The organism is Empedobacter sp. R750, from assembly GCF_030324345.1.
GTDB lineage: Bacteria > Bacteroidota > Bacteroidia > Flavobacteriales > Weeksellaceae > Empedobacter > Empedobacter falsenii_C.
This window is the reverse complement of sequence record NZ_JACAGF010000002.1, coordinates 115344-230686: the sequence shown is the minus strand read 5'-3', so window position 1 is coordinate 230686 and position 115343 is coordinate 115344. Positions and strand designations below refer to the sequence as shown.

The window sequence follows — 115343 nt, the reverse complement described above, 5'->3', positions numbered from 1 at the left end:
TTTCGTGCAAGAACAGACGGTTAAAGCCAGTTTTATTTCGCCACAAGAATTTTCTTTTCCAGAAAAAAAGGTTTTTGGTACTATGTATGAATTAGGAGGAGAATCGGCGATTAATATTCAATTTCATGCGACGGATAGTGTAAAGAATTTTTTAGCAGGTTCGGTTTATTTCAAAACTCAACCAAAACCCGATTCTTTAGCTCCAGCAGTTGATTATATCAAAAAAGATGTAAAAAAATTGTTAGAAACCTTAGAATGGAAAAAATAAACCGCTTTGATAAATAAATTCGATTAATTTTGTAATCGTTTAATAAAATTAGAACATAAATAAATTTAAAACAATATGTTAATACAGATAGCTACCTTAATGCTTAGTTTGATGCTTTTAGTAATGTTGCACGAACTAGGACATTATGTAACAGCGCGATGGTTTGGCGTTCGTGTCGAACGTTTCTTTTGTTTTTTCGATGTGAAATTTGCCATTTGGAAAAAGAAAATTGGTGATACTGTTTACGGTATCGGTTGGTTGCCTCTTGGAGGATACGTAAAACTTTCGGGAATGATTGACGAAAGCATGGATTTGGAACAAATGAAACAAGAGCCAAAACCGTGGGAATTCCGTGTAAAACCAGCTTGGCAACGATTAATTATTATGTTAGGTGGTATTATTGTAAATATCATTTTAGCGATGATTATTTATACTATTTTATTTATTTCTCAAGGAAAAAGCTTTGTTGATGTAAACAAAATGCAATATGGAATCGAAGCGAATGCAACGCAAACTAAATTCGGCTTGCAAAAAGGTGATATTCCAGTTGGTGTAAATGGTGTTAAATATCAAGCATTAAATGAAATAGGAAAAGAAGCCTTGTTGGGTGGTGAAACTTTAGATGTAAAACGTCAAAGAAAAGAAGTTTCTTTACCAATTACAGAAGATTTCAGAACTGAAATTTTAAACGCTAAAGGCGCTTTCTTTATTCCTCAAATGCCAACCGTTGTGGATTCTGTTGTTGAGAATAGTGCAGCACAAAAAGCAGGTTTATTAAAAGATGATAAAGTAATTGCTATTGATGGTTTCACAACACCTCTATTTTCAGATTTAACAAATAAATTAAAAGAATACAAAGGAAAAACAGTTTCTTTAAGTGTTGAAAGAAAAGGCGAGCCTGTAGAGTTGATGGTAAATGTAGATAAAGATGGAAGCATTGGATTCCTAAGATCAACAGCATATTTAGATTCATTAATTTCTAAGGAAGATTATACAATTGGTGAAGGAATCGCAAAAGGAATTGTAGAGCCATTTGAAGCGATTGCAACGCAAGTTCGTGGAATTGGGACATTGTTCCAAGTAAAAGACGGTCGTAAGCAAGTTGCTGGACCAATTGGAATGGTAAAACAAATGCCAAAAGAATGGAACTGGTTATTTTTCTGGTCATTTACGGCAATGATTTCTGCTTGGTTAGCATTTATTAACTTATTACCAATTCCAGGTTTGGACGGTGGACATGCTGTTTTTGCTATCTATGAAATGGTGACAGGTAAAAAACCAAGTGAAAAAGTTTTAGAAAAAGCACAAATGGTTGGAGTTGTAATTATCTTAGGATTAATGGTATTCATCTTTGGGAACGATATTGTGAATATGATTTTTAAATAAATTTTAAAATATTTTTTGTGGGTGTAAAAAATACTTCTATATTTGCACCCACAATTAAGCAACAATCCTCCTTAGCTCAGTTGGTTAGAGCATCTGACTGTTAATCAGAGGGTCCTTGGTTCGAGCCCAAGAGGAGGAGCTTTTTTAGTGAAATGTCAAACAAAGACATAAAAATAAAATTTTAAAATATCGGATTTTCCTCCTTAGCTCAGTTGGTTAGAGCATCTGACTGTTAATCAGAGGGTCCTTGGTTCGAGCCCAAGAGGAGGAGCTGAATTATAAAGAGTTACAACGAATGCGTTTGTAGCTCTTTTTTATTTGCACAAAAATTGCACAAAAAATACGTAGTTTTTAAGGAACAGTAGTTTATCAAGTGTGACAACTTGCATAATATCTTTTCAGTTTATTTATAGATGGGGGTATCTTCAAAAATTATTCTGTAGACCAAAAGGAATCTATATAGTAGGGTGTGTAGGTTTAGGGTAAATATCAGAACAATATTAGAAAAAGAATATAAATTTTATAAACGAACTGAAAAGATTATAGACAACAAAAGCAATGCTAGACAGTAGCCTCCGCAATTAAATCTTCAACTTTTACTCCTAAAACGTCTGCAATTTTTTTCAAAGTTAAGATTGTTGTTGAAATCTCAGCACGTTCTATTCGTCCAATTTGATTTTTTGATAATTCACATTCAGTTGCAAGTTGAAATTGTGAAAATCCTCGACTTTCTCGAATCACACGAATATTATTACCAATAAGTTGAAGATATTTTTTATCTGCTGAATCCACATTTTAAAATTCATTAGATTATTTTTTACAACAGGACACTTATTTGGGGTATTTTTAATTATGTTTGCAAATGAAATATCATAAAATTACGATTTCACGTAAAAACATGATGTTTTGAATCAATAAATTAGCAAAATCAAAAAACTAAAAATTATGAAAAAGTTTTATTATTTAATGGCGTTTGGATTATTCGGATTAAGTAATCTTAATGCTCAATATCAGTATAGTGACCCTGTTCAGCCAGATATTAGTCATTTAGGTAATGCTGTTAACACCTTACAGCAAAGATTCAACAATAACACTAAACGACTTCAAAACGCTGTAAATGATATACAAAAACAAATAAATCAATTGGATATAAGCTACGAGAAAAAACAATATGTTTTAGGGAATTTAAGTAACCGAGTACAATCTATCAACAGTAAAAGATATGATTACAGCTCAAATAATGTGACTGAATCTATTATTAATTATTTATATGATTCAGTAAAAAAAGATTTAAAAAATTAAAGTATGAATTTTATTCATAAAATATATAATGAAAAAAAATAATCAATCAATAGCTTTAATAATAACAAGTTGTTTACCAACTTTAATAGGGTGGACAATATCAACTTTTATAATTATTTATCTTATAAAATCGTGTATTTAACACAAAAAAGAGGCAAACTAAACTGCCTCTTTTATTTTGGTATAATTTAATCCCCAATACTCTTCTTTTAACCTAGGCATAACGCCTCCAGAATACTCAGCAAAGTATTGTTTCATTTTCTTGTGCAAAACATCGCTATAAGCCTCTATAGTAGCTATAGAATCATGAATTGTAAACATCGGCATATTCGGATATTCTTTTGCAATATTTTTCGTAATAAAGTCCAAAATGCAATCTGATTCGATATGTTGCAACAGCTTAGGAAATTTTTTATATGAATCTTTTCGTTTAGTTGATGATTTTAGCAAATGTAATAACTCACAAAACTTAGGAAATTCCTCTTCAAATCGTTTGTACTGCTTGGATTTTTTAGAATTTCTAGAATACAAAATTTGCATAAATGCTTTTTTGCATGCATCACGTTTAGAATTGAAAAAATTAAAACAGTTTGTTTCAGTTTCTTTTTCATACGCTTTGACTTTGTGACGACCTCGAAAATCTTGTTTAAACGTTAAAATTTCTTCTAAAAATTCATACAATTTCCCATTCAAAATCAAATCTTTCAATCGAAAATACTCCTCTTGAAACTCTTTACAGCAAAGGAATTGCTTAATTTTGTCCGACATAATACCTATATTACTACTATAAATTCTCCTAAATATCTTCCTAATCCTCTCGTTCTCGAATCTCTCCAAGAAAACAATCAGAAAATACGGCTGTGAATTTTTGACATCGTACGATACCAAATCCCAACCATCGTACGTAATAAACTGTCTTAGCTTGCTCGGAAAGTTGGTCAAGTTCGTATGTAATCTGTTATCGGATGAAATATCACGGCTTGCACGAAAGTATCCTTTATCCAAATCAATTAACGACATTCTGTAATTCAATGCTTTTAGAACGGCTGTTTCATACTGTTTACGGCTGTTTTGTTGCTCTACAATGCTAAATGTACTGTAGAAATAATTATAAAAGTCAATCTCTAAACGTCCATCAAACCACTTTGTTAGATGTTCACAATTCTTGGCACCAACTGAATAAAATTTTGGTTTCAAGGCTATTTCTATCTCGTGAATATCGTCAAATCCTGTTTCAAACAATTCATATTGAAAACGGTATGCATTGCATTTTTTGAGTGTGGTAGAGTAATTTTTCTTTTCAATCGCACCAATATCAATTAGAAAATCAAAATATTTTGCATAATTTCTTACATAATATTTTAGCTCATCTGACGGAATTTCCACAAAATTTACACCTTTTTTCGAATGTTTGTATTCGATTTTGCTTGTCAATAACAATAAATCGTCCCAGTTCAGATGGCAAGGGAACAAACCTTTATTATTTTCCAAAAACTGAAACAACGGTCCTGAAATACAGATTTTCCAGCCAATCTTCTTGTTGAAATTAGAATACACTTTTTGCATCTTGATAACGTATTAAATTAGACAATGTTTCGGCTTCAATCTCGTACTTCGATTTATACGTGTTTCTTTCTAGGTACTCCTTTATACTTTTTTTGTATAAAAACATTTACCAGAAGCTTTCGAGAATGTAATCTCATGAGCGTTGTTCAAATTATACAAAGTTTTCTTCGAAATGCACAAAATCTCAGCTGTTTGTTCTGCTGAATAATAAGTTTCATCATCACTTTGTAAATTTTTCATTCCTTCTATTTCCGTTAGAACCTCTTTTTTGAAGTTCGTTAACCAAGTTTCAATTCTGTTGAACGCGTGGTTATTAATTATAAAATTTTCCATTTTTACCGCAAGTTATAATGGATAACCTTACAAGCAAAAAGGATTAAAATTGGTTTAATGTGATTCTGTTTAAAGCTTATTGATTGTGTGTTTTTGGTTTGTTTTGGTAAATTAAATTTATCCTTTTTAATACCTAAATTATTTGTAAAAACCAACGCCAATACAAATCGCAACTGATATATTTTTTTGAATATATAACCTGCTCAAGAATTACTTGTTTGGAAATTGAAAGATTTGTAATAGGTAATATGTTAGTATTAGAATCATTTGGGCGATTTTGTCTAACTTTCAAATATTTCTTTTCAGCTTGTTCAACTAAAAAAACTTTTTCCCAAATCGTACTGTACTTATTATGATTGAGAATTCTTTGGATTTTGCTTGGATTAAAGTCCAGACAATATAAATGTAATACTGAAAGCCATAAATTTATTTTAAGGTTGCTATTCTGCATAATCTTACAAAATGACTTTGCAGTTTTTCTTTTTTTACAAGATTTACATTCGAAAACCTGTTTGTCATTTTTCCAATAATAATTCGTAGAACCACAATCGCATAAGTATAAATTATTTTTGACAATAAATTCTTTCAGCTCGTTTATACAATCGACTTCATGAGGAATGATAAATTTATTTTCATCAAATGGTAATTTTATCATAAGAAATCAGAAATAATACTGCTCAATTGCTTCTTGTTTTCCTCATCAAATCCGTCCAAATAAGCTTTTGTCGTTTTTATATCTGTATGTCCAAGTGATTCACTGATTAACTCTACAGAGGCTCCGCTGTTCATAGCTATTGTAGAAAAACTATGTCTTGCCCAATAAGTAGATATTTCAGTTGTAATTCCTAAATCTTTAGCTAAGCATTTCAAATGTTGATTTGTTTTGCGTATAAAAGCATCTATCTTTTGGATTTTAACTTTTTCATTATCAGAATTCATCAAAATTGGAAAAAGAAAGTTATCTCGTTTTGAATCTTGATTACGATATTTTTCAATAATAGCCAAAACCTTAAGATTTAGTGTAATTTCTATTTTTGATAAATTTTGTTTATTGGCATTTACAGTTTTGTTTCTGTAAAAAGATAATTTCATTTGCTCTGCATCAATATCCTTGAACTTGAGACGTAAAATATCGCTCATATTCATTCCGTTACACAAGTATGATAATATCCAAAAATCTTTAGCTTGCTGTTGGTGTTTATTTATAGGGGCGCAATTGTAAAGAATTTTTATATTCTCGTTCTTTAAAGCTTTTTTGGTTTTTTTGGTACTTGGTATTTGATATAGTTTTCCATTTCCAAATGGATAATATTTTTTGAACTGTGCATTATTTTCGAGTATTATATTGACAATTGCACGTAAGTTTCGCACATAAATTCCTATTGTTGAATATGAATTTTCTTTAGACAACATGTAATTTTCGTAACTCTTCAGCCAATCAACGGTAATAGCTATGATATGTAAATTTGTTACAGCTTCTGGATTTCTTGGATTAACAAACAAACTGAATGATTTTAGGCTCGATTCATAAGATTTTGCAGTTTTTATTTGGTCATTTTTATACAACTCTTTAATTTTAGAATCAAACACATCTATTACATTACAAGAATCTTTGGATTTCGAGAAAAAATTCTGCTTAAAATCCTCGAATCTAAAAGGATTTAACTTTTGTGCAACTTCATTTGCTTTTGCATTAATTATATCAATTGCCATCTTTTCTTCATGTAATTTCTTTGGAGTTTTAGAAGATGTTAAGCTATCAAATTCATCTTTTGAAAACTCTTTACCGATGGAAAAAAACATAGCTTTCTTTTCAATAACACTGTAAACCCTCAGTTTTAGAGGGAATTTTCCTGTTTTTGTAGCTCTACGTTCGTCTAAATAAAAAGTAATCTTAAAATCCATAAATACTAAATTAATGTTAAAACAAATATAGTGTATAAAACTTTAAAATTTGCATTATTTTTGCATTATATTTAGAGTAATTCAATGAAGTAAAAAGATGATTAAGGATATACACTTGTTAAAACCCTCTATTTATAAATGTTTTATGAATTAAACATACTAAACAAGGAAATGTTAATATTGTTATACCTCTGACTGTTAATCAGAGGGTCCTTGGTTCGAGCCCAAGAGGAGGAGCAAAAAAGACAATCAATTTGATTGTCTTTTTTTATTTTATATCAATTTCAGTATGGTTATTCAACCAATCTTTTGCCATTTCGAATGCAGATAAATTTTTGCTCAATTCTAGTGGTTGCTCCTTAAGTAATTTTAAAAATTGTTGATTAACCAAATCAATTGTGTAGCGTTCCGCTTGATTTAGCTGTTGTTTTTCTCGATTTGAAGCGTAATAATTATTTTCATTAATAAAATTGAAATAATCATTGACCAATTCCCAAAGTTCAGGAATTCCTTTTCCAATTAATCCAGAACCGATAATTGATTTTCTTTTCCATTGAGAAGATTTGGTTGGTAAAAATTGCAACGAACGAACAATGTCCAATTTTGCATCTTTCACTAATTTTTCTTGAAACGAATCTGATTTATTAACGAAAATCAAATCAGCCATTTCCATAATTCCGCGTTTTATTCCTTGTAAATCATCTCCAGAACCCGGAAGTTGAAGAAATAGGAAGAGATCTGAAATTTCATTTACTAAGGTCTCAGATTGTCCAACACCAACAGTTTCAATCAAAATATTTTCAAATCCTGCTGCTTCGCATAATAAAATTGCTTCATATGTGCGCGATGTAACACCGCCTAAAGAGCCATTAGAAGCGCTTGGACGTATATAAGCATTCTCTTCTCGCGATAAGTCCTCCATGCGCGTTTTGTCACCTAAAATACTTCCTTTGGAAAGTGAACTACTCGGGTCAATTGCTAAAATTGCTACTTTTTCATCTTTACTCAGAATATATTTCCCCAGAGATTCGATAAAAGTACTTTTCCCAACACCAGGAATTCCAGTAATGGCAATTCTTTTTGAAGTTTTGGAAACAGGTAATAAACTAATGATATGTTGCGCTAATTTTAAATCGTCTAAACGATTGCTTTCGGCAAGTGTAATAGCTCTTGATAAGGCAAAACGATCACCTTCTTTTATTTTTTGAGCAAGTATTTCGGGGTCAATTTTTCGCATAAGACACAATCTTACATTAAAGATAAAGTCTTAATTAAGAATAAAAAAATACAATCGAGATTTATGAAATTATTTTATATAGCTCTTGTATTAATTGGTGTAAAAAATAAAATGAATATAAATGATTATCTATTTAAAATTCAGTTATATAAATTTTATTAATTCGTAATTACGAATTTTTTTGTTCCGCTTTAATTCTTTTTACAAAAGCAGAAGGAGATTCGTTCATGATTTGAGTAAAAGTTGTGGTAAACGTACTATGAGAAGCAAATCCGCAATCGCTTGCTAAATAACTTACTTTCGTATTAATGTATTTTGGCTCATTTTGAAGGCGATTCACAATGTAATTTACTCTCAACTCATTTAAATAGGAATTAAATTGTTTTTGGCGATGCGTTTTAATGATTTCGGAAAGATATTTTGTATTCGTCTCAAATTGTTTGGATAATAAAGCAAGGTTAACATCTTTCTTTATAAATCCTTTATTTTTCTCGAACAATTCTAATTTTCGAAGTAAATCATTTTCGGTTTTAGATGAAATGCTAAGGTTATTCATTGGTTTTTCTTCAATGATGACCTCTGTTGATGGAGTTGGAGGAATTATTTTATTTGTAACCTCTTCTTTGATTGGTTCAGAAGGAATTTCTTTAATTTCTTTTACAGAATTAATTTTTTCAGTAGAAATCTCAGTTGATTGTTTAGTTTTTTTGGAAACAAAGTAAATAATTAATCCTAAGATAATTATAGCTAAAACTATTAATAAAATGATTAACCAAGTTTCCATTTTTGTAAAATTTATATTCCGAATTAATAAAATAAAACCAATTGATAATCATTAAAATACTTGTTTTTTTACTGATTATACTATTGTAAAAATACTCCGAAATTTTGAAATAAAAAAGGCTAACTTTTAAGAGTTAGCCTTTTTTTGAAATTCATCTTTGCTTGGAGAACAACCACAGCCTTTTGAGCATCCGCCTCCTTTTGAACTAAATGAACTTCTAATTAATTTTACAACATACCAAACTGCAAATCCGAAAAGGAAAGCGATAAAAATATATTGTATCCAAATATTGTCCATACTACTATTTTAAAAAATGATATGCAATAAATGCAACTACATATGCCAAACCTGTCATAAACCCTGTCTGAATCAATGTCCATTTCCAAGAATTTGTTTCGCGTTTTACGATTGCAATTGTACTCATACATTGCATTGCGAATGCATAAAATAACAACAACGAAACTCCTGTAGCAAGGTTGTATGCTGGTTCTCCTGTGTTTTGATTAATCTCATTTTTCATACGATGAAGTAAACGATCTTTTTGACCATTGTCTTCAACATCAACTTCTCCTAAACTGTAAACCGTTGACATTGTTCCAACAAAAACTTCACGCGCAGCGAATGATGAAATTAAACCAATTCCCATCTTCCAATCGTATCCTAAAGGCTCTACAACTGGCTCTATAACTGATCCTAATCTACCCAAATAAGAATGTTCTAATTTATAAGAGGCGATTTCATTTGCCAAATCTTCTTCATTCATTTTCGGATGATGAGCAGTTACAATTTCTTCTGCATTTTTGAATTGTTCTCCAGGTCCGAAAGTTCCTAAAACCCAAAGAATAATCGAAATTGCAAATATGATTTTACCCGCATCAACTAAAAATCCTAATGTTTTTTCCCAAACATTAATTCCAACATTTTTCCAATCAGGAAGTTTGTATGTTGGCATTTCTAAAATTAGGTAACTTTTATGTTTTGCTTTAATGATTAAATTCAATAAAATAGCACTTCCTAGTGCGCCTAAAACACCTAAAATATACATCACAAACAACGCCAAAGCTTGGTAACTTAACCCAAAAATATGTTCGTCGGGAATTACCAAAGCAATCAAAACGATGTAAATTGGTAAACGAGCCGAACACGTCATAAAAGGTGTTACAAGTATCGTTAATAGACGTTCTTTATCATTTTCGATATTACGAGCAGACATTATTGCAGGAACGGCACAGGCAACACCAGAAATTAATGGAACGACACTTTTTCCACTTAAACCGAATGGTTTTAACCATCTGTCCATCAAATAAACCACGCGGCTCATGTAGCCCGTTTCTTCCATTATTGAAATAAATAAAAACAAAATGGCAATTTGCGGAACGAAAACGGCAATTCCTTCTATACCTGGGATTATTGCGCCTCCAATAATTTCGTTGATAGGACCTTCTGGAATTAAACTAATTGCTTTTTCGTCGATCCAACCAAATAAATCTTCGACCATTGTCATTAATGGTGCAGACCATGCGTAAACAGCTTGAAAGATTAATAATAAAATTCCTAAAAAGATGATGTATCCAAAAACTGGATGAATCAATGTTTTATCAATTTTATCGGTTAACGTTTCATTTCCTTCAAAATTATACGAAATAATATCGTTTAATTTATCCTCTAAAATTTTATTTCGATCTAATGCTTCTTTAACTTGTAATCGTTTCGAAACAATAGAATTTTCTTTCTTAATTGTATCTAATTTACTTAGATTTTCTTTCGATTCGAACGGAACTTCTTTCTGAGAAAGATATTGCCAAGCTAAATAATCAGATTTAAGATTAAATTCATTCTTGATTTTTTCTACAATAGAAAGATGCTCTTTCGGAATTTCGTAATGACAATTATATGGAGTTGCTTCTTTTGTAAAAGCTTCTACCAATTCATCAATTCCTTCGCTTGTACGCGCGTTTGTTAAGTATATTTTTGTTTGAAGAAAATCTTCTAACTTTTTCAAATCAATATTTAATCCCTTGCTTTTGATTTCATCTTTCATATTGATGACAAAAATCGCAGGAACGTCTAAATCTCGAACTTGTTGGTACAACAAAATCGATCGTTTTAGATTAGATGGTTCACCAACAACAATCGCCAAATTTGGGTAATGGTTATTGGTTTTGTCTCCTAAAGTTTTGAAAACAATTTCTTCATCCAAAGAGCTTGGATAAATTGTATACGTTCCGGGAAAATCTGTAATTTGGAATTTATTTCCATTTCGTTCTATTTTACCTTCGCGTTTTTCTACCGTCACACCTGGATAATTCCCAACTTTTTGACGAAGATTTGTTAATTTATTAAATAACGAAGTTTTACCAACATTTGGGTTACCAATTAAGGCAATTTTATAATGATTCATTATTTTTTTGTTATCAAAATTTTATCGGCTTCGTTTCTTCTTAAAGCTAAAACAGACTTGTTAGAGATGATACTAATGCAAATAGGACCACCAAACGGAGCCTTATTTTTTACCAATAAACTTGTTCCCGGAATAAAGCCCATTTCGTAAAACTTAGCAGGTATATCTTCTGTACTAAATCCAGTTACAACTGCTTGTTCACCAATTTTTAAATCTTTTAAAGAATAATTTTCAACCATTTCTACCAATCTATCTATGATTTTACTATATGCAAAGATATTTATTTTTAATTAATCCAAATAGAAGATATGTCATAGTTTTTTTATCTTTCTAATTAAATTTCAATGAATTCAAGTATCTAAATTCAAAATTTTGATTATCTTTGCACTCAATTTTCATTTATAAACATTAATTTATGTACGCAATTGTAGAGATAGCAGGGCTTCAATACAAAGTTGAAAAAGACCAACAATTGTTTGTAAACCGTTTAGCTGGTGAAGCAGGTGATGAAGTAAAATTCGACCGTGTTTTATTAACAGATAACGGAGCAATCACTGTCGGCGCCCCAGTTATAGACGGAGTTACCGTAGTAGCTAAAATCGTTGAACACGTGAAAGGAGACAAAGTAATCGTTTTCAAAAAGAAAAGAAGAAAAGGTTACCAAAAGTCTAACGGTCATCGTCAACAATTCACTAAAATTGAAGTAGCTTCAATCGGTTAAGATTGAGCTGAGATTAATTATTAACTCTTAAAAACAAAACGAAATGGCACATAAGAAAGGGGTCGGAAGTTCGAAAAATGGTCGTGAATCACATTCGAAACGTTTAGGTGTTAAAATTTTTGGTGGACAAGCAGCAATCGCTGGTAACATTATTGTTCGTCAAAGAGGTACTCAACATCATCCTGGTGATAATGTAGGAATCGGTAAAGATCACACATTATTCGCTTTAATTGACGGAAAAGTAGTTTTCACTAAAAAACGTAACGATAGATCTTACGTTTCAGTTGAACCATTATCTTAATTGATAATTCGACAGCGAAAATGCTAACAATATAAAAGCTCGAACTTATTGGTTCGAGCTTTTTTTGTTTTTATAGTTTTTTAATACAGCAACAAGTATAAAAATAATGACACCAATAATTAAAGTTGGAAACCAAAAAACTAGACATATTTCAGAAATTTTCACAGAGAACTTACTGAAATTTCCTCTTGCTGTAAACATACTCATTGCATAAATAAACATTATGAATGATAATGATATCAAAACAATTCCTGTTGAGAATAACGTATTTTTTATTGAAAATTTTCTAGACATAATTTAAAAAATAAACTAAAATACAACTTATTTCAACCAAAAAAGCATCCAATTTCTTGAATGCTTTTTTGATTTTATATTTGATGAGAAACTGAAATAAATTCAGTCTAAAACTACTCTTCGTCTTCCGTTTCAACTCCCCAACCTTGTGCTGTTAATGGAACCATTTGTTCGCTTCCGCGTGTAATCAAATAGTTTTCTTCGTTTTTACCAGTTACATGACCAATCACCGTTAAATGCGGATTTCCTTTGATTTTTTCAAAATCTTTTTGATCAATTGTAAACAGCAATTCATAATCTTCTCCACCGCTTAATGCACATGTGATTGGATTAATTTTGAATTCTTCGGCTGTGCGAATCACAATAGAATCTAATGGAATTTTTTCTTCGTAAATATTAATTCCAACACCACTTTCTTTCGAAAGATGAATAATTTCCGAAGATAATCCGTCCGAAATATCAATCATAGAAGTTGGTTTAACTTTCAATTCTTTCAAGAGATTGATAATATCCAAACGTGCCTCAGGTTTTAATTGGCGTTCAATTAAATATGAATAGTTTTCGAAATCTGGTTGATTATTAGGATTTACTTTTGATACTTGCGCTTCGCGTTCTAAAACTTGCAAACCAAGAAAAGAAGCACCTAAATCACCAGAAAGAACAACCAAATCATTTTCTTTCGCACCATTTCTATAAGCCAAATCTTTTTCTGGAGCCGAACCAATCGCCGTCATACTTAGTACAAGTCCGCTAACAGAAGAAGTTGTATCGCCGCCTACAATATCAATATTGTATTTGTCGCAAGCGTATTTCATTCCGTTGTAAATTTCGTCCACAGCTTCTATCGTAAAACGATTCGAAATTGCCATCGAAACCAACAATTGTTTTGGAATAGCATTCATCGCCAAAATATCACTAATCGCTGTCACAACTGCTTTATAACCCAAATGGCGCAAAGGCATATACGACCAGCTAAAATTTACACCTTCTACCAACATATCAGTAGAAACGACAATTTTATCTTTTTTATAATCAAGAACAGCCGCATCGTCGCCAATTCCTTTGATAGAGCTTTCTAATTTGATCGGAAAACCTTCTTTGATTTGATTAATTAAACCAAATTCTCCAATTTCGGCTAAACTTGTTTTTGAAACGTTTTTATCTTCTAACATGATTTTATTTTTGAGTAAAGATTGAAGGATCTATATTTTCTGAACGAAAAGGTAAATTGATAATGTCTTGTTTCGACATTGTTTTCACGGTTTGTCCTTCAAATGATTTTTTAATGTTTTCTAACATTTCTGTTGGTGGTGCTTGCATTTTTCTTTTCGACATCGAAAACCAAACGCCTGTCAGTTCAGAATGGCAAAGATGTACACCATCTTGATTATATAGATTATGAATAAATTGATAAATCATTCCATCTTCCGACATTCCACCAATTTCTACCGAAATATAAATTTCTTCACCTTCCATTGCTTCCTTAAAAAAAGAAAATTGTTCGTGCAAAATAGCTGGTCCAATTCCGTATTCAGCCAAATTTTTCATCGAAATGCCATAATCTCTCAAAAAAGCAATACGTGCAAAACTTGTAAAATTCATATACGAAGCATTCGCTAAATGGCGATTAGCATCCAAATCTGACCATCGAACAATGGTTTTTTGAAAATATTTATTATTCATGAATTGAAAAATTATTTAAGGTACAAAGTTACGGATTACTATTTACACGAAAATGATAATATTTTTAATCATCGTAAATAATAAAAAACAATAAGATTTAACATCAAATTAAAATTTAGAAATTTTATAATTCGTATCTTTAAAAAGCTATTAAACAGACAGATTATGAAAAAAATATTATTTCCAACAGACTTTTCAGAAACAGCAAATAATGCGTTTTTGTATGCGTTAAATTTAGCCGAAAATCAGAATGCAGAATTGTATGTTTTGCACGCTTTTCAGTATCCAATGGTAAGTGGAGGAATCGATGCGGGTATTTTACAAGATGTTTATGATACAATTGAATTGAATAATTTCGAGAATTTAAAAGATCATATTCCATTCTTGAGAAAAATGGCTGAGGACAATGGTTTTGCAAATGTTGATTTGAAATTTTTCGTAAAAGAAGGAATGCTTTCGTATGTGTTGCCAACATTTATCGAAGAAGAAAAAGTAGATTTTGTGGTAATGGGAACGACTGGAAATACAGGATTTGACAAAGTTCTTTTTGGTTCGAATACGATGAATGCAATCAAACATCTTAAAATTCCGGTATTGAGCGTGCCAAATGGTTATGAATTCAAAGGAATAAATAACATTGGATTTACGACAATTTTCCAAGATAAAGACCGCAAAGCCTTAGATTATTTAACAGAAATAGCTTATCGTTACAAAGCAAAAGTGCATTGTTTACACGTTTCGAAAGATGGAAATTATGATATTCCGACGCTAAATCATTGGAAAGAATATTATAAAGATGAACCTGTAGATTTTTCTATCTATACTGCGGATGAATCTGTTGATGCAGTTTTGGAATTTATCAAAGAAGAAAAAATTGATTTGTTGACAGTAGTCAGCCGTAACAAAGGCTTCTTCGAGAAATTATTTTCACCAAGTTTTACAAAGAAAATTTTGACGCAACACAACGTGCCTTTGTTTGTTTTCCACGAATAAGATAATTTATACTGAATATACAAAGCTCAATCTGTAGAAATAGATTGAGCTTTTTTCGTGTTGAAATGAAATTATTCGTAACTTTTGAGTACAAAACACGAAAAGATGAAAAAAATATTGTTCCCAACAGATTTCTCAGAAACTGCCAATAACGCCTTCTTATATGCACTAAATCTTGCAAAAAGTATCGATGCACAAGTTTATGTGTTGCATGTTTATGAATTGCCAATGATTACTGGAAGTTTGAGTGCTGGATTGATTCAGAATGTATATGAAACGGTAGAATTAGGAAGTTTCGATAACTTTAAAGATAATATTCCGCAACTAAGACAAATTGCTGATGATAATGGTTTGAATGAAATTCCAATCAAATTTATTTTAGAAGAAGGAAATTTCTTATACATTCTACGCGAAATTATTGGTGAAGAAAGCGTTGATTTTGTAGTGATGGGAACGGATGGAAATTCAGGAATTGAGAAAATGCTTTTCGGTTCGAATACGATAAATGCGATTACATCGATGAAAGTTCCGATTCTTAGTGTTCCGCACGGAATGTCTTTCAAAGGATTTAAAAATATTGGTTTTACGACTGTTTTTGATCAAAAAGATAAAGATGCGTTGAAGTATTTGATCGAAATTGCAAATCGTCATCATGCAAAAATTCATTGCATGCACGTTTCGAAAGATGGAAAATTTAATCAACAAGCAATGAAAGATTGGCAAGATCAGTTTGCTGGAGATCCAATTGTATTCGAAGTTTATCATGATGCAGATCCTGTAAACGCGGTGTTGGATTTTATCAAGGAAAAACAAATCGACTTGTTGACGGTTGTGAGTCGCAATAAAGGATTTTTTGATAAGATTTTTTCGCCAGGATTTACAAAGAAAATTGCAAATAAAAATATTACACCTTTGTTCGTTTTTCATGAACAAAAGTCTTAAAAGGAAATGTGAAAACATTTCCTTTTTTTGTCAAAAATTCTGTTAAAAATAAAACTTTACCTTTGCCTCGTGAAAAAAATAGCCATAGTAGGAGGTGGTGCAGCAGGATATTTTGTTGCAGCAAACCTTGGAAAAACTGTAGGACAACAAACTATATTGTTTGAACAAGCAAACTTACCGCTTCAAAAAGTACGCATTTCGGGTGGAGGAAGATGTAATGTGACGCATGCATGTTTTGATCCGCTTGATTTGGTCGAATTTTATCCGCGAGGAAAAAAGGAATTATTAAGTGTTTTTTACACGTTTCAACCGGGTGATACAATGGCTTGGTTTGATGAGCGCGGAGTAGAATTGAAAATAGAAGACGATAACCGTATTTTTCCTGTTAGTGATTCTTCACTTTCGATTATAGAGGCTTTGACAAAAGCGGTTGATCAAAATAAAGTACAATTGAATTTCTCGGACGGTGTGCAAGAGATCAATAAAGTTGATGGAGGTTATGAGTTGATAACAAAATCAGGAAAACATTTTTTTGAAACGGTGATTGTGACAACAGGAAGTACGCCTAAATTTTGGAAAAGTTTGAAGAATTTAGGTTTGAAAATTGTTCAGCCAGTTCCTTCTTTATTCACATTTAATTGCAAAGACCCTCGAATTGAAGGTTTGATGGGAATTTCTTTCGAGAATGCTGAAGTCAAAATTAATCAACAAAAATTAGAGGCAGAAGGTCCATTGCTAATTACACATTGGGGATTTAGTGGTCCGGCGATTTTGAGATTATCGGCTTGGGGTGCTTTAAAATTAAATGAAAGCAATTATAAATTTGAGACTGAAATCAATTTTGTAAATCAATCTAAAGATGAAATCATTTCATTTTTGAATGATAAAAAACAAGTTGATGCCAAGAAAAATGCGCATAAAAATAATCCATTCGATTTTCCGAAACGTTTTTGGTTTAGTATTCTGAATTATTGCAACGTAGATGAAAACAAGGTTTATGCAGATTTATCGAAAAAACACATCGAAACAATTGCAACAGAATTGACGCAAGGAAAATACCAAATTAATGGAAAAAGCACGTTCAAAGATGAGTTTGTAACGGCTGGTGGAGTCGATTTGAAAGAGATTGATTTTCATTCGATGCAAGCAAAAAAAATCCCACAATTGTTTATGGCTGGAGAGGTTTTAAATATTGATGCCATAACAGGAGGATTCAACTTTCAGGCGTGTTGGTCTGAAGGTTATATTATATCTGAAAAAATCAAAGAAATTTATCAATAGTGTATATTTTACACGAATATTATTCTGGCTGAAAGCCTTAATAGTAAAGATTTTTTCAAAATTTATTATGTTAACATAACATTATTATAAAATTATGTTATTTTTGTTTAAAGGAATTATTAAAAACGAACAAAAAATATGAAGAAAATTTTCTTAACCTTAGCATTAATCGGCTTATCTTCTTCTGCATTTGCAGGTGGGTACCGAGTTGCTTTACAGGGGGTTCGCCAAGCAGCATTAGGGGGAACTTCTGCAACACAAACTCACGATGCGAGTGTTGCGTTTTATAATCCTGCAGGTTTAGCTTTTGTTGATAGTAAATTGAGTATTGCTGTCGGAGGTTTTGGTGTAAAAACTGACGTAAAATGGCAAGATCCAATGACGTTGCAAAAAGTAGAAACAGATAGTAAATTAGGAACACCAATGTATTTGGCAGTTAGTTACAAGCCTGTAGATGATTTAGCAATTGGATTGAGTGTTACGACGCCTTTTGGTAGTTCGGTTACGTGGCCAGAAGATTGGCAAAATAAAGCAAATATTACACATATTGACTTAAAAGCATTCAATATTCAGCCAACGGTTGCATATCGTTTTTCTGATTGGTTTAGTTTGGGTGTAGGTTTCATTTATACACACGGAACAGCTAAATTAGAGAAAGTGCAAACAGTTGCTGGAAATGATATTAAACTTAAATTAGAGGATAAAGATGCTCATGGTTTAGGATTTAATGTTGGAGCAATGTTCAAGCCAACAGATAAATTTGGAGTTGGAATTGCGTACCGTTCTAATGTAGATGTTTCTGCAAACAAAGGCGATGTTACATGGTCTAATGTTCCTTCTGGAATTGCATCTAATGTACCTTTCAATACAGATAAATGGAATACAACTTTACCGTTACCATCTGAGTTTACATTTGGGATGTCGTACAAAGTTTTACCACAATTAGAGCTTTTTGGAGATGTAGTTTGGCAAAACTGGACACGTTACAAAAGTTTAGATATCAATTTATATAATGATGCTTCTAATACTTTCTATACATCATCTTCTACGAAAAACTGGAAAGACAATACATTATTCCGTTTTGGAGCAGAGTATACTTTCAGCGAGATGATTGTTGGACGTGTTGGTTATTATCATGATAAATCACCAGTTCCATCAGCTTATTGGTCATCAGAAACACCAAGTTCTAACTTGAATTCAGTTTCAGCTGGATTAGGATTTAGATTTGAGTCAGGTTTTCATGTTGATTTATTTGGATCATATGTAAAAGGAGACGAAAGACATATTGATAATATTCAACAAAACTTCTCTGGAGATGTTAAAATGCGTGCTATAAACTTTGGTTTAGGCGTATCGTACAACCTAAAATAAGACAAAAATGAAACACTTAAATAAAATAGTATTAGTTGCATTAGCTGCTACGATGTTTAACTGTAGCGAAGATTTCGAACATCCAATTGAAGATATTCAAGTTTCTGCAGGTGAGGCGAACTTTTCAAAATATATCGCATTAGGTAACTCGTTAACTTCTGGTTATAGAGATAATGCATTGTACAAATCTGGACAAGAAAATTCTTACCCAAATATGTTAGCTGGATTGATGAAAGCTGCAGGAGGAGGAGAATTTAAAATCCCTTATATGCCAAATGATACAGGTGGATTTACTGATTTAAAGGATCAAGATGGTAACATCTTATATTATGGCAAATATATTTTAAAAGATGGCTTATCTCCTGTGCCAACAGCTCCAGGAGGACCATTGGATAATATTTCTACTGCAGGACCTTATCAAAATATGGGAGTTCCTGGGGCTAAATCTTATCATTTATCAGCAGATGGTTACGGTAATGCTGCAGGATTGTCTTTAGGAAAATCAAATCCTTATTTTGTGCGTTTTGCAAGTAGTCCAACTACTTCAGTTGTAAAAGATGCAGTTGCTCAAAAACCTACATTTTTCTCATTATGGATTGGTAATAATGATGTATTAGGATATGCGACTAGTGGAGGCGTTGGTACAGATCATAATGAAACAGGTAGTTTAGCTGCTGCAGATTATAAAACGAATGATATTTCTAATGTAACAGTAGTAGCTGGTTCATTGGAAAAGATCATTGTTGACATGACGAGCTCTGAAAATAAACCTAAAGGAGTTATTGCAAATATTCCTTCTGTAACATCTATTCCGTATTTCACTACAATACCTTACAATGCAGTTACTGGATTAACTGAACAACAAGTGACAGCTCTTAATTCTGCATATGCACAATATAATGGAGGATTAGGATTGGTTTTTAAAGCTGGATTAATATCAGAAGCTGAGTATAATCAACGTTTAATTAAACCATTTACGGCGGGAGCTACTCAAAATGCATTGGTAATTGTAGATAAAGATTTGACTGATTTAACTAAATTCGGAGCACAATTCGCTGCACTAAAAAACTTTAGACAAGCTACGTCAAAAGATTTAGTTACACTTACAGCTTTAGCGTACATCAAACAAGGATATGGAACGCAAATTCAAATGCCTGATCAATTTATTTTGACAGAAAAAGAAACTGCGAAAGCAGAAGCAGCTGTAACAAAATATAATGCTGCAATTGCTGGCTTAGCTACAAAATATAATTTGGCTTTAGTTGATGCTTATTCTGAAATGAAAAAATTAAGTTCAGTTTCAGGGATTAAGTATTATGGACAAACATATACAACAGCATTTATTTCTGGTGGAGCGTTCTCTTTAGACGGAGTTCACTTAACAGGAACTGGATATGCAATTGTCGCAAATATGTTTGCTGATGCAATCAACCAAAAATATCATTCAACTTTAAGACACGTTTACCCAGGAAATTATCCAGGTATTGCAATTCCTTAATTGAATGTTTAAATAACAAAAAAATCCGCTCATCGAGCGGATTTTTTATTTGATTATATTTTTTGAAATGATTATTTCAATTCTTCATTTCGCATAAATTCCTCTGCTTTTTCAACCATATTTTTCGAACCACAAAAGAAAGGAATACGTTGGTGTAATTCTGTAGGTTCAATATCCATAATGCGTTGGAAACCGTCAGAAGCTTTTCCTCCAGCTTGTTCAGCAATAAACGCCATTGGATTACATTCGTACAATAAACGTAATTTTCCGTTCGGATTATTTGTTCCAGAAGGATAAATATAAATTCCTCCTTTCAACATGTTTCGGTGAAAATCTGAACATAAAGAACCGATGTAACGAGAAGTGTAAGGACGGTCTTCTTCATCTGCCTGACAGTATTTGATGTAATTTTTAACTCCTTGTGGGAATTTTACATAATTACCTTCGTTAACTGAATAAATGTGCCCATCTTGTGGAATACACATATTTGGATGAGATAAATAGAACGTTCCAATTCCTGGGTTCAAGGTAAATCCATTTACACCATTTCCTGTTGTGTAAACCAACATTGTCGATGTTCCGTAAATCACATATCCCGCAGCAACTTGTTTGTTACCTGGTTGTAAAAAATCTTCTTTTGTAACAGGTGTTCCAGGTTCAGAAACACGGTGGTAGATAGAGAAAATTGTTCCAACAGAAACATTTACGTCGATGTTTGATGAACCATCAAGTGGATCAATCAACACAACATATTTACTGTTTTTTGAATTTATTGAAGGTTGAATCGCGATAAAATCTTCGTTTTCTTCCGAAGCAATACCACAAACAACTTCGCGTTGCGACAACGTTTCGATAAACGTATCGTTTGCGAAAACATCTAATTTTTGTTGTTTTTCTCCTTGGACATTTTCATTTCCGAATTCGCCTAAAATATTTACAAGTCCTGCTTTGTTTACTTTATAATTAACAACTTTTGTTGCTAATTTAATAGAACTCAGTAATCTAGATAATTCTCCGGAAGAGTAAATAAAATCTGCTTGATTTTCTATGATAAACTCTCCAAGAGTTTGATGAGAATTAGTATTCATAATTATGTTTTGCTGGTCAAATATCGGAATAAAAACTCAATTTTATATCATTTCAAACGTTTGAAATTAATCTAAATACGTGAAAATCATCATTCAAATTTATTTTTTATTTTAATTAAATTCGGTCAACATATAAAGTGTAGTTTGGTTATATTTGCAAGTTAAATATTTACAAAAAAAGTTTTTATAGAAATGAAAGTTTTCAAATTCGGTGGTGCTTCGGTGAAAGATGCAGCCGGCGTTAGAAATGTTGCGAGTTTATTGCAATCTGTTGGTTACGAAAATACATGTATCATTGTTTCTGCTATGGGCAAGACGACAAATGCATTGGAAGAGGTAGTCAAACGCTATTTTGAAGAACAAGATTTCGAAAAAACAATTAACGAAGTAAAAGAACAACACATTGCTTTAGCGACAGAATTATTTGATAATCCAGCTGAGGTTTCGAACGAAATTTCGCAATTTTTTGATGATATCGTTTCGTTTTTAAGACGTAACAAATCGCCAAATTATAGCTATGTGTACGATCAAGTGGTTTGTTGTGGAGAGTTAATTTCGACAAAAATCATTAGCATGTATCTTAATTCGATACAAATTAGTAACGAATGGTTAGATGTTCGCGATTATATCAAAACAGATAATACTTACCGCGAAGGAAAAGTAAATTGGTCGTTAACAGAAGAAAGTATTAAACGTTTACCAAACACAGGTTTGTTTATTACACAAGGTTTCTTAGGTTCTGATCCAAACTTTTTCACAACAACTTTAGGACGCGAAGGCTCAGATTATTCTGCGGCGATTTTTGCTTATTGTTTAAATGCGGATAGCATGACGATTTGGAAAGATGTTCCAGGAGTTTTGAATGCTGATCCACGTTATTTTGATAATGCAGAGTTGTTAAATCATATTTCATACGAAGAAGCGATAGAGTTGGCGTATTATGGTGCATCTGTTATTCACCCGAAAACGTTACAGCCGCTTCAACAAAAAGAAATTCCTTTCTTCGTAAAATCATTTATTAATCCTACAGAAGCAGGAACAGAGGTAGCGAAAGGTCAACCATTAGATCCAAAAGTACCTTGTTTTATCCTAAAAAGAGAGCAACATTTGATTCGTTTATCAAGTAAAGATTTCTCTTTTATTACAGAAGATAAATTGAGCGGAATTTTCAATAAACTATATGATTATCAAATCAAAGTAAATTTGATGCAAAATTCAGCAATTTCATTATCTTTATGTTTGGAGGATAAATATGACAACTTAGAAAAGTTTGTTGCAGATATGAACGAAGAGTATAAAGTGCAAGAAGAAAACAATGTTTTATTGTACACAATTCGCCATTTTGATGCAGATTCTGATAAAGTTGTTTCAAAAGAAAAAGAATTATTGCGACAAACAGTTCGCGAAACATTACAAATAGTTGTTAAAGCTTAAATGAGTTTAATCACGACACAAGATATCTATTCAGCTTCGGGTCTTTCTAAAATTGGTGTTTTAGGAAAACCTGTAGCTTGGGCATTGAAAAAAGTTTTCAGTATAGATCAGTTAAACGATTTGTACAATCGTGGAAAGCATTTGCAATGCGAACCTTTTTTGGATTATTTGATTGATGATTTGGGAATGGATTACGAAATCCATGAAGAAGATTTGAAACGTATTCCAAAAGAAGGACCTTTTATTATTATTTCTAATCATCCGCTTGGAGCTTTGGACGGAATTATTTTGATGCATTTTATGTCAAAAGTTCGTCCTGATTTCAAGGTGATGGGTAATTTTTTATTGCAAAAAATTAAACCATTAGAACCGATGATTATTCCAGTTAATCCTTTCGAAACACGTAAAGATGCATACAGTAGCCTTTCAGGAATGCGCGATGCATTAAAATTGTTGAGAGCTGGAGGTTGTTTAGGAATTTTTCCTGCGGGCGAAGTTTCTTATCGTGATGACGAAAGTAAAATTATCGACAGAGAATGGCAAGAATCAGCGATGAAATTGATCAAAAAAGCGAAAGTTCCTGTTGTACCAATGTTTTTTAGAGCACGAAATAGTAATATTTTTTACCGTGTAGCGAAGATTCATCCAGATTTTCAAACGGCGATGTTACCAGCTGAAATGATGAAGAAAAGAACACGTCCAATTCAAATTCGTATTGGAAAACCAATTTTACAAAAACAACAAGACGAGCATGTGTCTATAGAAGATTATTCTGAGTTTTTGAGAAAGAAAACATACATGCTTTCGTCATATTACAAACAAAAAAGAAGTCTAACTCAAGTCTTGAAAAATCCTTCGAATATTGAGTTGAAAATTCCGAATTTACCAAGCTTATCTTCTTCTAACAAAAAGGTTAAGCCGATTATTTTGGAAACTGCTTTAGACTTATTAATTCAAGATATTGAAACTTTACGAAAAGATGAACAAGCATTATTATTTACGAATAATAATTACGAATGTTTCTTTTCTACAGCTCAACAAATTCCAAATATATTAAGAGAAATTGGTCGTTTACGCGAGATAACTTTCCGTGCAATTGGTGAAGGTACAAATGATGAAATTGACCTTGATCGATTCGATAATCATTATCACCATTTATTTTTATGGGATAAGGATACCAATAAAATTGTTGGAGCATATCGTATGGCGATTGGTTCGGAAGTGTATGAAAAATATGGAATTAATGGATTTTATGTTCATGAATTATTCAATTTTGATCCAGAAATTCATCCTTTCTTCAAGAAATGTATTGAAATGGGACGTGCATTCGTTTCAGCTGAGTATCAACAAAAACCGATGCCATTGTTCTTATTATGGAGAGGAATTGTGCATGTAACGTTGAGAAATCCAAATCAGAAATTTATTATTGGAGGAGTGAGTATTAGTAATCAGTTTTCTGATTTTTCAAAATCTTTGATGATCGAATTTATGAAATCTCATTACTACGATTCTACTGTAGCGCAATACGTGAGAGCAAAAAATGAGTTTAAAGTTAAGCTGAAAGAAGAGGATAAAGAATTTATTTTCGATGAATCTGAAGCTGATTTGAATAAGTTTGATAAATTAATCGATGAGCTTGAGCCAAATATGTTGCGATTACCGGTTTTGATCAAAAAATATATTAAACAAAATGCAAAAGTGATTGCTTTCAATGTTGATCCTAAATTTAATGATGCAATTGATGGCTTAATGTATATTAGAGTTTCGGATATTCCAGAATCTACTGTTCGTCCTGTTTTAGAGGATATTCAAGCAGAATTGGATAAGAAAATACAATCAGGAAAATTTGACGGAAATCTTATCTAAGGTTTCCGTTTTTTTATGTATATTATGTAGTAAATTTATTACTATGAATTTTACATTTCGTCTACTTTGCACATTATTCTTGATGAATAGTTGTATTCCAAAAAAATCAGAAGCGCCAATAGACTTTAATTTAGAGCAAGAGTCTACACTTAATTTAAGAGATTATGGAACACCTATTTCTACTATTCCAATATTAAGTTATCCTAATACTGAACAAAAAAAAGAAGTAGGAAGCGATGCTTTGGTTGGAATATCAATAGAGAATGCTGACCAATATTTAAGTCAGCTTATTGATGCAGATAAGATTGTTCTAAATGAGAAAAAGATTCGGCTGATTATTGATTATCCCCTAAAAAAACCTGCAAGTTTTGATCTTCAGAATGACAAAGGTTTTACGCGACGAGATTTGATTTTAACGATACAGGAAAAGTATAAACAAGTTTATAAAGAAGAAGAGGAGTCTGCTGATACAAAACCAATTCCTTTAGAAAAACGTGAAGGTTTAATCAATCGAAATGAAACGAATGGTAAATATGGGATTTGGGGTCATGATTTAATCGATTTGTATTTAACGGATATCGAAGTTTACAAAGATGATAAAGGAGAGGTAACTCTCGTTTTGTATATAGAATCGTAAATTTAAGACATAAAAAATGCGCTCAACCTAGTTGAGCGCATTTATATTTTAGCTTCGCTATAAATTATTTAGCAACTGCTGTAGAATCTGCTGCTGGAGCTGCTACTGCTGCTGAATCAGCTACTGGAGCTGCTGCAGAGTCAACTACTGCTGAATCAACTACTGCTGTAGCTGAATCTGTAGCTGGTGCTTCTTCTACTGGTGCTTCTTCAGTTTTCTCTCCACAAGATACTGCTCCTAATGATAAAGCTGCTACTGCAACTACTGCGAAAAATTTTTTCATCTTTTTAAATTTTAATCGATTAATTTGATATGTCAAAGTTAGAATGATTTTGACCCGATATAATAAAAAATGATTGTAATTATTTTGTAAAACACTTTTTATTTTACAAAATATAGAAATACAATTATTTAAACGTTGAAATTTTCCGAAATTATAAAATTTATAAAACAAAAAAATCCTCAAATTCTATAATTCGAGGATGATTTTTTGATGTATTTTTAATGATTATTTTAAAACTTGTGCTTCTAATTTGAATTTTTCGATTTTATTTGAAATTAAATCCAATCTCAAATTATGAATACTTCCGATATGCGAAGTCTGAAATTCTTTGTGCGGTACATAGGTTCCGTTCTCTACTGATAAACCAACTTCTCTGTAAGCATCACGGAAAGGAGTTCCATTTTTAATCGCTTCATTAATATTTTCAACTGTATAAATCGGATCATATTTTTCCTGATTCATATAGTTATCTTTAATCTGAAGCTGGGGAATCGCAAATGTTAAGATGTCAATAATATTATCAAACTGCATCATTGGTTCGAATAATATTTCTTTCAAAATTTGATAATCGCGGTGATATCCACTTGGAAGATTATTAATCGTCATCATAATATCATTCGGCAATGCCTGAATTCTATTGCAATGCGCACGAGTTAACTCAAAAACATCTGGATTTTTCTTGTGTGGCATAATCGATGAGCCTGTTGTCATTTCGTTTGGCAACTTCACAAAAGCTAAATCTTGTGAATTGTATAAAACCAAATCATACGACATTTTAGACAATGTTCCACAAATCATAGCTAAAGCTGTCGCAACAGATTTTTCTGTTTTTCCTCGAAGCATTTGCGCACCAACAGAAGAAACTAAGATTTCTGAAAAACCTAATTCTTGCGTTGTTTGCAAACGATCAATTGGGAAACTTGTTCCGAAACCTGCACCTGAACCCAAAGGATTTTGATCAGAAATTTTATATGCAGCCTCAAAAAAGTATAAATCCGTCAACAAACTTTCTGCATAAGCAGAAAACCACATTCCAAAACTACTTGGCATTGCCGCTTGAAAATGCGTGTATCCTGGTAATTGATGATTCTTGAATTCGTCTGCTTTTTGTAAGAAAATCTCAATTAAATTGACAATTTTTTCAGTTGTATGTTTTAAATACTCTTTCTTAAAAAGTTGAATTGCAACCAAAACTTGATCATTTCGAGAACGTGCAACGTGAATTTTTTTTCCAGCATCGCCAGTTTTTTCAATTAAATAAGCTTCAATTTTTGAATGTATATCTTCGAAATTTTCGTCGACTTCGAAATTATTTTCCGCAATCAGAACCAAAACTTCATCCAAAGCAATTTGCAACGCATCATTTTCTTCATTGGTAATCAAACCTGTTTTTGCCAGCATATTTGCCTGCGCTTTCGACGCTAATGCATCGTATTTCGCAAGATGAGCATCTAATTCTCTGTCTTTTCCAACAGTAAATTTTTCGATTTTATCATTAATGGTAAAACCTTTATCCCAAAGTTTCATATCTATAATAATGAATTAAGGGCGCAAAGTTAGTAAAAAGTTGCATAATATCTCATTAAACTTGTATAATTATTAATAATCATAAATATTTATTCATATTGAATATTTTTGATTGTTTTTTGAGAATGTTTAGACGATTGATAGCATTTTGAAAGATTGATTATTGAATGTTTATTAATATTTCGAAATAATTCAATTTCGTAAAAAAATGACCCAAAAATTATGGAGTTGATATTTTAAGAACCTTTTAATTTTTAACTTCTATTTATTTACGTTTAAAACATTGTTAAAGTGAAATTTAGACCTTTTTTATAATAATTCTAAATTATTGAAATATAACTAAAATATATCATTCTTTGATGAAAAATCTTTACTATAAACGTAATTTTGTGTACCAATTTATAGCTAAACGCGTATTTGTTTAGATGATTGTTAATGTAAGTTTTAGAATAAAACTCTGACTCAAATGCTTATGAGTGTTGAGTTTGTGTGAGTTAAATTATTAAAAATTACCCTTCGAAAAAATTACATACTTAGTTTGTATTCTGATAACAGTGGTTACCTATGCCAAAAATGATTTTTGTTGAAAATAATTTTTGCATAAGATGTGACGATACAGCGAAGTGTTATTATATAATTCATTTTGATTGGATGAAATCAGGTGTAAGTAGCTTGGTTTTAAACAATCTTTAATATTAAAAAGAAAAGATAGATAATTATGAGTCTTTACCAAGAGTATCTTAACGAGATTGAAGAAAGAAAAGGTCAAGGTTTACATCCAAAACCAATTGATGGTGCAGAATTACTAAGTGAAATCATTAATCAAATTAAAGATGTTAACAACGAATACCGCGAGGATTCTGTTAAATTCTTTATCTATAACACGTTGCCAGGAACAACTTCTGCTGCAGGTGTAAAAGCAAAATTTTTAAAAGAGATTATTTTAGGAGAAGCTACAGTTGCTGAAATTACACCAACATTTGCATTCGAATTGTTATCTCACATGAAAGGAGGACCATCTATCGAGGTTCTTTTGGACTTAGCTTTAGGAAATGATGAAGCAATTGCAAAACAAGCTGCTGAAGTTCTTAAAACACAAGTTTTCTTATACGATGCAGATACAGCTCGTTTAGCTGATGCTTTTAATGCAGGAAATGTAATCGCAAAAGATATTTTAGAAAGTTATGCAAAAGCAGAGTTCTTTACAGAATTGCCAGCAGTTGCAGAAGAAATTAAAGTAGTAACGTACATCGCTGCTGAGGGTGATATTTCTACGGATTTATTATCTCCAGGTAACCAAGCGCACTCTCGTTCTGATAGAGAATTGCACGGTCAATGTATGATTACACCTGCTGCTCAAGCTGAAATTAAAGCGTTACAAGCGCAACATCCAGATGCTTCTGTGATGTTAATCGCTGAAAAAGGTACAATGGGAGTAGGTTCTTCTCGTATGTCAGGTGTTAACAACGTGGCTTTATGGACAGGAAAACAAGCATCGCCTTACGTTCCTTTCGTAAATATTGCGCCAATTGTTGCAGGTACAAACGGAATTTCTCCAATTTTCTTAACAACTGTTGATGTAACAGGAGGTATCGGAATCGATTTGAAAAACTGGAAAAAACAAGTTGATGCAAACGGAGATGTGGTTCGTAACGAAGCGGGGGATCCTGTTTTAGAAGAAGTTTATTCAGTTGCTACAGGTACTGTTTTAACAATCAATACAAAAACTCAAAAATTATACAACGGAGATCAAGAGTTAATTGATATTTCAAGATCATTGACTCCTCAAAAAATGGAATTTATCAAAGCGGGTGGTTCTTACGCAATCGTTTTTGGTAAAAAAATCCAAACATTTGCTGCTCAAACTTTAGGTATCGAAGCTCCTGTGGTTTTCGCTCCTTCAAAAGAGATTTCAAATGATGGTCAAGGTTTAACTGCGGTTGAAAAAATCTTCAATAACAATGCGGTTGGATCTACTCCAGGAAAAGTTTTACATGCTGGTTCTGACGTTCGTGTTAAAGTAAACATCGTAGGTTCTCAGGATACAACTGGTTTGATGACATCGCAAGAGTTAGAAGCAATGGCTGCTACAGTGATTGCTCCAACAGTAGATGGTGCTTATCAATCAGGATGTCACACAGCTTCAGTTTGGGATAAAAAAGCACAAGCAAATATTCCTAAATTGATGAAATTTATGAATGATTTCGGTGTAATTACAGCGCGTGACCCTAAAGGTGAATATCATGCAATGACTGACGTTATCCACAAAGTATTGAATGATATCACGATTGACGAATGGGCAATCATTATTGGTGGTGACTCACACACACGTATGTCTAAAGGTGTTGCTTTCGGTGCCGATTCAGGTACGGTAGCTTTAGCTTTAGCAACTGGTGAAGCGTCTATGCCAATTCCGGAATCTGTAAAAGTAACATTCAAAGGAGAGATGAAACAACATATGGATTTCCGTGATGTAGTTCATGCTACTCAAGCTCAAATGTTGAAACAATTTGATGGTGAGAATGTATTCCAAGGTCGTATCATCGAGGTACACATCGGTACATTATTAGCGGATCAAGCGTTTACATTTACAGACTGGACTGCAGAAATGAAAGCGAAAGCATCTATCTGTATTTCTCAAGATGATACATTAATCCAATCGTTAGAAATTGCAAAATCTCGTATCCAAATCATGATCGAGAAAGGAATGGATAACAAAAACCAAGTGTTACAAGGATTAATCGACAAAGCTAACAAACGTATCGAAGAAATTAAATCGGGGGCTAAACCTGCTTTAACTCCAGATGCAAATGCTAAATATTATGCGGAAGTTGTAATTGACTTAGATATTATCGAAGAGCCAATGATTGCCGATCCAGACGTAAACAATGCTGACGTTTCTAAACGTTATACACACGACACCATCCGCGATTTAACTTACTATGGAGGTGATAAACACGTAGATTTAGGTTTCGTAGGTTCTTGTATGGTTCACAAAGACGATTTAAAAATCGTTTCTCAAATGTTACGTAACGTAGAAAAAGCGAATGGTAAAGTTGAGTTTAAAGCTCCTTTAGTTGTTGCTGCACCTACTTACAACATTATCGACGAATTGAAAGCGGAAGGTGATTGGGAAATGTTACAAAAATACTCAGGATTTGAGTTTAGCGATTTATTACCAAAATCTACTGCACGTACAGAATACGAAAACATTATGTACTTAGAGCGACCTGGTTGTAACTTATGTATGGGTAACCAAGAAAAAGCAGAAAAAGGAGATACGGTAATGGCAACATCTACACGTTTATTCCAAGGTCGTGTGGTTGAAGACCGTGATGGTAAAAAAGGTGAATCTTTATTAGCATCAACTCCAGTAGTTGTTTTATCAGCAATTTTAGGACGTATTCCTAATATTGAAGAATATAAAGCTGCTGTAGAAGGTATCAACTTAACAAAGTTTAAACCAATTTCTATGAACTAATAGTTCGTAGAAAATGATATATTAAAGGCTAACATTTCGGTGTTAGCCTTTTTTTCTGATATAAATTTATGGTTGATAAAAATGGTTCTATTTGAAAATATTCTGAAATAATCCTATCAAAAATGGTAAGACAATCAATCCAGCGAGTAGGATTAGAGCTATTTTGTATCCGAAAGGTGTTTTTAAATCTTTCTTAATTTTTAAAAATTCTTGTTTTTGATTTTCAGACATTTCATTCACTGATAGAACTTGCTTACAATGTCCGCAAACGCTTGAACCAGTTTTACCAATCGGAATTACCGGAATCCAGAAAATATGAATATATCGTTGAAAGAAATAATACCAAACGCTTTCATTTGTTTGACAATAATTGCAATTATCGGCTTTTGTTTGTGGGGATTTGAGCTTTCCAGAACGTGTTCCAAATATTATCATGTTGAATTAATTTTTTAGGTTGATAAGTCAAATTTCTTCGAAAATATTATCTTTTCAAAACATTAATCAACTACAAATTCACTACGTCCTTTTGAAGAAATATCTACAGAATGACTACAGATTTTAATGTTTTTTGGAGTCATCAATTCTGTCTTAAGCAAAATAGCTTGTATTTCCTTAAATCAAATTATGATGTTGCAACTAAATAAGTTAGAATTGATTTAAATAAGGTTATTAACCATTTATACACGTTAAATATTAAATAATTCAGTATATTGGGGTATGTTTTTTGATAAATTAAAACCAATTAAATAAATCAATTATTATGGCATTTGATATAAATATGATTAAAGGCGTTTATGCCAAAATGCAAGAACGAGTAGATGCTGCGAAAACTATCGTAGGTCGACCTTTAACGTACTCAGAGAAAATTTTATATGCTCACTTGTTTGACGGAAAACCAACGCAAGCGTATACTAGAGGAGAATCTTATGTAGATTTTGCGCCAGATCGTGTAGCAATGCAAGATGCAACTGCTCAAATGGCTTTGTTGCAATTTATGCAAGCTGGAAAAACCAAAACGGCTGTTCCTTCTACGGTTCACTGTGATCACTTGATTCAGGCTAAAGTTGGGGCAAAAACCGATTTGCAAGAAGCAATCAATAAATCATCAGAAGTATTTAATTTCTTAGAATCAGTTTCGAATAAATATGGAATTGGATTCTGGAAACCAGGTGCAGGAATTATTCACCAAGTAGTATTAGAAAACTATGCATTTCCAGGAGGAATGATGATTGGTACCGATTCTCACACGCCAAATGCAGGTGGATTAGGAATGGTAGCAATTGGTGTTGGTGGTGCCGATGCTGTTGATGTAATGTCTGGAATGGCTTGGGAATTAAAAATGCCAAAATTAATCGGAGTTAAATTAACAGGTAAATTATCTGGTTGGGCTGCTCCAAAAGACGTTATCTTAGAAGTTGCTGGACGTTTAACTGTAAAAGGTGGAACAGGAGCAATTGTAGAGTATTTTGGAGAAGGAGCTGAGTCTTTATCTGCAACAGGTAAAGGAACAATTTGTAACATGGGTGCAGAAATTGGAGCAACAACTTCAATCTTCGCTTATGATGATGCTTCAGAAAGATATTTAAGAGCAACTGATCGTAATGATGTAGCAGATGCTGCAAATGCTCACAAATCTTATTTACGTTCGGATGATGAAGTTTATGCAAATCCAGAAAACTTCTATGATCAATTAATTGAAATCAACTTATCTGAATTAGAGCCTCGTTTGAATGGTCCTTTTACGCCAGATTTAATGACACCGGTTTCTAAAATGAAAGAAACTGCAGCAGCAAATGGTTGGCCTTTAGATGTTGAATGGGGATTAATCGGTTCTTGTACAAACTCTTCTTACGAAGATTTGACGCGTGCTGCTTCGATTGCGCAACAAGCTTTAGACAAAGGTTTAGAAGCAAAATCATCTTTCGGAATTAATCCAGGTTCAGAGGTCGTTCGTTATACTGCTGATCGTGATGGTTTATTAAAAACTTTCGAGGATTTAGATGCAGTTATCTTTACAAATGCTTGTGGACCTTGTATTGGTCAATGGGATCGTGAAGGAGCGGATAAAGAAGAAAAAAATACAATCGTTCACTCATTCAACCGTAACTTCAAAAAACGTGCGGACGGAAATCCAAATACATATGCTTTCGTAACATCACCTGAAATGGTTGCGGCTATTGCAATTTCTGGACGTTTAGATTTTAATCCATTAACAGATAAATTAATCAATAAATTTGGTGAAGAAGTAATGTTAGATGCTCCAAAAGGAGAGGAATTACCAACAAAAGGTTATGCTTACGAAGATAATGGATATCAAGCACCAGTTGAAGACGGTTCTCGTGTAGAAGTGATCGTAAATCCAAATTCTGAGCGTTTACAATTATTAGAAGGTTTCAAACCTTGGAATGGTGAAAATATTATTGGAGCTAAATTATTAATAAAAGCATTTGGTAAATGTACAACTGACCATATTTCTATGGCTGGACCTTGGTTACGTTTCCGTGGACACTTAGATAATATTTCGAATAACACGTTGATTGGTGCTGTAAATGCATTCAACCAAGAAACTAATTCAGTTAAAAATCAATTAACAGGAGAATACGGACCAGTTCCAGACACTGCACGTGCATATAAAGCGGCAGGTGTGCCTTCTGTAATTGTTGGTGACGAAAACTACGGAGAAGGTTCTTCTCGTGAGCATGCTGCAATGCAACCGCGTCATTTAGGTGCTGTAGCAGTATTGGTACGTTCTTTTGCACGTATCCATGAAACAAATCTTAAAAAGCAAGGAATGTTAGCGTTGACATTTGCGGACAAAGCAGATTATGATAAAGTACAAGAAGATGATACAATCAACTTTATAGACTTAACAGAATTTGCGCCTGGAAAACCTTTGATAATCGAGTTTGTTCATGCAGATGGATCGAAAGATTTAGTTGTTGCAAATCATACATACAATGCACAACAAATTGAATGGTTCAAAGCTGGATCAGCATTAAATTTAATTAAAGCGCAACAAGCGTAATAATTAATTCAATTATAAAAGTAAAAGCCGATCTAGAAATACATCGGCTTTTTTTATTAAAAATATTTTTTCCTATTTAAAATTGAATAATATTTAAAAATAGTTACTTTTTTCTTAATTTTTTATGTTTGTTGTTGTTGAATTATTAAGTTTACAGTTAAACACATAATAATATGATTAAAAATTTATTTTTTATAGGATGTCTATTTTTGACTCCTCAACTTTTTGCACAAACAATCGTTTTTGAAGAAAACTTTGATACCCCAGAAAGACAAGCATTGTGGACGATTGGAGAATTAGATGGAGACGAAGATACTTGGGAGTTTGTAGATGCTGCAGAAGCTGAAACTCCTTCTTTTAGTGGTTCTTTTGCTTGGTCTTGGTCATGGTTTTTTGAGGCTTTAACACCTGATAATACATTAACAAGTCCAGTTTTTAAAATTCCTGAAGGAAACAAAACAGAATTGACTTTTAAGGTTTCTGCAGCAGATAATGAAGAAGGTTTTTTTGAAGAACATTACGCGGTTTATGTAATTTCTGCAAATTCAACTTTTACTGGTACAGAAACAGCAGCTTTTGAAGAAACATTAGATGCTGGATATTTTGATGTTGCTAAGACAGTTAATGTAGATATTTCAAAATATGCTGGACAAGATGTTCAATTGGTATTCAGACATTATAAATGTACAGATATTTTATACATTGGTTTAGATGATGTAAAAGTCACGCAAGAAAAATTAGCAACTTCTGATCTTAATAAATCAACTATTTCTGTTTATCAAGATAATGGATTGGTTAAAGTTTCAGGAATAAACGATGTCAAAAAAATTAAAATATTTGATATGTCAGGTAATCTTGTTAGAGAGGTAAATCAATCAGAGGCGAATATTTCCGCTTTACCAAAAGGAATTTATATCGTTAATTTCTATTCTGGAGATAATGTTATTTCAAGAAAAATTGTAAAATAATAAAATTGTAAAAACGAGCTTTAGAAATAGGGCTCGTTTTATTTTTCTACAAATTCTTCAAATTTTCTAAAGCCATTAAAAGTGTTTCATCCTTTTTAGCAAAACAAAATCGAATGACTTTGTTATCTGTTTTATCATGGTAAAATGCCGAAATTGGTATCGTTGCAACTTTATTTTTGATGGTTAACTGTTTTGCAAATTCATCATCAGGTAAATCACTTATTTTAGCATAATTTGCACTTACAAAATAAGTTCCTTCACAAGGCAAAACTTCAAAATTTGTTGAAGTTAAACCTTTAACAAATAAATCTCTTTTTTGTTGAAAAAAATCATTCAAATACAAGTAATGATCTGGGTTTTCTAAATAATCTGCAATTGCATATTGTGATGGTGTATGGGTAGAAAACGTATTAAATTGATGACATTTTCTAAACTCTTTCATTAATTCTTTTTCGGCTAAAATGTAACCGATTTTCCAGCCTGTAATGTGAAATAATTTTCCGAAAGAACCAACAATAAACACTTTGTCTTTTACCGATTTCAATTTTGCGAAACTTTGATGCGATTTTCCATCAAATGTAATATGCTCATAAACTTCATCTGCAAGTAAATAACAATTTGAATCTTTTAGGATTTGTTCAAATTGTTTCAAATCATTTTCGGATAAAATTTTTCCTGTTGGATTGTTCGGATTATTAACGATAATTAATTTCGTTTTATCATTGATTTTTTGCTTCAATTCTTCAAAATCGATTGAATATTCAGGATATTTTAGCTGAATTGGAACAATTTTTCCTCCAAATAATTCGATAGTTGGTTGATATAAATCGTAAGCAGGTTCAAAAATAATCACTTCATCATTTGGATGAATTAATGTAGAAATAACATTAAAAATTGCTTGACTTGCGCCACTCGTAATGTTAATTTCATTCTGAAAATCGTAATCAGATTGATAAAGATTAGAATATTTTTCTGAAAGTAACATACGCAATTTTTCGACGCCAGTCATTGGCGCGTACTGATTGTAATTTTGTGTTGAATAATAATTTAAACGACTAATTAATTCAGAATCTGCGTTAAAGTCTGGAAAACCTTGCGCCAAATTAATCGCTTGATGTTCATTTGCCAATTGACTCATTACCGAAAAAATGGTTGTTGAAACATTGGGTAGTTTAGATTTTATCATATTGGTAAATTAGGTCGTTTTTGCTCAAAATCAAAACAATAAACCTTAATATTTTTAGGAATTTTTTTCTTATTTTTGTAAAACTCGTTTAACACTCAACAACTCAAATGTCAGAATTAGATCAACAAGTAAATTATACGGAAGACAATATCAAAACCCTTGATTGGCGCGAACATATTCGTATGCGACCTGGGATGTATATTGGGAAGCTGGGAGATGGTTCGTCTCAAGATGATGGAATTTATATTTTGTTGAAGGAGATTGTAGATAACTGTATCGATGAATTTGTGATGGGTGCAGGGAAAACAATCGAAATTAATCTGCGCGAAGATGAGGTAACGGTTCGTGATTATGGTCGTGGAATTCCGCTTGGAAAAATGGTTGATGCTGTTTCTAAGATGAATACGGGTGGTAAATATGATTCACAAGCCTTCAAAAAATCGGTTGGTTTGAATGGTGTTGGAACAAAGGCGGTAAATGCGTTGTCAACATCGTTTCGAGTGCAATCTATTCGAGATGGAAAAACGCGTATTGCAGAGTTTGAGCAAGGGATTTTAGCCAGTCAAGAAGATGAAAAAGAAACATCTTTGCGAAAAGGAACTAAAATTACATTTGTTCCAGACAAATCGATTTTCTTGAATTTTAAATTCAGAAAAGAATATGTAGACAAAATGTTGAAAAACTATGTTTACTTAAATCCAGGATTGAAAATTATTTTTAATGGAGAAGAATTCTTTTCTAAAGATGGTTTGAAAGATTTATTGAAAGATAATATCGAGGAAGAAACGATTTATGATATCATCCATTTGAAAGGTGAAGATATCGAAATTGCGATGACGCACAGCTCGAAATCATATTCGGAAACGTATTATTCTTTTGTGAATGGTCAAAATACAACGCAAGGAGGAACGCATTTAACAGCTTTTAAAGAAGCGGTTGTGAAAACGGTTCGCGAATTTTATAACAAAAATTACGATCCTGCGGATATTAGGAAATCAATTATTGGAGCAATTTCGATCAAAGTAATTGAACCCGTTTTTGAATCGCAAACGAAAACTAAACTTGGTTCGAATGAAATTGGACCAGGAATGACAACGGTTCGTACGTTTGTTAATGATTTTATCAAAACAAATCTTGATAACTTTTTACACAAAAATACAGAAGTTGCGCAAGCATTAGAACGTAAGATTAAACAATCGGAAACGGAACGAAAAGAACTTTCTGGAATTCGAAAATTAGCGCGTGATCGAGCGAAAAAAGTTAGTTTACATAACAAGAAATTGCGCGATTGTCGTCAACATTATAACGATCCGAAAGCTGAATTACGTTTAGATACGACTATTTTTATTACCGAGGGAGATTCGGCAAGTGGATCGATTACCAAAAGTAGAAGTGTAGAGACGCAAGCGGTGTTTAGTTTGAGAGGAAAGCCGTTGAATTCGTACGGTTTGACAAAGAAAATCGTTTACGAAAACGAAGAATTCAATCTTTTGCAAGCGGCGCTAAATATCGAAGAAGGATTAGAAGATTTACGTTATAATAACGTTGTAATTGCAACTGATGCTGACGTTGATGGAATGCATATTCGCTTGTTGATTATTACATTTTTCTTGCAATTTTTCCCAGAACTGATCAAAGAAGGTCATTTGTATATTTTGCAAACGCCACTTTTTCGTGTGAGAAATAAAAAGGAAACACGTTATTGTTATTCTGAGCCTGAACGTATAAAAGCGTTGGAAGAAGTTAAAAATCCTGAAATTACACGATTCAAAGGATTAGGTGAAATTTCGCCAGACGAGTTCAAGCATTTTATCGGAAAAGATATTCGTTTAGAGCCTGTAATGATCGGAAAAGATCAAACCATCGAAAGTCTTTTAGAATTTTACATGGGAAAAAATACACCAACAAGACAAGAATTTATTATTAACAATTTAGCCATAGAATCTATTAAAAATTAAATAAAAACCAAACCAATCTTAACCTAAAACCTATTTTAAATTATGAAGAAAAATAATAAAAAGGTGATTCAGTTATTCAAAATGCTGAATCTCGCCATCGTTATTTTAATCATTCTAAACCTTATTATGTATACAGGTGTTTTACCGCACAAATATCACATAATACCACCTTATGTTGTTACGATTTTTATAGCGTTGCTAATATATGTAAGCTATAAAAGCGGAAATCAATTTTTTGCGATGGACACAAAAGGTGAAACCATAACTTTTGAAACGAAGAATGTTGGATTTTTATCCTTCTTAGATTCAAAAACAAACAAAATCGATTTACCGAAATATAAATTGATTAAATACGAATTTCAGAAAGGAATTCTTTCAAAAAGTATTGTCTTTTATATTGACAGTAAAAAGAATCCAACTAATTTAATAAAAGTCAAATTTCGTTTAGCATTTATTTCTAATCGAAATATTAATATTATTTTGACTGAATTAGACAAAATTGTGGAGTCTAATTATGTAGTCAAAGACAATGTAGAAGTAGCTATTTAACATGATGCAAGACAATCAAGAGAGCATCAAGAAGGTTTCTGGTATGTACCAAGAATGGTTTCTTGACTATGCCTCTTATGTAATTTTAGAACGAGCAATTCCATCTATTTATGATGGTTTGAAACCAGTTCAGCGTAGAATTTTACATTCAATGCGCGAGTTGGAAGACGGACGATATAACAAAGTTGCGAACATTGTAGGAAATACGATGAAATATCACCCGCATGGTGATATGGCGATTTCTGATGCAATGGTTCAAATTGGTCAAAAAGAATTGTTGATCGATATGCAAGGAAACTGGGGAAATATCTATACTGGTGACCGAGCGGCTGCGTCGCGTTATATCGAAGCTCGATTGACTAAATTTGCGTTAGAAGTTGTCTATAATCCAAAAACTACAAAATGGCAACCTTCTTATGATGGTCGAAATAAAGAACCAATCGATCTTCCAATCAAATTTCCTTTGCTTTTGGCACAAGGAGTTGAAGGAATTGCAGTTGGTTTGTCAACAAAGATTTTACCGCATAATTTCAATGAGTTAATTGATGCGTCAATTTTACATCTGAAAGGAAAGAAATTTCAAATTTTCCCAGATTTTTTAACTTCTGGTTTGGTTGATGTTTCTGACTATAATGATGGATTGCGTGGAGGTAAAGTGCGCATTCGTGCAAAGATTTTGCAAGAAGATAAAACGACGCTAAAAATTACGGAAATTCCTTACGGAACAACGACAGGATCTTTGATTGATTCGGTTTTGAAAGCCAATGATAAAGGTAAAATCAAGATCAAAAAGATTGAAGATAATACAGCGGCTGAGGTGGAGATTTTAATTCATCTTGTTCCGGGAAGTAGTCCAGATAAAACGATTGACGCATTGTATGCATTCACGGATTGTGAGATATCTGTTTCGCCAAATGCTTGTGTGATTAATGAGCAAACACCGGAATTTTTAACAGTTTCTGAAATTTTAATTCACAATACAAACAATACAGTTGAATTGTTGAAAAAAGAGTTAGAAATTGAGTTAGATGAGCTGCAAGAACAATGGCATTTTTCTTCGTTGGAAAGAATTTTTATCGAGAATAGAATTTATCACGATATCGAAGAAGAAGAAACATGGGAAGGTGTAATTTCTGCAATTGATAAAGGATTAAAACCGCATATTGCGCATTTAATTCGTCCAGTTACGGAAGAAGATATTACGCGTTTAACAGAAATTCGAATCAAACGTATTTCAAAATTTGATTTAGATAAGGCGCAACAATTTATTGAATCATTAGAAGATAAAATCGAGAATGTAAAACATCATTTAGCAAATTTGATTGATTATGCGATCGATTATTTCAAAAATCTAAAGACAAAATACGGAAAAGGAAAAGAACGTAAAACAGAAATTAGAACATTTGATACGATTGATGCGACAAAAGTTGCCGTTGCAAATACACGTTTTTATGTGGATAGAAACGAAGGTTTTATCGGAACTTCATTGAAAAAAGACGAGTATTTATTCGAGTGTTCTGATATTGATGATATTGTGGTTTTCAAACATGATGGTTCGATGATTGTGACAAAAGTTGATGCAAAAACGTTTGTTGGAAAAGGAATTATTCATGTTGGAATTTGGCATAAAAATGATAAACGTACCATTTATAACTTGATTTATCGCGATGGTAAAAATGGTCCGGCTTATCAAAAACGTTTTGCTGTAACGGGAATTACGCGCGATAAAGAATATGATTTAACCGCTGGTAATAAAGGTTCGGAAGTTTTGTATTTTTCAGCGAATCCAAATGGTGAAGCCGAAGTTGTATCAATTATTTTGAAAACTCATCAACGAATCAAAAAATTAAAATTCGATATTAATTTTGCTGATTTAGCGATTAAAGGTCGTGCATCAAAAGGGAATTTGGTGACGAAATATCCAATCAAAAAAGTAGAATTGAAAGAGGAAGGAGTTTCGACTTTAGCACCTCGTCAAATTTGGTTTGATACGGATACAAAACGTCTTAATGCAGATGGATTGGGACTTTTATTAGGTTCTTTCAAAGGTGATGATAAAATTTTAACGATTAATAAAAAAGGTGAAGCAAAATTGGTTTCGTTTGATTTGAGTAATCGTTTTGACGAAGATTTAGAAATTATCGAGAAATGGAAACCTGCAAAACCGATTTCTTGCGTGTATTATGATGCAGAAAAAGATCGTTATTTTGTGAAACGTTTCCTTTTAGAAGATACATTTTCTCCGCAACCTTTTTATACGTTAGAAGATAGTAAGTCATCAATCAAAGTTGTTTCGACAGATTATTTACCAGTTATTGAGTTGATTTTCCCGAAAGTAAAAGGTTTAGAAAAAGAACCAGAAGTGATAAATTTAGAAGAATTTATTACTATTAAGGGAATTAAAGCGCAAGGAAATCAGTTGACAACGTATAAATTAAAACAAATTAATGTGTTGGAACCGCTTCCGTTTGAAGAACCAGAAGAAGAGGAGGAGTCAGAAGAAGAGCTGCAGCCGACGCTATTTGATGCGATTGAGGAGGATAATAATGAAGTAGAAAATATAGAAGAATAATGGGAGATATCTCTATTGTGGCATTAGTCGTTATTGGATTGAATGTTTTGGTAAGTTGGAAAGGTTTTAACGATTTAGCTTTTTTTGAAAAATATAAATTTCAAGTTGGGTCGATATTATATAATAAGGAATACTATAGAATTTTAAGTTCAGGATTTTTACATGTTGATTTTACTCATTTGTTATTCAATATGTTAACTCTTTACTTTTTTGCGAATCCTGTTATCGGTTTTTTTGCAAGTCCAGAAGGATTTTTATTAGGAGACTTTTCGAATGCTAAACTAAATGTAGGTTACGGAATGTTTCTTTTAGTTTTTTTTGCAACGGTTATTGGCGGAAATCTTTTGTCTTTGTTGATTCACAAGAAAGAAACTTTTTATTCGGCAGTTGGAGCTTCTGGAGGAGTGACAGGGGTTTTATTCGCTGCAATTGCAGCTTTTCCTGAAATGGAATTAAGATTATTTTTTGCTTTACCAATTCCAGCCTGGATTTTCGGAATCTTATATTTAGGATATTCAGTTTATGGAATGAAAACTAATTTAGGGAACATCGGACATTCAGCGCATTTAGGTGGCGCAATTGTGGGATTATTATCTGCAATATTATTTTACCCAACAATTTTACAAATCAATATGTATTATATTTTAGGAATGATTGTTCCATTAATTGTATTGTTTGTGATGATTTTGAGAGAACATCGAAAATAAAAAATAAGACAAAAAAAGCATCAAGATTACTTGATGCTTTTTTTATATGATAATGAAATTATACTATTATTATAATATTCTTTTTACGTATAAGAATTTTGGTCCCCAATATCTATCATTTAAAGAAGATACCATAACGCCTTGAGAAGTAGATGAATGAATGAATTCTAAAACTCCATCTTTATTTCTTCCATGAACAATTCCTACGTGCGAAACTCTACCGCGACCTCTTGTTGCAAAGAAAACTAAATCTCCTTCTTTTGCTTCGTCTGTACTAACTGTAAAACCTTCTCTTGCCTGATCTGCAGATACACGAGGTAAATTTTTATTGAAAGTCTCGAAAACGTTTCTAACAAAGGCAGAGCAATCAATACCACTTCTTGTTGTGCCTCCGTATCGGTAAGGTGTACCAATATACGTTTCTGCTTCTTTTAATAAAAATCCTGCAAACAATTCATTCGTTTCTTCTAAAACGCTGTTTAACACAACCATAGATTTCGCTTCATCGTTAATTTCTATTGGTGTAACATCTAAATTGGCATGTTTATTGATTATTTTAGCTTGAGCTTCAATAGCTCTTGGTTTCGGTACGAAACTTCTCGAAGAATATTCTGTAGCTTCACTAACTGGGGTTAAAGAAGAACATGATGTTATAAACATCGTGCAAACCACTGCAGCTACACCTAATATCGATGCTTTCATATATTGAGTATTCGTTTGTATAAATTTTAATAGCACCGCTAAAGTAATTGTTAAAAATATAACTCATTATATATAAGAGATGTTTTGACAAAATATTAACTTCCTTAACATTTTTTAACAAAAATCTATTCAAAAAAACTTTTAAATAAATTTGGAAGTTCAAAAAATAGTTCTACATTTGCACTCGCTTTTCACAACAAGTGGTTAAGCCGTCATGCGGCCCATTCGTCTAGTGGTTAGGACATCAGGTTTTCATCCTGGAAACAGGAGTTCGATTCTCCTATGGGCTACATAAAAGTGTTTTAGAAAATTATTAAATTAATTTGGCGAGATAAAATATTTGTTTATATCTTTGCCGAACTAAAATAGAAAGAGATTTAAGTTATGGCAAATCATAAGTCAGCATTAAAAAGAATTAGACAATCAGCGGTAAGACGCGATCGTAATAAATATTATCACAAATCAGCTCGTACAGCTATTAAAGCTTTAAGATCTGAATCTGATAAAAATGAAGCAGAAACAGTTTTTCCAAAAGTTTCTTCAATGATTGATAAGTTAGCAAAAAGAAACATTATTCACAAGAATAAAGCTTCAAACTTAAAATCAAAGTTAGCGAAACATATTGCGGGATTAGCTTAATAAAATAAAAGTGGTCCCTTCGTCTATCGGTTAGGACACTAGATTTTCATTCTAGAAAGAGGGGTTCGATTCCCCTAGGGACTACAAATTAATAGATGGATTGCATTATTGCAATCTTTTTTTTCCTTGTTCATAGTTGTTGATTTTTTAAACAACCAGTAGAATACTGTGTAAAGGAAATTGTTTTTTGTGTTTTGTTTGTAAAGGTTAATCATAATGTTTAGATGATTAATCGGGAATGAAAATGTCGCTGTATAATTCAACTTGGTTCAAATTATTAGAATTATACATCGACTTTTCTACAACTCCCAACACAAAATGACGTTCATTCAAAATAAAGAATATTCGAATTAATTAATTCATATTAAGTGGTCCCTTCGTCTATCGGTTAGGACACTAGATTTTCATTCTAGAAAGAGGGGTTCGATTCCCCTAGGGACTACAATTTGACTTGATTAAAAAAAATAGTATAAAATTTTCGGAAATTGTTTGGTAATAAAAAATAAACGTTTATTTTTGCACCACAATAATACGAAAGGAGGTCCCTTCGTCTATCGGTTAGGACACTAGATTTTCATTCTAGAAAGAGGGGTTCGATTCCCCTAGGGACTACAAAAAAGCATTCAGATTTGGATGCTTTTTTATTTTGAAATAGTTTAGTTTATATTGATTTATTGCGATCAATAAAAAAGCGTTTGAGGAAATAAACTTCAAACGCTTTTTGCTTTTATAAAGGATCCTTTTATAGCTTTGGAATTGCTTCTATCAATTCTTTGGTATAGTTTGTTATCGGATGCGCATAAACCTTGTCTGCATCGTTCAATTCTTTCATTTCTCCGTGTTGCATGACCAATAATTGATCGCTCATATATTTTACAACCGCCAAATCGTGCGAGATAAATATATAGGTAAATCCAAATTCTGTTTTCAAATCATTTAATAAATTCAAGACTTGCGCCTGAACAGAAACATCCAACGCAGAAACAGATTCATCACAAATGATAAATTTAGGATTTAAAGCCAAAGCACGAGCAATCCCGATACGTTGACGTTGCCCACCAGAGAATTCGTGCGGATATTTGTTCAAATCTTGATCTGATAAACCCACTTTTTGTAAAAGAGATGAAGCCGTTTTTAATCGCTCAGCTTTATTCTGACCAATTTTATGCACTTGCATTGGTTCTGTAATAATTTGCGCAACGGTTTGGCGAGGATTTAAACTTGAATATGGGTCTTGGAAAATAATCTGAATTTCTCTTCTTAATTTACGAATTTCCTCTTTTTTCAGTTTCGTAATATCTATACCATTATAATAAATTTCGCCGGCAGTTGGTTTTTCTAATAACAAAACCGTTCTACTCAAGGTTGTTTTTCCAGAACCCGATTCGCCAACCAAGCCCATTGTTTCACCTGGATAAACTTTGAACGAGATATCATCGACAGCTTTTACATTCGGGATTGTAGCGTTTCCAAATAGAGTCGAAGGATAGAAATATTTCTTCAAGTTCTTAACCTCTAAAATTGGAGGATTTGCATAAATTTTTTCGTGAAAAGCTTCGCGTTCTTCTTCTGTATAGATTTCAGTTTTGAAATTTGGATTTCCTAAGAAATCTTTCACCGTAGGTAAACGTTTTGCGCGTTCATCCAATCGAGGTCGACAAGCAATTAAACCTTTTGTATAATTTTCTTTCGGATGATTAAAAATAGTTTCAACATTTCCTTGTTCTACAACATCACCACGAAACATCACCAAAATTTCTTCGCAAACATTTGCAATTACACCCAAATCGTGAGAAATAAACAACATGCTCATGTTATTTTTTTCTTGTAATTCTTTCAATAAATCTAACGTCGCTTTTTGCACCGTAACGTCCAAAGCTGTTGTAGGTTCATCCGCAATCAATAATTTCGGCTCGCAAGAAATCGCCATTGCTATCATTACACGTTGCTTTTGTCCGCCAGATAATTCGTGCGGATAGGCTTTATAAATACGTTCGGGATTTGGTAATTTTACTTGTTCAAAAAGATGAAGAACTTTCTTTTTAGCTTCTTCTTTCGATAAATTTTGATGCAAACGAATCGCTTCTTCCACTTGTTCCCCGCAACGTAAACTTGGATTTAGAGAAGTCATTGGTTCTTGAAAAATCATTCCGATTTCATTTCCTCTTATTTTTTCCAGTTCTTTAGGCGAAAGTTTAAGCAAATCTATCATTTTATCATCTTGACGAAAAAGAATTTCACTTTTGGGATGAATAATTGCATTAGGAGACAATAAACCCATAATTGCCAATGAAGTTAACGACTTTCCTGAGCCAGATTCTCCAACAATTCCTAATGTATCACCTTGTTCTACTTTGAAATTGATGTTATTCAAAACTTGTTTATCTCCAAAAGAAATCGATAAATTTTTGACCTCGATAATATAATGTAAATCTTGCTTTTGCATGGCAAATTGTTGCTTGGTAAATGAAGTGGAAATTTAGTGATTTTTTTAATCATTTTCTCGAATCAATAATTTCTAAGATTTTGTATTTATAAATTTTGTAATTTTGCTACGAATCAAAACGTTGTGATTTTTAATTTTTTTTATTAATTTAGATGTATTGATTTACTGACTTATAAAAACTTATAACAAGTCAGTTTTTTAAATTCGAAGAATGGATACATACTCCCAGATTTCGACATTGTTTTTAGTCGCTAATCACAATGTCGCCGATGAAATTTCTGTAGCAAAACTTTTGCTTACAATTTTCCTTGTTTTATTAAATGGTTTTTTCGTTGCAGCCGAGTTTGCAATTGTAAAAGTACGTTCGTCACAAATTGAAGTTAATCAAGATATTAACGAAAGAACTTCAAATGCTGCAAAACGAATCGTTAATCATTTAGATTCTTATCTTGCCGCAACACAATTAGGTATTACATTAGCTTCGCTTGGTCTTGGTTGGGTTGGAGAAAGCTCTTTAACACCTGTAATCGTAAAACTTTTTGAAGTAGTTGGTTTAACTTCTCCTTCTTGGACAGCGATTGCGCATAATGTTGCATTCCCAGCAGCTTTCGTTATCATTACTATTTTGCACATTGTTTTTGGTGAGTTAGCGCCGAAATCTATTGCGATTCAGTATCCAACAAAAACTACTTTTACAGTAGCTTGGCCTCTTCGTGCATTTTATTTTGTTTTCAAACCTCTTATTGTTTTAATGAATGGTTTGGCAAATGTAATTCTTCGTGCGATTGGAATTCATCCTATTCATGGAGGTGAAATTCACACAGAAGAAGAGTTGAAAATGATTATTACAGAAAGTTCTGAAGGTGGAGCAATTGAAGAATCTGAGCGTAATTTAATTCAAAATGTGTTTGAGTTTGATGATCGTCGAGTGATGAATATTCAAACATTACGTAAAAATGTTTCTGCAATTAATATTAATACTTCTGTAAAAGATGCGTTAGATTATGCGATTAATGAAGGTTATTCGCGTTATCCTGTTTACGAAGAAGAATTTGATAATATAAAAGGTATCATTTACGCTAAGGATTTAATCAAGCAATTATTGGAAAATCCAAATCAAACTGAAATTGAAGGATTGTTGCGAGAGCCAATTTTTATCTCAGAAAATGCATTGATTAAGAATGTAATGAAACAATTTCAGAAAAAACATATGCAAATTGCAATTGTAACAAATGAAGTTGGTGAAGTTGCAGGAATTGTTTCGATGGAAGATATTTTGGAGGAGTTGGTTGGAGAAATTCAAGACGAATATGATAACGAAGATCCGATAGTTTCTCGTGTTTCTGAAGGTGTTTATAATATAAATGCACACAACGCGATAAGCGATATTAATCGTTTAGTACCATTTAGATTCGAAGAAAGTGAACATTATGATACGTTGGCTGGATTGATTTCTGAATGTTATCCTGATAAAGAATTAACGGAAGGAGATTTGATTGATTTGGAAGAATATACAGGAACAATTATCAAAATGTACCGAAATTCTGTTGAGCAAGTTCAATTGAAAGTGAAAGATGAATTGATTGAAAACTTTCGCGATGAACCAGATTCAGCCGAAGATGATGAAAATTAATCATTAGAAAATATAGAATAAAAAATCCGCTCATTAGCGGATTTTTTTCGTTTTTATATATCTTCTTTTCGTTGTAAAGGTTGATCGTAACGCATTTTTCGGAAAACATTAATCAAGGTTACAACATCTTTTTCACAATAATCTTTGATGCGTTCTACATTGTTTTCATCGTAATAAACTCGTGCAACTTGTGAACCATCGATATCATCTTTTGGTGTTGGAATTTCGAAAACATTTGCCAATAAATCTAACGATGTAAAGTTCTTGTAATCGCCAAATTTCCATAATTCCATTGTATCCAAATGCTGAACTTCCCATGGCTTTTTACCAAATAATTGCAAAATAGCTGGAATTTCAATTTGATTAATCATCATTCGGCGAGCGATGTACGGAAAATCAAACTCTTTTCCGTTGTGTGCACATAAAATATGATCAGGCTTGAAAAAATTTTCAATCAACATTGAATTAAAATCTTCTAACAATTTCTTTTCGTCGTGACCATAAAAACTTTTGATATGAATAAAAGAATCTTTAACTACAATTCCGACTGAAATGCATACAATTTTTCCAAATTCAGCCATGATTCCAGCACGTTCGTGATAAAATTCTTCAGGAGAAATTTCATTATTATTGCGTTGATAAGCTGTTTTCTTTTCCCAAAGAGCTTGTGTTCTTTCAGACAAAAGATTCCAATCATCGGTTTGTGGAACCGTTTCGATATCTAAAAATAATATTTTACTGTAAGGAATTCGTTGGATCATTTTCTTTCACTTTTTGATTAATTCGCATTGCTTCGTCTACCAATCGGTAAACATCGCCATCTGCAATTGGATGATTGTTTGGTTGATCATTATGCGTTTTTCCAGTTCGAACAATAACTAATTTTTCTGAAGGAATTACAATGATACGTTGTCCCAAATGTCCTAACATTGCATAAAAAGGCGTTTTGTAATTGTAATCCATCCAAACTGAATAACCATAAATTTGTGGCTCATTTGGTCCGAATGCTTTTTTGTTTGGTAAAACCATTTTCTGAACAAATGCTGAATCTAAAATTTGTTTACCGTACCAATTTCCATCATTCAATAATAATTGTCCAAGTTTGGCAAAATCTCGCGCTGTTGCATTGAAGCAACAATAGGTTTTCTCCATTCCTTTCGGATTATCTTTCGACCATTGCGCATCTAATTCCATCCCCATTGGTTGCCAAAATTCTTCTTGAAAATATTGTGATAATGATTTGTGTTTCAACGCGCGTTCAATCACAATTCCTAATAATTGCGTGTCACTCGATTGATATTTGAAATGTCCGCCAGGTTGAGAAACAAATTTTCGAGCTAACATTTGTTTAACGATATCATCGCCATAATACGCTTTAGCAGTAGGATTGAGTGGGAAATAATAATCTTCGTCCCAATCATAACCAGATGTCATTGCAGATAAATCGCCAACGGTACATTCAGCTCCAAATTTATCATCTTTAAATTCGGGAATGAAATCTGTTATTTTTTGATCTAAACCTTTGATATAACCTTGTTCAATCGCTTTTCCCAACATCATTGTCGTGAATGTTTTCGCCATCGAAAAAGAATTGGTAATATCATTTAGCGCATATCCATTAAAATAATATTCGCTCAAAATTTGATTATCTTTTATAATAACTAATCCAGCAGTTCCGAAATCGATCATCTCTTTTTCGAAATTAGCTGACAACGGAAATTGATTATAATCTAAATGTTGATGCCAAACTCGCGGTGCACCTGCCAAAATTACATTGTTATCAAAATCTTTGTAATCGTTGATATTTGCAGTGCTTTCACCTTTCATATAGGTTAATTTTACGCCACGAAAAATGTAGTCATTCCCTGTTGCATAAAGAATTAGGATTAATACACAAATGATTATGATGAACCATTTTATTATTTTCCAAAGTATTTTCATTTCAAAAATTTAGAATCTTTTACTAAAATAAGCTTTTACTATTAAATAATGTTAAAATTCTATCATTTCGGAATCATATTTGTTGAGTTATTGTGTATCTTTATACAAGAAAATTAAATCTAAAAAATAAATATTATGGCTTTTGAATTAGCAAAATTACCTTATGCATTTGATGCATTAGAACCTCATATTGACGCAAAAACAATGGAAATTCACCATGACAAACATCATGCTGCGTACACAAATAACTTGAATGCTGCTATTGAAGGAACTGATTTAGCAAATGCTACAATCGAAGAAATTTTAGCAAAAGGAACTGACAAACCAGCTGTTCGTAACAATGGTGGTGGTTTTTACAATCACAATTTATTCTGGGAAATTTTAACTCCAGGTGGTGCTAATCAACCAACTGCAGAAGTTGCTGATGCAATTAACGCTGCTTTTGGATCTTTTGAAGCTTTCAAAGATGAGTTTTCTAAAGCTGCTGCAACACGCTTTGGTTCTGGATGGGCTTGGTTAATCGTAAAAGATGGAAAATTAGTTGTAACATCAACTCCAAATCAAGATTCTACTTTGATGCCAGTTGCTGATGTGCAAGGATTTCCAGTTTTAGGATTAGATGTTTGGGAACATGCTTATTACTTAAATTACCAAAACCGTCGTCCTAATTATATCGAGGCTTTCTTCTCTGTAATTAACTGGGATAAAGTTGCGGAAAGATTTGCATCTGCAAAATAATAAGGTTTAAAAAAATTAAACAATACAAGACTTGTGTAGAAATACGCAAGTCTTTTTTTATCTTTGGACTATGGGAATAATTATTTTAGAAAATATAAAAATATATTCGAATCACGGATGTTTAGATGAAGAAGCGCGCATTGGTTCTGATTATTTGGTTGATTTGGAAGCGCATGCTGACTTTACAAAAGCAACAGAATCGGATGAATTGGTTGATGCTTTGGATTATGTTTCGTTAAATAAAATTGTGAAGGAAGAAGTAGGTATTCGTTCAAAACTTTTGGAACATGTTTGTAAAAGGGTGTTAGATCGTATAGGTCAAGAACTTACGAGTGTTACGTATGCAAAAGTAAAATTATCTAAGCTGAATCCTCCTATTGGTGGGCATGTAGAAAAAGTGAGTGTTATTTTAGAAAAATCGTATTAAACTTTTTTTTTCTGAAATTATTGCTATATTTGCAGTCCAAAAGAACGGGAATGGTTCCTTGACCGAGAGGCTAGGTAGCGGTCTGCAAAACCGTCCACAGCGGTTCGAATCCGCTAGGAACCTCAAGATTAATTGATGATCAACAAGTTAAAAGACGTTTATGCATATATTTTACATAACGTCTTTTTTTTATGCTTCAATTTTATTTTCATAATTTATTATATTTGATGAATACTAATATGAATCATATTTGGATTGATGTTTAGGAACAATAATTGGCTTATATCTCTCTTTATGATCTCGTGGAACATCTATCGTAGATTCTCCATATTAGCTTTTTAAACGTTTTGAAGTTGTACCATTACGTGCATTTGGATTATCACTTTTCTTATTTTTGGAATAACCTAAATGTGCTTGAAGTTAGCCTTGCAGCATGGCTTCTGATTAATCAGAATGCAATTCTTTTAATAATTTACACAGTTTTTTGGATACTGCCGAGCAAGAATTTTTAAAAAATGAAATCACTGTAGCTATTGTTCAAAAACTACAAGGAACCAAATTATTCAGTCTGCTTGAGAATTCTATTGAAAATGCATTTACAAAAATTGCAGCATTATTGGATAGAACTATTTCATCTAAAATGGATTTCAATTCTTCTAATTTAATTAAAGGTTTAGATGATTTTGATATAGGGGAGTATATCTAACAACAATGATTTAATAATTAAAATACAGAATATTCAAAACTCATATTGAATAAAGAAAGACATTTTTTAATCCTCCATTTTTATATAACCTTCGCCATAATTATCAAAAAATAATTTACGATAAGTAGAACCTATTGCAATGGCAACATCATCGATGTACAAAGTGTTATAATCAAAAGAAGTGATATGATTTTTGTTGACAATATAGGATTTGCTCACTCTGTAAAAGCTTGTGTTTGGAAGCTTTGTATGCATTGTTTTTAGATTCATCGCGGTTATCAACTTTTGCTTGTCCGTATAAATGATGACATAATCTTTCAAAGCCTCGATATGTGTAATATCCTCAAAGTTTAGTTTATGAAATCTTCGATCTGCCTTGATAAACATAAACTGTTCTGAATTAGATTCAATTGTTGATTTTATGGTGTTTTCTGATAATAATTGATGCAATAATTCTGCCTTATTAATTGCTTTTTTTAGTCGTTCTTGCGAAATAGGTTTCAATAAATAATCTATCGCATCCAGCTCGTAGCCATCAATCGCAAACTGAGGATAAGCTGTCGTAAAAATAAATAATGTATTCGCAGGCAATTGTTTTGCGAGTTCGAGACCATTTATGCTTGGCATTTCAATATCCAAAAAAACTAAATCGACGTGATTGTTTTTAGTGAAATCAAGTGCTTTGGTTGCGTTACCAAAACTCCCAATGATCTCAATAGATTCAAAACCATTTAGTTCCTCCGATAATTGCTCGCGAGCAAGAGGTTCATCATCAATTATAATACATTTCATAAAGGCAGATTTAAAGTGACAACAAATTCTTTTTCTTTCTTATTTAGCTTCAATTCGTAGTTATCACCATATAAAAGTTCTAATCTTCTTTTGATATTCGTAAGCCCGATTCCTTTATTTTTTGTATCAGAAATTTTAAAATCTGGACAGATAGAATTGCTACATTCAAAATGCAACATAAGATTTGTTATGCTAAAATTAATATTGATATAAGACGCATTATCATTAACATCGACACTATGTTTAACTGCATTTTCGATAAAAACGGTAAATAAGTTTGAAGGAATTAAACGTCGGTTAAGTGATTCCGAATTAATTGTATTGTTGATTTTTACTGTGAAATCGTCCCGTCTTTTTTGCTCTAATTCCAAATAATTGGTAAGAAATAAAATCTCTTGACACAAATTGTTTTTATTGTTTCGATTTTCATACAATTGAAAACGCAGAAATTCTGACAACTTCACAACTGTATTCACAGCTTCTTCGGGATTTTTTCTGATTAGAGCTTTTACACTATTCAAATTATTAAATAAAAAATGAGGATTAATTTGGTTTTTTAATTCCGCTAATTCCATTTTATGCGTTAGTTTTTCTAGTTCGATAATCTTCTCTTTATCAATAATCCAATTCTGCGCTAATCTTGTTGTTGTTGTAATCATGATAAAACTAATCGAAGTAAAAATTCCATAGATTGGCTGTAGCATAAAGAATTCACCTTTTGGAGTATTTAAATGTAGGATATATCGATTGGTTAAAAGTACAATACTTAGGGTTACAATAACTAAACAGATTAAAAGTGAGAAATAGGTCAGGTATTTTCTGTCCAAAAATTTAGGAACCAAATAATAGGTGTTGATGTAAAACATGATGACAAAAAAAGTGTACACGCTAACAAACCAATAAATACGGTCTTCTTTGGGAAATCTGATGTAAAATCCTGAGCAATACAAGAAAATGAAGAAAAATAGTAGAAATATGATTTGCCTAACCAATTTCAATTTCTTGTTCAATAAAAAAGCTATAATTTTCTCCTCCATTTCGATTTATTTAGAGATAGTAATTACTCAAAATATTTAGATTACTAAATTACTTCTTTATAAAAGACATTATATTTTTTTATACAAAATGATTCTGTTTTTATACAAAAACCCGCAATCCTTCGGTTTTGTATAAAATATGCATTGGTTCGTATAAATTTGAATTTGGGACTAATTTTTTGCTTTTTATTTACGTCGAAAAATTAGTAATATGTCGCAAGCAAAAGTGTTAGAATTATATAATCTTATAGACGAAACTTCGTTATCTGAAGAACAACTTGAATGTAAAATTATTCAAATAGTTGATCTTATTCGATTTATAGAAATTTACAATGATTCAATTCTGATCAAAGATTTTTTGAAATACAATTGTAGTATTATTTCACATGAAAATAAATCAATCGGAATTGTATTTTGTGAGCAACTCGAAGAAATTGAATCACTTATAGCCACACAAAAACTTTTGATGATAAAGGATAAAGAATTTCTGAATGAATTATGGATTGTTTTTGTTAAAGATTATCAACAATCAATTAATATTGAAAGTATTAGGAATGATCGTAAACTCAATCTTTTTGACAAGATTTTTAATTTCAATTTTTATAAACAAACAATTTTACAAGCCAGATAATAGCCATGAAATTAATTAAAACGTCAACAATATTATTTTGTCTTCTAACAAATGTTACCAATGTATATGGGCAAGACAATAAGGAAATAAAAGAACAAGATAGTATTTCCAAAAAAGCCTATATATATTTGACGCAACAATTTTCTGTTGCAAGACCATTGAATGTAGAATACACTTATGCCACGCCAACAAAATTTACTTCGAAAACGGATGGGAACAAAACTGATGGTAATCGAATTAATCATTATTCACAACTGAATATCAGTACAAATATCAATATTTTGAAAAAAAAGAATTGGATTCTTAGTACGACTCTTGGTTATAAGAATACCAATATGGATATAGAATTTGCTGAACCAACGTTTCAAGAAACAAAAAATGTAGATATTAATGCACATTATCTCTATGAATCCTTGAATTTGGCTTATAGTACAAAACTTTTTAACAAGCCTACTTTTCTAAGTTCTAGTCTTATTTTTGATGGTAGCGACAAATATTTTGGTCGAGTAAAAGGACTTGTAACAGGAAATATTTTATTAAAATCTACAGATCGAACTAAAATATTAGTAGGATTAGGATTGAACATTGATGAAGGTACTAAAACACCTGTAATTCCAATGTTTACCTTACAACATAGATTTAATAATGACTTTTTTGCAGATATTATTTTACCAAAACAAATTCTTTTCAGAATGCATCCTTTCAAAAATTCTCGATTATCAATAGGAACTGAATTGGAAGCAAACACGTTTTATTTATATCTTTTGAATCCTAATAATTTATCTGAAAAATACGAATATAGACAAGTTGACTTAAACAATGGATTGAAGTATGAATATTTGTTAAAACACAATTTTATTATCATCGCTAAAACAGGAGTAAAAACGCTAATTACAAATGGTTTATTTAATAAAAAAGACACGTTTGATGACAAGATTTTCTCTTCGACACAAGATCCTTCGTTTTATTTTAATCTAGGACTTTCTTATAATCCTTTTGTAAAAAAGCGAAAATAAATCAGTTATTGTCTCCCCAAAAAAAGCCTTACAATAAGTATCGAAAGGCTTTTTAAATCTATCAACTATTAACTACTTGGGTAGTTATTACCTTTTGCAATATTGTGAAATAAGACGATTTCCTTTAAGATAAATACAGGGATTTGTTCGTCAAGAATTCAAAAATTTTAAGATGGTTAAAGCGACTACTATAATTAAAATAGAAACAATAACGATGTCTTTATAATTGATTGTTTTCGAACCAAATCCAACTTTCTTTGATTTACTTATCTTTTTAGATTGCATCAGAAGGATTAGTTGACACAAATATAGATTATGAATTTAATTGATAAACAAGGTTATAATTAAATAATTGTAAAAATAACAATATAATTATAAGGTAAAGAGTGATAAACAAAAAAAAACTCAAGTGATTCACTTAAGGTTTTCTTGTTATTTTTCTGCTTCTATAGTATTATTTAAGCTATTCTTTTGATTTTTTTGACGCTCTTTTTCTTCGTCAGATAATTTATCTTCAAGATTTATTTTCACATCATTCAGCATTTCTTTGAATTTTTCAGGTTGCATCATATAATATTTGTAACTCTCAGAAAATTGATGAAATGTGATATCATAATTTTTCATAATATCTACCGCATCTTTTGCTAAATCGATACTTTGATCTTGATTTTGAATAGGAAACATCTGCAATCCTTGTTGACTAATATATAAATCAGTAAGAATATCAATCATTTCAGATTTACCGATGAGATCTTTTGGTTTGTCGTAATTTTTTGGTGCGCAACTAAAAATACTCAAAAAAATCAGTGATAAAAAGATCAAGTTTTTCATAATTTGCCAAATATTTTTCTTAATCGTAACGAAATTACACCAAAAACGGCTTCTCCAATAATATCAGAACTAATTTTTGATTCGCCTAAAGTTCTGTCCGTAAATATAATTGGAACTTCTTTTAGTGTAAATTTTTTAATCCAAGTTTTGTACTTCATTTCAATCTGAAATCCATACCCTTTGAATTGTATTTTATCCAAATCCAGAGACTTCAACACGTTTGCTCTATAACCAACAAACCCTGCTGTAGCATCATGAACAGGTAATCGCGTGATGATGCTCACATATTTCGACGCAAAATAAGACAATAAAACTCTGTTCATTGGCCAATTCACAACATTTACACCATTAGAATAGCGTGAGCCAATAGCTAAATCGGCACCATCTGCTAAAGCTTGGTATAAGCGAGGTAAATCATTTGGATTATGCGAAAAATCGGCATCCATTTCGAAAATATATTCGTATTTATTTGCTAAAGCCCACTTAAATCCATGTACATAAGCGCGTCCTAAACCATCTTTTGTGGTACGAATTTCTAAATGCAAACGTCCATTAAACTCAGGAATCAAACGTTTTACAATATCATTCGTTCCGTCTGGGGAACTGTCGTCAACAATAAGCACATCAAATGCTCCGTCAACAGCCAAAGCTGCACGAATAATGGCTTCTATGTTTTCTTTTTCGTTATAGGTCGGGATAATAACTAATTTGTCCGACATAAATATTATTTTGTGGGCATAAAGATAGTTATAAGATTGTTAGTCTTTTGTATTTTTGAAAAAATTATGAAAACAAACGATTTAATCTCGATAGGAAAAAATACACTTGGCAATGATACTGTTCTTATTGCTTTGACGGTGTGTTTGTTATTGGTTTGTGCAGCAAAATACTTGTTTGCTAAAAATTTCAAAACGCTAGATAATAAAACCGAATACATGAGTTTTACAGATGATAATACGACCTTATTTAGTTTTATTGTCAATGGTGTGACGGTTTTACTGATAAGTTTGTTGTTGGTTTCGTATTTTGATATTACGTATAATCATATTCCAAATTTTAAGTTTTATTATCTTTCACGTGTCGGAATTACCTTTGGTGTAATCAGTTTGATTATGCTCTTTAGGTTGATGATTGAGGTAATTTTTTATCGTGTTTTCTACGAATCTAGTTCTCTTTCATATTTTATGAAAAGTTCGAGTTTTGTTAATGCAAAAAATGTTTTACTCTTACTTATTATTTGTTTTTTGTTTTTTTACACACAAATTAACAAAGATTACTTGATGGTGATTGGCTTTATTTTGTTGTTTTTGAATAGAATATTCGAAATTTATCATATATATGCAAAACAAATAAGTGACAATAAATCAGTTTGGTATTATAATATTTTGTACCTTTGCACCCTAGAAATTTTACCTATAATGGTATTAGCAAAACTATTAATTGTAGGTAAAGTAATCTAAAATTACTATGAAAGTTAAATCAATATTAGTATCTCAACCTAAGCCTCAGGCAGAAAACTCGCCATACTACGAGATTGAAAAAAGAAATAAAATCAAAATTGATTTTAGACCATTTATCCAAGTTGTCGGAATAGACGCTAAAGAAGTAAGACAACAAAAAATTGACTTTAGCAAAGTGACTGCTGTAATTTTTACAAGTAGAAACGCTATTGATCATTTTTTTCGTTTAGCAGAAGAAATGCGCTTTACTGTTCCTGACTCTATGAAATATTTTTGCGAATCAGAAGCAATTGCATTCTATTTACAGAAATACATTGTTTACAGAAAACGTAAAATTTATATTGGAGAAAAAGTTTTTGCGGATATGGTGCCTTTATTTAAAAAGCACAAAGACGAAAACTTCTTATTACCAGCATCTGATGTTTTAAAACCAAATGTTCCTACTTTATTAGATAGTTTAGGATTAACTTGGCAAAAAGCAACTTTGTTTAGAACTGTATCGAGTGATTTATCTGATTTGTCTGATGTAAAATACGATATTTTAGTATTCTTTACACCTTCAGGAATCAAATCATTATTTGAAAATTTCCCAGATTTCGTGCAAGAAAATACAAGAATTGCCGTTTTCGGAAAATCGACAGTAGATCAAGCAAAAGAGATGGGATTACGTGTAGACATTGAGGTGCCAACACCACAAACGCCTTCAATGACAATGGCGTTAGATAAATACGTGAAAGAAGCAAATAAATCAAAATAATATTCGCTTTACCCTTCTCTCTAATTAAAAAATATGTAAATTAAAGAGATGGAAAAAAGATGGGAAATAAAAGAACAGCCCAATACTGAAGTTGTTAAGGATTTAAGAGAATCGCTTAACATATCTGAGGTGCTTGCTATTTTATTAGTCCAACGTGGAATTACGAATTTTGCTCAAGCCAAATCGTATTTTAATCCATCCTTAGACGAATTGCATGATCCTTTTTTGATGAAAGGAATGTCTGATGCGGTTTCACGTATCAAAAATGCAATTGATGATGAAGAAAATATCTTAATATTTGGAGACTACGATGTAGATGGAACGACAGCTGTAACTTTGTTTTACGAATTTCTGACTTCTATCTACTCGAAAGTCTTTTTTTATATTCCAGACCGAAATAATGAAGGTTATGGAATCTCTCAACAAAGTATAGAATTCGCTGTACAAAATAATATTTCACTTGTTATTGCTTTAGACTGTGGGATTAAAGCACACGAAGAAATAAAATATGCACAATCAAAAGGCATAGATTATATTATTTGTGATCACCATTTACCAGATCGTTCTGTGCCAAAAGCGTACGCTGTTTTAGATCCGAAACAAAAAGGTTGTCGCTATCCTTACAAAGATTTGAGCGGTTGTGGCGTTGGGTTTAAATTGGTACAAGCTTATACCGAGAAATTTAATCTTCCGAAAGAAAATCTTTTATCTCTTTTAGATTTAGTTGCAGTAAGTATTGCGGCTGATATTGTTCCGATTACAGGAGAAAATCGTGTATTGGCTTTTGCTGGTTTGAAACGATTAAATTCAGAACCTCGTTTAGCTTTTCAGCAATTAATTCCGACTAATATTAAAAATAATGTCAATATTTCGAATGTTGTTTTTTCTATTGCGCCAAAAATTAATGCTGCAGGTCGTATAAAACACGGTTCGGAAGCGGTTCGTTTTATGTTGAGTACAGATGAAGAGGATTGCCGTAAATATTTGAATGATATAAATTCATTAAATAATGAACGCAAAACCTTGGATCTTGATATGACACATGATGCACTTTTTCAACTGGATCAAATTAATACCAAAGAAAAATATTCGACCATTGTTTACGATGCTTCTTGGAATAAAGGAGTAATCGGAATTGTTGCTTCTCGTTTGGTCGATTTGTATTATAAACCAACCATTGTTTGCACGAAGAATAATGAAGGCGAAATTGTATGTTCGGCTCGCTCTATTCAAGAGTTTGACATACATTCGGCAATCGAAAAAAACAAAGATTTGTTAACACAGTTTGGTGGACATATGGCTGCTGCTGGTTTGGCAATGAAAGAAGAAAACTTTGAAGAATTCAAGATTAGATTTGATCAAACAGTGAAAGAAATGTCGAATGGAAAACATTTTACGCCATCAATTTTGATCGATAAAGAGATTTCTTTTAATGATATGACGCGTTCTTTCTTGGAATCGGTGATGCGAATGGCGCCTTTTGGACCAGATAATATGAATCCTGTTTTTATTTCGAAGGATTTATTAGCAACGGATTTCCGATTAGTTGGTAAAGAACACGCGCGTTTGTACGTACATCAGCGAGATACACGTATTACGTTTCCTGCAATTGGTTTCAAATTAGGGAAATTTGGACCAAAATTAGAGAAAGGACAATCGTTTGATATGGTTTACACAATCGGAATGAATTATTGGCAAGGAAAAGGAACTTGGCAATTGAATATCAAAGATATTCGCTTCAACGATTAATGATGTCCTTCTATAACCAAAACCATTTCACCTTTTAAATTTCTTTTTTCAGCTATTTCGGCTAATTCAGTTAATGTTCCGCGTAAAGTTTCTTCAAATTTTTTCGAGATTTCGCGTGATAAACTTGCTTTGCGTTCAGCTCCAAAAGCTTCGGCTAAATCTTTTAATGTGCGTCCAATTTTATGTGGAGATTCGTAGAAAATCATCGTTTTCTTTTCTTCTACTAATGAATCTAATTTCGATTTTCGACCTTTTTTCACAGGTAAAAATCCAACAAAAGTAAATTCATTATTTGGTAATCCAGAAACAACTAATGCAGGAACAAAAGCGGTTGCACCTGGTAAACATTCGATTACGATATTATTTGCTACACATTCTTTTGCTAATAAATAACCTGGATCAGAAATACCTGGAGTTCCGGCATCAGTAATAATCGAAATGATTTGACCATCTTTTAGCTGACGAATAATATCTTCAGTTGCTTGATGCTCATTGTGCATATGGTAGCTACGCATTGGAGTAGAAATTTCGAAATGTTTCAGTAAAATACCACTATTTCGCGTGTCTTCTGCCAAAATCACATCCGATTCTTTTAGCACATCAACCGCTCTAAATGTCATATCTCCCAAATTTCCGATTGGCGTCGGAACCAAATATAATTTTCCACTCATGCGACAAAGTTACAAAGTAATTTCAAAAGAAAAAGCCAGCAAATTAGCTGGCTTCCTATATTATTTCAAAATATCTGCTAAATCTGCAATATCTTCAGCCGAAACTTTGTCCAAAATTTTGTCTAAATCTGTTCTAGGAATATCTAATTTCGAATCGATAACCAATACATTTCGTAAACCGTTAATTCCAAAAATCATTTTCTTAACTCGTCCGCCATCTTCTTGTAATGAAATGTTCAAACGGCTGTCTTTCGCTTTGAATTTTACTAAGTTCTCATATTTTTCACCACGCATAGATGACTGCAAATCATTCATGATTCTTTTTTGCTTTCCTTGTCCAGCATCTGAAACAACAAAAACTTTAGCCGATTTTAAATAATTAAATAAATCTGTTCCACCAGCTTTTCCAGCTAATTTCAACGCAAAAGAAGGTAAAGGAATTACAGTAGATTGATTATCATATTTTTTGTAGAATTCTTGCATGTTGCTTGTTGTACCGCAAGATTGCAATGTTAACAATACTGCTATAAAAGATAAACCGATTATTTTTTTCATTGTTGTTGTGTTTATAAATTAGAAAAAGCTATTACAACTCTCGTACCGAAAATTATTAAGTTTAAAAATATTCAATAATTCCTAAAACCAAATAGACAATTGAAGAAATTATCAGGAAAAATCCTATTATAATTCCACCTATTAATCGATTATAAGCTAAAACTTTAAAACCGTCTTTTAAATGGTCTAATTTATTTTCTCTTTTTACTGCATAATCAATTCCAAATTTAGGTTTCGATTTTTTATTTTTATAATATGGATAATAGAAAGGAGATATAAATATTAACATTCCTAGACCTAATAAAAAACCAACTAAAGCTTTTTCTAAATACTCATTTTCCATTACAAATAACTTTTTATCATTTCCAAAATTGATTCATCATCCAAACCAACGATTTCTTCTAATTCGGTAATCGAAGCGTGTTCGATAAATTCGTCTGGATAACCGTTGATTGTAATATTTCCTTTGTAATGTATTGAATTCAGAAACTCTAAAATTCCACTTCCAAAACCTCCTTTTTTAATCCCATCTTCAAAAGTTAGTATGGTAGAATATTTCAACGAAATAGCTTTTAAACGAGATTCATCTAAAGGTTTGATAAAAGGAAAATCAATCAAAGCAACTTTATCTTGAAGATGATTTTGGATGATAATTTCTTCGATTCGAGAACTAATCAATCCAGTCGAAAGAATTGCTAATTGATTTCCTTCAAAAATAATTTCAGATTTACCGATTTCTATTTTTTCGACTTTAGAATTACTTGTTTGGATATTATTTTTTGGATAACGAATTGCAAAAGGACGAGTTGTAAACTGTGCTGTATACAATAGATTTTTGAAATCTTTTTCGTTTCGAGGCGAAGACACAATCATATTTGGAATTTCGCGTAAATATGCTATATCAAAATAACCATGATGCGTTGCGCCATCTGTACCAACGAATCCTGCACGATCAATACAAAACACAACTGGTAGATTCTGTAACGCTACATCGTGTATCACTTGGTCGTAGGCACGTTGTAAAAATGTCGAATAAATCATACAATACGGAATGGTGTTTTGCGTCGCCAGACCAGCTGCAAACGTTACCGCATGTTGTTCTGTAATTCCGACATCAAAAACTCGTTTTGGGAAATCTTGATGACATTTTACTAAATTGCTTCCTGTTAACATAGCAGGCGTTATGGCTACAATTTGTGAATTATTTTCAAGTAATTGATGCATGGTTTTTCCAAAAACATCTTGATACGATTTTTCTTTTTTCTTCGATTTTATTTCACCCGTTTCTTTATCGAACAAACCAGGAGCATGCCATTTTACTTGATCGATTTCGGCTTGTTCGTAACCTTTTCCTTTTATTGTTTTGATGTGTAAAACTTTCGGACCTTTTATATAATCAGCTTTATTGAAAGCATTTAGTAAATCATCAAAATTGTGTCCATCAATTGTTCCAATAAAATTTAAACCGAAATTGGAGAAAATATTTTCGGATTGATTTTCTAATGATTTAAAATGTTTTTTCAATCCTCCAACCGAAGGATCAATTCCGATATCATTATCATTCAAAATCACTAAAACATCCAAATCTGTAGATCCAAGATGATTCAATGCTTCTAAACTCATTCCAGAAGTAATCGATGCATCACCAATAATTGCAATGTGTTTTCTATTGATTTGATTGATTTTATCTGCAGTTGCCATTCCAACAATTGCTGAAATAGAAGTAGAAGAATGTCCCGTTCCAAATGTATCAAACTCACTTTCTATACGCGTTGGGAAACCAGAAATACCGTCTTTTTGACGTAATGAATCAAAAATTTGTTGACGACCAGTTAAAATTTTATGCGGATAACATTGATGGCCAACATCCCAAATCAACAAATCTTTTGGTGTATTGTAGTGATAATGTAATGCAATCGTTAATTCAATCACACCCAAACTAGCACCTAAATGTCCTGGTTTTACACTCAAAGTATCCAAAATAAACTCGCGCATCTCGTGAGCTAAAGCAGTTAATTGAGACGCTTCAAAAGTCCTAAGTTCCTTAGGATGATTGATTTTTGAAAGTAGATTATCCATTATTCTTTTACAAAATTACATTTTTCTGAGGAATTTTCCGTACCTTTGCATGTTACAAAATTTAATGTAACATGTTCCAAATAGGAAAAACCCTTGTATCTGAAGAACTACTAAATGAAGATTTTGTTTGTAATCTGAACAAATGTAAAGGGATTTGTTGTGTAGAAGGTGACGCAGGAGCGCCTTTGAATGATGACGAACTAACTGTATTAGACGATATTTATGAAGATGTAAAACCTTATTTGCGTCCCGAAGGAATTGCGGTGATTGAGCAAGAAGGTAAGTACACAATGGATACTGACGGCGATTGGGTAACTCCATTAGTCAATAATCGCGAATGTGCCTATTTAGTTTTCGAAGAAAATGGTTTTTCAAAATGCGGTATTGAAAAAGCATACGAAGATGGAAAGGTCGATTACAAAAAACCAATTTCTTGTCATTTGTATCCAGTTCGTGTTAAGGAATATTCAAATTTCACTTCTGTTAACTATGATGTATGGGATATCTGCTCGGATGCTTGTACCTTAGGAAAAGAATTGAAAGTGAATGTTGCAACATTTGCAAAAGATTCGTTGGTCCGAAAATTTGGACAAGAATGGTACGATGAATTAATGGCCATTCAACAAGAATTAAACAACCAAAAAAAGTAAAAAAATTATTATGTCAATAACAAGAGCAAGAAGATCTACTGACGCTATTGAAAGATTATATATCTCTATGCGTCATTTATTTCATAGAGGAGTGTACCGTCCATCTGGTGCGCCTGGAAAAATATTAAGAAATTTATTATTCGAAATTAATCCAGAAATCTACGGATCAATGACAGATCCAAACAAAGTAGAATTAAGCGGATTAATGTACGTTTTAGATCGTTTACCAGAAGGAATCGTAGAAACACCTTATGTGTCTTTTACATCTGACGAAGGCTATGATCGTTCTATTTTCACACCAATTATTCCTGCAAAACGTCGTCGTTTTTGCTATAGAATTGATGATGATCAAATGAATATCGAGATTTCTCGCGGTCGTTCTGATATCTATGATGTGTTGACGCACTTAACGTTTTTATACAATGAGGCGGATAAAATCAGAAATAGAGCATTCAGTAATGAAACACTTTCTAAAAGTAGAGCGTGGGAATTTATTGAAAATGTTGTATTCAATGAAGTTGAAATTTCTCGAAAAGAACGTGAAGTTGCTTTGATGCATTTATCGACTATTTTAGGAAGAACGTTTGAAGAAACACAAGAAATTCATCATTATTTCAGTAAAGCAGACGACAAAGATTATTTTTTCCGTGTAGTTTATTGGATGGGTTACACAAGTCAACAAGATCGTATCGGAACTAAGAAACGTGAAATTACATTTACATCAACTTTACGTGAATCGATTGGTCATCATATGATTGGAGAAAAATGGGCGAATGAAATCAAACGTGTATTATTCGAAAATAATCTTCAAGATAAAAACATTCACATCATTTCTGCTAATATGCACAGTGTGTCTAACATGTTGTATGCGTATGATGGATTGAAAAGAAAATATAAAAATGATGGAGTAGAAATTTACGAAGATTTGAGTGCAGCAAACAACAAAATGTTGCGCGATTCGTTAAATGATTACACACAACAGAATGGTTTAGTTTACATCAAAGATCAATCAGGAACAAATATCGATGTTCAAATTATTGATTTATCTAAAGTAAACATTGCTAATTCTGCATTTTCTTATGCAAAAGATAAGAACAATGAGGTGATTATTGTGATGGATTATGCTTTTGGTGAGCAAGCATTCGAGGCGATGGATGAATTGTTGAAACCATACAAAGTTGGAGATGTAAAATTCAAAATGAATGTAAAATCTGTTGCGATTATGGGTAAAGCTGGAATTTTAGAAGGAAATAAAGGTGATATTATGATTGCTACAGCACATGTTTTCGAAGGAACTACAGATAATTATGTTTTTGATAACGAATTAACTGCTGCTGATTTCGAAGGTCAAGGTTTAGGTGTTTACGAAGGACCAATGATTTCAGTTTTAGGAACATCATTACAAAATAAAGACGTTTTAGAATATTTCAAAAATTCGTCTTTCCAAGCAATTGGATTAGAAATGGAAGGAGCGCATTACCAAAAAGCAATTCAGGTTGCATCAAAAATTAGACATCACATCGATAAAGATGTTAAAGTAATGTATGCATATTACGCTTCAGATAATCCTCTAGAAACAGGAAGTACATTGGCTTCTGGTGGTTTAGGATTAACAGGTGTAAAACCAACATATCTAATCACACAAAAGATATTAGAAAAAATTATTAAATAAATTCAATGAAGAATTTTTCCATTTTAGGCTACGGTCATATTGGACGTGTACATCAACAAGCAATAGAGGAAACGGAAAACGCACAATTAATTTCGGTGATTGATTTCAATTTACCAGAAGATTTACCTTTCAAAGGTTATTCAACACTTGAAAGTTTTCTGAATGAAGATCAAGAAACGGATGTTGTTGTGATTGCTACGCCAAATGGTTTACACCGCGAACATGCGATTCGTTGTTTAAAAGCTGGGAAAAATGTTTTGATTGAAAAACCGATTGCATTAACAGTAGAAGATGCAAAAGAAATATTGAAAGTTGCGGAAGAGAAAAATCTTAGAGTTTTTACGTCGATGCAACTTCGTTTTTCTCCAGTTGTGCAATATGTAAAGAATTTGATTGACAATAATTCGTTAGGAAAAGTTTTCATGGTGAATATTAATTGCTATTGGAATCGTAATAAGAATTATTACAAGTTGCGTGAATGGCACGGAAACCAAGAAATGGACGGAGGTGTTTTATTTACTCAATTTTCACATTTTGTTGATATCATGAATTTTTGGTTTGATGAGGTAATTTGTACAAATTCAAAAAGTTTCAATTTTACACATCAAGAAGTGACAGAATTTGATGATTCGGGTTGTGTTGATTTTACGGCTGATGGAGCAATCGGACATATGATTTATACAACATCAGTTTTTAATAAAAATTTCGAAAGTAATATCACGCTTATTGCTGAAAAAGGAACAATTAAGATTGGAGATCAATATCTTAATCAAATGATTTATTCTGATTTAAAAAATGTGTGTTGTTCAAACAAAATTTCTACTGAACAAAAGAATTTTCATCCCAACGCCATTGCCGAAATTTCTGATGCGTTAATCCGTCATAATGAATCTTTGTTAGATGGAAAATATGCTGTAAATTTAGTCAAGTTTATTTCGGATGCGAATCATTTGGCAACAAAAAATAAGCAAGAACTTAAAACAGAAAACTATGAAATTTCACACTCGTAAATGGGTAAAACCGGAAGATCTTAATCCAAATAAAACACTTTTTGGAGGAAAACTTTTGGCTTGGATTGATGAAGAAGCGGCGTTATATAGCATTGTGCAATTAGAAAATTCGCATGTTGTAACCAAATATATGTCTGAAATCAACTTTATGGCTTCGGCTCGTGAAGGTGATATTGTAGAAATAGGAATTGAGGTGGTGAAATTTGGAACAACTTCATTGGTTTTACAATGTGAAGTACGTAACAAAATGACGCATGAAACCATTATTACAGTCGATCGAATTACGATGGTTAATTTAGATGCAGAAGGAAAACCAAAACCGCACGGGAAAACACAAATAGAATATGTGGTGGATCGTTTAGCTGGGAAAGGTTAAAAAATTATATCAATAAAAAAGTCGAAACAATGTTTCGACTTTTTTATTTTATTCTGAATTTATTCGGCTTTTGTTTTGAACTTTTTATCGTTAAAATATAGAGATTTGAATCTTTTACTTCATAAAATAGAAGATATTCTTTAATAATTTTGACTCTAACATCTTCAAAATTTGTTTTTCTTCCAATTTCAGGAAATAAGATAATTAGATTGATTTGATTTTGAATTAATTGAAAAAGTTTTTGACTATAAATAGTTGATTTATTTCGATTTTTCCAATAATCAAGAATGTCGAATAATTCATTTTTTGCTTGAGTTGTCCAAATTATTTTTTCAACCATTCATTCATTTCTTCGTTAACAACAGAATTTGACAAAACATTGTTACTCGAAATCTGATTTTTAGCTTCTTTTATAGCAAGTTCTTCTTCTTCAGAAACTTCATAAATAGAACTTTCGGTTTGAAATTTCAATAATTCTAAAATTTCTTCTAATTTCACTTTATCATTCAGATTTGAAATTTGAAGAATTAGTTCCAATTTTAAATCAGAAATACTCATATTGTTTTGTTTTAGAATAAGATAAAGTTAATGAAAAATTTAAAACATAAAAAATCGTTGAATTTATTTAATTAAAATTCAACGATTTAGATGATATTGTAAAAAAAGATTTACTCTGCAAAAAACAACGATTTCAATTCGTGTGCATCAGCAGGATTCATTCTTCCAGCTAAAATCAAACTTAATTGTTTACGACGCAAAGCAGCTTCATAACGTTCGATCTCTTGTTCAGATTCTGGAATTAATTCAGGAACTTGAACAGGTTTATTGTCATTATCAACGGCTACAAATGTGTAAATACCGCTATTTGTTTGGTTATAAACACAATTTTCATAATCGTAAACGTAAACATCAACATAAACTTCCATCGAAGAATTAAATGCGCGAGTTACCTTAGATTCTAACTTCACCGTACTTCCCATCGGAATCGGAATGTTAAACGCAACGTGATTGACACTTGCTGTTACAACCAAAAAACTTCCACCATGCATTTTCGCAGAAATAGAAGAAATTCTGTCCATAGAAGCCAATAATTCGCCTCCGAACATGTTTCCTAAATTGTTGGTTTCATTCGGTAAAACCAAGTTTGTCATTACTGCTAACGACTCTTTTGCTGTTTTTGCTTTCGCCATAAACTTTTGTTTGTTGGATGCAAATTTCAACAAAATATTCGAGTTTTGAAACAGTTATTATCGTTGTGTTAAGTGTTTGTAATTGAGTTTTTTATTAAATCAATAAAATTTTATAGTTAAAAAATGTTAATATAGATTATTGTATTATTTCAAGTCTTACATTTGAACAGAATTATGAAAATGTTTATCACATACTTGCTATCTGCTTTGTTTCTGCTATTTTTTGCGGAAACTAAAGTGTTTGCGGGTACTCAACATTTTCAAGGAAATTTAACTTCACAGACGGTTGTTAATGATAATACACATATTTATCACGCAAGTAAAATTGTTGAGACGAAATTTTCTAAAACTTCAAATTCAAATCAATTTCAAGAATTTAATCCAAGTATCGAAACGATTGATGATGATTTTCAGACATCAAACAAAATCGATTTAGAAACTTGTATCAAACTATTAAGTGTCGTTCTGGTTTTAAACTTTATAATTCAAGGTTTAAGAAAGAAACACATCTTCTACAATAAAACCATCAAATTTTCGAGTTGTAAGTACATTTTGTTACGTACAATTAGAATTTGATTGATTTCTTAAATTTAATAATTACACTAAAAATTAGTGTTCAGTCCATGAATAGCTGAATGTTAGCCAATTTTTGTATGTAATATTTTTTGGTAAAACTACTTCTGCCAAGAAATCCATTTAATCAAATTTTACATTTAATAGTTAGAAGAATTATGAAAAGAGTCGCATTATTTGTTGCTCTGAGTACTGTATTGTTGACAACAAGTTGTTCATCAAAAAAACAGGAAAAAGAAGAAGTGAAAGATTATCCAATCACAACGCCAATCAAAATGGATACGATTGTAGATAAGGATTATGTTGCCCAAATTCAGTCGGTACGAAACATCGAAATTCGTGCGCAAGAAAAAGGTTATTTACAAAAAGTTTTTGTGGATGAAGGTCAACATGTACAAGCTGGTCAATTGTTGTTTCGCATTATGCCTTCGATGTATCAAGCCGAATATTTGAAATCAAAAGCTGAGGTAAAAGAGGCGCAAATTGAGTTGCAAAATTCAGCAACTTTGGCTGATAACAATGTCGTTTCTAAGAACGAAAAAGCTATTGCGCAAGCACGATTAGAAAAATCGAAAGCAGAAATGCAATTGGCTCAATTACATTTATCATTTACAGATATTCGTGCGCCATTTTCTGGAGTTATTGATAGAATTCCTATGAAATTGGGAAGCTTGATTGATGAAGGAATGTTATTAACAAATTTGTCTGATAACTCATCAATGTTTGCTTATTTCAACGTTTCTGAGCCAGAATATTTAGATTATCAAACAAATAGTCAAGATAGAGCGAGTAAACAAGTTTCGTTGATTATGGCAAATAATAAACCTTTACCAGAAAAAGGTTTGGTAGAAACGATAGAAGGAGAGTTTAACAACGAAACAGGAAATATTGCGTTTCGTGCACGTTTTGCAAATCCAAATCATTTGTTGAGAAATGGTGAAACGGGGAAAGTAAAAATGACGGTTCCGTTACATGATGCTTTATTAATTCCACAAAAAGCAACTTACGAAATTCAAGATAAAACCTATGTTTTTGTAGTCGATAAAAATGGTGTTGTGAAATCAAGAAATATCACGATTGGTTTAGAAATGCCTGATGTTTATGTGGTAGAAAGCGGACTTTCGGAGAAAGATAATATTTTGTTAGAGGGTGTTCAGAAAGTGAAAGATGATGATAAAATCAAAACGAAATTTATTGCACCTAGAAAAGTTCTTTCATCGTTAAAATTAAAATCAAACTAATCTAAAAAAATCAAAGTTATGTTTGATAAATTTATTCGAAGACCCGTTCTTTCGATTGTCATTTCGTTGATTATAGTTTTTTTAGGAATTCTATCATTAGTCAAATTACCTGTAACGCAATTCCCATCAATTTCGCCTCCAAAGGTGAATATTACAGCGGAATATCCCGGTGCGAATAACGAATTATTGATCAAGTCGGTTGTAATTCCATTAGAACGTGCGCTAAATGGTGTTCCTGGAATGAAATATATTACATCTGATGCTGGTAATGACGGTGAAGCGTCTATTCAAGTGATATTTGATTTAGGAACTGATCCCAATATTGCAGCTGTAAATGTGCAAAACCGAGTTTCTTCAGTTGTAAATAAACTTCCGCCTTTGGTAGTTCGCGAAGGTGTGAAAATCACACGCGAAGAATCAAACATGTTGATGTACATTAACTTGTACAGTAATGATCCAAAAGCTGATCAACAATTTTTATATAATTATGCAGATATCAATATTTTATCTGAGTTAAAACGTATTAATGGAGTTGGAGATGCAGATATTTTAGGAAACAGAGAATATGCGATGCGTGTATGGTTGAAACCAGATCGTATGCAAGCGTATAATATTTCTGCGGATGATGTGATGAAAGCATTGGATGAACAAAGTATTGAAGCTTCGCCTGGTAAAACTGGAGAAAGTTCTGGAAAACGTTCAGAAGCTTTTGAATATGTGTTAAAATATTCAGGTCGATATAACACAAAAGAACAATATGGAAATATCATTTTAAGAGCAAATCCTGATGGAGAAATATTGCGTTTAAAAGATGTTGCTAATATAGAATTCGGAAGTTCGATGTATGACATTTACTCAACATTGAACGGAAAACCTTCTGCCGCAATTGTGATAAAACAATCGTATGGAAGTAATGCCAGTGAAGTCATCAAAAACATCAAAGCATTAATGGCAGATTTGAAAGAAAATAATTTGCCAAAAGGAATGGATTACGAGATTTCATATGACGTTTCAAAATTCTTAGATGCTTCGATGGAAAAAGTGGTACACACACTTTTTGAAGCTTTCGTTTTAGTTGGTATTGTGGTGTTTTTATTCTTAGGAGATTGGCGTTCTACATTGATTCCTGCGTTAGCGGTTCCTGTTTCTTTGGTCGGAACTTTTGCGTTGATGAGTTTCTTTGGAATTACATTAAACTTGATTTCCCTTTTTGCTTTAGTTATGGCGATTGGAGTCGTCGTCGATGATGCGATTGTGGTGATAGAGGCGGTTCACGCCAAGATGGAAGAGAAAAATCTCTCGCCTTTACGAGCGACGGAAGAAGCGATGCGCGAAATTAGTGGAGCAATTATCGCAATTACATTTGTAATGGCAGCCGTGTTTATTCCAGTTGCGTTTATGTCTGGACCTGTTGGTATTTTTTATCGTCAATTTTCGATTACGATGGCGACATCAATTATTTTATCAGGTATTGTTGCCTTAACGCTTACACCAGCTTTGTGTGCAATGATTTTGAAAAATAATCATGATCAACCAAGAAAGAAAACAATGTTAAATAAATTTTTGTTGAAGTTTAATAATTTGTTTAACAAAGGATCTTTTAAATATGAAAAAGTTTTAACCAAAACAGTTAACAAACGCACTGTTACATTCGGAATTTTATTAGCATTTTGTGCTGGAGTTTTCTTTTTGAATAATAGTTTGCCTTCTGGATTTATTCCAAACGAAGATCAAGGAATGTTTTATGCGATTATTCAAACACCTCCAGGTTCTACGTTAGAAAGAACGAATGAAGTTTCTCAAAAATTACAAAAAATTGCGGAAGGAATTGATGGCGTTTCATCAGTTTCGTCATTGGCAGGTTATGAGATTTTGACAGAAGGAACCGGAGCAAACTCTGGAACTTGTTTGATTAACTTGAAAAGTTGGGACGAACGTTCTAAATCTGCGGAAGAAATCATCAAAGAATTAGAAGAAAAAGCTGGGAATATAAATGGTGCGAATATCGAATATTTTCAACCACCATCTGTTCCTGGATATGGTGCTGCAGGAGGTTTCGAGTTGAGATTGTTAGATAAAGCGGGTAGTGGAGATTATCATAAAATGGAAGAAGTGAGTCGTGATTTTGTAAAAGAATTAACTCGTCGTCCAGAATTGAGTTCTGTATTTACATTTTATAGTGCTTCGTTTCCTCAATATGTCTTGAAAATTGACAATGATATTGCCGAACAAAAAGGAGTTTCGATCGAAAATGCGATGGATAATTTATCAACATTAGTTGGTTCTAATTATGAAACAAGTTTCATCAAATTTGACCGACCTTATAAAGTGATGGTACAAGCTTCTCCAGAATATCGTGCATTACCAGAGGATTTATTGAAATTATATGTAAAAAATGATCAAGGTGAAATGGTTCCGTATTCAGCTTTCATGAAAATTGAAAAAGTGTATGGATTATCAGAAATTACGCGTCACAATATGTATAATGCAGCAGAAATTAGTGGAACGCCAGCACCGGGTTATAGTAGTGGACAAGCGATTGCAGCGATTAATGAAGTTGCTAAAAATACATTGCCTCGTGGTTTTGGAATTGATTGGGCTGGAATTTCTAAGGATGAGGTTTCTCGTGGAAATGAAGCGGTGATTATTTTCGCCATCTGTTTAATTTTCGTTTACATGATTTTATCAGCGCAGTACGAAAGTTTTATTTTGCCTTTACCGGTTATTATTTCATTACCAACAGGGATTTTCGGAGCATTTTTCTTCTTGAAATTATTAGGATTAGAAAATAATATTTATGCACAAGTTGCAATGGTGATGTTGATTGGACTTCTCGGTAAAAATGCGGTGTTGATTATTGAGTTTGCTGTGCAGAAACATAACGAAGGTTTATCAATTGTAAAATCAGCGATTGAAGGTGCAGGTGTTCGTTTCCGTCCAATTTTGATGACATCATTTGCGTTTATTGCAGGTCTTATTCCGTTGGTTATTGCTTCTGGTCCGGGAGCAGTAGGAAATAGAACAATTGGTACTGCTGCTGCGGGCGGAATGTTGTTCGGAACTATTTTCGGGTTGTTTATTGTGCCCGGTTTATATGTTGCGTTTGGCGCCTTGGCGGATAAAATGCAATTGGTGAAATACGAAGATGAGAATCCTTTAACAGAAGAAATCACGGAAGATGAATAAAAATAGTTTAAAAAATATAATTGCAATAAGTCTTTTTGGAACAATGATTTGGAGCTGTAAAGCTCCTGCGGTAAGCAAAGAGATAGAAAATCATCAAGCACCAAAAATTCCAGAAGCTTATGAAAATGTGCAAAATGATGATGCACCAAGTTCTGGATTAACGCCTTGGAAGCAATTTTTTACTGATCCAAATTTGGTTGTTTTGATTGAAGAAGCGTTAAAAAATAACCAAGAATTGATGATCACACTTCAAGAAATTGAGATTTCTAAAAATGAAGTGTTGTACAAAAACGGAAAATTATCTCCTACGGTAGCTGCAACTGCTGGAGTTGGTGTGGAGAAAGTTGGTCGTTACACAAGTCAAGGTGCTGGTGATGCCTCGACTGAGATAAAACCTGGGAAAGAAATGCCTGATCCTTTGATGGATTATGCGATTGGGTTGAGTGCTGATTGGGAAGTTGATATTTGGAAAAAATTACGTAATTCGAAAGACGCTTCGATTGCGCGATATTTATCAACGGTGGAAGGAAAGAATTTTGTTTTGACAAATTTGATTTCTGAAATCGCTTCGTCTTATTATGAATTATTGTCTTTGGACGGCCAATTAGATTTAATTCATCGAAATATTGAGTTGCAAAAAGAATCACTGCGTGTGGTGAAAATTCAGAAAGAAGCAGCGCGTGAAACTGAATTAGCGGTGAAAAAATTTGAAGCAGAATTATTAAAATCTGAAAGTGAAGAGTTTAATATTAAACAAGATATTACAGAAACTGAGAATAGAATTAATGCATTATTGGGAAGATATCCGCAGACGATAAAACGTGATGGTTCGTCTTTTATGGATTTGATTCCGCAAACAATGCATGCAGGAATTCCGTCTGAATTATTATCAAATCGTCCTGATATCAAACAAGCAGAGTTAGAATTGAAAGCTTCTGCATTGGATGTAAAAGTAGCTCGTGCAGAATTTTATCCGTCACTTAATATTTCTGCGGCTTTAGGACTAAATGCTTTCAAACCTTCTTATTTGGTAAAAATGCCAGAGTCAATTCTATACTCATTGGCAGGAGAATTAGCTGCGCCTTTAATTAATAAAAGTGCGATAAAAGCGGAGTTTAATACAGCAAATGCTCATCAAATACAAGCGTTGTACGAATATGATAAAACAATTTTAAATGCTTATTTAGAAGTGTCAAATCAAATGTCGAAGATTAATAATTTAGAACAAAGTTATTCTTACAAAGACAAACAAGCGAAAGCACTTGTAGAATCTATTGATATTGCGAATCAATTGTTCAAAAATAATCGTGCAGATTATTTGGAAGTGTTAACAACTCAACGTGATTTATTGGATGCAAAAATGGAATTAATCGAAACAAAAGAAAAACAATTAAGTACAGTTGTCGCTATTTACAAAAGTTTAGGCGGAGGCTGGAAGTAGTTTTCATATTCATTCTAACAAAGAAATAAGCTGCCTTTTGGGCAGCTTATTTCGATTTATATTGTATTGAAATGATAAATTAATTTTCAGTTCTAACCCAAGTTCCAGGAGACTTTTTATTCACATCATTCATATATTTTTGTGCTTCTTCTATGTTATTAAAACTGTTATATGTAACATAATAATAGCGACCTTTTACATAAGAAATTCCAGCATCTTTGTAACCTTGTTTTTTCAATTCTCCAACCAAACGATCAGCATCTTCTTGACGTTTTAGCGAAGCCGCAATTACTTGATATTTTTTATTGCTAGATTTTGCAGTTGTTTTAGTTGTAATTTCTTTTTTGTCCTCAACTTTCTTTTCAGCTGTTTTAGGAGCTTCAACTTTCGTTAATTTTTTTGTTTCTGTTTTTACAACTTCTTTTGTCGAAGGTTTTTCCTTTACAATTGCCGTAATCTCCTTTTCAGTCTCATTCAGTTTTGTTTCCTTTACAACTGTAATTTCAACTTTTTTAGGCGTTTCAATTGTATCTGTTTTCGTTACGGTTTCAGCAATTTGATATTCAACCAAAGAAGGTTCAGCAATCGTTTGTGGCATATTATACACATCGTATTGCACTGTAGGCTTTTCAGTTTTTGTTGCGTCATCTTTACCAATCATTGGTAAAACCAAACCGCTCCATTGCTCCGTTACGAATTCTTGCACGGGTTGCGGCGTATTAAAATATAGGAAGCCACCAACAATAATGGGAATTAATGAGGCTGCGGCTAAAAATTTTGACATGTGTTTGTTAGAGGTTTTAGTTTTAGACGAATCTAAAATGTAATTGGCTTGTAAATTTGAAAGACCGTAAGCGGCGATGAAATAATTTTGAGCATTTTCTGGTTTGAAGTCAATTTTTCCAGCGTCATTAAATTGTAATGATCCGATATTTTGTAAGGTTAAAACTTTTCCATTTTTCAAATGTTCTTGCCAAAAATAAACTTGTTCATTCAAAAATGTTTGCGCATTTTCAAAAGACATTGGCTCATCTTCTACAATTTTATTCACCAAAACACCATCACTTTTTGTTAAAGTTGTATTGAAAGAAAGCTCTTTTCTTGGCGGAATAAATGTGTTTGTTTGCTCGTCAAACGCCACATTAGCAGTGTTTGAGATAAACGCACCAAAGTTTGGAACGATTACACAATCGTGCTGAAATAATAATTGACTAATATGCTCTTCTAACCTCATACTACGAAATTAACATTTTTTTTAGATTTAGCAAAAAAATAAATACTTAAAATTATTCTTAGTTGGTTTAATATTAATAATTTAACAAAATGCAAACCGATTTACCATATATTTTAGCACTTTCTTTTCAGAAAGGAATTGGCGATATCACAGCTCGAAAAATTATTCAATTTTTTGGTTCGGCAGAGGCTGCTTGGAATTGTAAACCAAAAGATTTGATGCAAATTTCGGGAATTGGACAACAAATAAGCAAAGATTTTGGAAATAAAAAATGGTTAGATTTAGCTTTTAACGAAATAGAATATTGTAAAAATAATCAAATCAATATTTTAACTTTTTATGATGAAGCTTATCCACAATTGTTAAAAGAATGTATTGATGCACCTTTGGTGATTTTTTGCAAAGGAAATTTAGAATTTAATCAATTCAATAATAAAAAGATTTCGATTGTTGGCACTCGAAAAATGACTAATTATGGACGAAATTTTATTACTGAATTAATCGAAGGTTTAGCAGATTTTGATGTGACGATTGTAAGTGGATTAGCGTATGGTTGCGATATAGAAGCGCATACAAATGCGCTCAAAAATAATGTTGCAACGTGGTCGGTAATGGGAACAAATTTTGAACGAATTTATCCTGCTGCTCATAAAAAAGTTGCTGTTGAGATGTTACAAAAAGGTGGTTGGATTACAGAACAACCTAGTTTTAAAGCGGTCGTTCCCGAAGCTTTTTTGCAACGAAATCGGATTATTGCAGGCTTATCAGATATTACAATTGTGGTAGAATCTGCTTTTAAAGGTGGAAGTTTGGTGACTGCAAAATTTGCAAATGAATATAATCGTGAAGTGTTTGCTTTGCCAGGAAAATCAACCGATGCGTTGAGTATTGGGTGCAATTATTTGATAAAATCTCATCAGGCTTATTTGGTCGAAAATTCGAAAGATATTATTGATTATTTTAACTTCAATTCGAAGAAGAAACCAAAGCAAATAGATTTGTTTATTGAGTTTTCTGATGATGAAAATTTAATTGTAAATTATCTCAAAACGAATGGAAAACAACATATTGATAAAATGTCTTTTGACCTAAATTTGAAATCCTATGAATTGATGCCAACCTTATTAGATTTGGAATTAAAGCAAATAATTTCGACACTTCCAGGCAAATTTTATGATTTATTGTAACAAGCAATACAATTTTTAGCAAGTTATTTTGTTATAAATTACAGTATTTTTGTGCATTATGAAGACAAAATTGTTCATTTTCATCACCATGATTTTCACAAGTTTAAACGCTCAAAATGATAAAGTGCGTTGGACTGATCTTTTTTCTTACAATAATGTGAAATTGTTGGAAGAAGTAAATGGTGTGATTTATTGTGGAACTGAAAACGGAATTTTCTTGTTCAATCCTCAAAATCCAACAAGTGATTGGATTAAGCTAAATAAAACCAATTTCTTGAACAATGTTGGGGTTTCTGCAATGGCTTATGACAAAGATTCTGATTCGTTTTTAGTTGGTTATGAAAATGGAGGTTTAGATTTATTGAAATCTGGAGAATCGACAATGGTTTTGGATATCAAATGGAATGGTTTTTCGGGAGATAAAAAAGTCAATCATATTTTTATAAACGATGGAATTGCGTTTATTTCTGGAGCTTTTGGAATTGTTTCTTATGATCTAAAAGAGGAAGAATTTAAAGAAACAACGCGCACAAATTCTGCAAAAATAGATGATGTAACGATTTTAAATATAGTTGTAAATGATGCAACAATTTTAAATAACAAACTTTATATTGCTACATCAAAAGGGATTTTTTCAAGTGAATTAACTTCAAAGAAATTAAATAATCCAAATATTAATTTGTGGACTGTTCAAAATTTGAATCAAAATGTTTCAAATATAGAATTGTTTGAAAAAGAGATTTATTATTCAGTAGAAAATGAATTAAAAACAATTTCTGGAACTCCTGTTTCTGAAGCTTTTAATTTTATTGAAGATTTAAAATTATCAAATGAAAAATTAATCATTACTCAAAATAATCAGATATCTGTTTTAGGAAGTGGTGATTATTCTAAATCTGAAATTAATTTTAATACTGCTATTTCTATTGGTGATGAAGTTTATGGAGGTTCAGTAAATCATGGAATTATTAATTTATCTAATCTTGAAGAATTTTATCCCGATGGACCATTTAACAATAAAGCTTGGTCGGTTACAACAAAAAATGGCAAAGTATGGATTGCACCAGGAGGAACAGAGAGTTATTCAAATGTATTAGAAAATAGTGATGGATTCTTTTATTATGACACTAAAAGATGGAACAACTTTCGCTCAAAAGAAATTTTTGATATTAAAGATATTTTAAGAATCGCTGCTCATCCAGATAAAGACAATAATACATTTATAGTTTCATCATTTAATAAATATGGACGTGATAAAAATGGACGAACAGATTTATTAGAATTTGATGCAGATTTAATGCCTAAGAAAATTATTAATAATCAGTTTCCAAGTTCAAGAATTTCTGGATTAGCGTATGATAAATTAGGAAACTTACATATAGGCGCTTCATATCCTGATGGAAAAAGCCCGGATTATAATTCAGCATATTATGTAGAGAGAAGTAAAAATGGTACGTGGAAAAGTAATAATGTTGATAAAACTTCTGCTATTGTAGCACTTTCTCCTGATTTTTCTGATGTTTATACCTATTATGCAAGCGGTAGACAAGGAGGTGGGGTTACAGTTTTAGACAAAAAATATGAAATTGTAACAACAATGACAACTTCAAATAAGCTACCAATTAATAATGTTCTGACTGTTGCAAATGACAAATCAAATAATTTATGGATTGGGACAGAACAAGGTTTAGTCGTTTTGTACGGAGCTGATAATGCTGTAAGTTCTAATAATATTGTCGCAGAACCAATTGTGATTATTCAAGATGGAATTCCAGAGGCGTTGTTAACAGATGTTGGGATTTATGCGATAAAAGTGGATAATGCAAACAATAAATGGATTGCTACTAATGGAGCGGGCGTTTATTATGTTTCGGATAGTGGAGAGTCGACGAAATTGCATTTTACTTCTAAGAACTCACCTTTACCTTCGGATATTGTGTACGATGTTTCCATAGACGAATCGACAGGGAAAGTATTTTTTGCAACAGAAAAAGGTGTGGTTTCGTATAATGGAGATGTGTCGACAGAAGCGAATAATTTTAACAATGCAATTGCGTATCCAAATCCTTATCGACCAGAATATAAAGGGAATGTTACGATAAAAAATCTTCCAAATCGTGCGTTGGTTAAGATTACAGATATTGTTGGAAATTTACTTTTTGAGAAAAAAGCCGAAGGAGGAATTGTTGAATGGAATACAAATAATGCAAAAGGAAAGCCAGTAGCTTCTGGAATTTACTTAGTTTTGATGACAAATGCAGATGGTACAGAAACCAAAACATTGAAAATTGCAGTTGTCCGTTAATGAAAATTTTAGAAACCAAAGCCATTGTACTTTCGAGCTTAAAATATGGTGACACGAGTTTAATTATTCGTTGTTATACACAAGATTTTGGCTTAAAATCATTTATAGCAAAAGGAGTTTTCTCCAAAAAAAAGCGAAATACTTCGTTGTATTTTCCGCTAGCAGAAATAGATTTGAGCTTTCAACCGAAATCAAATGAACAACAATTGGTTTTCTTAAAATCAGCACAAACATCACATTATTATGAATCGTTGCATTTTCATCCTATAAAATCTGCGATTGTTTTTTTCTTGGCTGAGATCTTAAATTTAGTTCTGAAAGAAGAGTCAGAAAATCCTGAATTATATTTTTACATCGAACATTCGCTAAAAGAATTTGATCAAAAGAAAGACGATTTTGCAGATTTTCATTTGATATTCTTGATTCAATTATCTCATTTTCTTGGATTTTATCCAAATTTAGAAATTGACGGAAATCTATTCGATTTAGAAAATGGATTTTTTACCAATTCAAATTCATCCATCAATATGTTGAAAGCAGATGAAACTTTTTTGTTCAAAAAATTGTTAGAATTACATTTTTCCGAAGATTCAAAAAATATATTCAATCAATCACAACGATCTCTCTTATTAGAAATTTTAGTAAAGTATTATCAAATTCACACCAATAATTTCAAAAAGCCAAAATCACTTCAAGTTTTACATGAAATGTTTAGTTAATGGGAAGAAAGAGTAAAAAATCAAAAAAGGAAGATATAGCAAAAAATACTATAAGAAAAGAGTTTGTTTCTACCAAGACATCAAATTTCATTTCAATTGTATTATTTGTTATTGCATTTGTCTTCTATAAGAAAGATGAACTAATATTATTTAATGTAGGATGGTGGTATTATATTGTATTATTTATATTTTCACTGATTTTCGTTTTTTTAATATTAAATATACCAATATTTAAACGTAAATTAGTAGAAACGGGATATTGGAAAGATATTGTTTTAATTTCCATTTATTACTCGATTTTTCTCTCAATATCTTTTTATTATGGATCGAAACATATTGTGAATGATTTAGCAAAAGATCAAATAATTACAGAAAATTGTGAAATTTTAGAAGTTAAAAAAGGAAGACATAGAAGAGGTGGAGATTATTATAAGCTGAAAGTTAATTTTAAAGGAAACGAAGAGTCTATAAATTTAGATAAAGATGCATTTCAAAAATTAGAAAAAGCTGATTTAAATAAAAATCATGCAATTATAAAAGTTAGACCTTCTATTTTTAATATTTACGTAGTAGAGAATGTTCTTATTGAATCCAAAAATCTCCCGAAATAAATTCTAACAAATCTTTAAAACAAAGAATAAATAAAACTCCATATATTTGCTATAGTTAAAAGCATTCACAATGAAATTCAATACAAAAGCGATACACGGAGGTCAACAACACGACCCTTCAACAGGAGCCGTTATGACTCCAATTTACCAAACATCAACATTCGCACAAAGATCACCAGGAGATTACAAAGGATACGAATATTCTCGTGGCGCAAATCCAACAAGAACTGCTTTAGAAAACGCATTAGCATCTATCGAAGGTGGAGTTGCAGGTTTTGCATTTGGTTCTGGTTTAGCAGCAATTGACGGTGTGTTAAAATTATTCAAACCAGGTGATGAAATCATCGCGATGGACGATTTATACGGAGGTTCTTACCGTTTATTTACACGTGTTTATGAAAAATTTGGATTGAAATTCCATTTCGTAGATATGACAAATGTTGAGGCTGTTATCGCTTTAATCAATGAAAACACAAAAATGGTTTGGGTTGAAACGCCTACAAATCCATTGATGAAAGTGGTTGATATCAAAGCTGTAAATGATGCTGCAAAAGCAAAAAAAGCAGATATTTTAGTTGCTGTAGATAATACATTTGCGTCGCCATATTTACAACGTCCAATTGAGTTGGGAGCAGATATCGTGATGCATTCGGCAACGAAATATTTAGGAGGTCACTCAGATTTAGTTGCGGGAGCAATTGTGGTTAATTCGGAACAATTGGCAACAGATGTTCACTTCAATTTATTTGCAACAGGAGGAATTTTAGGACCACAAGATTCTTACTTAGTTTTACGTGGAATCAAAACTTTGGCTGTTCGTATGGATCGTCACTGTTCAAACGGAATGAAAATCGCTCAGTTTTTAGAGGCTCATCCAAAAGTTGCGCACACGTATTATCCAGGTTTGGAAAATCATCCGCAACACGAAATTGCGAAAAAGCAAATGAAAGATTTCGGAGGAATGGTTACGTTTACATTAACTTCTGGGAAAAAAGAAGATGCTTTCAAAATTTTAGAAAACTTGAAAGTTTTCACTTTAGCTGAATCTTTAGGTGGTGTTGAATCATTAGCAAATCACCCAGCTACGATGACACATGCATCTATTCCTGCAGAAAAACGTGCTGAAATTGGTATTACAGATGATTTAATTCGTTTGTCTGTAGGTATTGAAGATATAGATGATTTATTGGAAGATTTAGAACAAGTTTTGAACTTGATTTAATTCTTCTCAAAATAAAAATAATTTAAGAACGACTCAGTATTGAGTCGTTTTTTTATACTTTTAAAGAATGGAAAATATAGCATTAATAGTAGTTTTAATATTTATTTTATTTTTTATTCGATTATTTTTTAAGCGTTTTGATAATGTTTTTAAAAATACTGAACAAATAAAGGAGTTAGAAGCCCAGAACAATGAAATTCTTTCTGAGCTAAAAGAATTGAAAGAAATTTTGAAACAAAGAAGTTGATGAAATTCCTAATTCTCTTTTTACTTTCTACGTTAAGTTTTGCTCAAAAGTTGGATACGATTAATCTCAATCAAGTTGAGGTTATGAATTATTCTAATTACAAACAATTTCGTCCAAAGTTCAAGAAAGTTGAAAGATTAACCGATAACACAAGTTTTGGACTCAAAATATTTTCGAATTTATTGCTTCCAAACGAGAAAGAAATTGAAATTGTAGCAATCGAAATTTTGTTTGAATCAAAAGTAAAGAAGAAAAATTATTGTAACGAATATTATTATTTCAAACCAATAATTCTGAAATCGATTGATGATAAACAAAGTTTAATTGATGAAAAATGGTTTGAGGTGGATAAAGATTATCAAGGAAAATATATTTTTCCTATTCATTTAAAATTGAAACCTTCAGAGGTGAAAAATTATTCTATTGGTTTAGAAACTTCTTACGAAAATCCTTTTTGCCCTGAAGGAAATGGCTATTTTGATTTGATAAATACGTCCAAAAAATCAGATGTTTTTGTTCATTACAATGATAATCGAAATTCAGGGTTTCGTAAACAAGAATTATTTGGTAATTATGCTTTAAACTACAAAATCTACTACAAATAGATTTATTTCCACAATAATTTCAATTCCACTTTATATTTCCCAGCGTATGGTTTTGAGTTTGTTGGTTTTTCCGAAATCGAGAATTGATACACGCCACGCGCAGGTAATTCGAAGATGGTTTCTTTGCCAAATGGTCCACCTTTTATAGAATCCACAGGTCCTTTGATGTGATTAATTCTGATATTTGCTGTAGAATCTTGCGCAGAAATTTTGATCCAAACTTTTTTAGCAGAATCTGCATTAAAGGTAAATGTATTTGTTTGTCCTGCTATTTTAGTTGGTTCTGCTTTAGCTTTTGCATAACTTACTTCCAGATTTTCGGTTGTGTTGTTAGCACTTAACGGAATAATTTTATCTGCGTTAGATACAACTTTTTGTTGAGGTTTTGTCACAACTTTCTTCTGAGGAGAAGCCGTTTTTACCACTTCTTCTTTCATTACATCTTCTGTTGTTGGCTTATCTTTTTTTACCAAATCTTTGTACGCAGAATCAACTCCAATCTTGCTTGGATAAATGGTTGGCGTAGATTTATCTTCGCAACTATAAAGCGTAATCAATGTAATAAAAGCTATAAAAGTCCATTTCATAACAGAAAAATTCTGTTGTAAAAGTAACTATTTTAACTGCAATTTCAAGGTATATTTTCCTTCAAATGGATCTCCTTGCATCAAACTTTCGCCAATTCGGATTTGATATAAGCCTTTTTCGGTTAAATCATAATTGATTTCTTGTCCAAAAGGACCATCTTTTTCGTTATTTGGAGAGATAAGTTGATTAATTCTGATATTCCCGAGTTTATTTTGAGGAATAATTTGAATAAAAACAGAGGAAGATGAATCATTTCTAAAACTAAAAGTTTGTTGCTCTTTCGCTTCTTTTTCAATCTCAAATTCGCCTTTTCCATGAATTAATTTCAATTCAGAATTATTCATGATTTTAGGAGTAGCCAAAGCAATTTCTTGCATAGAAGAATCTTTTTTGACTACTTTTTGGGTCGTTTCTCCTATTGATATTGTTTGATTACTAGTCATACAATAAATGATAATAGCACCAATAGCTATTGAGAGGATAATAATGGGTCTATATTTTTTCATTATTGTAAATTTGTGGCTTAGTTAATTACAAATTCTGAACCAAACTATATGTTGTTTTACAAAAATACAGGAAACGGTAAACCCTTGGTGTTTTTACACGGTTTCTTAGAGAGTCATTTAATTTGGAATAATTTACGAAAAAATCTTGAGAAAGAAGCACAAATTATTACAATAGATTTGCCTGGACATGGTAATTCTGAAAATTTGCAACAGGTAAATACGATGGAAGAAATGGCGGAAAAAGTGATTGAGGTTTTGGATGAATTAAAACTTGAGAAAGCAACTTTTGTTGGGCATTCGATGGGTGGTTATGTAGCGTGTGCGTTAGCTGATCTTTTTCCAGAACGTGTAGAAAACATTGTTTTGATTAATTCTTCGACTTTGCCAGATGATGAAGCGAAGAAAAATCAACGGTTGAAAGCGTGTGAAACTGCTCGAAAAAATTTCAATGCGTTGGTAAGTTTTAGTATGCCAACTTTATTTGCGGCTCATCATCGTGATCAATTTAAAGAAGAGTTGAAATTTGTAAAAGAAATTGCTTTGAAAACGCCAATCGAAGGCGTTTGTGCAGCTTTGAAAGGAATGCGAGAACGTCCAGATCGTTCGTCGATTTTGTATGATTTTAAAGGTGGAATTTATATCATTGTTGGACTGAATGATGAAACAGTTAATCCTGAATTATTTTTAACCTTAATTCCAGATTTGCCTCATATTCATTTGTATAAATTTGATGGAGGACACATGGCTTTTATAGAAAATTATAACGAAGTTTTATCGATATTGAAATCGATTTAACGCTTGCGTTGGAAAAATTCTTTCATCAATTGACCGCATTCATCTTCCATAATTCCCGAAACAATTTCAGTTTTTGGATGTAATTCGCCAATTTTTGCCTTAAAACCACGTTTTTCATCCGAAGCACCATATACCACTTTCGAGATTTGGCTCCAATATAATGCTCCGCCGCACATGACGCAAGGTTCTAAGGTTACATACAATGTGCAATCTTGTAAGTATTTTCCACCCAAATAATTTGCTGCAGACGTAATAGCTTGCATTTCAGCATGAGCGGTCACATCAGTCAATGTTTCCGTTAAATTATGTGCTTTCGCGATAATTTTGTTGTTGCAAACAATCACAGCTCCAACTGGAATTTCGTCTCGCTCGAAAGCTGTAACCGCTTCGTTAAAGGCTATTCGCATAAAATATTCGTCTGTAAAAAGATTTTCCATTTCCATAAAATTTAAGGCAAAAATAATCATTTCCAAATTGGATATTCGATACATTTGTACAAATTGACGCCTCTTATATGAATCAATCAAAATATATCATTGCAGCCATTATAACCTACTTTATGTGGGGATTTTTTAGTTTCGGATTGAAACCAATCGCAGGTTATCCACCTTTGGATATTCTATTTTTTAGATTGTACGTTTCCGTTTTCTTTTTAGTGGTAATTAATGTTGGATTTCGACGCAATAAGATGAAAGCTGATTTTGATTTGTTCAAATCATTTGATAAAAAGAAACAGAAAAAATTAGGAAGCTTAATTGTTGGCGGATCGTTGATTTTGATGACAAATTGGTTGATGTTTATCATCGTGATGAATCATATTAGTGTGCAAGCCGCGTCGCTGTCGTACTTGGTTTGTCCGATTATCACCACCGTTTTGGCTTTTATTATTCTGAAAGAACATTTAACCAAAATAAAATGGATTGCAGTTGGTATTAGTCTTTTAGCGTGCTTGGTTCTTTCTGTAGGTCATCTTGTAGACTTGGTTTATAGTTTGATTGTTGCGTGTACATTTGCCCTGTATATCATCATTCAGAGAAGCTTGAATGTTTTTGATAGTTTCAATTTATTGATGACACAATTATTAATTGTAGCCATTCTGATGTTACCATTGGTTTTTATGTTTTCAGGACCAATTCCAACCGAAACAATTTTCTATCAATGTATCATGATGATTGTAGTTTTGTTCACCATCATTCCAATGTTCTTAAACAATTTCGCTTTAAAAGGAATTGATTCTTCAACCGTTGGAATTTTAATTTATTTGAATCCAATTATGAATTTTGTTTTGGCAATTTTCTATTACAAAGAAGCTGTTTCACCAATGCAAATGATCGGTTATAGTTTGATTTTGCTCGCGATTGTAGTATTTAATTCACAAACAATTTTCAAAATAAAACACATAAAAAAATCTGAAGTCTAAACTTCAGATTTTTTTATGTTGATTTTTCAGGAAATATTATTTGATGTAAACAGAATTTGGTGAAACTCCAGTTGTAATTGCTGGATTTTTAAGACCTCCTTGTGCATTCTGAATTAATAATCGTCCATTAGAATTGTAATCTTTTGCGTCTAAAACATAAAAAGTATCACCTTTTACATAGAAACCATATACACTATCAGCACCTGTTATGTAATCTGCTTTTGTAGGCAAAGCTGTTGCATTTGTAGCCATAGAATAAACAGAATTATTAACGATGTAATACAATTTACTATTCTCCGCAACTAAGAAATTAGGATGTTGTCCATCAGGAAAATTCATTTCTAATTTATCTTCTGAAGTTAAATTATAACGAACCAATTTTCCTTTTGTAGTAGTTCCCCAATTAACACCTTGAGAAAGCACAAATAAATTTCCGTTTTGAATTGTTAAATCTGTCGGAACATCACCAACATTTATACTTTTTTTATCATTTGTTTTAAGGTCAATAATTGTAACTGTTTTACCTGTTCCCCAGCCACCTTTTTGTGCAACATAAAGTTTGTTATTGTCAAGAATCATTTTTTCTGGACCTTCATCTACTTTATATTTTTCTACAAATGTTAAATCGCTGATTTTGTATTTTGCAATAAAATCGTCTGTCGTAACATTAGGATCTCCCCAGTTTGAGATATACAAAAATTGATCATCAGAAACGATATAACGAGGGTTGCTCATATTATCTGATGATGGAATTGTACTAATTTTTTTGAAAGTTGTGTTGTCAACAACTTCTACTTTATTAGAAACATTAAGAACAATATAAGCTTTGTTTCCTTTGAAATACATGCTTTGTCCTACAGAACCCAATTGCGCACCTGCGTTCGCAGTCTTGAAAATTTCTTGAATAGGATTTGTTGTACTTACATCTTTTGTTGGATCAAAATAAGTGATTTCTGCGTTAGCTGAATTGAAACCTCCTTCATTCAAAATAAAAACTCCTTTCGAATAATTTCCATTTTCTGGATCATTGTTTGGTCCATCATCGTCATTTGAACAAGATTGTAAAAAGACTCCAGCCAAAGCTATAAGTGCGATTGATTTAAATTTAGTCATAGTTTTTTAAAATTTTATTTGTATTTGTATGTTATAATTTGTGCCTGGTTGCCAACGGTTTTCTTGCGTTTGATATTCTTGGTTAAACACATTATTCACTCTCATAGAAACGCTATAAAGTGGTGAAATCGTATAATTTAAACCTAAATTCGTTAGCCAAAATCCGTCAAGTGTTCTTTCTTCTTCTGAATCAGTAAAAACTTTACTTGTATAAATATTTTGTACAAAAGCAGATAAACGTTTGTAAGTGTATTGTGCGCTCGCCGTCCATTTATGATTTGGCGAATACATCAATTCCTTATTTTTAAATTTATTTTTTGTTTTGGTATACGCATAAATTGTATTGAAACTAAACGCATTCCATTTGTAATTTCCAATCATTTCAAAACCATAGGTTTCTGCTTTGTTGATGTTCACAGGAACCCAATAAGAACTGTTTTGCGAACTCGGAATCCATTGAATCATATCACTCAACTTATTATAAAAAATATTGGTTTGAATGTTTAAATTTTTGCTGATAAAATCATTTCCTAATTCAAATTGATAAGCTGATTCTGATTTCAAATCTGGATTTCCGCCAGTTTTCCAAAATAAATCATTGTACGTTGGATTTCTGAAATTTTTAGAAACATTTCCTCTCAATTGATACGAATGTATTGGGCTATAATTAAAACCTAACGAATAAATAAATGGATTTTGGTACGTATCAGAAAAATCTTGGCGAATACTCGCTTCGTATTCCAAAAAATCTGATAATTTATGCTTCGCGATTAAGGCAAAGTTGATAGAATTTTGATCACTTTTGGTCAAATTATTTCCATTTCCTTGATTATAATTAGCTTCCGATAAAAGCGAAAGCTCGAAATTATTGGTCAATCGATGATTCAGATAATATTTTAAAATATAATTATCAACCTGTAAATCGTCCGAATAAGATTTGTGAATATTGTTGAAATAACTGCTTTCTTCTCGAATATAAGCTAATTTTAACTGCGATTGCCACTTTTCATTTGGATCAAAATTCCATTCTGTCATCAAACGATAATCCTGATTTTTGTATCCAGAAGGCGTTGAACCAATATCAACCAAAGGAAATTCGCGCTTTCCAAAGTTGAACATCGAATAAAGTTTCAATTCATTTTTAGGATTAATTTTATACCCAAAATTTCCATTCATCGTATTGAAATAATATTTCCCGTTCAAATTTTTCTTCATGTGATTCGGAATTTTATAATCATTATCAGATTGATTGCGTTCATAATCGATTGAAGAACTAAATTTTTCTGTACTATATTTCAACTGATATTTTCCCGACCACGTATCGTAACTTCCGTATCCTAAATTGATTTTTTGCTGTAAACCTTTGTCATACTCAAATTTATTCAACAAATGAATTGTACCACCAATAGAACCTGTTCCGTACGCAATACTTCCGCCACCAGGTTTTACTAAAATTCCGTCAAACGAATTACTTGCAAATAAATTAAAATCAGTTTGTCCTGTAGTTTGCGAATTGACATTTATTCCGTTCCAAATCACAGCTGTGTGCGAAGCTAAAGTTCCACGAAACGAAGGTGAAGAAACCATTCCTCGTCCATTTTCTTTAAAATAAATTGGCGTTTGCGCTTGTAAAACTTGCGTCAGTTGATTAGGATTTTGCTCTAAAATACTATCATTTAGTTTGATAATACTTTGAGATTTGTAATGATTTTTAAGAAAAGCATCATTCAAAATCAAAGGTTTCAAATTGATGGTATCCGTCTGTGCAAAAGCAATTCCAGCGATAAGATTAAAACAAAGAAAAAGTTTTTTCATACTAAAATCTGTTTTTCCTCCGAAAACATTTTCTATTAATTTGTTAGCAATGGCAGGTTTCCTGACTTATTCTTTTACAAAAAGTATGTTAGAATTTACAGTTGCGGGGACAGTTTTGGAATTGAACCAAATTCCCTTTTAACTCACTCGTTGAGCACCATTTTGTGCAAATGTAAAGAAAAGCGATTGATTTTATAATAAGTAGATTGTTAAATCGTTAACCTTAAATTAAGATCAGATTTATTTTATTTGTACAATATTCAAAATCATTATATCTAGTGATTTTTAAGAAAGATGGACAAATTAAATTTGTAACCAACAAAACAATTATTTATTTAAACTTTAAAAACTATGGAAAACAATCAACCGTACAAATCAGAGAAAAAACTTATTGCCGGAATTTTAGGAATTATTTTAGGCGTTTTCGCTGTACATAAATTTTATTTAGGATATACAAAAGAAGGAACAATTCAATTAATTTTAAGTCTTGTTACATGCGGAGCGGTAGGTTCTCTTACAGGATTAATTGAAGGAATTATTTATTTAACAAAATCTGATGAAGAGTTTGATGAAACTTATGTAAAAGGACACAAAGGCTGGTTCTAAAAATAGAGATTACATTCTTTTTTAAATATTTTTCGATCCCAAAATAACTTTAGATTATTTTGGGATTTTTTTATTGAATGAATTCGTTTTAAATAATTCGCAAGTTTTTTATTACATTTGCTTTAGGAAAAAATATAATAAAGAACGAAATCGCATAAAATGGCTATAAAAACATTTAGAGAAGTAATCGCAGAGGCAATGAGTGAAGAAATGCGTCGCGATGAATCTATATTTTTAATTGGAGAAGAAGTAGCAGAATACAACGGAGCGTACAAAGCTTCGAAAGGAATGTTAGACGAATTTGGAGCAGAACGTGTAATTGATGCACCAATTGCAGAGGCTGGTTTTTCTGGAATCGCAATTGGATCTACAATGACGGGATGTCGCCCAATCGTAGAATACATGACATTCAACTTCTCATTAGTGTCTATTGACCAAATTATCAATAACGCTGCAAAAATTTATCAAATGTCAGGAGGACAATTCAACTGTCCAATTGTATTTAGAGGACCTACTGCTTCTGCAGGACAATTAGGTGCAACACACTCACAAGCTTTTGAGAATTGGTATGCAAATGTACCAGGTCTTAAAGTAATTGTTCCTTCAAATCCTTATGACGCAAAAGGTTTATTAAAATCTGCAATTCGTGATAACGATCCAGTTATTTTCATGGAATCTGAACAGATGTATGGGGATAAAATGGAAATGCCAGATGAAGAATACACAATCGAAATTGGTAAAGCAGAAATCAAACGTGAAGGTACAGATGTAACATTAGTTTCTTTCGGGAAAATTATTAAGCAAGCTTACATCGCTGCTGATGAATTAGCAAAAGAAGGAATTTCTGTTGAAGTAATTGACTTACGTACAGTTCGTCCGTTAGATTATGATACAATTTTCAAATCTGTTAAGAAAACAAATCGTTTGGTAGTTTTAGAAGAAGCTTGGCCTTTCGCTTCAGTTGCTTCAGAAATTACGTATATGGTTCAACAAAAAGCATTCGATTATTTAGATGCACCAATCAAACGTATCACAACAAAAGATACATCAGCGCCTTATGCTCCAAATTTGTATGAGACTTGGATTCCTAATGCAAAAGATGTAGTTGAGGCTGTAAAAGCTGTGATGTATAAATAATTAAGATTTATAAACTATATTTGTAAAGTCTAGCACACATTTTGCTAGACTTTATTTTTTTAACCAAATCTTATTGATGAAAAGTTATATAACAGCTTTTTTTATAGTTGTTCTAGCGTCTGTGCACGCGCAAGTAAAAATCCAAGGAAAGGTCATCGATTCTGAAACTCAGAAGCCTATTCCTTACGCAGATATTCGTTTACCAGAACTTAAAGTAAGTGCAACATCAAACTCTGATGGTACTTTTTATATCGAATCTAGTTCGAATACAAATAAAATTGTCGTATCAAAAAATGGATACGAAACTTCTGATTATGTAATCGAAAATAAAATCGATTATAATTTTATTGCTCAATTATTTTTAGCAGAAGACAATACTTCCGAAGAAGATGACGGAACGGTAGATTTACAAACTGCGGTTGTTTCGGCAAAGAAAAAACGTCTTAAAAAGAAAGAAAATCCTGCTTATGCTATTTTGCGTGAAGTATGGAAGCGTAAAAAGAAAAATGGGCTAAAATTAGCGCCACATTACCAATATGATGAATACGAAAAGTTGCAATTTGATATTAGTAATATCGATTCAACTTTTATGAAACGTAAGATTTTTAAAGGAATGGAGTTTGTTTTCGAGAAAGTAGATACTTCTTCTATCAACGGAAAAACATATTTACCAGCTTTCTTGAATGAGTCCATTTACAATGTTGCGGGAATTAATAAACCTTCAACAAAGGAGCGTCGAGAATTAATTGCGAATAAAACATCAGGTTTCGAGAAAAATGAAGTGGTAGCTTCTACGGTAAAAAATCTTTTCCGTGATATTGATATTTATGATAATCGTATCAATATTTTAGACATCAAATTTGTGAGTCCAATTGCTACAGATGGTTTCGCTGTTTATGATTACGAATTGAAAGATACTGTTGATGTAGATGGAGTAGAATCTTATCGAATCAAATATTATCCGCGTCGTGAAGGAGAGTTGACATTTAAAGGAGAATTATATATTTCGAAAGATGCTTATGCGGTGAAAGAAGTTGTGATGGAGACAACGAAAGAAATGAACGTGAATTTTGTGCGTAATATTTTCATGAATCTAGAATATGATATTCCAAACGATTCTATTTTTTATCCAAAGAAAGAATACGCGATGTTGGATATGTCGTTGTTGAGTAAAAAGGAAAGTGCGAAAGGAATTTTTGCGCATAAAACGGTGAATTATTACAATTACGATTTCGATACAACACATCCCGAAGCTTTTTATTACGAGAAATTAGATCCAGCAAAAGCTGCGCTTAACGAAAAAGATAATCAGTTTTGGGCAGAAAATCGTCCTGAAGCTTTAACGAAAGATCAAGAAGGTATTTACGAAACATTAGAGCAATTAAATAAAGTACCAAAATTCAATAATATTGTGAAAGCAATCGAGATTTTTGGTTCTGGATATTACAATGTTGGAAATGCAATTGATATCGGGAATTTATATTCATCTTTTGGATACAACCAAATCGAAGGATTCCGTTTGAGAGCTGGAGCTCGTACATATTTTTCGCAAAATGATATGTGGCGTGCGCAAGGTTTCTTGGCATATGGTTTTCGAGATGATAAATTCAAATATGGAGCAGATTTTCGTTACATGTTCAATAAATATAATCGTTTTCAAGTCGGTATCGGAACAAAACGTGATGTAGAACAATTGGCTGCAACGTTAACGGCTTCTGACGGAATTATGACCCGTAGTTTTGCTTCGTCATCAATCATCAATCAAGGAGATAATACATTTTTGAGTAATAATAATTTGACAAATGTGTATGCGTCGATCGAACCTTGGAAAAATGTAACATTTCGTGTTGATGGAAATTATCAATTAATTAAACCAGCTGATGCAGAACATTTCTCGATTGGATATGAAAAAAATGGTCAGATTAAAGAAACTTTAACAAATTCAAGTGTAAGTGTTTCGGTAATTGCTCGTCCAGGTGCAAAATATTCGCAATATGGAATTGATCGTTACGAAATGACAACACTTGCACCAACGTTAATGTTGCGCTATACAAAAGGATTGAAAGGTGTAATTAATTCAGATTTTGAATATGATAAATTACAATTTTTATATACACAACCAATTTTGATTGGATCTTTTGGTAAATCATTAGTGACAGTTGAAGCTGGAAAAACATTTCAAGGTGTTCCTTTATCATTAATGAGTGCGTTACCTGGAAATGAGAGTTACGGACAAGTTTATGGTACATTTTCACAATTAGATTATTATGAATTTGTAACAGACGAATATGTAACGATGAACTGGGAACATCATTTTAACGGTTGGATTTTGAATAAAGTTCCATTAATCAAAAAATTAAAATTAAGAGAAGTTGGATTCTTGAGAGCGGCTTACGGAGATATTTCGGAAAAAAGTAAAGCAATCAATCATTCGACAATAGAATATTTTGCACCGAATCAACAAATCTACTACGAATATGGGTTTGGAATCGAAAACATTGGTTTTGGAAACATTAGACCAATACGAGTTGATTTTAATTGGCGCGGAAATTATAATAATTTGCCAGATGTTCGTAAATTTGGCATCACAATCGGTTTAGATTGGAATTTTTAGAAAATAAATAATAAAAAAAAGAATATTACAATGACTTTTGATGCAATCATTGAAATCCCAAGAGGATCTCGCAACAAATACGAAATGGATCACGAAACAGGAAGAATCCGTTTTGATCGTGTTTTATACTCTCCAATGTTCTACCCAGCTGATTACGGTTTCGTAGAAAATACATTAGGATTAGACGGAGATCCAATTGACGTATTAGTTTTCTTAACAGAACCTACTGTTCCTGGATGTGTAATCGAAGTAAAAACAATCGGTGTTCTTAAAATGTCTGATGACAAAGGACAAGATGAAAAATTAATTTGTGTACCAGTTGCTGATCCAACATGGAACCAATTAGAAAACATCACTGATATGAATCCTCATACATTGAAAGAAGTTGAGCACTTTTTCAGAGTTTATAAAGACTTAGAAAATAAAACAACAACAATTGAAGGGTACGGTGATAAAGCAGAAGCAGAACAATTATTGCAAGATGCAAGAGAGCGTTTCGTACCAGCTCACTAAGAAATAATTTATAATTTCATATAAATAGTCCTCATTTTTTGAGGACTATTTTTTTTGATTAAATTTTCCTCCCATTCTATCAACTATTTCCAAAAACATTTTTAAGTTTATAGAAATACTCACACATGAAATCGAAATTTTTATTAACACTAGGTTTAATCTCTACAACCATGAGTTTATCTGCTCAAACTAATCAACAAGTTTTAGACTTGATTAACAAAGAAGTACAACAAAATTCTGAAGCTTATCAACAATTAAAAAAAGCAACCGAAACAATCGGACATCGTGCAACAGGAACAGAAAATGGACGAATAGCAGAAGAATATGCAGCAAATTTGTTGCGTTCGTATGGTTATGATGTGTCTTTTCAAGAGTTTACATTTAGCGGTTGGAATCGTAAAAGTTTAGATTTAAAAATCAATAATCAACCTATAAAAGCCGTTGCTTTGGCGCATTCGCCAGCAAATGTTAGTGTTTCGGGAGAATTGATTGATTTGGGAAATGGACTTGAAGAAGATTACAAAAAGATTGGTGATAAAGTGAAAGGAAAGATTGTTTTTGCTGCGCTTGGTTTGTTGGATGGAACGCCAAAAGAAATAGAAAATCTACATCGTTCAGAAAAAACAGCTTTAGCAGAAAAGTACGGAGCGAAAGGAATTATTTTGTTTAATCGTCCTGCTGGAGGAATTCTATTGACAGGAACGGCTTCTGTAACGGGAGAAATTATTAAAATTCCTGCGATTAACATCAGTTTAGAAGATGGATTGAAAATCAAAGAAGATCTATCAAAAGGAAAAGAAATCGCTAAAATCGAAATGAAAAATGATGTTGGACAAATGAAAGGTCGCAACATTATTGCAAAGAAAATCGGTTCTAAATTTCCAAATGAGAAAATAGTTCTTGGAGGACATTTAGATAGTTGGGATTTGGCTACAGGAGCAATTGATAACGGCGTTGGAAGTTTTTCTGTAATGGATATTGCGAGAACATACAAGAAGTTAAATCTTCAAAATGATCGAACAATAGAATTTGTTTTATTTATGGGCGAAGAAGTTGGTTTGATAGGTTCTAAATATTATGTCAATCAAGCGTTGAAAGATGGTTCTATCAATCAAATTAAAGCAATGTCGAACATGGATATGACAACAAATCCAAAGTCGTATTATTCGACAATGGAAAGTAATTTGCCCATTTTAACTGATTATGCGAATGATGTGCAAAAAGTGATTCCAGATTTTAAATTGAAAACATTTGCGAGTGTAGATTTACATTCAGATCATCAACCGTTTATGTTGCAAGGCGTGCCTATTATTGGGCTTTCGGATAGTCAATTTACAAAAGGTGCTTTAAATTGTTATCACGCAAATTGCGATACATTTGATTATGTCGAAGAAATTGGTTTGAAAAATAATGTGATTTTGGAAACCTATTTATTGTATCGTTTGAGTAATTTGAAAGAAATCCCTTCAAAACGTTGGAACGAGCAAGAAATAAAAGAAGCCTTAATCAAAGGAAATTTAGAAACTCCACTTCGTATTTCGGGCGATTGGAGATGGTAATATCAAAAAAATCCTTCAGAATTTCTGAAGGATTTTTTATTTATTTCTTTTTCAATTTTACAGTGAAATGTCTTAAAATTTCAGATTCCCACGAAATTTCATAACCTGAATTAATTTCGTTTCGTCGATCAAAAATATTTTTCAACGCAACCGCGATATAATCCATATGACTTTGGAAATAAGTTCTTCTTGGAATTGCTAAACGCAATAATTCTAATTTTGGATAACGATTTTCTCGTGTTTCAGGATCACGATCTGCCAAAATAGTTCCGATTTCTACACCACGAATTCCAGCTTCTTTGTACAATTCGATTCCCAATGTTTGTGCAGGAAATTCTTCGCGCGTTACATTTGGTAAAAACTTTACAGCATCAACAAAAATAGCGTGTCCACCAATTGGTTGCTGAATTGGAATTCCAAACTCAATTAATTTATTCCCTAAATATTCAATTTGTTTGATGCGCGATTGTAAATAAGAATATTCTGTCGATTCTTGTAAACCTTGTGCTAAAGCTGCTAAATCACGTCCAGCTAAACCGCCATAACTTAAATATCCTTCGTAAATAATTCCAAAATTACCACATATTTTATATAGCTCTTCGTTATTCAGTGCAATAAATCCACCAATATTTACCAAACCATCTTTTTTCGCAGACATTGTCATTCCATCACCGTAAGAAAACATTTCTAAAACAATTTCTTTAATAGTTTTTGTCTTAAATTCTTCTTCTCTTTCTTTGATGAAATAAGCATTTTCCGCAAAACGAGCGCCATCAAAAAAGACTGGAATTCCATATTGATTAGACAATTCACGAACTTGACGAATATTTTCGATTGACACAGGTTGACCACCAGAAGAATTGCATGTAACAGTGATTAATGTAAATGGAATTTGTTCTTTTCCGTATTCTTTGTAGACATTTTCTAACTTTTGTAAATCGATATTTCCTTTGAAAGGATGAATCAATTCGCTGTCAAAAGCCTCATCAATAGTACAATCAATTGCGTGCGCTTTTCTAAATTCGATGTGACCTTTTGTCGTATCAAAATGCGAATTTCCAGGAACAACATGACCTTCTTTTACAAGAGCTGAAAATAATACATTTTCCGCTGCACGACCTTGATGCGTAGGTAGAAGAAACTCAAATCCCGTGATGGTATTAATGGTTTCTTTCAGTTTTAAGAAAGATTGAGAACCAGCATAGCTTTCGTCTCCAGTCATCATTGCAGACCACTGTTTGTCGGACATTGCTCCAGTTCCAGAATCAGTTAATAAATCAATAAATACTTTGTGGCTTTCTAGGTTAAATAGGTTGTAATCTTTTTCTTCGATCCACTTTTCGCGTTCTTCTCGAGTAGATTGATAAATTTCTTCGACCATTTTTATGCGAAATGGTTCGGCAAAAGGTAATTCCATTTTTCTTGTGTTTAATGTAAAACTAAGAAACCTTTAGAATATTATCAATTATTAATTGAAAATCATAAAAAAATCCTCTATCAAAAAGATAAAGGATTAAAAATTTTCTATAGCTCGTGTTAGTCAATAACAGGAACTGGTCGTTTGTTTTCGTTAATTGCAACTAATGTAAACGTTCCAGAAATCGCTTTATCACGTCCGTCACGATACATACTTTCGATAAAAACGTCAATTTGTACATCCAAACTTGAGCGTCCTACACGTACCACTTTTCCTACCATTTCCACGATAGTTCCTGCGGGAATTGAGTGTTTAAAATCAATTTTGTCACTACTTACTGTAACAATAGGTTTGCGACAAAAACGAGTTGCTGTCATAAAAGCAATTTCATCCATCAAATACATTACCGATCCTCCAAACATTGTGTTGTGGTGGTTTGTATCTCCAGGAAAAACAGCTTTGAAAATGCGAGTTTCAGAATTGATGATACGTTGTTCAATCAACTCTTCTCTTGGTGTTTTTTCCACTTCCATTATCATATATTTACACGTTACTTTTCTTTATTAATTTTTGAGTTGATAATGTTTTTTTGTGGTGGTTTGATGATTTGATAGAACATAATTTTTACTTTTTTCGCGAAAGTTTTTGGTTAATTATTAACTCAATTTAGTGGCATTCTGACTTGTCAAAAATATTGATTTACAGTTGCGCGACAGTTCATGATTTGCACACGATTCCCCATTAAGTTGAGCACGAATTTGATGCAAATATAAATTAGAAAAATGAAAATTTGCAGATTTATTGTACCGAATTCGTTGGTTTGGAATAATTCGTGTAAATTCATTTTCCGAATTTTTAATGAAGTAAGAAAAAAGAATGAAAATAAAACCAATCAAAGATTTAGTTCATAACCTAAAAGAATGGAATGAATTAGTTTCTCAAACCAAAGATTTAACCGATAAAGTAGTTCAAGATGTTAATTTTTTGCGTCAAGAAATCAATTGGGAAGAATATAATTTATGCAATACATCGTTTTTAGGTTGTAAGTTTAAACAACATGAAGCGATCTATTTAATCGAAAAAGGTGCGTTTGTTTATCCAAAATTTGAATCAGTTCCCTATAATCCATATCGTGGAAAATTGTACACTTGGCAAGAGTTGATGGATGGTTATGATCCAAATAATGACCAAAGTATCGATCTTAAAATTTATAAACATTTCAAAAAACATAAATATAATCCGTCTGTTTCAGAAGCTTTGGCGCAACGTTTACACGATTTGTCTATTGATGATGGTTTGCGTCGAATTTTGGAATATGATGATAATGGAATGACGAAGAAAAAAGTGGTTGGCTTTATGGGCGGGCATTCTACTGCACGAAATTCGGAGTTTTATAATGAAACCGCAAAAGCGGCGAAATTAGCAACTGAAAAAGGTTATTTTGTTGTTTCTGGTGGAGGTCCTGGAATTATGGAAGCTGCTAATTTAGGTGCGTATATGGCAAATTATTCGGATGAAGATTTGATGAATGCGATTAGTATTTTGGCTGATTTAGATTTTATTGATGAAGATAAAACTGAATATTTGGCGAAGAATTTTATGACGAATGCTAAAAAAGTTTTAGAAATCTATCCAAATGGTGCTGAAAGTTTAGCAATTCCAACATGGTTTTATGGTCACGAACCGAGTAATTTATTTGCCACGAATATTGCGAAATATTTTTCTAATAGTATTCGAGAAGATATGTTGTTAACAATTAGTTTGTTCGGTTTGGTTTATGCGCCTGGAAGTGCTGGAACAACACAAGAAATTTTTCAGGAAGCAGCGCAAAATCATTATGGAACTTCAGGATATTACAGTCCAATGATTTTTTTGAGTAAGAAAAGATATGTAGAAGATACAGCGATTTATTCCGTTTTGCATCAATTGGCAACAGGAAAACCATATAAGGAGTTACTATTTTTAACAGATAGTTCTGATTTAGCAATCGATTTTATCGAAAATCATCCACCAATTAAAGTTAATTAAAAAATAATTTCAAAATATTCAAAACCACATAAGCTCTTTAAATAAAGTAATTTATGTGGTTTTTATTTGTTTTCTGTCCGAATAAAATAAAATAATTTCGAATAATGTTTGGTATTTTAAATAATGAACGTATATTTGCAGTCCAATAACGCGAGATGGAGCAGTAGGTAGCTCGTCGGGCTCATAACCCGAAGGTCACAGGTTCGAGTCCTGTTCTCGCTACTAAATCGCGAGGTGGAGCAGTAGGTAGCTCGTCGGGCTCATAACCCGAAGGTCATCGGTTCGAGTCCGGTCCTCGCTACTACAAAGAGAGTTTCTAACAAGAAACTCTCTTTTTTTTATGTCTTTAACTGAGAATTAAGATTGGATAAACTATTTTTGCATCATGAATTTAGAAGAATACAAAAAACAATATAAATCAGATCAAGCGGTTGGTGCAATTGCGATCGAAAATCGCTTAAAAGAAGTTTATGGGACTTTAGAGCCTCGTTTTTATTCGCCTCAAGTGATGTCTTTTCAAGGAGGTGATGATCCAATTGATGGAGTTGCGGTTTTTGATGTCAATGGTTATTATCATTTGGTGAGTTACGGAATGTCACATTTATACTATTCGGAAGAGAGTGTAGGAGCGGATTTTAGTAAGTGGGGATTTGAGTTTTCTTTCCGTGTGAAACCTGTTAAAGATGATAATGGTGAAGATCCTTTTTGGGTGGTTCAATTAATGAATAATTTGGGACGATTCGTGAACGAAACAAAAGTTTGGTTTGATGAATACCAATTTTTACCATTAGGAGGTCCAATTCGTACAGATTCGGAAACGGACATTGTTGGTTTGGCTTTTATCAAGGATGATGATTTAGATGAAATTGATACGCCGCATGGAAAAGTTACATTTATACAAATGATTGGTTTGAATTCGGAACAATTGAAAAGGTTGGAAGATAATTCAACCAAAGAAGAAATAATGTCAGTGATAGCTGAAATAAAGTCAGTTAATCCAAAATTTGTGTGTGAATTATAGTAGAATTTCTAAAATAAAACATATTTACGTTAACCTATTTCTTAAATTATGTTAAATGTAAAAAACAGATTGTCAGTATTTTAAACTTGGTATTTGTTTTGATTATATCTAAATGTTAGTAGCACTAACAGTAGAATAAATTTTTCATAGGTTAGGTTAATAATTAGTAAAGCTAATTATGAAGCACTTCTTCGGAAGTGCTTTTTTTAGTATATTTAAGAAGAAAAAATAAAGATGTTTAAAAATTTATTCAACCGAAATAAAAATCAATCAAATAACAAAGAAGAATCAAAAACAATGACTTTCGAAGAAATTATTAATTCAGATAAACCAGTTTTGTTAGATTTTTTTGCAACTTGGTGTGGTCCTTGTCAAATGATGGGTCCAGTTTTGCAACAAGTGAAAGAAGAATTGGGAGATGATGTCAAAATCCTAAAAGTGGATGTTGATAAATATCAAGATTTAGCTGCACGATATCAAGTGCAAGGAGTTCCGACTTTTGCCATTTTCAAAAATGGTGAATTATTATGGAAACAAAGTGGAGCACGACCAAAAGAACAATTGGTTACAGAAATCAAAAAATATATTTAAAAAAAGGTTTGCTTTGCAACCAAAGTCGATTAAAAAATCCGCTCATTGAGCGGATTTTTTGTTTCTTTTTATAAAGAATTTTTCTTTTTATTTTCTTTTACAATTCGATAAGCGATGTAAAGGAAGATCAACCAAACTGGAATTAATTCTACTGAAATTTTAAGTCCTGTAAACCACATAATTACTAAAATTCCAAATAAGAAAATTAGACAAATGTAGTTACTGATAGGATACAAGAAAGATGGAAATAATGTTTTTGTATTCTCTAAATTCTTTTGTTTACGGTATTTAAGATGGGTTATCGAAATCATAATCCAGTTAATTACCAATGAAGAAACCACTAAAGACATTAATACATGGAAGGCGTTTTCTGGAATTATTTTATTAATCAAAATACAAATCGCAGCGAAAAAAGATGAAACTAAAATCGCCATAACAGGCACGTGATTTTTGTTTAATTTTTTCAAGAATTTAGGTGCGTTTCCTTGTTCTGCCAAACCATATAGCATTCTACTATTACTGTAAACAGAGCTGTTGTAAACAGATAAAGCTGCCGTCAAGACAATAATATTTAGTGCGTTGGCAATCAATCTTGAAAAATCAACTGTGCTGCCAAAAATATTTAGTTTCAAATGATTCAAATTCTCAAAAACCATTACAAAAGGACTACTTTTATCCGTGATCGTTTCCCAAGGAGCTAACGAAAATAAGATAATCAATGCGCCAACATAGAAGATTAAAATTCTATAAATTACTTGATTAGTTGCTTTAGGGATTGTTTTTTCAGGATTTTTAGCTTCAGCAGCTGTGATTCCAATCAATTCTAAACCTCCAAAAGAGAACATAATAAGAGCCATTGCGGCAAATAATCCGCTAAAACCGCCTTCACTATTACCAGATAACCAACCTTTCGGGAAAAAACCTCCATTGTTCCAAAGGTTTTGTATTGTTGCTTGTTCACCTCCAGTTCCGCTTATTAAAAGGTAAGCTCCAAAAATAATCATCGCAATAATCGCAATAACTTTGATGATAGAAAACCAAAATTCAGCTTCACCAAACATTTTTACAGAGCCTAAATTCAATGCATTAATCACGATAAAAAAGAACAAACTTGACGCCCATAATGGAATTTCTGGCCACCAAAATTGCACATAAATTCCAATCGCAGTCAACTCGGACATACTTACCAAAACATAAAGGATCCAATAATTCCAACCAGAAGCAAATCCAGCAAAAGATCCCCAATATTTGTATGCAAAATGACTAAAACTTCCTGAAACAGGTTCGTTAACAACCATTTCTCCTAATTGACGCATGATGAAGAAGGCTATAATTCCTGCAATTGCATAACCTAAAATAACAGATGGTCCAGCTAAAACAGCGGCAGGTCCAATTCCTAAAAACAAACCAGTTCCAATCGCGCCACCTAAAGCAATCAATTGAATATGTCGGTTTGTAAGACCTCTTTGCAATTCTTTTTCCTCGGTATTTTTTATTTGACTCACGTGTGATGTATTAATTTGTTAAATATATGTAAAAACTATTTTTAAAAAGAACAATTTGAAGAATTGTCTTGTTTGAATTAATATTAAGAAAATGATTTCTAACGCTTTTTTATTCATGTTAAATCATCTAAAACTTGAAAAAATATTCAATAAAATTTCTAATTTTATAAAAATCAACCTTATGAAAAAACTACTTTTTACTTTTCTATTGACTCTATTTACCTCTGTTCAACTTTTTGCAGATGGTCCTTTTTTGTATTCTTTGCCTTTTGGTTCGAGAGCTTATCCTGATGATACGATTTTAGAAAAAACGAAAGAAAAAGGAATTGATTATTCTACTTTCGAAAAATATTTGTTGGATAATAATATCGAATTAGGTAAGAAAGTTGGACTTCTTTCTGAACTCGAAGTTTATTTTGTGTTGAATGATAATCAAAAATCATATTTTGTTGATTATAAAGAGAAATTAAAAAAATCTGTTGGAAAGAAATTTGGAACGAAAACTCCAATCAACGAACGATTTTTAATTGCGTTGATGGATGATTATGATACAGAATCACCTAAAGTAGAAGTGTATCAAAAATTTGTTGATGAAAATCCTCAAAGTAAAACGATGCAATTTGTGAATGTTTTTGCTTTTAATTTTAATCTCATTTGGGATATTGAGAAAAAAGATTATTCTTCTATGAATGATTTTAAAGAGAAATACCAAGATAATAGTTTGCAAAATTTTGAGAGTTTCAACAGTGATACTTCTGCCGATATTTTTTCTGAACTTGAGGAGATAATTACGTTAGGATATAATTGCGATTATGCTTTGAAATGTCTTGCTCCAGCAAATAATCGATTGGATGTTTTGAATCAAAAAACAGAATTTATTTTAAATAAAATTGCAAATGCAGAACCAATTCCAAGAATGGTTGTGACGCCAAATGCTTCTCAAATTGGATTGTCGGCTTATGAATGGTTGGGTGAGGAAATGAAGTTAATTTCGAGCTTGAAAATTTCGGATGAAGAGAAAATTCTTCTGAATTATTTTGCTGTAAACGAAACATACAATTATATCAATCATGTCAATAATTTATATGTTTTATTTGATGCGATTCAGAAAACGCCTTCACAATTAGCAAAATCGGCGAACAATAAATCTGTTGAAAAAACTGCTGCAAAAGATAATTGGAAGAAAATAAATCAATTGTATGATGTTTTTAAAAAGAATTTTCAAAAAGACAATGAAATAGCTGTAGATTCTAGCTCAAATCTTGATGATTTGCGTAATTTGATTTATTCTTTGTATCTCAATCCAAAAGAATTGTCAAAAGTTTATCAAAACTAATTATAACCGAAATTATTACTTTTTTCAAAGACTTAAATTCGTAAATGTTGCTGATTTTATTTTAAATTTATCTTCTAAATAACAAAAAAATGAAATCAATTTATTTTCTTGGATTGGGAGCTTTAGGAGCAAAATATGCAGCGAGTTTTTATGAATATAATCCAGAAATTGTAAGTGTAATTGTAGATGAGGAGCGAAAAAATCGATACGAAAAATCTCAAATTTTTGTGAATGATAAAGCGTATGATTTTAATTATGTCACAAAAATCGAGGATAATAATTATCCAGATTATATATTTTTAGTCGTTAAAAGTTCGCATTTACAGCAAGCGATAGAAGATATGAAGCCTTTTGTTGGTGAAAACACAATGATTGTAAGTTTGATGAACGGAATTTCTTCTGAACGTGTTTTGGCAGATCATTTTGGATGGGATCGTGTGGTGAATGCGGTTGCGTATATGGATGCAGTAAAAGTTGATAATCGCGTGACGTTTTCGAGTATAGGAAAAATTATTTTTGGGAAAATGGATTCAATTAATCATGATAAATTAATCGATTTACATGAATTGATGAATGTTGCTGAAATTCCAAATCAATTATCGGATGATATTCAGAAAGCACAATGGGCGAAATATTTGGTAAATGTTGTCGGAAATCAATTGACGTTTTTGTTGGAGTTTCCATATGGACAATTTCGTACCAATCAACATCTCGAGGTTTTAATGGATATGATTTCTAATGAGGTTCTTGCAGTTGGGAATGCACATGGAGTTGCAATTGGTCAAGAAGAAGTGGATCGAATGAAATCTACGATGAAAATTGTGGATGAATTTGGTAAAACTTCGATGTTACAAGATCGCGAAGCAAAACGATATTCGGAAGTGGATGAATTTGCAGGCGAAATTATCAGTTTAGGAAAACAATATAATATTCCGACACCTTACAACGAGTTCATTTATAATATGGTAAAATCAATCGAAGAAACATATTAAAAATAGTCATAAAGTCATTCAATTTTGGATTACTTTTTTATTTGAAATTTCTTTAGGAAATATTATCGTTGTTATAGGAATGAGTGTTTTTTTGAGTTTGGTTATTTTTGGGATGATAGATAAAAAATTAAAAGAAATCGTTGTCAATCTGAACTTGTTTCAGATTCTCATAAAATATGCGATGTTGAAATGAATTCAACATGACAAAAATAGTCAAACTAAAAAAGCAAGCTCTTGTAGCTTGCTTTTTTGTTTTAGAAGCGATTAAAAACTCACTTTATCTTTTATATAATTTCCGTTTTGACAGAATTGTTTCAGTTCATTTTCGATGAAGATTTCAATGGCTTCCGCATCTTGCGCAGGATATAATAAATGTACATTTGCACCAGCATCTAAAGTGAAATACAAATGATTTCCTGTTTCACGACGGAATTCCCACAATTTTTCTAAAGCTGCAACTGTGTTTGGTTTCATCAAAATAAATGCAGGATTCGACATCATCATCATCGCGTGTAATGTCAACGCTTCGTGTTCTACCAATTCTCCAAATGTTTTGATATTGCCAGATTTTAAAATTGGCAATAATGCTTTCAAGTTTTCGTTTGCTTCCACAAAACGACATTCTGCGTATGGATGTCCATTCATCAAATTGTGTCCAACAGTAGAAGAAACCGATTTTTGACCTTCGTGAATCAATAAAATGGTATCATGAAAAGTTTTGAAAACATCATGAATTTCAGCATCAGGATATTTTGTTCCAAATAAATCTGAACTCCCTTCAATAAAATCATTTTCGCCCCATTCAACCAAACCTTTGTAAACCGAACGACAAGCACTTCCAGAGCCTAAACGAGCCAAGAAAGAAGCTTTTTTCAAAGCATCCTTTTCAGATAAATTAGCGCCAAGAATATTCTCAATTTGAACTAAACACAAAGCCATTGCCGACATTCCCGAAGCTGAAGAAGCAATTCCAGAACTATGTGGAAAAGAATTATGTGTGTGAACTTCAAATTTGAATTGATTCAAAAATGGAATATATGTTGTAATTCTTTCGAAAAAAGTAATGATTTTTGGAGCAAAACTTTCTTTCAATTCACCTTCCAAATAAACTTCAACTTCGAAAGTATCTGACGTTTTTGGCGAAAATTTTAATTCAGTTTCTGTGTAGCTATTTGTTAATGTGTAGCTGATAGAGCTATTTGTAGGGATTTGATTTTTCTTTTTTCCCCAATATTTTACCAACGCAATATTTGATGGACTTTTAGCAGAAACGCTTCCTGATTTTAATTCTGAAGCAGTTATTGAAAGTGTTGAAATGAATTGTTGTTCCATAAAACAAAAGTAAACTATTTTGTAGAATTCAGCTTTTGAAAGCGTTTATAATGATAATCAATTGCTTCTTTGATTGGAATAAATTCGTATTGAAGCAAGTTTTTAACTTTAGAATTGTCGTATTTGGTATAACTTGTTAACGAATAATAATTCGCTTTTGTCATATATTTTCCACCAAAAATTCGACTAAAAATAGATAGATTTTTAATGATTTTCAAGGTTGTATTCGAAACATTTTTAACTGAACGTTTGCTATTAATCGAAACAAAATCAAAAACTTCTCGGTAACTTTTATTTTCAGAAATTACCACAAATTTTTGATTGTAAACTTGTTGATTAATTAATTCTAAAAAAATCTTCACGACATCGCGAACATCAACAAAACCAGTTCCGCCCGAAGGAGCATAATCGCTTTTTGACGAATTTTGTTGAAACAAACTTTCGCTTGCACGTTTAGTATCCAATGTTCCGATGATTACACCAGGATTAACAATAATAACTTTAATCCCTTCTTGTGAAGCACGCCAAACTTCCATTTCTGCTCTAAATTTTGATATAGAATAAGAAGAATGTGTCAAGCTATTGTTCCAACCAGAACGTTCGTCAATCATTTTAGTTGAAGGATTCAAATCATCCATCGAAGCAATAGAACTGATGAAGAAAAATTCTTTCACGCCAGAATCAATCGCTTCATTTACCAAAGTCTCAGTTCCTAAAATATTCGTATTGAAAATTTCTTCTTCTTGACGTTCATCAAATGAAACAAAAGCCGCAGCGTGATAAATTGTCTCGATTCCGTCTAATAAATTCGGAAGTTCAGTAACATCCAACAAATCACCATCAATCCAATGAATAAATTGATAAAATTGCGAAGCATTTTGTTCCGCAAAGAAATTTTGGACGGTTGCTGTGTTCGATGTTTTTCGTTTTAAAGCACGAATAGGTTGTTGCTTTTTTGCCAATTCTACCAACAAATGCGCGCCAACCAAACCTGTTCCTCCCGTTACGAAAATCATACTGAATTATAAATATTTTTTTTTCCTGAACCAAAAGTAAATAAAAATTACCACTAATAACATGACAAGTAAACAAATTGGATAGCCTAATTTGTAATTTAATTCAGGCATGAAATCGAAATTCATTCCATAAATTCCAGCGATAAAAGTTAAGGGTAAGAAAAATGCCGAAAAAACGGTAAGCGTTTGCATGATTTCGTTAGATTTCTGTCCATTTAAGGAAAGATAAATTGTTAACAAACTTTGTACGTCATCTACAATTTGTGAATGCAAGTGTAACATTTTTACGTTTTCTTCGTACAAATCCTGTGATGAACTTGTCTTTTTGTTATCCGCTCGATATTCTTTCAGTGCTTCAAGCGTATAATCTAATATTTTTTTGCAAGCTGTGGCTTCTCGTTTGATTTTATATAAGGTAGGAAGTTTGATTTTTCTAAAATCATCCGTAAAAATCAAATGCTCGAGTTGATTGACTTCTTCGTCCATTTGATATGCTGGTTCTTCATACGTTTTGATGGTTTCGGAAATAATACGATACAAAATTCCTTTGATAATGATTTTAGAAGGATCAGTATTCGCTAAATATTTTTTCTGAATTTTCTCGAAAATATCCGTTTCCTTTTGATGAACAGTCACAATAAAATCTGCTCCGATGTAAATACTGACTTTATGACTAAATTCTCGAACAGTGTTTTTCAACATACGGTGTTCTTTATCAAAAAAACGAATTAACAAAAACGAAACTTTTGAATCATCTGATTCATATTTAGGTAAATGCCCAGGCTCCAAACTATCTTCAATCGTTAATTTCTGAAAACAATATTTTGTAGCAATTTCATTCAACTCAATTTTTGTAGGATTTTGTAAATTAATCCATTTGAATTTTTCGTTCTCGAAAAGTGTTTGCATGTATTCCTTTTATTCAAATTTTAAATAAATATATCAAATAAGTTTTATTTTGACAGATCATTTATAATCTACTGAAAAATCATAACTTTGTATCTTGTAAAAATTAGATAAAAAATATATTAAAATACTATGAATCCATTAATTGAAGAATTGACTTGGAGAGGACTGGTTCACAATATTATGCCAGGGACAGAAGAACAACTAAATAAAGAAATGACTTCTGGTTATGTAGGTTTCGATCCTACAGCAGATTCTCTTCACGTGGGAAGTTTGGTTCCTATTTTCTTATTGGTTCATTTGCAACGTCACGGTCATCGTCCAATCGCCTTGGTTGGTGGTGCAACTGGTTTTATCGGTGATCCTACTGGTAAAGCGGCAGAGAGAAGTTTATTAGACGAAGAAACATTGAATAAATATGTTGCTGGAATTAAAGCACAATTGTCTCGTTTCTTAGATTTTGATACAAATAATGGAAATTCAGCTTTATTGGTGAATAACTATGATTGGATGAAAGATTTTTCGTTCATCGATTTTGCGCGTAATGTCGGAAAACACATTACTGTAAATTATATGATGGCGAAAGATTCTGTAAAATCTAGACTTTCTTCTGAATCGAATGTTGGAATGTCTTTCACAGAATTTACATATCAATTGATTCAAGGATATGATTATTTACATTTGTACAAAGAATTAGGTGCAAAATTGCAAATGGGAGGTTCTGATCAATGGGGAAATATCACAACAGGAACAGAATTAATTCGTCGTACAGTACAAGGTGAAGCTTTTGCTTTTACTTGTCCATTAACAACTAAAGCGGACGGAACTAAATTTGGAAAATCGGAAGGAGGCGAAAATATTTGGCTAGATAAAAACCGTACTTCTCCTTATAAATTCTACCAATTTTGGTTAAATCAAGCGGATGCTGATGCAGAACGTTACATCAAAATTTATACGTTCTTAGAAAAAGAAGCGATTGATGATTTAATCGAGCGTCATCGTCAAGAACCACATTTACGTGAATTACAACGTAAATTAGCAACTGAAATTACTATTTTAGTTCATGGTGTTGAAGAATTACGCAAAGCAGAAAAAGCATCTCAAGTTTTATTCGGAAAATCAACTTCAGAAGATTTAAAAGAATTAGACGGAGATACTTTCTTATCAGTTTTCGAAGGTGTGCCTCAAGCAACTATTGCAAAAATTGATATCGAAGCGGGATTGGATATTGTTACTGCTTTAGCAGAAAAATCAGGCTTCTTAAAATCAAATTCAGAAGCGCGTCGTGAATTAAAAGCAAACGCAATTTCTGTAAACAAAGAAAAAGTAGCGGAAGAATTTGTGTTAACAACAGAAAATTTAATCGCAGATAAATATGTTTTATTACAAAAAGGTAAAAAGAATTATTTCATCTTAATTGTTGAATAATTTTTTAGATAAAACATTTCCAAAATAGAAAGCAAGCTGAATTCAGCTTGCTTTTTTATTTTGATTGTTTTTTGCTCGTTGCGTCGTTGTTATTTGATAAAACAAGTTTATCTTAGTCATTATCAAAAATTAACACATGAAACAACTTCCGTTTTTCTCTCTATTGGCTGCGTTTGTGGTTTCCTCTTTTACTTTTGCTCAAAATAGTTTTATTCCTCAACCTAAACAATTAGAATTGAAGAAAGGAACTTTTGTTTTAGGAAATAAAATCACGATTAATCCAGATCCAAATTTTCCTGAAATAGATTATTTGATGAAACAATTCAAATCAATTACGGGAAAAAATCTAACGAAAACTACTTCTAACAATTTCGATAATACAATTAATATAATTTACTTGGCTGCTCCAGAAAATAGTAATGAAGAATATTATGAGTTGGATATCAATCAAAATGGAATTTCGATTGCTGCGCCTACAAATCGAGGAATTTTTCTTGGAATACAAACACTTTTACAATTAATTGAAGAACATAAAAAGGATCTCAAATTACCTTATCTCAAAATAAAAGATGAACCAAAATTTGCGTATCGTGGAATGCATTTAGATCTTTTTTCGTCATTTTTTTACGTTAGATGTGGTCTAAAATTATTTGAATTATTTGGCGGCTTACAAATATAATAAATTTCATTGGCATTTGACTGATGATCAAGGTTGTATAATCGAGATTAAGAAATATCCAAAGTTAACAGAAGTTGGTGCTTGGCGAAATGGATCGCAGGTTGGTGCGTATTCGGATATGAAATTTGATGATAAAAAATATGGTGGATTTTACACGCAAGAACAGATAAAAGAGGTAGTGGCTTATGCAGCGAAATTGCATATAGATGTTATTCCAGAAATCGAAATGCCAGGTCATGCGCAGGCTGCGTTGGCGGCATATCCTAATTTTGGTTGTACGAATGAGAAGTTGGAAGTGTGGAAAACGTGGGGAGTTTCGGAAGATATTTTTTGTCCAAAAGAAGAAACGTTTCAATTTTTGCAAGATGTCATGGATGAGGTAATTGCGCTTTTTCCATATATAAATGTACATATTAGGGATGATGAGGTGTCAAAGAAACGCTTGAAAGAAAGTGCTTTTGTGCAAGATTTGATGAAAAAACTGAATATCAAAGATGAGTTGCATATGCAAAGTTATTTCATCACACGAATGGAAAAATACATCAATAGTAAAGGGAAGCAAATTATTGGTTGGGATGAAATCCTTGAAGGAGGTTTAGCACCAAATGCAACGGTGATGAGTTGGACAGGAATTGAAGGGGGAATTCATGCAGCGAAAACAAAACACAAGGCAATTATGACGCCAACTTCTACCAATTATTTTGATTATTATCAAGGAAATCCGGAAACTGAAACTTTGTCTATTGGTGGAAATTTACGCTTGCAAAAAGTGTATGCCTATAATCCTATTCCGAAAGAACTGACTAAAGAAGAAGCGAAGTATATTTGGGGAACACAGGGGAATTTGTGGACAGAATATATTTTAGATTGTCCGCATGTTCAACATATGATTTTTCCTCGAATGATGGCACTTTCAGAAGTTGCTTGGGGAACTTCAAAACCTGATGAATACAAGAATTTTGAGAATCGTGTAATTCGTCATTTTGCGATTTTAGATGAAAAAGGAATCAAACATAGTACGGCAATTTATGAAGTGGATGGAAAGGCTTCTGTTGAGCAAAATGGAAAGATAAAATATGAGTTGAGTTCGGCGAATGAACCTTCAAGAATTCGTTTTACAACAGATGGTTCAGAGCCAACGATTAATTCGAATGTGTATCAAAAACCGTTAGAAATTACGAAATCTCAAACGGTAAAATCAGCTTATTTTGAAGATGGAAAAAAAGTAAGCGCAACAACTTCTCAGGATTTTGTTATTACGAAATCAACAGCCAAAAAAATCACATTAGAACATCAACCTGCCGAAGCGTATTCGGTTGGAGGAGCGTCTACTTTGGTGGATGGAATAAAAGGTAGTCTTAAAAATCATGGGAGATCTTGGTTAGGTTTTTCTGGAAAAGATGTGATTGTAACAATAGATTTCGGAACTAAAATGGAGTTTTCTACTATTCAATTTTCTACCTTAGATCGCAAAGGAAGTTGGATTTATCTTCCGAAATCTGTTAAAGTGTTGATTTCGGATAATGGAAAAGATTTTAAAGAAATTAAAACTATTTCATCTTCTGAAATCGAAAAATCAAATGGAATAATGAAGATTGATTTACAAAAGCAACAAGCGAAATATCTTAAATTAGTGATTGAGAATTTAGGAATAATTCCAGATGGACAAGCTGGTGCAGGAAATAAAGCGTGGTTATTTATTGATGAAATTTCGGTTGAATAAAAACAAAATAGTCAAACCAAAAAAGCAAGCTACAAGAGCTTGCTTTTTGTTTTGAAAACTATTTTTTTATCTTAATTCTGAAAGATAATTTTTTATGGCTTCAGAAAGATTTCCGTTCGAATTTTCTAAAACACGTAAAAAAGCACTTCCGATAATTGCACCATTTGCGTAATTCCAAGCTTTTTCTACATCAGCTTTTGTCGAAATTCCAAATCCAATTTGATGTGGTTTTGTTAAACCTAAATTTTTAACATTTGACAAAAAATATTCATTATAATTAGATTGTGTTGCGCCAGTTGTAGCTGAACTCGAAACGATATAAACAAATCCAGAAGTTGCATCATTAATCTCTTTAATGCGTTTTTCTGTTGTTAAAGGTGTAATTAGAAAAGTAACTTTTTGATCGTATTTCTCAAATAATTCTTTGTGTTGTGCCAAGTAAATTTCGTACGGCATATCAGGTAAAATCAAGCCTGAAACTCCACTTTCTTGACAATTTTGTAAGAATTTTTCTAATCCAAATGTCATCACTTGGTTGTAATAACCCATCAAAACAATTGGTGCAGAAATTTCATTTTGAACCGATTTTAATTGTTCAAACAAAATATCCAATGTCATTCCATTTGCTAACGCTTTTTCACTTGTAGCTTGTATTGTTGGACCATCAGCTAAAGGATCAGAATATGGAATACCGACTTCGATAATGTCAACATTGTTTTGATCTAATTCTTTTAAAATAACAGGGGTATCCGATAAATTCGGATACCCAGCTGTTGTGTATATTGTAATGAGGTTTTTATTTTTTTGACTAAATAATTGCTCTAATTTGTTCATTTTTATTTTGCTTGTTTTAATAAGATTGTATAGACTGGAAAGTGGTCAGAATAACCATTTGCACGATAAGTATCACCGCTCCACATACGGTTAGGGAATCCTTTATATGCACCTTCTGTCGCTTTTAAATAATCTTTGTTGTAAATTTCAGTTTTGAAGATTTTATACGTTGAATAATCTTTATTTTTTGTTACCAATGACGAAGTCGAGATAAATTGATCAAATAGATTCCAAGCATCACGATAAGCTAAAGTGCCAACACCTTTTTTGTATAAAGGTAACATAGGGTCATAATATCCGTTATCCGAAACTTTAGCAATTTCTCCAGCTGGATCAAATGTGTTTTTAATACTTGGAGAAATAGGATCATCATTAAAATCACCCATTGCAATTACTTTTGCATTTGGATTTTTAGATTTTAACTCATCAAAAATTCCTTTCATCACCTTTGCTGCTTCCATACGAGCTGGCATCGAAACTTTTTCTCCACCACTACGAGAAGGCCAGTGATTCACTAAAAAAGTGATTTCTTCACCGTCTAATAAACCTGTAACTTGTAGAATATCACGCGTATATTTGCGTTTACCTTCAGCATCATAATTGAAAATTGGATGAGGTCTTGCATCAATTACTTTGAAACGAGATTTTTGATACAATAAACCTGTATCAACTCCACGAGCATCAAACGAATTGAAATGAACAACACCATAATCGTATTTTTTCAAAGCAGAGCTTTTTGCTAAATCTTCTAAAGTTTCTCTTGTCTCAATCTCGCAAATACCAACTATTACTGGAGCAGAACCTGTAACATCTGCACCTAATTCGCTAATAACTTTTGAAATATTATTGACTTTCTGGAAATATTTTTCTGTATTCCATCTTTTATTTCCGTTTGGTAAAAATTCTTCTTGAAGAATTAATGGGCGGATAATTTTCTTTCCTTTTATATTTTCGTACGTATAACTTTGTTTGAATTCTTCTGTTTCGTACTTCGATATGTCAGATTCTGCAATCTGAATGTGATAATTTTTGTCATTAAAAGGTAAAGTTCCATTTACATATCCAACTGATTTTATGGTGTCAAAAAGATTCTCGACATTGTAAAACGCTACAGTTGCACTTGAATATTTGCTTTGAGCTTTAACATTTAACGTTAAGAATAAATTAAAAATTATTAATAAAGTTAAAGATTTATTAATTTTAAACATATGTTATTAATTATGAATTTACTAAATTTGTTGTCCTATTTTTTCTGATGAAGGAAATAAATAGCTAATTTATAAATAAAAATTCGTTTGAATGAACAAATTATTGTTAAGTCTTTCAGTCTTTGCAGCAACTGTCGCTATGGCGCAGGCGCAAACAAAGGTTACTGGGGTAGCAAAAAATGCTGCTACAGGTGAAGAGGTTTATAACCTCACTGTACGTTTGGACGGAGGAGCAGTAAGCGATGCTGCTATCACCGATCGTATAGGTTATTTTCAGTTTGTAGATATTCCGGATGGAACATACAAATTACAAGTTTATGGCGTGGGCTATGACCCATATGAAAAAGAAATCACTGTAGCAGGGCAAAAAGAGCTTGACTTAGGTGATATTAAATTAACATTTAATCCAAATACAGCAGAAGTTGGAATTATTACATTAACAGATGATGAATTATCTGATGATGAAAGTTCGACAGCTTCAAATTCAGGACTTTTACAATCTTCACGTGATGTTTTTGCTCGCGTTTCTGCGTACGAATTAGGTTCGTATTGGTTTAAACCAAGAGGTTTAGACAACAAATATAATGATGTATTATTCAATGGAGTTCGTATGAACAAAATGGATAATGGTCGTGCAACTTTTAACAACTGGGGAGGTTTGAATGATGTAACTCGTCGTCCAGATGAGTTAACATACGGAATTGAACCTTCTAATTATGCTTTTGGTGATTTAGGTGGAGTTACAAATTTTGATACTCGACCTTCAACAATGCGTAAGGGAGTAAGTTTGGCTTATTCTAGTACAAATCGTTCATACAGAAACCGTGTAATGGCTACATATAATACGGGATTGATGGATAACGGTTGGGCGTTTATGGTTTCTGGAAGTAGACGTTGGGCAGAAGAAGGTATTATAGAAGGTACTTTCTATGATGCATACGCTTACTACTTAGGAGTTGAGAAAAAGTTTAATGAAAAACATACCTTAAACTTTACAAGTTTTGGTGCGCCAACTCGTCGTTCTACAGGTTCACCTAATACACAAGAAGTTGTGGATATGATGGGGATTTATTACAATTCTTATTGGGGATGGCAAGATGGTGAAAAACGTAATGAGCGTGTAAAGAAAACATTCGAGCCTATTAATATGTTGACGCATCATTGGAATATTAACAATAAATCAAAATTAACAACAACAGTTTCTTATCAATTTGGTAAAGAAAGTAGTTCTCGTTTAGATTGGTTTGCAGGAAATAATCCTTCTCCAGTTTACTATCGTAATTTACCATCTTATTTTGCATATAGTGGAGCAAGTCAAAGTGCTATAAACAATCAAACTGAATTATGGAGAAGTGGCCAAATTTCTCAAATAGATTGGACAAGTTTATATGAAGCTAATATTAACAATGCTGGGAGATCTGTTTATTGGTTGACTGCTGATGTTAACGAAGATAAAACAGCAACTGCTTATACGAATTTTCAGACAGAGTTAGCGCCTAACATAGATTTAACAATTGCAGCATCTTATCAAAATACGAAATCTCAACTATATCGTGAAATACAAGATTTATTAGGTGGACAATATGTTGAGAATAAAGATAACTTTACTCATAAAATGTTTAATATTTTAGATCCTGATTATCAGCCAACAAAAGGACAGCGTCAAGGATATAATTATGAAATTAATCGTGATTATGCAGATTTATTCATGCAATCTAAAATAAAAGGAAAATTTTTAGACGTAACAATTGGTATGAAAGCTGCTTTGACTAAGTTTTATCGTGAAGGTAAATGGATGCACGAATCTTATCAGACTACTTCTTATGGAAAAAGTAAAACTTACGATTTCTTAGATTTTGGAGTGAAATCTAATTTCTTAGTAAAATTAGATGGTCGTAATTTTATTCAGGCAAATGTTATGTATCAAACAGAAGCACCAACTTCTGATGAGATTTTTCCAAATGCTCGTGTAACGAATGTAACTGTTGATGGTGTTGAGAGTGCAAAAATATTCTCAAGTGATTTATCATATATTTTAAGAGCTCCACGTATTAAAGCGCGTGCTACGGCATTTTATACAAGAACAAAAGACGAAATTGAAAAAGCTTTTGGTTATATCGACGGAGCAAATGATCAAGTATTCGTTTCAGAAGTAATGACAGGTGTTGGAAAAGAATATTTAGGAACAGAATTAGCAATTGAAGCTCAGGTTTTTCCTGTTTTAACTCTTTCAGCTGTAGCTTCTATCGGTCAATATTTATATAAAGATAATCCAAACTATAATTTATATTCAGATGATTACAGTAATGATGCTTTACCTTATAGAAATTTTGGGACTGCATATCTTAAAAACTATAAAGTAGGAAGTGGACCTCAGTCTGGTTTTACTTTAAGTGCAGAATACCGTGATCCTAAATTTTGGTGGATTGGAGCTTCAGGAAACTTATTAGCTAACAATTATATTGATCCAGCCGCATATAGAAGAACTGTAAACTTTTTTACAAAAAGTGAGGCTGAAGGAGGAGAATTATTAGACGTAAACAATGAAGATTTAAAAAAGATTTTAAAACAAGAAAAGTTAAGTAACGAAATCATGTTAAATATTAACATGGGAAAAACATTTCGTATAGGGAAATATTCTGCAGGTATTTCAGGAACTATTAATAACGTGTTGAATAATAAAAACTACGTTACTGGAGGTTTTGAGCAATTAAGAATTGGTAACTACGAGAAAGCGATCGATACAAATTATAGAACTTTATTTGGTCCAAAGATGTTTTATGGAATGGGAACAACTTATTTCGCAAACATTTATTTCAGATTTTAATTTATTAA

General features: G+C 32.1%; 107 protein-coding genes, 9 tRNA genes and 2 riboswitches (1 of these 118 only partly in view). Of the genes, 70 read left to right on the top strand and 46 right to left on the bottom strand.

Annotated elements, in window-relative coordinates:
• The 4 genes from gldD to HXZ74_RS03545 all read left to right on the top strand — a co-directional run.
• On the top strand, positions 1-268 hold the 3' end of the coding sequence (gene gldD, locus HXZ74_RS03560) for a gliding motility lipoprotein GldD (RefSeq protein WP_280062216.1). 341 nt of this gene lie to the left of the window's left edge; the window shows 268 of its 609 coding nt (coding positions 342-609); the start codon falls outside the window, past its left edge; its stop codon occupies positions 266-268.
• A gap of 75 nt (positions 269-343) precedes the next feature.
• Positions 344-1654 (top strand): RIP metalloprotease RseP, encoded by a 1311-nt coding sequence (gene rseP, locus HXZ74_RS03555; RefSeq protein WP_114998341.1) that lies wholly within the window; start codon positions 344-346, stop codon positions 1652-1654.
• Between the two features lie 65 nt (positions 1655-1719).
• Positions 1720-1793 (top strand) — tRNA-Asn (locus tag HXZ74_RS03550).
• Positions 1794-1851: 58 nt separating this feature from the next.
• Positions 1852-1925: transfer RNA gene (locus tag HXZ74_RS03545), tRNA-Asn, on the top strand.
• A gap of 290 nt (positions 1926-2215) precedes the next feature.
• On the opposite strand, the gene HXZ74_RS03540 is transcribed toward HXZ74_RS03545, so the two are convergent.
• On the bottom strand, positions 2216-2446 hold the full coding sequence (locus tag HXZ74_RS03540; protein WP_114998340.1) for a helix-turn-helix domain-containing protein: 231 nt from the start codon (positions 2444-2446) through the stop codon (positions 2216-2218).
• 153 nt (positions 2447-2599) lie between these two features.
• Between HXZ74_RS03540 and HXZ74_RS03535 the strand changes: the two genes are divergently transcribed.
• Positions 2600-2956, top strand: a complete 357-nt coding sequence (locus HXZ74_RS03535; RefSeq protein WP_114998338.1) for a hypothetical protein — start codon at positions 2600-2602, stop codon at positions 2954-2956.
• A 159-nt stretch (positions 2957-3115) separates the two neighbouring features.
• Here the strand turns inward: HXZ74_RS03535 and HXZ74_RS03530 are convergent, their stop codons facing one another.
• The 9 genes from HXZ74_RS03530 to HXZ74_RS03490 form a co-directional block, all read right to left on the bottom strand.
• Positions 3116-4522 carry a hypothetical protein gene (locus HXZ74_RS03530; RefSeq protein WP_114998337.1) on the bottom strand — a complete coding sequence of 469 codons (1407 nt, stop codon included), beginning with the start codon at positions 4520-4522 and terminating at the stop codon, positions 3116-3118.
• Between the two features lie 81 nt (positions 4523-4603).
• Positions 4604-4855 (bottom strand): helix-turn-helix domain-containing protein, encoded by a 252-nt coding sequence (locus HXZ74_RS03525; RefSeq protein ID WP_286473874.1) that lies wholly within the window; start codon positions 4853-4855, stop codon positions 4604-4606.
• Between the two features lie 133 nt (positions 4856-4988).
• Positions 4989-5510: a hypothetical protein gene (locus HXZ74_RS17230; RefSeq protein WP_114998333.1), complete on the bottom strand. Its 522-nt coding sequence runs from the start codon at positions 5508-5510 to the stop codon at positions 4989-4991.
• Entirely contained in the window at positions 5507-6760 is a 1254-nt protein-coding gene (locus HXZ74_RS03515) for a tyrosine-type recombinase/integrase (RefSeq protein ID WP_114998332.1), read from the bottom strand. The genes HXZ74_RS17230 and HXZ74_RS03515 overlap by 4 nt, the downstream gene beginning before the upstream one ends.
• A gap of 268 nt (positions 6761-7028) precedes the next feature.
• The gene (gene meaB, locus HXZ74_RS03510; RefSeq protein WP_286473871.1) at positions 7029-7997 is read right to left on the bottom strand and encodes a methylmalonyl Co-A mutase-associated GTPase MeaB; all 969 of its coding nucleotides are present in this window, start codon (positions 7995-7997) and stop codon (positions 7029-7031) included.
• 169 nt (positions 7998-8166) lie between these two features.
• Positions 8167-8781: a helix-turn-helix domain-containing protein gene (locus HXZ74_RS03505; RefSeq protein ID WP_280037686.1), complete on the bottom strand. Its 615-nt coding sequence runs from the start codon at positions 8779-8781 to the stop codon at positions 8167-8169.
• 126 nt (positions 8782-8907) lie between these two features.
• Positions 8908-9078, bottom strand: coding sequence for a FeoB-associated Cys-rich membrane protein (locus HXZ74_RS03500; RefSeq protein ID WP_180905671.1), 171 nt, complete (start codon positions 9076-9078; stop codon positions 8908-8910).
• 4 nt (positions 9079-9082) lie between these two features.
• Complete coding sequence (gene feoB, locus HXZ74_RS03495) at positions 9083-11182, bottom strand: ferrous iron transport protein B (protein WP_286473869.1); 2100 nt, start codon at positions 11180-11182, stop codon at positions 9083-9085.
• Entirely contained in the window at positions 11182-11421 is a 240-nt protein-coding gene (locus HXZ74_RS03490) for a FeoA family protein (RefSeq protein ID WP_038334874.1), read from the bottom strand. The genes feoB and HXZ74_RS03490 overlap by 1 nt, the downstream gene beginning before the upstream one ends.
• Before the next feature lie 176 nt (positions 11422-11597).
• Between HXZ74_RS03490 and rplU the strand changes: the two genes are divergently transcribed.
• Positions 11598-11903 carry a 50S ribosomal protein L21 gene (gene rplU, locus HXZ74_RS03485; protein WP_019975660.1) on the top strand — a complete coding sequence of 102 codons (306 nt, stop codon included), beginning with the start codon at positions 11598-11600 and terminating at the stop codon, positions 11901-11903.
• Between the two features lie 43 nt (positions 11904-11946).
• Complete coding sequence (gene rpmA, locus HXZ74_RS03480; protein WP_038334883.1) at positions 11947-12204, top strand: 50S ribosomal protein L27; 258 nt, start codon at positions 11947-11949, stop codon at positions 12202-12204.
• A gap of 407 nt (positions 12205-12611) precedes the next feature.
• Here rpmA and thiL read toward each other — a convergent pair whose 3' ends face one another.
• Positions 12612-13670 carry a thiamine-phosphate kinase gene (gene thiL / locus HXZ74_RS03475; RefSeq protein ID WP_286473867.1) on the bottom strand — a complete coding sequence of 353 codons (1059 nt, stop codon included), beginning with the start codon at positions 13668-13670 and terminating at the stop codon, positions 12612-12614.
• A gap of 4 nt (positions 13671-13674) precedes the next feature.
• Entirely contained in the window at positions 13675-14181 is a 507-nt protein-coding gene (locus HXZ74_RS03470; RefSeq protein WP_038334897.1) for an acyl-CoA thioesterase, read from the bottom strand.
• Positions 14182-14346: 165 nt separating this feature from the next.
• Here HXZ74_RS03470 and HXZ74_RS03465 point away from each other — a divergent pair, with 165 nt between their 5' ends.
• The 5 genes from HXZ74_RS03465 (at position 14347) to HXZ74_RS03445 (ending at position 20266) form a co-directional block, all read left to right on the top strand.
• On the top strand, positions 14347-15174 hold the full coding sequence (locus HXZ74_RS03465; protein ID WP_286473865.1) for a universal stress protein: 828 nt from the start codon (positions 14347-14349) through the stop codon (positions 15172-15174).
• A 105-nt stretch (positions 15175-15279) separates the two neighbouring features.
• Positions 15280-16116 carry a universal stress protein gene (locus tag HXZ74_RS03460; protein ID WP_038334911.1) on the top strand — a complete coding sequence of 279 codons (837 nt, stop codon included), beginning with the start codon at positions 15280-15282 and terminating at the stop codon, positions 16114-16116.
• A gap of 69 nt (positions 16117-16185) precedes the next feature.
• The gene (locus tag HXZ74_RS03455) at positions 16186-17397 is read left to right on the top strand and encodes a BaiN/RdsA family NAD(P)/FAD-dependent oxidoreductase (protein WP_280062209.1); all 1212 of its coding nucleotides are present in this window, start codon (positions 16186-16188) and stop codon (positions 17395-17397) included.
• Positions 17398-17535: 138 nt separating this feature from the next.
• A complete protein-coding gene (locus HXZ74_RS03450; RefSeq protein WP_280062208.1) occupies positions 17536-18768 on the top strand; it encodes an OmpP1/FadL family transporter in 1233 nt (410 codons plus the stop codon).
• Positions 18769-18775: 7 nt separating this feature from the next.
• Complete coding sequence (locus HXZ74_RS03445) at positions 18776-20266, top strand: SGNH/GDSL hydrolase family protein (RefSeq protein ID WP_286473861.1); 1491 nt, start codon at positions 18776-18778, stop codon at positions 20264-20266.
• A 71-nt stretch (positions 20267-20337) separates the two neighbouring features.
• On the opposite strand, the gene fbp is transcribed toward HXZ74_RS03445, so the two are convergent.
• The gene (fbp, locus tag HXZ74_RS03440) at positions 20338-21354 is read right to left on the bottom strand and encodes a class 1 fructose-bisphosphatase (protein ID WP_286473858.1); all 1017 of its coding nucleotides are present in this window, start codon (positions 21352-21354) and stop codon (positions 20338-20340) included.
• A 192-nt stretch (positions 21355-21546) separates the two neighbouring features.
• On the opposite strand from fbp, the gene HXZ74_RS03435 reads away from it, so the two are divergent.
• Genes HXZ74_RS03435 through HXZ74_RS03425 form a run of 3 tightly spaced genes read left to right on the top strand, consistent with a single transcriptional unit; the run spans position 21547 to position 25291 of the window.
• Positions 21547-22788 carry an aspartate kinase gene (locus tag HXZ74_RS03435; protein WP_286473857.1) on the top strand — a complete coding sequence of 414 codons (1242 nt, stop codon included), beginning with the start codon at positions 21547-21549 and terminating at the stop codon, positions 22786-22788.
• The gene (locus HXZ74_RS03430) at positions 22789-24654 is read left to right on the top strand and encodes a GNAT family N-acyltransferase (RefSeq protein WP_280062204.1); all 1866 of its coding nucleotides are present in this window, start codon (positions 22789-22791) and stop codon (positions 24652-24654) included.
• Between the two features lie 43 nt (positions 24655-24697).
• Complete coding sequence (locus HXZ74_RS03425; RefSeq protein ID WP_286473855.1) at positions 24698-25291, top strand: hypothetical protein; 594 nt, start codon at positions 24698-24700, stop codon at positions 25289-25291.
• 64 nt (positions 25292-25355) lie between these two features.
• Here the strand turns inward: HXZ74_RS03425 and HXZ74_RS03420 are convergent, their stop codons facing one another.
• Complete coding sequence (locus HXZ74_RS03420; protein WP_125349919.1) at positions 25356-25574, bottom strand: hypothetical protein; 219 nt, start codon at positions 25572-25574, stop codon at positions 25356-25358.
• A gap of 225 nt (positions 25575-25799) precedes the next feature.
• Positions 25800-27101: an argininosuccinate lyase gene (gene argH, locus HXZ74_RS03415; RefSeq protein WP_286473853.1), complete on the bottom strand. Its 1302-nt coding sequence runs from the start codon at positions 27099-27101 to the stop codon at positions 25800-25802.
• 718 nt (positions 27102-27819) lie between these two features.
• On the opposite strand from argH, the gene HXZ74_RS03410 reads away from it, so the two are divergent.
• Positions 27820-30582: a bifunctional aconitate hydratase 2/2-methylisocitrate dehydratase gene (locus tag HXZ74_RS03410; RefSeq protein ID WP_286473851.1), complete on the top strand. Its 2763-nt coding sequence runs from the start codon at positions 27820-27822 to the stop codon at positions 30580-30582.
• Positions 30583-30669: 87 nt separating this feature from the next.
• Here the strand turns inward: HXZ74_RS03410 and HXZ74_RS03405 are convergent, their stop codons facing one another.
• On the bottom strand, positions 30670-31017 hold the full coding sequence (locus HXZ74_RS03405; RefSeq protein WP_286473849.1) for a hypothetical protein: 348 nt from the start codon (positions 31015-31017) through the stop codon (positions 30670-30672).
• A gap of 325 nt (positions 31018-31342) precedes the next feature.
• Between HXZ74_RS03405 and HXZ74_RS03400 the strand changes: the two genes are divergently transcribed.
• Both HXZ74_RS03400 and HXZ74_RS03395 read left to right on the top strand, forming a co-directional pair.
• On the top strand, positions 31343-33607 hold the full coding sequence (locus tag HXZ74_RS03400) for an aconitate hydratase (protein ID WP_286473847.1): 2265 nt from the start codon (positions 31343-31345) through the stop codon (positions 33605-33607).
• 173 nt (positions 33608-33780) lie between these two features.
• Positions 33781-34575, top strand: a complete 795-nt coding sequence (locus HXZ74_RS03395; protein WP_114998291.1) for a T9SS-dependent choice-of-anchor J family protein — start codon at positions 33781-33783, stop codon at positions 34573-34575.
• 46 nt (positions 34576-34621) lie between these two features.
• On the opposite strand, the gene HXZ74_RS03390 is transcribed toward HXZ74_RS03395, so the two are convergent.
• Positions 34622-35761 carry a methionine aminotransferase gene (locus HXZ74_RS03390; protein WP_280062200.1) on the bottom strand — a complete coding sequence of 380 codons (1140 nt, stop codon included), beginning with the start codon at positions 35759-35761 and terminating at the stop codon, positions 34622-34624.
• Positions 35762-35868: 107 nt separating this feature from the next.
• Between HXZ74_RS03390 and HXZ74_RS03385 the strand changes: the two genes are divergently transcribed.
• From HXZ74_RS03385 to HXZ74_RS03370, 4 genes are read left to right on the top strand one after another with little or no spacing between them, the layout of a single operon-like run.
• On the top strand, positions 35869-37719 hold the full coding sequence (locus tag HXZ74_RS03385) for a DNA topoisomerase IV subunit B (protein WP_038334963.1): 1851 nt from the start codon (positions 35869-35871) through the stop codon (positions 37717-37719).
• A gap of 42 nt (positions 37720-37761) precedes the next feature.
• Positions 37762-38268 (top strand): hypothetical protein, encoded by a 507-nt coding sequence (locus HXZ74_RS03380; protein ID WP_147279950.1) that lies wholly within the window; start codon positions 37762-37764, stop codon positions 38266-38268.
• Positions 38269-38272: 4 nt separating this feature from the next.
• Complete coding sequence (locus HXZ74_RS03375; protein ID WP_286473950.1) at positions 38273-40840, top strand: DNA gyrase/topoisomerase IV subunit A; 2568 nt, start codon at positions 38273-38275, stop codon at positions 40838-40840.
• Positions 40840-41547: a rhomboid family intramembrane serine protease gene (locus HXZ74_RS03370; RefSeq protein ID WP_286473844.1), complete on the top strand. Its 708-nt coding sequence runs from the start codon at positions 40840-40842 to the stop codon at positions 41545-41547. The genes HXZ74_RS03375 and HXZ74_RS03370 overlap by 1 nt, the downstream gene beginning before the upstream one ends.
• 69 nt (positions 41548-41616) lie before the next feature.
• Here the strand turns inward: HXZ74_RS03370 and HXZ74_RS03365 are convergent, their stop codons facing one another.
• Entirely contained in the window at positions 41617-42249 is a 633-nt protein-coding gene (locus HXZ74_RS03365; RefSeq protein WP_038334971.1) for a C40 family peptidase, read from the bottom strand.
• Positions 42250-42467: 218 nt separating this feature from the next.
• On the opposite strand from HXZ74_RS03365, the gene HXZ74_RS03360 reads away from it, so the two are divergent.
• From HXZ74_RS03360 to HXZ74_RS03340, 5 genes are all read left to right on the top strand, one after another.
• A tRNA-Glu gene (locus tag HXZ74_RS03360) sits at positions 42468-42539 on the top strand.
• 94 nt (positions 42540-42633) lie between these two features.
• Complete coding sequence (gene rpsT / locus HXZ74_RS03355) at positions 42634-42888, top strand: 30S ribosomal protein S20 (protein ID WP_038334974.1); 255 nt, start codon at positions 42634-42636, stop codon at positions 42886-42888.
• Between the two features lie 12 nt (positions 42889-42900).
• Positions 42901-42972 (top strand) — tRNA-Glu (locus HXZ74_RS03350).
• Positions 42973-43258: 286 nt separating this feature from the next.
• Positions 43259-43330, top strand: a tRNA-Glu gene (locus HXZ74_RS03345).
• A 98-nt stretch (positions 43331-43428) separates the two neighbouring features.
• Positions 43429-43500: transfer RNA gene (locus tag HXZ74_RS03340), tRNA-Glu, on the top strand.
• A gap of 130 nt (positions 43501-43630) precedes the next feature.
• Here the strand turns inward: HXZ74_RS03340 and HXZ74_RS03335 are convergent.
• The gene (locus HXZ74_RS03335) at positions 43631-45367 is read right to left on the bottom strand and encodes an ABC transporter ATP-binding protein (RefSeq protein WP_286473946.1); all 1737 of its coding nucleotides are present in this window, start codon (positions 45365-45367) and stop codon (positions 43631-43633) included.
• A gap of 178 nt (positions 45368-45545) precedes the next feature.
• On the opposite strand from HXZ74_RS03335, the gene HXZ74_RS03330 reads away from it, so the two are divergent.
• A complete protein-coding gene (locus tag HXZ74_RS03330) occupies positions 45546-46967 on the top strand; it encodes a hemolysin family protein (protein WP_114998216.1) in 1422 nt (473 codons plus the stop codon).
• A gap of 53 nt (positions 46968-47020) precedes the next feature.
• Here the strand turns inward: HXZ74_RS03330 and HXZ74_RS03325 are convergent, their stop codons facing one another.
• Together HXZ74_RS03325 and HXZ74_RS03320 are read right to left on the bottom strand one after the other, a co-directional pair.
• Complete coding sequence (locus HXZ74_RS03325; protein ID WP_219034027.1) at positions 47021-47728, bottom strand: 3'-5' exonuclease; 708 nt, start codon at positions 47726-47728, stop codon at positions 47021-47023.
• Positions 47703-48908: a serine hydrolase domain-containing protein gene (locus tag HXZ74_RS03320; protein WP_286473842.1), complete on the bottom strand. Its 1206-nt coding sequence runs from the start codon at positions 48906-48908 to the stop codon at positions 47703-47705. The genes HXZ74_RS03325 and HXZ74_RS03320 overlap by 26 nt, the downstream gene beginning before the upstream one ends.
• Before the next feature lie 135 nt (positions 48909-49043).
• On the opposite strand from HXZ74_RS03320, the gene HXZ74_RS03315 reads away from it, so the two are divergent.
• The 4 genes from HXZ74_RS03315 (at position 49044) to HXZ74_RS03295 (ending at position 50779) form a co-directional block, all read left to right on the top strand.
• Positions 49044-49646 (top strand): superoxide dismutase, encoded by a 603-nt coding sequence (locus HXZ74_RS03315; RefSeq protein WP_286473839.1) that lies wholly within the window; start codon positions 49044-49046, stop codon positions 49644-49646.
• A gap of 70 nt (positions 49647-49716) precedes the next feature.
• On the top strand, positions 49717-50073 hold the full coding sequence (folB, locus tag HXZ74_RS03310) for a dihydroneopterin aldolase (RefSeq protein ID WP_286473837.1): 357 nt from the start codon (positions 49717-49719) through the stop codon (positions 50071-50073).
• A 52-nt stretch (positions 50074-50125) separates the two neighbouring features.
• Positions 50126-50196: transfer RNA gene (locus HXZ74_RS03305), tRNA-Cys, on the top strand.
• A 361-nt stretch (positions 50197-50557) separates the two neighbouring features.
• The gene (locus HXZ74_RS03295; protein ID WP_286473834.1) at positions 50558-50779 is read left to right on the top strand and encodes a hypothetical protein; all 222 of its coding nucleotides are present in this window, start codon (positions 50558-50560) and stop codon (positions 50777-50779) included.
• Positions 50780-50845: 66 nt separating this feature from the next.
• Here the strand turns inward: HXZ74_RS03295 and HXZ74_RS03290 are convergent, their stop codons facing one another.
• Both HXZ74_RS03290 and HXZ74_RS03285 read right to left on the bottom strand, forming a co-directional pair.
• Positions 50846-51571: a LytR/AlgR family response regulator transcription factor gene (locus tag HXZ74_RS03290; protein WP_280062197.1), complete on the bottom strand. Its 726-nt coding sequence runs from the start codon at positions 51569-51571 to the stop codon at positions 50846-50848.
• Positions 51568-52275, bottom strand: a complete 708-nt coding sequence (locus HXZ74_RS03285) for a sensor histidine kinase (RefSeq protein WP_280062196.1) — start codon at positions 52273-52275, stop codon at positions 51568-51570. Before HXZ74_RS03285 ends, HXZ74_RS03290 begins: the two co-directional genes overlap by 4 nt.
• A gap of 544 nt (positions 52276-52819) precedes the next feature.
• Here HXZ74_RS03285 and HXZ74_RS03280 point away from each other — a divergent pair.
• Entirely contained in the window at positions 52820-53239 is a 420-nt protein-coding gene (locus HXZ74_RS03280; protein ID WP_038334994.1) for a hypothetical protein, read from the top strand.
• Between the two features lie 5 nt (positions 53240-53244).
• Entirely contained in the window at positions 53245-54255 is a 1011-nt protein-coding gene (locus HXZ74_RS03275) for a hypothetical protein (RefSeq protein ID WP_125349986.1), read from the top strand.
• A gap of 432 nt (positions 54256-54687) precedes the next feature.
• Here the strand turns inward: HXZ74_RS03275 and HXZ74_RS03270 are convergent, their stop codons facing one another.
• Positions 54688-55086, bottom strand: coding sequence for a DUF4296 domain-containing protein (locus HXZ74_RS03270; protein WP_286473832.1), 399 nt, complete (start codon positions 55084-55086; stop codon positions 54688-54690).
• Positions 55083-55805 (bottom strand): polyprenol monophosphomannose synthase, encoded by a 723-nt coding sequence (locus HXZ74_RS03265; RefSeq protein WP_280037302.1) that lies wholly within the window; start codon positions 55803-55805, stop codon positions 55083-55085. Before HXZ74_RS03265 ends, HXZ74_RS03270 begins: the two co-directional genes overlap by 4 nt.
• Positions 55806-55871: 66 nt before the next feature.
• On the opposite strand from HXZ74_RS03265, the gene HXZ74_RS03260 reads away from it, so the two are divergent.
• The 3 genes from HXZ74_RS03260 to recJ are packed head-to-tail and all read left to right on the top strand — an operon-like array spanning position 55872 to position 59052.
• Positions 55872-56546, top strand: coding sequence for a DUF4271 domain-containing protein (locus HXZ74_RS03260; protein ID WP_219034040.1), 675 nt, complete (start codon positions 55872-55874; stop codon positions 56544-56546).
• Positions 56547-56553: 7 nt separating this feature from the next.
• The gene (locus tag HXZ74_RS03255; RefSeq protein WP_019974792.1) at positions 56554-57303 is read left to right on the top strand and encodes a uroporphyrinogen-III synthase; all 750 of its coding nucleotides are present in this window, start codon (positions 56554-56556) and stop codon (positions 57301-57303) included.
• Positions 57304-57351: 48 nt separating this feature from the next.
• Complete coding sequence (gene recJ / locus HXZ74_RS03250) at positions 57352-59052, top strand: single-stranded-DNA-specific exonuclease RecJ (protein ID WP_286473830.1); 1701 nt, start codon at positions 57352-57354, stop codon at positions 59050-59052.
• Here recJ and rsmI read toward each other — a convergent pair.
• The 4 genes from rsmI to HXZ74_RS03230 form a co-directional block, all read right to left on the bottom strand.
• On the bottom strand, positions 59049-59723 hold the full coding sequence (rsmI, locus tag HXZ74_RS03245) for a 16S rRNA (cytidine(1402)-2'-O)-methyltransferase (RefSeq protein ID WP_221854392.1): 675 nt from the start codon (positions 59721-59723) through the stop codon (positions 59049-59051). The genes recJ and rsmI overlap by 4 nt on opposite strands.
• Positions 59724-59783: 60 nt before the next feature.
• Positions 59784-60278: a DUF4252 domain-containing protein gene (locus tag HXZ74_RS03240; protein WP_038336746.1), complete on the bottom strand. Its 495-nt coding sequence runs from the start codon at positions 60276-60278 to the stop codon at positions 59784-59786.
• Between the two features lie 61 nt (positions 60279-60339).
• On the bottom strand, positions 60340-60621 hold the full coding sequence (locus HXZ74_RS03235) for a hypothetical protein (RefSeq protein WP_219034042.1): 282 nt from the start codon (positions 60619-60621) through the stop codon (positions 60340-60342).
• Complete coding sequence (locus HXZ74_RS03230; protein ID WP_286473828.1) at positions 60621-62357, bottom strand: 1-deoxy-D-xylulose-5-phosphate synthase; 1737 nt, start codon at positions 62355-62357, stop codon at positions 60621-60623. Before HXZ74_RS03230 ends, HXZ74_RS03235 begins: the two co-directional genes overlap by 1 nt.
• Before the next feature lie 71 nt (positions 62358-62428).
• On the opposite strand from HXZ74_RS03230, the gene HXZ74_RS03225 reads away from it, so the two are divergent.
• The 4 genes from HXZ74_RS03225 to HXZ74_RS03210 are packed head-to-tail and all read left to right on the top strand — an operon-like array spanning position 62429 to position 66065.
• On the top strand, positions 62429-63007 hold the full coding sequence (locus HXZ74_RS03225; RefSeq protein ID WP_038336749.1) for a DUF3109 family protein: 579 nt from the start codon (positions 62429-62431) through the stop codon (positions 63005-63007).
• 10 nt (positions 63008-63017) lie between these two features.
• Positions 63018-64679, top strand: coding sequence for a DUF6909 family protein (locus HXZ74_RS03220; RefSeq protein WP_286473826.1), 1662 nt, complete (start codon positions 63018-63020; stop codon positions 64677-64679).
• Positions 64680-64684: 5 nt separating this feature from the next.
• Positions 64685-65689: a Gfo/Idh/MocA family protein gene (locus HXZ74_RS03215; RefSeq protein WP_286473823.1), complete on the top strand. Its 1005-nt coding sequence runs from the start codon at positions 64685-64687 to the stop codon at positions 65687-65689.
• Positions 65670-66065, top strand: coding sequence for an acyl-CoA thioesterase (locus HXZ74_RS03210; RefSeq protein WP_038336752.1), 396 nt, complete (start codon positions 65670-65672; stop codon positions 66063-66065). The genes HXZ74_RS03215 and HXZ74_RS03210 overlap by 20 nt, the downstream gene beginning before the upstream one ends.
• Before the next feature lie 43 nt (positions 66066-66108).
• Here HXZ74_RS03210 and HXZ74_RS03205 read toward each other — a convergent pair whose 3' ends face one another.
• From HXZ74_RS03205 to HXZ74_RS03195, 3 genes are all read right to left on the bottom strand, one after another.
• Positions 66109-66405, bottom strand: coding sequence for a type II toxin-antitoxin system RelE/ParE family toxin (locus HXZ74_RS03205; RefSeq protein WP_280049943.1), 297 nt, complete (start codon positions 66403-66405; stop codon positions 66109-66111).
• Positions 66390-66623 carry a hypothetical protein gene (locus tag HXZ74_RS03200; protein ID WP_038336755.1) on the bottom strand — a complete coding sequence of 78 codons (234 nt, stop codon included), beginning with the start codon at positions 66621-66623 and terminating at the stop codon, positions 66390-66392. Before HXZ74_RS03200 ends, HXZ74_RS03205 begins: the two co-directional genes overlap by 16 nt.
• 110 nt (positions 66624-66733) lie before the next feature.
• Positions 66734-67255, bottom strand: a complete 522-nt coding sequence (locus tag HXZ74_RS03195; RefSeq protein WP_286473820.1) for an acyl-CoA thioesterase — start codon at positions 67253-67255, stop codon at positions 66734-66736.
• A 180-nt stretch (positions 67256-67435) separates the two neighbouring features.
• On the opposite strand from HXZ74_RS03195, the gene HXZ74_RS03190 reads away from it, so the two are divergent.
• The 4 genes from HXZ74_RS03190 (at position 67436) to HXZ74_RS03175 (ending at position 73696) form a co-directional block, all read left to right on the top strand.
• The gene (locus HXZ74_RS03190; protein ID WP_180905720.1) at positions 67436-67831 is read left to right on the top strand and encodes a hypothetical protein; all 396 of its coding nucleotides are present in this window, start codon (positions 67436-67438) and stop codon (positions 67829-67831) included.
• Positions 67832-67986: 155 nt separating this feature from the next.
• Positions 67987-69069 carry an efflux RND transporter periplasmic adaptor subunit gene (locus tag HXZ74_RS03185; protein WP_114998167.1) on the top strand — a complete coding sequence of 361 codons (1083 nt, stop codon included), beginning with the start codon at positions 67987-67989 and terminating at the stop codon, positions 69067-69069.
• Positions 69070-69087: 18 nt separating this feature from the next.
• Positions 69088-72255 (top strand): efflux RND transporter permease subunit, encoded by a 3168-nt coding sequence (locus tag HXZ74_RS03180; protein ID WP_114998164.1) that lies wholly within the window; start codon positions 69088-69090, stop codon positions 72253-72255.
• Positions 72248-73696, top strand: coding sequence for a TolC family protein (locus tag HXZ74_RS03175; RefSeq protein WP_286473818.1), 1449 nt, complete (start codon positions 72248-72250; stop codon positions 73694-73696). Before HXZ74_RS03180 ends, HXZ74_RS03175 begins: the two co-directional genes overlap by 8 nt.
• Before the next feature lie 79 nt (positions 73697-73775).
• Here the strand turns inward: HXZ74_RS03175 and HXZ74_RS03170 are convergent, their stop codons facing one another.
• A complete protein-coding gene (locus HXZ74_RS03170) occupies positions 73776-74930 on the bottom strand; it encodes an HU domain-containing protein (RefSeq protein WP_286473815.1) in 1155 nt (384 codons plus the stop codon).
• Between the two features lie 89 nt (positions 74931-75019).
• Between HXZ74_RS03170 and dprA the strand changes: the two genes are divergently transcribed.
• From dprA to HXZ74_RS03135, 7 genes are all read left to right on the top strand, one after another.
• Complete coding sequence (gene dprA / locus HXZ74_RS03165) at positions 75020-76117, top strand: DNA-processing protein DprA (protein WP_280050649.1); 1098 nt, start codon at positions 75020-75022, stop codon at positions 76115-76117.
• A 58-nt stretch (positions 76118-76175) separates the two neighbouring features.
• Complete coding sequence (gene porZ, locus HXZ74_RS03160; protein WP_286473813.1) at positions 76176-78422, top strand: type IX secretion system anionic LPS delivery protein PorZ; 2247 nt, start codon at positions 76176-76178, stop codon at positions 78420-78422.
• Positions 78422-79141 carry a DNA repair protein RecO gene (recO, locus tag HXZ74_RS03155; RefSeq protein ID WP_280062179.1) on the top strand — a complete coding sequence of 240 codons (720 nt, stop codon included), beginning with the start codon at positions 78422-78424 and terminating at the stop codon, positions 79139-79141. Before porZ ends, recO begins: the two co-directional genes overlap by 1 nt.
• Positions 79141-79752 (top strand): hypothetical protein, encoded by a 612-nt coding sequence (locus HXZ74_RS03150; RefSeq protein ID WP_286473810.1) that lies wholly within the window; start codon positions 79141-79143, stop codon positions 79750-79752. Before recO ends, HXZ74_RS03150 begins: the two co-directional genes overlap by 1 nt.
• 70 nt (positions 79753-79822) lie before the next feature.
• Positions 79823-80974, top strand: a complete 1152-nt coding sequence (locus HXZ74_RS03145; RefSeq protein WP_280050646.1) for a cystathionine gamma-synthase — start codon at positions 79823-79825, stop codon at positions 80972-80974.
• A gap of 67 nt (positions 80975-81041) precedes the next feature.
• The gene (locus HXZ74_RS03140) at positions 81042-81221 is read left to right on the top strand and encodes a hypothetical protein (protein ID WP_280050645.1); all 180 of its coding nucleotides are present in this window, start codon (positions 81042-81044) and stop codon (positions 81219-81221) included.
• Entirely contained in the window at positions 81221-81826 is a 606-nt protein-coding gene (locus tag HXZ74_RS03135; RefSeq protein WP_286473808.1) for a hypothetical protein, read from the top strand. Before HXZ74_RS03140 ends, HXZ74_RS03135 begins: the two co-directional genes overlap by 1 nt.
• Before the next feature lie 2 nt (positions 81827-81828).
• On the opposite strand, the gene HXZ74_RS03130 is transcribed toward HXZ74_RS03135, so the two are convergent.
• Positions 81829-82413 (bottom strand): hypothetical protein, encoded by a 585-nt coding sequence (locus HXZ74_RS03130; RefSeq protein ID WP_180905730.1) that lies wholly within the window; start codon positions 82411-82413, stop codon positions 81829-81831.
• Positions 82414-82440: 27 nt separating this feature from the next.
• Entirely contained in the window at positions 82441-82920 is a 480-nt protein-coding gene (locus HXZ74_RS03125) for a hypothetical protein (RefSeq protein WP_280062377.1), read from the bottom strand.
• 48 nt (positions 82921-82968) lie between these two features.
• On the opposite strand from HXZ74_RS03125, the gene HXZ74_RS03120 reads away from it, so the two are divergent.
• Positions 82969-83715, top strand: coding sequence for an alpha/beta fold hydrolase (locus tag HXZ74_RS03120; protein ID WP_286473805.1), 747 nt, complete (start codon positions 82969-82971; stop codon positions 83713-83715).
• Here the strand turns inward: HXZ74_RS03120 and HXZ74_RS03115 are convergent.
• Positions 83712-84152 carry a nucleoside deaminase gene (locus HXZ74_RS03115; RefSeq protein ID WP_286473803.1) on the bottom strand — a complete coding sequence of 147 codons (441 nt, stop codon included), beginning with the start codon at positions 84150-84152 and terminating at the stop codon, positions 83712-83714. The two genes, HXZ74_RS03120 and HXZ74_RS03115, sit on opposite strands and share 4 nt — an antisense overlap.
• A 77-nt stretch (positions 84153-84229) precedes the next feature.
• On the opposite strand from HXZ74_RS03115, the gene HXZ74_RS03110 reads away from it, so the two are divergent.
• Complete coding sequence (locus HXZ74_RS03110) at positions 84230-85135, top strand: EamA family transporter (protein WP_286473801.1); 906 nt, start codon at positions 84230-84232, stop codon at positions 85133-85135.
• 36 nt (positions 85136-85171) lie between these two features.
• On the opposite strand, the gene HXZ74_RS03105 is transcribed toward HXZ74_RS03110, so the two are convergent.
• Together HXZ74_RS03105 and HXZ74_RS03100 are read right to left on the bottom strand one after the other, a co-directional pair.
• Positions 85172-86248: a DUF5074 domain-containing protein gene (locus HXZ74_RS03105; RefSeq protein ID WP_180905735.1), complete on the bottom strand. Its 1077-nt coding sequence runs from the start codon at positions 86246-86248 to the stop codon at positions 85172-85174.
• Positions 86249-86254: 6 nt separating this feature from the next.
• Positions 86255-88063 (bottom strand): TonB-dependent receptor plug domain-containing protein, encoded by a 1809-nt coding sequence (locus HXZ74_RS03100; protein ID WP_286473799.1) that lies wholly within the window; start codon positions 88061-88063, stop codon positions 86255-86257.
• Between the two features lie 34 nt (positions 88064-88097).
• A riboswitch (cobalamin riboswitch) is annotated at positions 88098-88240 on the bottom strand.
• Positions 88241-88414: 174 nt separating this feature from the next.
• Here HXZ74_RS03100 and HXZ74_RS03095 point away from each other — a divergent pair.
• The 5 genes from HXZ74_RS03095 (at position 88415) to HXZ74_RS03075 (ending at position 94492) form a co-directional block, all read left to right on the top strand.
• Complete coding sequence (locus HXZ74_RS03095; RefSeq protein ID WP_114998123.1) at positions 88415-88669, top strand: TM2 domain-containing protein; 255 nt, start codon at positions 88415-88417, stop codon at positions 88667-88669.
• A 159-nt stretch (positions 88670-88828) separates the two neighbouring features.
• Positions 88829-89806, top strand: coding sequence for a pyruvate dehydrogenase complex E1 component subunit beta (locus HXZ74_RS03090; RefSeq protein ID WP_114998120.1), 978 nt, complete (start codon positions 88829-88831; stop codon positions 89804-89806).
• A 76-nt stretch (positions 89807-89882) separates the two neighbouring features.
• Positions 89883-92420: a DUF5686 family protein gene (locus tag HXZ74_RS03085; RefSeq protein WP_286473797.1), complete on the top strand. Its 2538-nt coding sequence runs from the start codon at positions 89883-89885 to the stop codon at positions 92418-92420.
• A gap of 30 nt (positions 92421-92450) precedes the next feature.
• Positions 92451-92933: an inorganic diphosphatase gene (locus HXZ74_RS03080; protein WP_038336778.1), complete on the top strand. Its 483-nt coding sequence runs from the start codon at positions 92451-92453 to the stop codon at positions 92931-92933.
• A 125-nt stretch (positions 92934-93058) separates the two neighbouring features.
• On the top strand, positions 93059-94492 hold the full coding sequence (locus tag HXZ74_RS03075) for a M28 family peptidase (RefSeq protein ID WP_286473795.1): 1434 nt from the start codon (positions 93059-93061) through the stop codon (positions 94490-94492).
• Between the two features lie 40 nt (positions 94493-94532).
• Here the strand turns inward: HXZ74_RS03075 and tnaA are convergent, their stop codons facing one another.
• Both tnaA and HXZ74_RS03065 read right to left on the bottom strand, forming a co-directional pair.
• Positions 94533-95909, bottom strand: coding sequence for a tryptophanase TnaA (gene tnaA / locus HXZ74_RS03070; protein WP_180905739.1), 1377 nt, complete (start codon positions 95907-95909; stop codon positions 94533-94535).
• A 119-nt stretch (positions 95910-96028) separates the two neighbouring features.
• The gene (locus tag HXZ74_RS03065) at positions 96029-96442 is read right to left on the bottom strand and encodes an acyl-CoA thioesterase (protein WP_114998110.1); all 414 of its coding nucleotides are present in this window, start codon (positions 96440-96442) and stop codon (positions 96029-96031) included.
• A gap of 129 nt (positions 96443-96571) precedes the next feature.
• Positions 96572-96658, bottom strand: a riboswitch (adenosylcobalamin-variant (AdoCbl-variant) riboswitch).
• Between the two features lie 127 nt (positions 96659-96785).
• Here HXZ74_RS03065 and HXZ74_RS03060 point away from each other — a divergent pair.
• From HXZ74_RS03060 to trxA, 5 genes are all read left to right on the top strand, one after another.
• Positions 96786-97937 (top strand): LOG family protein, encoded by a 1152-nt coding sequence (locus tag HXZ74_RS03060; RefSeq protein WP_286473793.1) that lies wholly within the window; start codon positions 96786-96788, stop codon positions 97935-97937.
• A gap of 149 nt (positions 97938-98086) precedes the next feature.
• Positions 98087-98159, top strand: a tRNA-Met gene (locus HXZ74_RS03055).
• Between the two features lie 6 nt (positions 98160-98165).
• Positions 98166-98238 (top strand) — tRNA-Met (locus tag HXZ74_RS03050).
• Between the two features lie 84 nt (positions 98239-98322).
• The gene (locus HXZ74_RS03045) at positions 98323-98958 is read left to right on the top strand and encodes a suppressor of fused domain protein (protein WP_038337160.1); all 636 of its coding nucleotides are present in this window, start codon (positions 98323-98325) and stop codon (positions 98956-98958) included.
• 234 nt (positions 98959-99192) lie between these two features.
• Positions 99193-99549 (top strand): thioredoxin, encoded by a 357-nt coding sequence (gene trxA / locus HXZ74_RS03040; RefSeq protein ID WP_084106970.1) that lies wholly within the window; start codon positions 99193-99195, stop codon positions 99547-99549.
• Positions 99550-99617: 68 nt separating this feature from the next.
• Here the strand turns inward: trxA and HXZ74_RS03035 are convergent, their stop codons facing one another.
• Positions 99618-101045 carry an amino acid permease gene (locus HXZ74_RS03035; RefSeq protein ID WP_038337169.1) on the bottom strand — a complete coding sequence of 476 codons (1428 nt, stop codon included), beginning with the start codon at positions 101043-101045 and terminating at the stop codon, positions 99618-99620.
• A 190-nt stretch (positions 101046-101235) separates the two neighbouring features.
• On the opposite strand from HXZ74_RS03035, the gene HXZ74_RS03030 reads away from it, so the two are divergent.
• Entirely contained in the window at positions 101236-102390 is a 1155-nt protein-coding gene (locus tag HXZ74_RS03030) for a hypothetical protein (protein ID WP_286473791.1), read from the top strand.
• 89 nt (positions 102391-102479) lie between these two features.
• The gene (locus tag HXZ74_RS03025) at positions 102480-103382 is read left to right on the top strand and encodes a ketopantoate reductase family protein (protein ID WP_286473789.1); all 903 of its coding nucleotides are present in this window, start codon (positions 102480-102482) and stop codon (positions 103380-103382) included.
• 264 nt (positions 103383-103646) lie between these two features.
• Here HXZ74_RS03025 and HXZ74_RS03020 read toward each other — a convergent pair whose 3' ends face one another.
• From HXZ74_RS03020 to HXZ74_RS03010, 3 genes are read right to left on the bottom strand one after another with little or no spacing between them, the layout of a single operon-like run.
• Positions 103647-104714: a diphosphomevalonate decarboxylase gene (locus HXZ74_RS03020; protein WP_280062364.1), complete on the bottom strand. Its 1068-nt coding sequence runs from the start codon at positions 104712-104714 to the stop codon at positions 103647-103649.
• 14 nt (positions 104715-104728) lie between these two features.
• A complete protein-coding gene (locus tag HXZ74_RS03015; protein ID WP_286473787.1) occupies positions 104729-105730 on the bottom strand; it encodes an NAD-dependent epimerase/dehydratase family protein in 1002 nt (333 codons plus the stop codon).
• Positions 105731-105736: 6 nt separating this feature from the next.
• Positions 105737-106639, bottom strand: coding sequence for a CorA family divalent cation transporter (locus HXZ74_RS03010; protein WP_286473785.1), 903 nt, complete (start codon positions 106637-106639; stop codon positions 105737-105739).
• 129 nt (positions 106640-106768) lie between these two features.
• Here HXZ74_RS03010 and tyrS point away from each other — a divergent pair, with 129 nt between their 5' ends.
• From tyrS to HXZ74_RS02995, 3 genes are all read left to right on the top strand, one after another.
• Positions 106769-108064 carry a tyrosine--tRNA ligase gene (gene tyrS, locus HXZ74_RS03005; protein WP_114998074.1) on the top strand — a complete coding sequence of 432 codons (1296 nt, stop codon included), beginning with the start codon at positions 106769-106771 and terminating at the stop codon, positions 108062-108064.
• 136 nt (positions 108065-108200) lie between these two features.
• Complete coding sequence (locus HXZ74_RS03000; protein ID WP_286473783.1) at positions 108201-108743, top strand: glycoside hydrolase family 20 zincin-like fold domain-containing protein; 543 nt, start codon at positions 108201-108203, stop codon at positions 108741-108743.
• Positions 108715-110466 carry a glycoside hydrolase family 20 protein gene (locus HXZ74_RS02995; RefSeq protein WP_286473781.1) on the top strand — a complete coding sequence of 584 codons (1752 nt, stop codon included), beginning with the start codon at positions 108715-108717 and terminating at the stop codon, positions 110464-110466. Before HXZ74_RS03000 ends, HXZ74_RS02995 begins: the two co-directional genes overlap by 29 nt.
• A 66-nt stretch (positions 110467-110532) precedes the next feature.
• Here HXZ74_RS02995 and trpA read toward each other — a convergent pair whose 3' ends face one another.
• Together trpA and HXZ74_RS02985 are read right to left on the bottom strand one after the other, a co-directional pair.
• Entirely contained in the window at positions 110533-111300 is a 768-nt protein-coding gene (gene trpA, locus HXZ74_RS02990) for a tryptophan synthase subunit alpha (RefSeq protein WP_286473779.1), read from the bottom strand.
• 2 nt (positions 111301-111302) lie between these two features.
• Entirely contained in the window at positions 111303-112508 is a 1206-nt protein-coding gene (locus HXZ74_RS02985; RefSeq protein WP_280050609.1) for an endonuclease/exonuclease/phosphatase family protein, read from the bottom strand.
• Between the two features lie 91 nt (positions 112509-112599).
• On the opposite strand from HXZ74_RS02985, the gene HXZ74_RS02980 reads away from it, so the two are divergent.
• A complete protein-coding gene (locus HXZ74_RS02980) occupies positions 112600-115335 on the top strand; it encodes a carboxypeptidase regulatory-like domain-containing protein (protein ID WP_038337144.1) in 2736 nt (911 codons plus the stop codon).
• The last annotated feature ends 8 nt before the right edge of the window (positions 115336-115343 follow it).

Coding starts and splice junctions, on each gene's coding strand:
- rseP (WP_114998341.1), top strand. CDS start 344: ATGTTAATACAGATAGCTACCTTAATGCTTAGTTTGATGCTTTTAGTA.
- HXZ74_RS03535 (WP_114998338.1), top strand. CDS start 2,600: ATGAAAAAGTTTTATTATTTAATGGCGTTTGGATTATTCGGATTAAGT.
- HXZ74_RS03530 (WP_114998337.1), bottom strand. CDS start 4,522: ATGCAAAAAGTGTATTCTAATTTCAACAAGAAGATTGGCTGGAAAATC.
- HXZ74_RS03525 (WP_286473874.1), bottom strand. CDS start 4,855: ATGGAAAATTTTATAATTAATAACCACGCGTTCAACAGAATTGAAACT.
- HXZ74_RS17230 (WP_114998333.1), bottom strand. CDS start 5,510: ATGATAAAATTACCATTTGATGAAAATAAATTTATCATTCCTCATGAA.
- HXZ74_RS03515 (WP_114998332.1), bottom strand. CDS start 6,760: ATGGATTTTAAGATTACTTTTTATTTAGACGAACGTAGAGCTACAAAA.
- meaB (WP_286473871.1), bottom strand. CDS start 7,997: ATGCGAAAAATTGACCCCGAAATACTTGCTCAAAAAATAAAAGAAGGT.
- HXZ74_RS03505 (WP_280037686.1), bottom strand. CDS start 8,781: ATGGAAACTTGGTTAATCATTTTATTAATAGTTTTAGCTATAATTATC.
- HXZ74_RS03500 (WP_180905671.1), bottom strand. CDS start 9,078: ATGGACAATATTTGGATACAATATATTTTTATCGCTTTCCTTTTCGGA.
- feoB (WP_286473869.1), bottom strand. CDS start 11,182: ATGAATCATTATAAAATTGCCTTAATTGGTAACCCAAATGTTGGTAAA.
- HXZ74_RS03490 (WP_038334874.1), bottom strand. CDS start 11,421: ATGGTTGAAAATTATTCTTTAAAAGATTTAAAAATTGGTGAACAAGCA.
- rplU (WP_019975660.1), top strand. CDS start 11,598: ATGTACGCAATTGTAGAGATAGCAGGGCTTCAATACAAAGTTGAAAAA.
- rpmA (WP_038334883.1), top strand. CDS start 11,947: ATGGCACATAAGAAAGGGGTCGGAAGTTCGAAAAATGGTCGTGAATCA.
- thiL (WP_286473867.1), bottom strand. CDS start 13,670: ATGTTAGAAGATAAAAACGTTTCAAAAACAAGTTTAGCCGAAATTGGA.
- HXZ74_RS03470 (WP_038334897.1), bottom strand. CDS start 14,181: ATGAATAATAAATATTTTCAAAAAACCATTGTTCGATGGTCAGATTTG.
- HXZ74_RS03465 (WP_286473865.1), top strand. CDS start 14,347: ATGAAAAAAATATTATTTCCAACAGACTTTTCAGAAACAGCAAATAAT.
- HXZ74_RS03460 (WP_038334911.1), top strand. CDS start 15,280: ATGAAAAAAATATTGTTCCCAACAGATTTCTCAGAAACTGCCAATAAC.
- HXZ74_RS03450 (WP_280062208.1), top strand. CDS start 17,536: ATGAAGAAAATTTTCTTAACCTTAGCATTAATCGGCTTATCTTCTTCT.
- HXZ74_RS03445 (WP_286473861.1), top strand. CDS start 18,776: ATGAAACACTTAAATAAAATAGTATTAGTTGCATTAGCTGCTACGATG.
- fbp (WP_286473858.1), bottom strand. CDS start 21,354: ATGAATACTAATTCTCATCAAACTCTTGGAGAGTTTATCATAGAAAAT.
- HXZ74_RS03435 (WP_286473857.1), top strand. CDS start 21,547: ATGAAAGTTTTCAAATTCGGTGGTGCTTCGGTGAAAGATGCAGCCGGC.
- HXZ74_RS03430 (WP_280062204.1), top strand. CDS start 22,789: ATGAGTTTAATCACGACACAAGATATCTATTCAGCTTCGGGTCTTTCT.
- HXZ74_RS03425 (WP_286473855.1), top strand. CDS start 24,698: ATGAATTTTACATTTCGTCTACTTTGCACATTATTCTTGATGAATAGT.
- HXZ74_RS03420 (WP_125349919.1), bottom strand. CDS start 25,574: ATGAAAAAATTTTTCGCAGTAGTTGCAGTAGCAGCTTTATCATTAGGA.
- argH (WP_286473853.1), bottom strand. CDS start 27,101: ATGAAACTTTGGGATAAAGGTTTTACCATTAATGATAAAATCGAAAAA.
- HXZ74_RS03410 (WP_286473851.1), top strand. CDS start 27,820: ATGAGTCTTTACCAAGAGTATCTTAACGAGATTGAAGAAAGAAAAGGT.
- HXZ74_RS03405 (WP_286473849.1), bottom strand. CDS start 31,017: ATGATAATATTTGGAACACGTTCTGGAAAGCTCAAATCCCCACAAACA.
- HXZ74_RS03400 (WP_286473847.1), top strand. CDS start 31,343: ATGGCATTTGATATAAATATGATTAAAGGCGTTTATGCCAAAATGCAA.
- HXZ74_RS03395 (WP_114998291.1), top strand. CDS start 33,781: ATGATTAAAAATTTATTTTTTATAGGATGTCTATTTTTGACTCCTCAA.
- HXZ74_RS03390 (WP_280062200.1), bottom strand. CDS start 35,761: ATGATAAAATCTAAACTACCCAATGTTTCAACAACCATTTTTTCGGTA.
- HXZ74_RS03385 (WP_038334963.1), top strand. CDS start 35,869: ATGTCAGAATTAGATCAACAAGTAAATTATACGGAAGACAATATCAAA.
- HXZ74_RS03380 (WP_147279950.1), top strand. CDS start 37,762: ATGAAGAAAAATAATAAAAAGGTGATTCAGTTATTCAAAATGCTGAAT.
- HXZ74_RS03375 (WP_286473950.1), top strand. CDS start 38,273: ATGCAAGACAATCAAGAGAGCATCAAGAAGGTTTCTGGTATGTACCAA.
- HXZ74_RS03370 (WP_286473844.1), top strand. CDS start 40,840: ATGGGAGATATCTCTATTGTGGCATTAGTCGTTATTGGATTGAATGTT.
- HXZ74_RS03365 (WP_038334971.1), bottom strand. CDS start 42,249: ATGAAAGCATCGATATTAGGTGTAGCTGCAGTGGTTTGCACGATGTTT.
- rpsT (WP_038334974.1), top strand. CDS start 42,634: ATGGCAAATCATAAGTCAGCATTAAAAAGAATTAGACAATCAGCGGTA.
- HXZ74_RS03330 (WP_114998216.1), top strand. CDS start 45,546: ATGGATACATACTCCCAGATTTCGACATTGTTTTTAGTCGCTAATCAC.
- HXZ74_RS03325 (WP_219034027.1), bottom strand. CDS start 47,728: ATGATCCAACGAATTCCTTACAGTAAAATATTATTTTTAGATATCGAA.
- HXZ74_RS03320 (WP_286473842.1), bottom strand. CDS start 48,908: ATGAAAATACTTTGGAAAATAATAAAATGGTTCATCATAATCATTTGT.
- HXZ74_RS03315 (WP_286473839.1), top strand. CDS start 49,044: ATGGCTTTTGAATTAGCAAAATTACCTTATGCATTTGATGCATTAGAA.
- folB (WP_286473837.1), top strand. CDS start 49,717: ATGGGAATAATTATTTTAGAAAATATAAAAATATATTCGAATCACGGA.
- HXZ74_RS03290 (WP_280062197.1), bottom strand. CDS start 51,571: ATGAAATGTATTATAATTGATGATGAACCTCTTGCTCGCGAGCAATTA.
- HXZ74_RS03285 (WP_280062196.1), bottom strand. CDS start 52,275: ATGCTACAGCCAATCTATGGAATTTTTACTTCGATTAGTTTTATCATG.
- HXZ74_RS03280 (WP_038334994.1), top strand. CDS start 52,820: ATGTCGCAAGCAAAAGTGTTAGAATTATATAATCTTATAGACGAAACT.
- HXZ74_RS03275 (WP_125349986.1), top strand. CDS start 53,245: ATGAAATTAATTAAAACGTCAACAATATTATTTTGTCTTCTAACAAAT.
- HXZ74_RS03270 (WP_286473832.1), bottom strand. CDS start 55,086: ATGAAAAACTTGATCTTTTTATCACTGATTTTTTTGAGTATTTTTAGT.
- HXZ74_RS03265 (WP_280037302.1), bottom strand. CDS start 55,805: ATGTCGGACAAATTAGTTATTATCCCGACCTATAACGAAAAAGAAAAC.
- HXZ74_RS03260 (WP_219034040.1), top strand. CDS start 55,872: ATGAAAACAAACGATTTAATCTCGATAGGAAAAAATACACTTGGCAAT.
- HXZ74_RS03255 (WP_019974792.1), top strand. CDS start 56,554: ATGAAAGTTAAATCAATATTAGTATCTCAACCTAAGCCTCAGGCAGAA.
- recJ (WP_286473830.1), top strand. CDS start 57,352: ATGGAAAAAAGATGGGAAATAAAAGAACAGCCCAATACTGAAGTTGTT.
- rsmI (WP_221854392.1), bottom strand. CDS start 59,723: ATGAGTGGAAAATTATATTTGGTTCCGACGCCAATCGGAAATTTGGGA.
- HXZ74_RS03240 (WP_038336746.1), bottom strand. CDS start 60,278: ATGAAAAAAATAATCGGTTTATCTTTTATAGCAGTATTGTTAACATTG.
- HXZ74_RS03235 (WP_219034042.1), bottom strand. CDS start 60,621: ATGGAAAATGAGTATTTAGAAAAAGCTTTAGTTGGTTTTTTATTAGGT.
- HXZ74_RS03230 (WP_286473828.1), bottom strand. CDS start 62,357: ATGGATAATCTACTTTCAAAAATCAATCATCCTAAGGAACTTAGGACT.
- HXZ74_RS03225 (WP_038336749.1), top strand. CDS start 62,429: ATGTTCCAAATAGGAAAAACCCTTGTATCTGAAGAACTACTAAATGAA.
- HXZ74_RS03220 (WP_286473826.1), top strand. CDS start 63,018: ATGTCAATAACAAGAGCAAGAAGATCTACTGACGCTATTGAAAGATTA.
- HXZ74_RS03215 (WP_286473823.1), top strand. CDS start 64,685: ATGAAGAATTTTTCCATTTTAGGCTACGGTCATATTGGACGTGTACAT.
- HXZ74_RS03210 (WP_038336752.1), top strand. CDS start 65,670: ATGAAATTTCACACTCGTAAATGGGTAAAACCGGAAGATCTTAATCCA.
- HXZ74_RS03205 (WP_280049943.1), bottom strand. CDS start 66,405: ATGGTTGAAAAAATAATTTGGACAACTCAAGCAAAAAATGAATTATTC.
- HXZ74_RS03200 (WP_038336755.1), bottom strand. CDS start 66,623: ATGAGTATTTCTGATTTAAAATTGGAACTAATTCTTCAAATTTCAAAT.
- HXZ74_RS03195 (WP_286473820.1), bottom strand. CDS start 67,255: ATGGCGAAAGCAAAAACAGCAAAAGAGTCGTTAGCAGTAATGACAAAC.
- HXZ74_RS03190 (WP_180905720.1), top strand. CDS start 67,436: ATGTTTATCACATACTTGCTATCTGCTTTGTTTCTGCTATTTTTTGCG.
- HXZ74_RS03185 (WP_114998167.1), top strand. CDS start 67,987: ATGAAAAGAGTCGCATTATTTGTTGCTCTGAGTACTGTATTGTTGACA.
- HXZ74_RS03180 (WP_114998164.1), top strand. CDS start 69,088: ATGTTTGATAAATTTATTCGAAGACCCGTTCTTTCGATTGTCATTTCG.
- HXZ74_RS03175 (WP_286473818.1), top strand. CDS start 72,248: ATGAATAAAAATAGTTTAAAAAATATAATTGCAATAAGTCTTTTTGGA.
- HXZ74_RS03170 (WP_286473815.1), bottom strand. CDS start 74,930: ATGAGGTTAGAAGAGCATATTAGTCAATTATTATTTCAGCACGATTGT.
- dprA (WP_280050649.1), top strand. CDS start 75,020: ATGCAAACCGATTTACCATATATTTTAGCACTTTCTTTTCAGAAAGGA.
- porZ (WP_286473813.1), top strand. CDS start 76,176: ATGAAGACAAAATTGTTCATTTTCATCACCATGATTTTCACAAGTTTA.
- recO (WP_280062179.1), top strand. CDS start 78,422: ATGAAAATTTTAGAAACCAAAGCCATTGTACTTTCGAGCTTAAAATAT.
- HXZ74_RS03150 (WP_286473810.1), top strand. CDS start 79,141: ATGGGAAGAAAGAGTAAAAAATCAAAAAAGGAAGATATAGCAAAAAAT.
- HXZ74_RS03145 (WP_280050646.1), top strand. CDS start 79,823: ATGAAATTCAATACAAAAGCGATACACGGAGGTCAACAACACGACCCT.
- HXZ74_RS03140 (WP_280050645.1), top strand. CDS start 81,042: ATGGAAAATATAGCATTAATAGTAGTTTTAATATTTATTTTATTTTTT.
- HXZ74_RS03135 (WP_286473808.1), top strand. CDS start 81,221: ATGAAATTCCTAATTCTCTTTTTACTTTCTACGTTAAGTTTTGCTCAA.
- HXZ74_RS03130 (WP_180905730.1), bottom strand. CDS start 82,413: ATGAAATGGACTTTTATAGCTTTTATTACATTGATTACGCTTTATAGT.
- HXZ74_RS03125 (WP_280062377.1), bottom strand. CDS start 82,920: ATGAAAAAATATAGACCCATTATTATCCTCTCAATAGCTATTGGTGCT.
- HXZ74_RS03120 (WP_286473805.1), top strand. CDS start 82,969: ATGTTGTTTTACAAAAATACAGGAAACGGTAAACCCTTGGTGTTTTTA.
- HXZ74_RS03115 (WP_286473803.1), bottom strand. CDS start 84,152: ATGGAAAATCTTTTTACAGACGAATATTTTATGCGAATAGCCTTTAAC.
- HXZ74_RS03110 (WP_286473801.1), top strand. CDS start 84,230: ATGAATCAATCAAAATATATCATTGCAGCCATTATAACCTACTTTATG.
- HXZ74_RS03105 (WP_180905735.1), bottom strand. CDS start 86,248: ATGACTAAATTTAAATCAATCGCACTTATAGCTTTGGCTGGAGTCTTT.
- HXZ74_RS03100 (WP_286473799.1), bottom strand. CDS start 88,063: ATGAAAAAACTTTTTCTTTGTTTTAATCTTATCGCTGGAATTGCTTTT.
- HXZ74_RS03095 (WP_114998123.1), top strand. CDS start 88,415: ATGGAAAACAATCAACCGTACAAATCAGAGAAAAAACTTATTGCCGGA.
- HXZ74_RS03090 (WP_114998120.1), top strand. CDS start 88,829: ATGGCTATAAAAACATTTAGAGAAGTAATCGCAGAGGCAATGAGTGAA.
- HXZ74_RS03085 (WP_286473797.1), top strand. CDS start 89,883: ATGAAAAGTTATATAACAGCTTTTTTTATAGTTGTTCTAGCGTCTGTG.
- HXZ74_RS03080 (WP_038336778.1), top strand. CDS start 92,451: ATGACTTTTGATGCAATCATTGAAATCCCAAGAGGATCTCGCAACAAA.
- HXZ74_RS03075 (WP_286473795.1), top strand. CDS start 93,059: ATGAAATCGAAATTTTTATTAACACTAGGTTTAATCTCTACAACCATG.
- tnaA (WP_180905739.1), bottom strand. CDS start 95,909: ATGGAATTACCTTTTGCCGAACCATTTCGCATAAAAATGGTCGAAGAA.
- HXZ74_RS03065 (WP_114998110.1), bottom strand. CDS start 96,442: ATGGAAGTGGAAAAAACACCAAGAGAAGAGTTGATTGAACAACGTATC.
- HXZ74_RS03060 (WP_286473793.1), top strand. CDS start 96,786: ATGAAAATAAAACCAATCAAAGATTTAGTTCATAACCTAAAAGAATGG.
- HXZ74_RS03045 (WP_038337160.1), top strand. CDS start 98,323: ATGAATTTAGAAGAATACAAAAAACAATATAAATCAGATCAAGCGGTT.
- trxA (WP_084106970.1), top strand. CDS start 99,193: ATGTTTAAAAATTTATTCAACCGAAATAAAAATCAATCAAATAACAAA.
- HXZ74_RS03030 (WP_286473791.1), top strand. CDS start 101,236: ATGAAAAAACTACTTTTTACTTTTCTATTGACTCTATTTACCTCTGTT.
- HXZ74_RS03025 (WP_286473789.1), top strand. CDS start 102,480: ATGAAATCAATTTATTTTCTTGGATTGGGAGCTTTAGGAGCAAAATAT.
- HXZ74_RS03020 (WP_280062364.1), bottom strand. CDS start 104,714: ATGGAACAACAATTCATTTCAACACTTTCAATAACTGCTTCAGAATTA.
- HXZ74_RS03015 (WP_286473787.1), bottom strand. CDS start 105,730: ATGATTTTCGTAACGGGAGGAACAGGTTTGGTTGGCGCGCATTTGTTG.
- HXZ74_RS03010 (WP_286473785.1), bottom strand. CDS start 106,639: ATGCAAACACTTTTCGAGAACGAAAAATTCAAATGGATTAATTTACAA.
- tyrS (WP_114998074.1), top strand. CDS start 106,769: ATGAATCCATTAATTGAAGAATTGACTTGGAGAGGACTGGTTCACAAT.
- HXZ74_RS03000 (WP_286473783.1), top strand. CDS start 108,201: ATGAAACAACTTCCGTTTTTCTCTCTATTGGCTGCGTTTGTGGTTTCC.
- trpA (WP_286473779.1), bottom strand. CDS start 111,300: ATGAACAAATTAGAGCAATTATTTAGTCAAAAAAATAAAAACCTCATT.
- HXZ74_RS02985 (WP_280050609.1), bottom strand. CDS start 112,508: ATGTTTAAAATTAATAAATCTTTAACTTTATTAATAATTTTTAATTTA.
- HXZ74_RS02980 (WP_038337144.1), top strand. CDS start 112,600: ATGAACAAATTATTGTTAAGTCTTTCAGTCTTTGCAGCAACTGTCGCT.